The sequence below is a fragment of the Planococcus halocryophilus genome, from assembly GCF_022489025.1.
Taxonomy (GTDB): Bacteria; Bacillota; Bacilli; order Bacillales_A; family Planococcaceae; genus Planococcus; species Planococcus halocryophilus_A.
Window position 1 is genome coordinate 57,672 of the sequence record NZ_JAKVTG010000008.1, and the last position, 94,585, is coordinate 152,256.

The following is a 94,585-nucleotide window of genomic DNA, read 5'->3' on the forward strand; positions in this document are numbered from 1 at the left end:
CAGTTGGCATATCGATTAGCAAGTCTTTTCCGCTTTCAAGCAATTTCGCAACGGTTCCTTCTGAGAATGTCATAGCAAGTTCGCCGTTTTCATCTAGTTCGCCGGCAGTTACTACTGCTTGGTCTCCAGAAAAATCCGGTTTTGCTGTTTGTTCGCCTGGAACTGCTGGTTTTTCAAATGAAATTTGTGCAAGTAATGGATCGTGATCGGATGCGCGCCCGTGCTCTTCCATGAACATCGCGTTAATGTGCACCATATCTAGTTCTGTGCGTTGTGCTAAGTTGTTTGTCACAAGTAAGTGATCGAGTACTTGTGAATTTCCTTGGTAATAATACGAATAGCGATCTTCTAATGGTACGTCTTCGACTTTATTTGTTAAAATGTCGCCTTTTAATGCTTGTAATGCTAGTGTGAATTCGAAATCGTTCATGTCACCTGCAACGATAACATTAAGATTTGGATTTTGTTCAAGTCCTTCTGCGATAAAGCCGTTGATCGCTGTTGCGAGTTCGATGCGTTCTTCAACAGAGCCAAAGAATGGAGGCTGGTTTTTGCCGAATAATGGCTGATCTCCACCTTTAGAGTTTAAGTGAGCACCGATGACCACAACTTGCTCGCCTTGGAAATCAAATTGAGCTGCGATTGGTTTACGTGTGTTTGGCATTGCGATTGGTTGAACGCGACCTGGGTTTAATGCAAGTTCGCCGTCTACCCATGAGTTTGTTTCAGTCGCTGTGCCTTTTGTTCCTTCAGAAAGTGTTACGCGTTCTGGGTTGTATAAGTAACCTACGCGAATGTTCCCGCCTGGTTGTCCGCCGTCTTGATTGTATTCAGGTGCGATGTCAGTCCATTCGTATGTTGGGCCGCCAGCAGCTTGAATGCCTGCAATTAGCCGCTCATAACTTGCTGTCGCGTCACTATTTCCTGAAGTAGTTGGGCCATCATTGTCTTGTACTTCTACCATAACGATGATGTCTGGTGAATTTAAGTCGTTTACAAATGATTCTGCAATGCGTTGTGCTTTTGCGTCAGACGTATGTGAAGGGTCTGCAGAAAAGTTTTCTACGTTATATGCTGCTACTGTTAGTTTTTCTTCATCTTTAACAATCCACGTTTGTTCTGGCTGCGTGCCGCCGTCTACTAATTGTGGAAGGTCACTTTCTCTAGACCATAGTTTGTAATTTCCAAAACCAAAGCCTAGTACGCCCGTAATTGTACCGTTGAAAGAGTCCCCAGCTTTAGCTACGTAGCTTTCATTATCAAAATCGACTGTAATGCGTTCTGGGTTATAATCATTTTCTGAAAGCAAAATTCCACCTTGTTTATGGAATTCTGTGTTCGGTGAGTTTTCCGCAACTACGGTTACTTCTCCGTATTTTTGCGGTCCGACCACTTGTGCGTTTGGTACAGCTAAACGCATCAATTCAAGTGATTCCCAGAAATCAACGCCGTCTTCGCTTGGGTCAAATGACGTTAAGCCATCGTTGTCGATCTGTTCAGATGGTGGCTGAACATCTTCTCCGATTACAATTGGTGCTGGCAGTGGAGCTGTTCCTGTTTTAGCTACATTCGTTGCACGGATGCGCGTAATTGGTAAATCACTGTCTTTTGCATCTGAATAGCCTTCTTGGAAATGTTCTTCTACAGTCCCGTTAACTGTAACTAAATCGCCAACTTCTAGACCGTTTGATGCTTTATTGACAATCAATGCTTCTGACGTTGTGATGTCGTCATCAGGGTTGGTGTCTTGAATAATGAAGTTTGCTGAGTTGTATATGTGCGTAACTACGCCCACAATTTCATTGACAACTACGCCTTGATAATTTGAGTAATGATCAGTGCCTTGAATGTCACGGATTTTTAAGTCTCCTGTTTTCAAGACGGTGTATTTGAATGTGAACATTTCAGACGTTTCGTCAGCAATTGCGATCGCTTTAATCGTTACGTCTTTTTGTAAAACGATTGGTGCTGTGTATTTCGTGCTAGTAGCTGTTGGTGTTGAACCGTCAAGTGTGTAATAAACACTGGCGTTTTCCCAACCAGATGCTAATGTGATTTCAGTGCCTTCAGAAACGACACCTGGGAATACATTTACGTAAACGGCTGGTTTGTTGACAAGGTCAAAACTCTCTAATCCAAGTGTTTTCACTTGGTACGAATCATAAAATTTCGAAGCGATTCCTGTTACATGAATTAAATCGCCTTCTTTGTATTGCTTAGTAAATTGTTCAAAACTCAATCCGTTACGGTTATCGTTGCGGATAGTTACCGCTTCGCCGTTTTCCGCAACTGCTGAAAACTCGAACGTGCCGTATGAGTTTGTAGATTGCAAACCGGTGATTGTAACATTCCGTAACTCAATGCGCTCGCCTTGTGTGTCTTCATTGACACCAATTGGCGTTAAGGTTTGCATGTCTGGCAATGGATTTCCTGAAGAAAGAACTTCTATTTTATTCGGTTGAAGTTGCAACTCGCCGCTATATTCAGAAACAGTGCCTGTTAAGCGGACAGTGTCTCCTGGAGCAACGGTTGCACTAGATGTGTAAACATACATTCCGGCTGTGTCGTCTTGGATGTAAAATGCTTTGCCGCCCCAGAATCCAGTTCCGGTTGTAACGGTCGCATCCACTTGAATCAATTCCCCTTGCATCGTACGTGCTTGTGCAAGAGAATCGACAACAGTCGCCGTCGGTGGTGTTTCACCTGGCGCAAGGATGGTGAAAGCTGTTGGAGATTTTAGGCCCGCTGTTTGGAAATAAGCTTCTAGTGACCCTGTAATGGTCACTTGTGCTTTGAAATTAGATGGGTTATCCACTAAATTCAAACCTGCGCGGATTGATCCAGAAGGCAATTGAACCGGTAGTATTTTTGTTGGATCAGTTTCATCCGCGGAATCAGCAAGCCCTAAATTTGTAGCAGAGGTAAAAGGCGCTTCCTGATCGTAGTTGGTTTTACTAATCGCGATACCTACAATGTACCCTTTCACTGTGGCGGTTCCTGAATTATTGGCAATGGCTTCTGCTACCGTAATCGGTTCTGCTGCAGTTGCCGACGTTGCCAAATAAGGCAGTGCCGCCGATAAAACTAACACTAAGCTTAACAAGATCTTCCCGAATGCATGTTTAGACAAGTTCTTCACTCCTGACTAATTTTTTTTGGTGCCTATCCATTATAACCGAATTATGTAAGCGCTTTATATAGTTTTTGTAATTTTCTTGTTAATTCGCTATATTTCTGTTTAAGTTCACATTTCTAGGGAAATAATAAGCATAAAAAAAACCAGTTCTCGAGAACTGGTTTTTGATAGGTGTTAAGTTCTTATTTCATAAACCAAATGACTGAGTAATAGCCTACAGCTATTTTATAATCGTAAAGTTTACTTCTGTCTCGTTGCCTGCTGCATCGACTACTTTTAAGGTAAATTCGTTGTCACCTAAATCCGCTACAGGAACATCGATCGTAATGTCTTCATCAAAGCTATTTTCTCCGTAAGGCTCGGTCATGGCATGGCTGTATACTTCACTATCGATTAAATACACTTTGATTTGGTTCATATTGTCTGTCACGTTAAACGTAATTTCCGCACTGTCTTGGTCAGTTTCTACTATTTCAGGAACCTCCACAAGTTCGATTTCTGCAGGTTGTGTATCGATTAGCACTTGACTCCGCACTTCGAGCTCGTTGTTTGCTTCATCAATTGCTTTAACAAATATATCGTTGCGTCCGTCTTCAAGCGTTAAAGTATGCTGGAAAAACAGACCGTCAAATCGATTGGCTTTTTCACCGTTTACTGTAACCGACACAATACGCGAACTGTCTTCTACAGTACCAAATACATCGACACGTTTAGTGCCGAACACATCAAGTAGTCCTGGCGAAAGAATAGAAATGGCCGGTTTATTTGTATCAGCAACTGCTTCTGTTAAGAATACGGTGGTTTTATTGCCAGCCGTGTCATGAAAAACCGCTGTGAGTCGATCGCCTTTGTTGATCGCAACTGGCAGTTTGTAGCTGGTGGTTTTTGGCGCTAGCGATTCGTCTTCAAAGGTATCCAGGTTTTCGGTCAGTTCGACACCGTTATGGAACACTTCCCAACGGTCCGGCCCGCCACCACCTGTGTTATCAGTGAAACTTGTGACGTTCACGGTATTGGTTGTCCCGTTGAGCGTCGCCGTTGCCGTTGGTGCGACCGTGTCGACCAGAATTGGCATCGTTAACGCTTGCCACTCCGCATCCGGATAGTCAATGACCGCACGCATTTGAATTTGATAATTGCCGTCTTTGACGGGTTTGCCAAGCACTTCCCCGTTCCATTCGTTGATGAAATCGTAATAATACGAAAAGTATTCAGCGAAGTTTTTCACTAAATTCTTTTCCGTTTGCAAGGTCCGCAGTTTTTTGCCATTCGCATCGAGTACATTAACTTCTAATTGCTTGGCATTTCGCAAGAGCGAGAACACGGGAATAATCGACTCCCGACTGCCATCGCCGTTTGGTGAAAAGGCAAAGCGTTCCGGGATAAAACCTGCCTGATGGCTGCCACCGTTAATAATTTGCCCAAAATCATCGGTCAAAAATGTCATTGCGTAAAACGTATCTGGATTCCACGCGACGTCATCAAAAACAGGCGCGTCGTCCCATCCGCCGTTGAAACCGAAATATGGAACTGTAAGCGGCGTGTTGCCCGTTACTTCTTCGTTGGCATCGGTTAATGTAATAAACCCATCAATAAAGTATCCGTTCGTAAACGCCGCAAACTCTGGACGTCCACGTAAAGTCGAGATATCGATTGTCACATTGATTTCCTCTATGCCGTTTGCAGGCACCGTAACGGTCTCGGGTAGAGTGATATTGACGAGATCTGTCACAACGTTCGATCCGGCACGGTTTGGATCGGTAATATCAATTTTCCGCTCCGGGTGCTTACTAGTGTAATCGGTTTGTACGCTGACTGCGACATTGTAAGTCGCAGCCGTGTCCGAGAAATTCTCAGCTTGCAGTGTCATGGTGATGAAGTTGTCTTTGATTTCTTTTAACGCGACTTTAGCGTCTCCTGTATTTTCGTCCGTCACCATTACATCCGTCGACAATGCGTCATGCAACTGCATGAGGCCCGCTCCTTGGCGACGCGGCGATACATATTGCCCGGCGACGAGTTCCACGGGATTGGCCGTGTTCATCAATAAGTTTTTCGCAAACTCGACGCGGTCCCGCCCTTCTAGTCCCAGTTCTTCGATGCGCTGGAAGACAAGTGCTGTGCCGCCTGATACATGCGGTGCCGCCATAGAAGTTCCACTCATCAAGCCGTACTCATTGTCGTTAAGTGTAGAGAAAATATTGCCTCCTGGTGCGGTGATTTCTGGTTTAAAATCCAAATTGGGCGTTGGTCCCCAAGAGGTAAATTCACTCATTTTGCCGGCATTCGGATTCGGTGTTTCCAGTTGTTGACCGTCAAAAGCAACGGTAACTTCTTTTCCTGCATTCAACTCGGCTTTCATTGCCAATCCATCTTTTTGTAAGGTCGATAAAAATGGGATTTTAATATACGGATCAAATTCCATATTCACAGGCCCTGTCGTGTTGTTGTAAATAATGACACCCGCCGCACCCATCGATTCCGCCATAAAGGCTTTTTCTGAAAACGGAATAACGCCTCGTTCAATTAATGCAAATTTACCAACAACATCTTTTCCATCAAAATCTTCTGGTTGGCCAAGCCCCACTTCGATAACCGCGTATGATTCTTTCGGCAAGGTGGTCGGATCGACGTCATTTGCCGCGATATAGAGTGCTCGACCGGTTTGAACACCATCTACTTGATACGTAAAACTTTCTGTCGTAATTACACTGTTTTCAAATGACGCCACTCCTAACGAATCCATCGCGATTCCCGGTGTGCCAATTAGCCCATAATCTTGATTTTTCGCAAATGGTGATTGAAATCCAGATCCAAGCAAGTCTTCATTGCCTGCAGAAATAGCAACGAGTATGCCGTTATTGGTGGCGCGTTCTACTGCTTGCTGCTCCGGACTTGAGGTATCGACAAAGCCCGCCGTTGCGCCGAGTGACATATTGATGACGTCTGCGCCTAGTTTAATGGCGTCATCCATTGCTTTGATGTAAATGTCACCGAAAGTCGTCGGATACATGGCGTCATTGCCAAATACTTTTAGCGCTAGTAATTGCGCTTCTGGAGCAACGCCTTTAATGCCACCGTTTTCTTCATCGCCATTGGCCGCAATGGTTCCTGATACGTGCATACCATGCATCGAAGCCGTTGGGGCAACGTCTCGAATTTCTGTGTTGCCGTCCATATAGTTATAACCAAAAGGAACTTTTTCAGTAAAGAACGCGCCTTCTTCAATGCTATGATCCGAAACAAACTCTTCGACTTCCACCTGTGTTAACGCAGCCGTTTCGTTATCGCTCAATATCATATCTCGGTGACTCGGGTCGATCCCTGTATCAATCACTCCGACAATCATGCCTTCTCCTTTAAAACCGTAATCGCGCCAAGCTTGTTGTGCTTGCACGAGCTCTTTTGAATGCTTCATGAGCGGCTCTACTTCTGGCCGGTCGTATTCGGTTGCCTCATAAACCGCCTTTACACTCGGCAGCTTCTCGATTTCTGCGATTTGACCTGCTTCAACTTCTGCAGAAAAGCCATTAAATACTGCTGTAAACGTTTCGATATAATCGATTTTTGGTGCTACTTTAACGATTGCCACTTGCGCAGCTTCTTGTTTTACTAGCGCTACTGCTTCAATTTGCTCTTTTTGACGCTCCGGCAATTCTTTATACAGAACGCCTTTTGTTGTCGCCGCTTCAATGGTCGGCTCTTCTTGCAACTCAATAATGACACGCACCTTTTCTTTTGGCGCTTGCGGTTTCAACATCGCTTTTGATAAATTGATTTCTGGACTTGGTGCTTCTGACAGCGCTTGGCTCCCAAAAGCGGCAAAGCTACTCCACACCAATACCAAACATACCAATACACGCGTTTTTCCCATACGTGTTCCTCCTCTTAATCGATTATTATCTCAATTATCAAATAGTTAAATCAGCTTCATTTTTCCAGTAAAACCACCAAAAGTCCATGGTTCCAAAGCTATCTTATTTGTTGGATTTTGGAGGGATATTTGGGTATTTCGATTATTCGGGATACTCATTTTTCCCTTTTTTTAGGTGGCTATGATGATACGGTTTGGTTTACCTCGGTGTTTCCTCCGGTTACCCGGGTGTTCTTTGCGGTTACCCGGGTGTTTCACGTTTATACACGAATTACCTAAAAAACCAAACACTAGATGATAGCTCTTCGCCAGCGAAAAGCGAAAGTGCAAACCGCTCGTTTCTTGCGCGGGAAAGCGTGTAGGGATGGAGAAATACGTGTAACTTGGATGTTTGTTTGGCTTTCCCGATTGTTCGCAGTTTATAAGTTATCCCCCTCAATTTGCTTGCCCTCTATGCTTCCTTTATACTAAAAGATAGTCAACAAAATTTTTGAGGTGATTTTATTGAAAATAAAATGGAGCTATAAACCTGTTTTGGTTATGTTAGCTACGATGATTTACTTTTTTCTATTGATTAATGGAATTGAGACATATTTAAATGGGAGTTACGCAGAGCGTGCTGCTTGGCGCGGCGAGCATAAGGAAGCATTTTTCTTTAATTATATGATTGCGTTTAGTGTTTTCATTATTTTCTTAGGGATCTTTAATCGTTATTTTATCAGCTTTGTCGTGACCAATGCGTTGCTTGTCACCCTTGCTGTATTTAGCTTTTACAAGTTCAGTTTTTTAGGTGAGTTTTTGTATCCATGGGATTTAATGCTTTATAACAATGTATTGAATTTATTGCCTAACTTATATGAGACGATTAATATGACTCAAGTCTTGATTGTTTTTGGGTTGATTGTTGCTGTTCTAGCAGCTTTTATCGCTTTCCTTTTTATCAAAAAACCAAAGCGTTGGATTCGTTTGAATCCGTGGGTACGCCTGTTATTTGTTGGGCTAGGTGCCGCTTACTTAAGTATTTTTATTTTTTATCGTTCGATTCCTGAAGTTGAGTCGACGTTAAAAGATGTCGACATTAACAATATGACGTTTGATCAAGAGCGTAATTATAAAACGAACGGCTTTTTATTGACGTTTATGTTGAATATGCAAAGTGCGATTGTATTGCCACCGAGCGGCTACAGTGAAAAGAATATCATGGAAATTGTTGATGGCTTAAACAAAGTTGAGACACAGTCGAATTCAGCTACATCGAAAAATCCTAATATTATTTTCATTATGAGTGAATCTTTTTGGGACCCTACGACAGTAGAAGGGGTAACATTTAACAACGATCCAATGCCAACAGTTCGCGCTCAACAAAACGGCAATGTTTTGGCCCCTGCTTTTGGTGGAGGTACGAGTAATGTTGAATTTGAAGCGTTAACTGGATTTACGAATATGTTCTTGCCACCGGGTTCTGTCCCGTACCAGCAATATATTAAAAATGAAATTCCAGCAATGCCAAATTATTTATCGAGTCTTGGCTATGAAACAACGGCTATACACCCTTATCCAAAATGGTTTTGGAATCGCGAAGAAGTTTATAAGCATATTGGCTTTGATACATTTATCGACATTGACGGATTTACCGATCCGCTTTATAAAGGACCTTACGTCTCTGATCAACAAGTGACCGATACTATTATTGAACAAACAGAAGCTAACGAAGACCCTTCATTCATCTATGCAATTACGATGCAAAACCATACGAGCTATAATGTTGATAAATACGATGACTTTACGGTGGAAACACAAACACCCCCTGGAGTAGATCCGGTATTTAATTTATTGTTACGTTCATACACGCAAGGAATTGCTGATGCAGATGCTGCTTTTAAACGGTTAATCGATTATTACGAAACCTCTGATGAACCAACCATTGTTGTCTTTTTCGGAGATCATTTGCCGGCTATTGGCAATGATTATAAATTCTTTAAACAAGCGGAATATGTGCCGCGTGGCGCAGGAGACGTTAATTGGAGCTTAGACGATCAATTGAAAATGAGATCGACACCTTTAGCAATTTGGAATAATTTTGGTACTGAAGTTCCAGACCTTGGCACTATCAGTCCTTCTTTCCTCGCACCGACTGTTTTTGAACTAGCAGGTATTGAACAGCCTTTGTATCACGCAGTACTTGAAAACTTCCAAGCCGAAATGCCTGGCTATACGAATGAAGTAAAAGTCGATGCAGATGGCAAGCTTTATAAAGTGACGCCTGACAAAATCGAAGATGTTAAAAAGCAATACGAATTGATCCAATATGATTTGTTATTTGGTGATCAATATTCTGCCGAAAAATTATTTGGTAAAAAATAATAAATACGCAAAAACCCCTATGCTCCGGATTTTCGGTTCATAAGGGTTTTTGTTATTTAGGAGTGTCTTGTACGTGCGCTTGCACAGACTGAGCCACCATCATATGTCCTCGCGGCGTCCAATGAAATCCGAGCAATGGATCCACTAGTCCACTTTTTGCAATAAGCACATCTGTTGCGCCTCCTGCTTTTTTAACAGCATTAAGGTAATTATCCATCAGCTCGACATTTTGGATTCGAGCGACTTTACGGATAATATCGTTATAGCTTTCTTCCCAAGCATGAAGACCGCCTCTACTCGCATATAGCTGTTTAATAGTAGGGTTTTGCGCTGCTTGCGATTGATAATAAAGCGTTTCATTGACTGGCAGATTGGTCATTAAGACTACTTCAATCTTCTTTGCTTTCATTTGCGAAATCATATACGTCATGTTTTGTTCGAATTGTTCTTCGCTAACTTGTGGTTGTTTTGTATCGGCACGAATTAAGGCATCATTCAATCCAAACATCATTACGACAGTAGATGGAGTTCGATCTAAAACGTCTTGCTTAAAGCGCTTTAAAGCACTTGCTGTCGTATTGCCACTCACTCCAGCATTTACGATCCCTGCTAAACTTGGCCAATTGTAATCTGGATAGTTTGGAAACTCTTTGGGTAAATAAGAGCCCGACGTATTGCTGTCTCCAAAAGCGATAATTTCATTAGGTGACGGAGTGTTTTCTGTAGCTTTCCACTCCATCGAGCGATTGGCAAAAGCCGCTAGTTGAGCGCGTGTGACAATATCAGCAGGACGATATGTATTATCTTGTGAATATCCTACCGTGATACCACTGTCACGTAGCGCCATCACATAGTTAAACACCCAATCTCCTGGCTTTACATCTTTAAAATAATTGGTCGAATGCGTCGTGAGCTTAAAACTTTCTGTTAATATTTTAGCCATTTGTCCACGCGTTAAACTTTCATCTGGACCGTAAAAACCATTTCCTTTTCCGTGAATAATACCCGCTTTTTTTAATGCCTCGATATAACCGAATGCCCAGTGGTCAGTTGCCACATCGGGATAACTCGCATTCGTTGGTTTTAATGGTTTGATTCCTGCTGCGAGCGAGATGACTTTTGCTGCTTGCGCACGCGTTACAGCTTGATCTGGTTTAAAGCTACCATCCGAATAGCCAGACAACACCTTTTTCTCTACTAAAGATTGAACATCTTTAAAAGCCCAGTGACTTTCGTTTATATCCTTTAATACAGCAGCATTTGCTTTTTCCGTGTTCATGGAAAAAAACAAAGTTATTGAGAGTAATCCAATGAAAAACTTAGCTAGTTGTTGTTTCTTTAGCAACATCGACTTTCCCACCTTTCGCCATATGTTTGTATACTTATTCTACCATTTATTGAATTGGGTGGTTTGTACCAAACAATAAAAAAGTGATACTGGGAACAACCCCGGTATCACCTTAGTTATTTAATCTCTTAATGAAGATCCTATGTTTGCAGACACTCACTTACGCAATTATTTCAGTCTGTACATAAATACCGCTAACTGACCTCTTGTTACATTTTCAGACGTACCGAAAGAGTTTTGGGAAACGCCATTAGTCACCTTATTGGCAACTAGTGCATCTACCGCTTCTTTATAACGAGAAGAAACATCCGTGAAATTAGAGCTGCCATTACCCGATAACTTATAACCTCTTTGCAAAATAATCGCAATTTCCCCACGTGTTAAGTAATCGTTTGAACCGAATTTTGTAGTGGTTTTTCCATTAATAATTCCGGCTTGCTTTAATGCATTAACAGATGCAGTTGCTCTACTTGGAACATCGTTAAAACCAGATGCTTTAGCTCCTGCTGTATCCAATTTAAGTGCTTTTGCCAACCAAACTGCAGCATCTGCCCGAATAATTGGTTTTCCAACTCCAAACTCTGTTGCCGACATTCCATTAGTAATTTTGTTTACTAGTAAATAATCGACAGCCGGCTTATAAAATGAAGTTACATCTTTAAAGTCAACCGCAACTGTTTGAAGCTCAGGTATAGTTAACGTGTATACGCCAAATCCGTTTGCACCTGTCCCACCACCAGTCACTTTAATAAAATAATCTGTGTTGGCCTCTAGTTTATGACTCAAAGTTATAATATCAGGTGTTTCTTCTTGACCACCAGCAGTAGCATCTGCTGTAATATGTTCTCCATCTTCAGACAGTAAGCTTACCCACGAATAAAAACTACCTGTAGCCTTTATATTAACCGTGGTTGCTTTCTTCACACGCAATTTGTAATAATCTTCACGATCATTCCAACTAATTAATCCTTTAACTGTTCCTGTCGTTGGAAACGGTTGTGCTGTTAATGTTCCATTATTCCCTTCTACTTCATTATTCCCTGCAGCCTCATGAGAAATTTTAAACGTGTATTTCCCAGTATTTCTATAATCTTGAGCAAAAATGAGATAATATTTACCAGGTTCTAAAAACTCTGAATCCAACTTTTTTACTGGTGTTTCAGGTTTTCCAGATGAAATATTATGCCCCATAACTAGATCTCCAGTAGAGGCTTCAATTATACTAAAGCCCATAAAAGTATCGATATAAGAATTAACTTCTATAGATACTTTTCCACCTTTAGTTAAATCAAGCACATAGTAATCATGCATATCCTTCCAGTTTAAAAAACCAGTTACCAATCCACTTGGCAAATTAATTTTCTGAGCCGATTCCATTGTACTATTAGGCTCTATTTCAGTAGCACCCGCATCTTTATATTCAGCAGAAATTTTATATTTACCTGATTCTGCATCATATGTGCTTGCTTCTATTTTTACCGAGTACGTTCCTGGACCTAAGTCCAATACAGCTTTCTCTTTTACAGGGACACCTGACTTTCCACCTCGTAAGTTTAAACCTTTTATTTCGTCGCCATCAGCATCTAAAAAGAATACATTTGTGTCATTTATTTCTGATTGCAGAGCAAAGCTTACCGTACCAGATTTCTTAAGTGTATATGTGTACACAGTTGGCGACTCCACTAGTAAAATACCTCCATACTCTTTACCAAACTCTAACTCTGCTGCTGATGCTGTTATTGCGCCTAAAAGTACCATCGTAAGTATTACTAATAAACCCGTTATTTTCTTCTTCAACAAACCAAACACTCCTTTAGACTTATTTTTTTACTAACAATAATCATTTTTACCTATAAATTCATAATTGTCAATCTTTTTAAAGTTTAATGTTACATTACTTTTTTTATACTTTTTTAATTTACTATTATCTTAATTATGTTTTTCCCAAATAGATAAGGCTTATAGAGATGTATCTCTATAAGCCTTGCTCAAGTATATTTTTATTTATATATTTCTCGTAATGCTCTTATGATTTTAACTTCTACCGAATCGCTTAATGTCTTGTCTGGAGTTAAGCCACGGATAAACGAAGCAAATTCCACTTCACTTATTTCACCACTTTTATCTAGATCGGCATCTGTTAATAAAGTTTTTAAATTAGTACTACGGAAAGGTAATAACTCATTCAAGTCTCTTAGCTTTTCATATGGGACTTTATTGAATAACAAAGTATCCATATTCAGCCCTTGTATATTAAATTTAGCGTTGATGGTGTAAATGGTATTTTCCAACCCATCTCCTAAAATGTCTTGCAACGCTTTAAATACTTTCATTTCCGCAGGGCCGCCAATAATTGTGTTTGGAGGCAAACTCCCAACATAAGCTGAAAACTCCCCGGCATCTACTTTCTTGTTCTTATCGTGATCAGCAGCAGCAAACAATTCGCTTAACTTTAATCCACTGGGCTTTAAGGTTTCATTTAAAACGATAAGTTTTTGCAGTGGTACGTCATCCCAGTTAAAATAGGCAACAGAAGTAACAAGGTCCAGCTTTTGGATACTGACATTGATTTCTTTTACTACACTATCCATTTTTTCTTTGTTGCCATAAATACTTTGCAACACATTAAAGACCTTTGCATTTGCAGAATCTCCAGTGAAAGTATTCGATGGTAAGTTGCCAATATAAGCAGCAAACTCACTTTCACTCACTTTTGAATTCCGATCATAATCTGCTCCTTTAAACAATACGCCTAGACTCAACTCTTCATTTGACAACACACGATCTAGCTCAATAAGCTCTTCAATCTTTATCGTTTTTAAAACTAGTTTTTCCAACTTCGGTTCATGAACTTTCAACTTTGAATTGATCGATTCCACTACAGCGCTTGGTGTAGTTTCTTCGTTAAGCGGTGTGTCAACAGGAATCAAGGGAATGGTCTTCACAGCTTTTCCTAATGAGTCTTTGACAATTATACCTTCTGCAACTTGTACGTTTTTAACCGTACCGATTGGTGCATTTAACACCACATCATTTATTGTCAAAACCAAGTTGGCAATATCGGATTGATCCAATACAGTCACTTTCGCTGTCTGATTAATAGTTACACTATTTAAGTTGCCACTCAATTTCACATTCCCTGTTGTGTTAACAGCAGATAAAATACCATTATTGTAAAATGTGTTTTCTTTCACGTTAATAATTGTCGTTTTTCCTGTTACTTTAACATTTTCACCAATAACAAAGTCTGATCTTGGTACATCAACCGTCAAATTCCCTTGCAATACCCCGCCTGTAGCTGTTGAGATCAGCTGAAATGTCTCAGCGTCTGAATGATTCTTATATACAAGATTTCCAGTCAAAACTTTACCATTTAAATCTATCTTAATGTCCCGATCAAGTACTGGAAGCATTTTTGCTGTAATGTTTTTAGTGAAAACTATTTTATCAATTTCATCATTGCTAAGTGCCGCTTTCAGCTCGGCCTCACTTGCAACTGATAGTTGATTCTTTTGCATATGTAATGTAGATAATTTGTGAAGAAAAATAGCAAACTCTCCGCGCGTAAGTACTTGCTCAACCCCAAACAATTTATTTGTTTTTCCACTCGTTATTTCATTGCCTAACAACGCATTCACTGCTTCTTTATACTTAGACGAAACATCTGTAAACGCATTTGAAGTTGTACCTGCATCAAGCCCCTATGCCTTGGCTAACATTAAAGCAGCTTCCCCACGTGTAATAAGCTGATTTGATGCAAAGCTCTCTATGGTTTTCCCATTAATTATTCCATTTGCTTTTAATGCATCCACATATTTTTTTGCGCGATCTGGAACATCCGTAAACTTTGACTCAGGAGCCTGTTCAATATCTAACTGCATTGCCTTCGCTAATAATATTGCTGCATCCGCACGCTTAATAGAATTTCCTGTACCAAAAGATTTTGCCGTCAAACCTTGAGTGATTTTTTGTACCTCTAAATAATTTACAGCTTCCTTATATCGATCTGATACATCTGAGTAGCTAGATGCTGATACTGGAACAACTGCCGATACTGCTAGAGCCGCCACAAAAGTTGATGCAACAAACTTACGTTGTAGACGAGTTAAATATGCCATTAAACTTCCTCCAATACATTTTTTAATTCAAAGATTCTTTAACTTATATGCACGAAAGTTATATGTATCAATAAACCTATTTTCAATTTTACAAACAAGTAATATATAATCAATATATTTCCAAATAATTCTTTATCAATTATTTATATAATTTATTTTTACTACATGAATATTTAATGCACAATAAAAAATGGTACCAGGAGTTATCCCAGTACCATTTAACATTTTTATGAGCATAGAACGCTCATTATATTTATTTAGTTACAGTACCGTTAGCAACTTTATTTAAGTTAACGTCAGTCAAATCAGAAGCTTTAAATTCTACTGAGATTGAGTCTGTGATAGCAAAGTTTTTAGCAGTTTGTACTACTAAATCTCCGTTTATAACGCTATAGCCAGTTGTGTCAACTGTAGTACCGTTAACTTTAACAATTACTGTTTCTTTAGTAGGAGTACCAGCAGTAATAGCTTCAGTAAAGTCTACTGAGAAAGTGTTACTGTTTGATACTGTGATTTTTGTAGCAACTGGAACTACATTTTCTTTAAGTGAAATTGTTTCAGTTGCTTTATCGTTTACTAATGTATTGCCATCAACGTCTGTCAAGTTAGTTGCTGCAAAAGCATAGCTACCATTTGCAGTTACAGAACCTTGTGGCAAAGTAACAACAACTTTAGATCTGTCATCTACAAATTTAAGAGTTGTGCCAGTTGGTAATGCTTTTCCACCAAGCGTGTAGTTAGAAGCAGTTAAAGCAGAGTTACTCATTTTTTTGTTGAATAAAACTGTAATGTCTTTGTTATTTGTAGATGGAGTCACTGCAGAGAATTCAACAGTTTTAGAAACCGTACCTGGTGTAGTTACATATTTTGGTGCTGTTGCTGAGAAATTGATAGTATTAGCAACTGCATTGTTATATGAGTCTACTACAACTTTTCCAGCTAGTTCGAATGTATAAGTTGATTCTTCTACAGAATCAAAGTCAATTGCAACGATATTTTTTTCATTTCCTTTAATACCGTCTTTGCCGTCTAAATCATAGCCATATGCTACATTAAATCCTTTAACAAGATCAACCGCTTTGCTTGACTGGAAGATTCCATCAATCGATGTAATTACAAGTTCATTAGAGTCAGTTAGAAGACCTTCAGAAACTGCATCATCGAAAGTTAATAGGATTTTGTCATCTGTACCGTTCGCAGCAGTTTTGATTGAAGCAGAAATGAATTTTGGAGCTGTTGTATCAGCTGTAAATGTCGCGTCAAACTTCACTTCATTCATAGTGTTAGTAGTCATGTCTTTAAAGCCATTTACTACAACTTGTCCATTAACAAATGTTTTACCATTTAACAATCCAGCAGCTTGAACATCAACTGTGTATGTTTTTTCATCTTCAGAAGCAACTAAATTAGTTGTTACTGAAGTACCAGCGATTGTAACTGTACCTGGAGCTACTTTTTCTGAGAAAGAAAGTGTCAACATATTGCCTGTTACTGATGTAGAAACTGTAGGTTTTACATCATCAACAACTGGTTTAGCAACAGTAAAGTTAGATGTGATTTGACCTGACATGTTGCCTGCAGCATCTTTAGCGCCAACGATATCAAGTTTGTAAGCTTGATCAGCTTTAAGATTTACAACTTTTAAAGTTTTGCCCGAAACTGTGTAATCTGTACCTTTTACTAGTACAGTACCATCTAAGCTAACTGTTCCTTCAGTTGCTAAGTCTTCAGAGAAAGTAACAATAGCTTCAGTACCTTCAGCTTTAATAGAAGAAACAGTTGGAGCTACGTTATCTGTATAAGTGAATAGAGAAACGTATTTTGAAGTAGAAACTTTAGCATCAGCTTTAGTTACGATTGGTTCAATTGTTAAAGTAGCGTTAGTTACATTCATAACCATATGAGATGTAAGAGTAACAGTCATGCCATCTTCAGAAACTACAGCAGAATCAAAGTTAACAACGCCTTTAGAATCTACTAAAGAGTAATTCATAAGATCTTTTGCATCAGTAGCATCAACAGCTGTGCTAAATTTCACTTGTAATTCTGTTCCGTTAAGTGCTGTTACAGATGTAACTGCTGGAGTTGATGGAGTTGCTTCAAGTTTAGATAATTTGTGAAGGAAGATAGCGAAATCTCCACGTTTGATTGATGCTTCGATACCAAAGCTAGTTGATGTTGTACCAGCAGTGATTTCGTTTTCAACTAATGCTGCAACTTCTTTAGCGAAACGGTGAGTTGTGCCAACATCAGTGAATTTAAGTTTAGAAGCGTCTCCGCCTTTAAGGTCATAAGCTTGTGCAAGCATGTAAGCTGCTTGTCCACGAGTGATTGACTGGTCCCAGCCAAATTTAGTAGTAGAAACGCCGCTGATGATTCCAGCTGCTTTAAGAGAGTTAACTGCAATAGCACCACGTGCCGGTACGTCAGAGAAACCAGAAGCTGGAGCTTTTTCGTCCATTAAGCCAGCTGCTTTAGCGATCATAATAGCTGCATCACCACGAGTGATTGAAGCGCTAACACCGAATTGAGTTTCAGAAAGACCGTTTGCAATGTTGTTAGATACTACGTAATCTACTGCATCTGTGTAACGATCTCCTACATCAGTGAATGCTGATGTTGATGCTTGATCTGCGAATGCCGCTGGAGCGATTGCTGATGCTACTAAAGTAGCCGTTGCTGCAGTTGCTACGAATTTTTTGTAATTTTTTGGTTGGTAAGCCATTAATGTAATTCCTCCTTGGGTTTGTGGTGCTATAAATATGTTGAGTCGTTTAACTCAATTCAGTTAGCTGTTTCGCCTCAATTATTCCCATCATATGTAGATTAGGTAAATCTTTTAGATTATACACTAGTCCTACATCTTCAAGTCATTACAAAAGTATTTAACAGATAACTAAACTCTTACTTAGTTTACCAAAGAATAAAGTTAAATCAACCTTTAATGTAATATTATCTCAAAATTTTTACTAATACTTACAAAAATAATACAGAAGAATTACAAATATTATTAAAAAAAGAATATTCAACGACCTGATTGGTAATTAGTACCCATATATTAGTATTTTTTCATTTAAATATACAAAAGATATGAATTTTTCTGATAATTATTGAATTATTTAACGAATTTATCATTTTTCAAAAAATCATTTTTTTATTTTTTTAACAATTTAACTACTTAATTATTAGTGTTTTTGAATAAAAACCGTGCCTTTTTACACGATTCTATTAATTTTTATTTTCCTTACTAAAAATTAGTAATTTCGTTTTTAGTCTTTATACCCCCTACCAATAGGCATATTCAAACCATTTATCTAGCGATTGTTTACAGTACACTCACATTAAACAGAAAATAGCCCCGACTGGCTATGTCGTATCAACATAGTCGTTCGGGGCTAGACGCCTTATTACCTTATTTAGATTGGAGTAGATCTTCATTTACCATCAACATTGCTAAAATCGCAGCTAAATAGATTGATACCGCAGGTGCCGTTAATACATGTCCGGCAGTATAAGCAATGCCAATCCCTAAAAGAAAAGCAACGCCGTACAATATATAAAAATACGTAAAATGCGTTTTAAAATTAAGAACAAAATGAATTAAGAATTTACCAACAAACCAAACAAGCGGAACCATCATGTAAAAGAATGTAATCCATCCGAATGAATAAAACCAATCATGAAAATCCATTTCAATCATTGTTGGTGATTTACCGGGTTCTGGTATTTCGTAATTGCCTGCAAATCCTAATCCGAAAAGTTGCTGCATCAATGGTGAACTGTGAAAGTCATCGTTCACAAATTTCGCATATGTTTCACGCGAACTAAATACTAGATTTTGCACTTGTTCATTTGTTATACCTGTTTCTTCTTCTTCTGGTTCGAAACCTTCGTCACCTTCAACTAATACTTCGTCTCCGGGACGCTCTACTGCATCACCAAAATTTAAATTTATGCCAAGTGAATTGATATGAGCAAACATATTGCCATAAACAGGTGTTAGAGGTGTAATCGCAATTAATACAACCGTCAAAAAAGTTGCAATTAGCAAATTGATTTTAATAGTCGAATTTCTTTTTTTCATAAATAATAGCATGATTAGGCTACCTACAAGAACTGAAAGTAAAACGATGATGATACCGCCATAACCAACTTTCGTACCTAGTGCTAGCATCCCAATAGATAAAAGCACAAACGGTATCCATGACCAAGATTTTTTCCAAGAATCGGTTTTTTCAATTGCATATAACGCCATGATTGGTAAAACTATGGCCATAATGGCGCCTACTTCGTTTCCTGCATAAAACCAACCTGTAAAGCCGACTTTTGTGTGCGAGTAGTTTGAAAGACTCGTTCCAGTTACTTGCGCAATGATAAAAATAACACCGATAAACATCCCAGAAATCCATAAGTATTTTGTTGTTTGACTTGCAATATTATAGTTTTTATCTTTGAGTTGACGATAAACGACTAAGAACCCAAACAGGACGATATGGAAGTAGATTGCTTTATTAAAAAATTTAAGTTCTTGAAACAAATAATATGGATCTTTGATTTGAAGATTGCTAAGTATGTTGATGACGATCAATAATGCGAGTCCGATTAAGTAAATAGTAAAAATGCGACTGTTTTTGCTGAACTTTGCCATCCATAACAAAAACACTAATGCTAGCACCATATATGCAGTTCGCAACAATACGCCTACAGTCAAACTAGTATTGACCATAAAAATTGAAGCAGTCGTTAACACATCAATGAGCGGTTGAATAGCAATAAATGCTATGAAAAGTATTAATATTTTTTTAGATTCCATAGTTAAATCCTCTTTCATTTGGTTAGCTCAAGTTCATGAAATATTGATGAAAGCTTCGATTGAATCTTTCGTTGATCATAATTTTGCGCTGTATCATAAGCGGCATTAGCGATTTGTTGCTTTTCTTCCATTGTTAATCGGTTATACAGTTCCAATTGTTTAACCAAATCTTCCCAATCTCCCACTTTAAACAACCAACTGTTAGCACCATCCTCGACATAATCTAATATGCCGCCTATACGACTTGCGAGAATCGGTGTTTTACATGCCATTGCTTCAAGTCCTACTAAGCCAAGACTTTCCCCTTTTCTAGTAGTTGGAAATATGAAAAGTTCAATGATGTTGTAAATGACCGCTAAGTCTTGATGTTTCATAAGTGGATAATGGATTACATAATCATTCAAACCAAGTTCTGATCTCATTTGAAAAAAAGCCTTATCCTCTTTTCCTGAACCAACCATAATTAAACGAGTTGTGTTTTTTTCAGACGGGTTTCGTTCAAGAAACGCAGAAAATCCTTTTAATAAATGATCCCAACCTTTGCCGACGTCCATTCGGCCTACATAGCCAAAGTATTTCCTAGTCGGATCTAGCTTTAATTGTTTGAGTTGATTTTCACGTTCTTGGGAATTCGGATAGAATACAGCTGAATTTACTCCACCTGAAGGAAAGATTTCAATCGGTGTTGTAATGTTGTATTTCTCCTGAACAAGTTGTTTGTAGTAATTAGACGGAGTAATCACCAGAGTGGATTTTTGCAAAAGTTTTTTTACATACGGTTGGAATTTCTCCTGAGATGCTACTTCCGGAACTACGTCACTGCCATGAACGTTGGTCACAATTCTGACAGATGGCTTTAGCTTTTTCAATAACAATAATGGAAATGCGTTATGGGCAGCATAATGTACATAAACTGCTTCATAATTGCCTACTAAGCCTTTCCAAACGACATTGAAATAATGACCAAGATAAGAAGTTGCTTTTTTGGATTTTTTAACACTTTTTTTAATAACGGCTTTATGCACAGTAAATCCTTCATCCGTTAAAATGGCTTCAGTGTTTTTCACAAAAACACCAAAGCTGGGAAATTCTTTTGAAGGGTACATATTTGATACCAGCAAAATTTTCAAAGACAAGCCTTCCTTTCGAACTTTACTTGTATTCCTCTAATTTTAGTTTCATAAATTCGATTAAATCATCACGAAGCTCTGGGCGCGCCAATGCGAATTCCAACGTAGTCTCGACAAATCCACGTTTTTCTCCTACATCATAACGCTTTCCTTCAAAAGCGTAGCCGTAAACATTTTGCACTGCATTTAGTTGTTCGATCGCATCGGTCAACTGAATTTCCCCACCAGCTCCAATTTTCATATTGTCTAGAAAACTGAAAATTTCCGGCGTGAATATGTATCGACCAATAATTGCTAGATTTGAAGGAGCCGTTCCCGCTCTCGGTTTTTCAACAAAGTTGTTGGCTTTATATAGTCGCCCTTCTTTCGTAGACGGATCCATAATGCCGTATCGGTATGTTTCTTCTTCTGGAACTTCCATAACACCAATAACCGAAGATTGTGTTTTATCAAATTGGTCCATTAATTGTTGCAAACCCGGTACTTCTGATTGAATGATGTCATCTCCAAGCAACACAGCAAAAGGTTCGTCTCCGATAAACTTCCGGGCGGTCCATACAGCGTGACCGAGACCTAAAGGAGATTTTTGACGAATATAGTGAATATCTACTTTGCTTGAGAGTTGAACGGCATTCAGTAACTCAAATTTTTCTGATTCTGCAAGACGAGCTTCAAGAAAAGGGGCAGAGTCGAAATGATCTTCGATTGCCCGTTTATCTTTTCCTGTAACAATGATGATGTCTTCAATACCAGAAGCAATCGCTTCTTCAACAATATATTGAATTGTTGGCTTGTCTAAAATGGGTAACATTTCTTTTGGCATCGCTTTTGTTGCAGGTAGAAAACGCGTACCTAATCCAGCAGCGGGAATAATCGCTTTCCTTACTTTTTTCATAGGGCGCCTCCTAGTTTTTTGAGTCTCCAAGTACATATACATCAAATCCTGCAGCTTCCCACTTCGCGCGGTCTATGCAGTTTTTAGTGTCGATAATGATTTTATTTTTCATAGTAGTTAGTGTAGTCGGATCTAAATCTTTAAACACTTGATGGTCTGTTAACATCACTAAAGCGGAAGCATCTTGTAAAGCTTCTTCCGAGTTTTGTGTTTGTTGTTCAATATTATTCACTTTAATATGTGGGTCGTATGCCACTACATCAAAATTCCGCTCACCAAATTGTTTTACAACGTCTAGTGAGGGGCTCTCGCGCATATCGTCAATATTCCCTTTAAATGCTAAACCAAAAATGGCGATTTTAGAGTTATTGATGCCCTTTGCTTGAAGAATGCTTGACGTCAGCTGCGCTGTATATGCTGGCATGTTGTCGTTCGTTTGACGCGACAAATGGATAATTTTCGATTTTTCAGGGTCTAGTTCTACTAGGAACCATGGATCAACAGCGATACAGTGACCACCTACTCCTGGACCTGGTGTATGGATGTTCACGCGCGGATGATAGTTTGCCAGTTTAATCGCTTCCCAAATGTTTACGCCAATGTTTTGCGCAATCATTGCCAATTCATTTGCAAAGGCAATGTTAACATCTCTATAGGTATTTTCCATTACTTTGACAAGTTCGGCCGTTGTTGTATCTGTTTCGTGCATCTGACCTTTTACAAACGATCTGTATAAATCAGACGTAACACGTGCAGATTCTTCGTTAACCCCGCCAATTATACGGTCATTAGAAACTAACTCCGCAAACACTTTGCCCGGGATTACCCGTTCAGGAGAGTGAGAGACGAATAATTCTGTTCCGATTTCAAGATTGGATTTGATCAATTCAGGAAGCATGATATTTTCAACTGTTTTAGGTGGCACAGTCGATTCAAGTACAACCAAATTGCCTTTTTTCAAAAATGGAACAATTGATGCTGTCGCTTTGCGAACATAATCAAGTTCTGCCGTTTTATCGGCATTAATCGGAGATGGAACGGCAATGATGAATACGTCTGCTGCTACTGGTCGCGTATCAACTGTCATCGCACCTTTATCGATAGCAGATTCTAAACGCTCATGCAAACCGTTTTCTTCTATATGAAGTTCTTTATTGCCAATCATTTTAACTGTTTTTTCATTAATATCAACACCATGGACTTGATGACCGTGGTTAGCAAACATAACCGCTGTCGGTAAACCAATATAGCCCAAACCAACAACACAGATAGACTTTTTCATTTTTCCATTAGCTCCTTTAGCGTGATCGTAATACTTTCATTAAAAAGACCGGCAAATTCATTTGCCGTTTGATGCGGGATGGATTCGAGATTAATCGGTATAACCACTCGATACCAAGCTTACGAAAAAGCATTGGCGCTCGTTTAACGGTTCCAGAAAAAACATCGAAACTTCCACCAACACCTTGAAATACTTGGACGTTTTGAAGGCGCCCCATGTTCCGTTGAATCCACAATTCTTGTTTCGGACTGCCAAGCGCCACAAACAGAACTTTTGCTCCACTGGCGTTTATGCGCTCAACTAAAGCATCTTCGTCTTTTTCAAAGCCGTTCGTATACCCAGCAATTCGTATTCCTGGGTTGCTTTGCTGAATATTGGTTATAGCTTTCGTGACGACTTCGTCTTGTGCTCCATAAAAATAGACTGGATGTTGTTCTTGTGTTGCAAATTCTAATAGTTTTGCCATCATGTCTACTCCTGTTACACGAGAAGTAATGTTGCCGCCTTTTATTTTAGCAGCGAGCAAAATTCCGATACCGTCAGCAATTTGGTAGGTTGATGAATTGATTAAGTCTTTTACTTTTGAGTCGCGTTCAGCGGCAATGACCTTTTCAGGGTTAACCGCAATGATGGTAGATTGTTCGCCATCTGAAATTCGTTTTCTTAAATCTTCTATTATACCTTCATATGAGAGAGGTGAAACATTCACCCCTAAATAGGTTTCCTTCATGATAAATACCCTCAATTCGCTAGCTTTCAATTTTATTAGTATATCAGATTTTAACAGTAGTTGCACAGGCAGATTAACAAGTGATAGAATTTAGCAAGGACAAGGCGTCAGCGCCTTAGTTTGAGGAGGAAACAGTGTGAAAATAGTACTATCCGGCTTTTATGGACTTGGCAATACTGGCGATGAAGCCATTCTTAAAGCAATCATCGATAACTTAAGAGCAGAATTAAATAATCCCGACATTACAGTATTTTCTTTATCTCCAGATCAAACAGCAAAAGAATACGGTGTAAAATCTGTGTACCGAGCTTGGAGACGCGAGAACAAAGAAAAAGTAAAAGCTTTGCGCGAGGCGGATTTAATGATTTCCGGCGGCGGTGGATTATTGCAAGATACGTATCCGACAAAATTCTTATTTGGTCCACTTCCTTATTACTTATTGATCGTGATGTTGGCCAAAATTTGCGGAACAAAAGTGATGTTCTTTTCTCAAGGAATCGGACCTGTTACATCTACTTGGGGCAAGATCTTAATGAAGCTATTTGCAAACCGTGCAGACTTTATCACGGTGCGCGATCAATATTCAAAAGATTATTTGAAAAAACTAGGTGTTACACGTCCTGAAACAGTTGTTACAGCGGATATCGTTTTTGCTTTTAAAGCTGACGAAGAAGACCGTGCATATCAATCACTGCCCTTAACAGGCGATGAAAAAATTGTAGCAGTTACTGTCCGCCCTTGGTTTAGTCATCCTGACTATATTGAAAAAACGGCTCATTTACTAGATCAATTGATTGAACAGCGCGGCGTTACACCTGTATTCGTTCCAATGGAAGGAAAATACGATGTTCCCGCTTCAAAAGAAGTAATGGCGAAAATGCAGCACGCTGATAAAACTCATTTACTGGGTTCTGACTTTACGCCAAATGAGTTTTTGAATTTTATTCGTCATGCAGAATTGACAGTTGGTTTACGTTTACATGCGTTAATTTTTTCTGCCTTGTCAAACGTTCCTCATCTTGGGTTCAGTTACGATAAGAAAGTTGAAAGTTTCTTAAAACGTTCAGGTATGTGGGATTATTCTTTCCGATTAGGTGAAATCGATGAAACCAAACTGTTAACAAACGCGTTATACTTATTAGATCATAAATCAGAAGCTCAACAAATTATGGAACCGAATGTTGCCAAGCTTCATGCAGAAGCCATGCGCAATATTGAATTACTTCAAGAAAATTTTGTAAAATAGTTTTTTAGGAAGGAACTGTCAAATGAAAATTTTATTGGCAACAACTTACGATTATCCCCATCTTGGTGGACTTTCTACACATATGACGACATTGAAAACAGGTCTTGAAAACTTAGGACATACCGTTGATACCTTATCTTTTTCCGATGTATCAAAATGGCGTCGTGATTTTATTGCTCGCGGTCCTTCTTTCCTATTGAATAAAGCCTCACTTGGAGCCGGATATGTATGGACATTAAATCGCCGCCAAGAATTTTTGGAGAAAATGTTAAAAGACGAGAAATACAAATCTTTTGATATTATTAATGGCCAAGATGTTTTCGCAACACGTGCTTCTCTTAACGTCGGTTTACCAACCGTGACAACGACGCATGGTTATTTAACTTATGAAGGCATTTCAAAAGGCTCGGTTGCTGAAGGTAGCAAACATGCACAAAAATTACTTGATGTAGAAAATAGCATGTATAAAAAAACACGCGCTGTCATCACTGTTGATACGCGGATTAAAGAATACATTAAGCGTGAAGCTGGCGTTGAAGCGTCGATGATTAAAAACTTTATCGATGTGGAAGATTTCAAACCTGAATTGGATCGTCGAGAAGAGTTCCGTACAAAATACGGCATTTCACAAGACGAGCTAATTTTCTTTATCCCTCGTCGATTGACGAAAAAAAATGGTGTTATATACCCAATCTTATCTTTCCCTCCTGTACTTAAAAAATACCCGAATGCCCGCCTAGTGTTTGCTGGTACTGGTGAAATGATGGACGAGATGAAAGCAAAAGCAAAAGAACTAGGTATCGACAAAAATGTCACGATGCTTGGAGCTGTCGCTCATAAAGACATGATTCAATATTATGCATTAAGCGATATTGCATTAGTGCCTTCTATTTACTCTGCTGGTGTAGAAGAAGCAACTTCAATTTCTGCTTTAGAAGCTATGGGTTCTGGTATTCCTTTGATCGCTTGTGCAGTCGGCGGATTGAAAGAAATCGTTGACCATAATATGGATGGACTGTTAGTTGAAGAACAAAACGTTGAACAGCTATCAGATGCTATGATTCGTTTACTGGATAATCCACAAGAAGGCGAGCGCCTAGCGAAAGCTGCCCGCACAAAAATTATCGAACAGTATTCTCATTTTGCAGCTGCCGAAAAATACGAAAAGATTTATCAACAAGCGCTGACAAAAAACTGAGTATCCAAAGAAAAGGTGGCCAGCTCTCTATTTTGAGCTAGCCGCTTTTTATTGAGAAAGAAGTGAATTCATGTCGAGTCTTAAAAAAGCAGCCATTTGGACTACTGGTCTGGCTTTATTATTGAAACTTTCAGGTTTGCTACGCGAATCGATTGTCGCCCGAGAATTTGGAGCTTCCGCTGAAACAGATGGTTATTTCTTGGCTTTCTCCTTTATCACATTAGTTGTAGCGATGATTGCCACTGGATTTAATAATGTTTTCTTACCGATGTATATTAAACGTCGTCAAAACAAATTGGATTTAACAGATGTCAATGCCAACGCATTATTAAACTGGACAATGTTATTGTTTATCGTCGTTTCGGTGGTCGGTTGGTCTAGTGCTAGTTGGCTTGTGCCATTCATTTACGGCAATATGCTCCCTAAAACTGAATTAATTGCGATTGATATGACGGAAGTCTTCTTTATCTTTATGACGTTTATCGCATTAGCGGGCTTACTGGAGTCTTATCTTCAATCACGACGCATCTTTGTTCCAACACTGGTCTCCAAATTACTTGCAACATTTATGTCTGCATTGTTTGCTTTGTTATTTAGTGAAGTATGGGGCATTTATGCATTAGCTTATGGTTTTGTTACAGGTACGATTATCGGCGCCATTATCCAAGTGTATTATTTGATCAAATCAAATTACAAATGGGAACCCACTTTAAAACTGGAATCAGACTTTAGAAAAGCTTTTGTTATTTTAATCATTCCTTCTTTATTAAACTCTGTGGTTGGACAAGTGAATTTATTTGTCAACAAAGCGTTCGCATCAGGTACGATCGAAGCTGCCGTTTCTTATTTAAACAACGCTTCGTTAATCGTTAATATTCCTACTGCTATTTATGCCGCTACATTGGCAGCCATCATTTTCACACTTATGTCGGAACAGGCAAACGATCAAGCAAAATTTAAAGATACACTGTTTTTAGGTATGGAAATTTCGTTTGTCACACTTGTGCCCATTTCGGTCGGCCTATTAGTCGTTGGAGATGCAATTATTTCCGTCATCTACGAAGGTGGCGCATTTACAGCTCAAGATGCTGACTATACGTATATGGCCTTATTGTTTTACTTGCCGATTATTATTTTCCAAGGTATGCAATTGATGTTATCAAAATCAATGTATGCACGTGGTAAAACGGCTGTTGTTTTCCGTATTAGTGTAACGACGATTGTTCTTAACTTTGTATTAAACTGGTTTTTAGTAGACGACTATGGCTATTTGGCATTAGCATTTGCCGCTTCTATTGTTTCTGTTTACTATTTCACATTGTCTATGATTGTGGTTTACAAAGATTTAGGCATGTCTGAATTGAAACGAGTTGGTTCTATGGCCATTCGTGTTGTCGTTCCTGCAACAGCTATGGGATTGTCAGTCTGGGGTGTTAAAACCGGTTTTTCAGCTACAGAATGGCCAGCACTTATCCAACTTGCTGTTTTAGTTCCTATTGGCGTTGCCGTATATGGTGTACTTTTACGCTTTATGCATCCAGCTGGATTCAAACGTTTAATCGGCTTAATCAAGCGGAAAAAGAAAGGGTGATGATGTGTTTAAGAAAGTTTTCTTAGGAGTCGGCATCTTGTTGCTGATTGCGCTCCTGTTATTCACAGCTTATTTCTTCATAACAGAAGATCGTGTCATTTACGAAGGCGATAGTCTAGCAGTATCGATTGAGTTACCAGCAGTGTTTACTATCGTTCCTCCTGAACAAACCGAACAAACTTTAGAAAATACAAAAGATATTAGCCACCGTGCACAAATCAGCTTATTCGGTGCACCTATCGGTTTTTTTGAAATAACTGAACGCACATTAGGTAATAGCTCTCAATTTCTTTTTGAACGCTTTGAGAATAATAGCTGGCTGTTTATTCCTGCTACTGTGACAATCTCAGGATTAGAAGATGCTGAATTTACAAGCTGGAACCCAACGGTTGTTGAACATGAATACCACAATGTTTTCGGAATGGACCCAACAGTTAACCCATTTGGCACTATAAAGAGCTCAGATTTAGAAATTCTTCAAAGTAATGTATATATCTCTAAAAAATTAGAAAAGACATACGCCGACAAGACAAGCAGTCACCTTCGTGAACTATCAAAAGAAGCTCGAGATTTAACCGTTTCAGAAACTAGCATCACAAAAGAGTTTTGGTTAAAACCACACGAACTTGCAGAATCTTGGGCTATGTTATCAAAAGACCCATTGTTCTCGTCAGACGCTTCTGAAGAAGAGTGGATTGATCACTCCTTGCACAATCAAACTGTTCAATTAAACTGGCTCACAGCAGATGGTCCTTACACAAAATTACCGTTCTCGATTGAGCCAAGTACTAAATTAGGCTATGGTCGTGCAATTGGTCGTTTTGAAGACGATGAAGCTTTACGATGGAACAAAAAAGATCCGTCTGTATTTCACGAAACGATGATATTGAATTCTCGTGTCAATTTGCTTTATTACTTAGCTGAGTTTGACGGCTCTCGTTGGCCAACAGAATATACCAGTACATGGCTGAAAAATGCATATGAAGTAACCGCCCCTTATGTAGACACACGTTACAATGAATACGTAGCGTTTTACTTGGATGAAACAGCCACATTGTATGATGACAAAATCGATCAAGGTCAATCGGCAGTCGAAACTTATGCAAATTATTTACTAAGTGAAATCAAAGAAAAACAAACACTTCCTACACCTAACGGTTTGTTAATCGTCGATTATTTTGATGAAGACGAGGATACACCCTTAACTCACGCTTCGTTAAACCATGAATTAGGCGGACTTAAAATTTTACTTCAAGCCTATGGCAATACAGAGCAAGACGAATACTTAAAAGCAGCAAATCTTATTACAACTGGCATTGAAGAGTTTGGTCAAGACCAAGATGGATGGATTAGAGGAACTGGTGACCTATGGTATCAAGCACGACCAGACGGGACATTTAGCGGAGACGATTACCCTCAATTAACTTTGCTTGATCTATTAGAAACACAATTATTGCTCGAAGAACTCGGAATGGCACGGAACGCTTATTTTGATGAATTGATTGATTCGAAGCTCAGCTATTTAGAAAGTGAAAACATCGAGTTAATCGAAAAAGTAACGAGTATTATGGATTGAATAAGTGACATGGTTAACAAGACAAAGAGAGAGCTATGGGAATCCATAGCTCTTTTCTTTATGCAGTTGAGAAAGTCTTAAATAACCGTATTCCCCGAAGTTTATCGCTCACTTTCTGTGGGAGCTGGAGTCGAGTGATAAACTTCTCCAAATACTAGTCAGTTTACTTTATTTAGATAGCAAAAATATTTAGTTTTTATAAAAGATAAGTAGTTTTTCTAGCTTCTCACAAAAGTCACCCAGACCAATTTGTTTTCAACAAAAAAGACTGTAGACAATTCGATGAAATCGAGTTTGTCTACAGTCTTTCATTTCAAGAAAATTCCTTACCGCTTTACTTGATTATTTAATGAGGTCAACTAGGTCTGAGCGAATCCAGCCTATACCATTATTTGTATCAGCTTCCGGATTCAAATCTGAAATGACTTTGTACCAAATATAGCCGTCATTTGCTTTTTGTTCCCCTAATATAACAACAGGGTAACCAAAAGCGTTATTAACTCCAAGGTCTGCACGTTTAAATTGATACAGTATAGTTGAGCCGTTTGGTGCATTTCTCACATTTGTAGATGCCGTATTGGTAATTCCCAATTGATGTTGACCAATATCTTTTTTACCTAGCTCTAAATCTGTACGGAACATATGTCCCGCTACCTTAGCTCCCCATGTAGGATCTGAAGCATAGCTGACATTAAAGCCAGTCGTTTTGTTCCCTGGGCTAGCGCCATTTGCGTAGCCACCAAGTGGATTGGCATAATTGCGGTTCATGTATTCACGAGCAAATGCATCGATACTTGCTTCAGGGTTTGAATATGTCGTGCCTTCGTGAGGAGATCCGTCATAAACGCGAATTCCGAAAAGGTTATTTTTTGTTTGTGCATTAGTACTCATTCCATAAGCACTTTCATGCATAGCAGCAGCTAAGATAAACAACGCATTTACATTGTACTTATTTTGAATTTCAATGAAATACTTGCCTTTGCCAATCAATTTCGACTTTGTTGTAGCATCTTTATACGTACCAGAACTAGACGATACTGCGGTTAACCTATTCATCAAGAATTGATCCAACTCTTCAGCTGTGTAGTTGGTTTTTGTACGAACCGATTGATATTGGAAGTATGGGTAATGAACAAACTGAGTTGCGCCTGCTTCATTAGCAAAGTGTACACCGTCTTTGCTGTAGTATTTCACGCCTTCTGCCATTTCAGCAGGTGCTGGTCCAATAGAGTGACTAGAGCCGGATTTACTAACATAATTATATTGGTAATGCTCTAATGTACTCCATTTGTTTTTCAAGTAATAATCACGATTGCTAATTAATTCCGAAGGAACAAAATCGACTTCGCTATGTTTCGCGTAACCGATTGTTCCGCCTACTTGCACTTTTACGAATTCTGCATTGGCGTCAATATAGAGAATTTCTCTACCATGTTCAACGTATGTCGCTTGTTTCGTAAAGTTTGAATCAAAGTAAATCGTTGTAACCTCTTTAGCGCCACTTCCTGAAACACGATCTCCAAAAGCAAGTCCGCTTTTAATTCGGATAATTTCATCCCCTTTGAAAATCACTTTTGCAGTAGCAACACTCTTGAATGATTCAGCTGCTTGCTGGTATTCTTTGTGTCCGTATTGTTGTTTAACCAATTGGCCGTTATCTACATAACCGAGATAGTAAAGTGAATTATCATTTGGTACATCTGGCAAAATTGGTGGTGCACTTGCTTTTTCATGGGCAAGTAAGAAGCGGTAAATAAATGCTGCTGCCTGCTCACGACTTGCGATATCTTTTGGTCCGAATTTTAAACCATTTTTCCCATCCGGGATGCCTTCTGTAATTTCATAGTGGACGATTGCGAACACTGCGCGAATCCCACCAGAAGAATTAAAGTCGGCTGCATCTGAGAATTCGATCCGCTTTTCTTTTAAATCCATTTCTTGATACTCAATAACATTTTTTAACGTTTGCGCCATTTGTTCGCGCGTAATGTTGGCAGTCGGACGGAACATACTTTCTGAAACACCAACCATCAAACCTGCGCTATATGCTGCGCCAATTTCATTTGAAAGACTTGAATTTTTAGGTACATCTTTAAACGGGTGAGTCCCTGCCGGCAAATTTAATGCACGGTTGATGAATGCTGCGAATTGCTCACGTGTTACACTAGCTGTCGGTTTATATGTACCATCTTTATATCCAGATAATATCCCTTGTTGCACCATTTCTTTCATTTCTTTCTCCAATGCACTTCCAGGTACGATATCGGTAGCTTGAGTAATTGATGCAAAACTAAAAATTCCACAAAGTAATAAAATTATGACTGCAAACTTATTGAACTTATTCATATGGGCCCCCTATTAGTTTTAGTATTGTTTGTAATTAAGGATATTTTCACTGTAACTTAACACCTGACTTATAGTGCATTAGTTTCCAATAAAATACTCTTATTTAATCAGTTTATAGTAATAATATGTTTTAAAGAAGGATAATATGTAAAAAAAGAAAAATGAGCGCTTTATGCCCAGTTTACTTTTATTACAAAAAAATTACTTTTGTGCCTCGTGACTTTTTACCTGTGAAAGAATTAAAAAAAAGAACCTTCCGAGTAATTCTCGAAAGGTTCTTTTTGTTTTTACTTAACCATCATTGAGCTGTATAAACCAGCTGCAAATTCTGCACGGTTAGCATTTTTTGATTCATAATATTTTGATGTTTGGAAAACTGTTGTTTGATCGATTGCTTTAAGTGCAACGATGTGTTTATGTGCCCAGAACGTTGAAGGGATGTCTAAGTATCTTGCACTTGATGCACTCGTTTGCGCTTTACTGGATTCAGACATTTTAAATGCTCTGTCTAAAATGACAGCCAATTGAGTTTTTGTTAATGTATCATCCACACCGTAAGCGCCATTTGTATAACCGAGAATGATTTTTGATTCGTTCATCGCCGCAATATCTTTTGCAAAACGATGTGATGTTGAAACATCTGAAAAATTCACTGCACTTGATGGCTGAAGTTTTAATACTCGATTTACCATCGCAGCTGCTTGTCCACGAGTAACCGATTCATTTGGACGGAAATCTTGTTTTTCAAATCCACTAATGATTCCTGAAGTGTTTAATGATTTAATCGCTGTGTAAGCTGGGTGACTTAAAGCTACATCAACAAATTCACCGTTTGTTACTGGCGGAAGCGCTGCTTGAATTGGTGCTGTTACGCTTTTGACTCCACTTAAACGTTTAGCTCCAGCGTATTTAGGACCCCAATAAGGGTTTGTATTAATGTTCGAAATTGCTACGCCTTTACTTTCCGCTGAAATTACGTTGCCATCTCCCAAATAAATTCCTGTATGAGAAATTCCTGGCTTGTATGTATTTGCAAAAAATACTAAGTCGCCTTCTTGAAGATTGCTTTTCGAAACGGGTGTACCTACGTCAAATTGATCTGCTGAAGTTCTCGGTAATGAAATATCGAAGTTTTTAAATACGTGAAGGATATATCCTGAACAATCAAATCCCGCTGTCGTAGTACCGCCAAATTTATAAGGGGTCCCTTCAAATTTAAGAGCATAACTTGCAATGTCGTCTGGTTCTGCTGCTTTAGTTTCAGTAGATGCAAAAGGACTGATTACCGTAAATAATAGTACCATCATCATTATTAGTAATATGCGATTCTTCAATTCGTCACCTCTTATAGTTTTTTTATTAGGTAGTGTTATTCATTTCTGTGTCAAATATTTCTTTTCTTAATCTATTTTTGATTCTAGCAGACAATTCGTACAATTATTGTTACATTTGCATTACAATTACGTAACAAGTTATGTTTATTTGTTTATTTATAACAAATAAAGGGTACGAAAAAACTTAAAGTATAGACTTCTAAAGTGTTTACTTGTAAATTTATTCTTTATTAATTTTGTTTTCTAAAAAAATCCACCTGATAAGGATCAGGTGGATTTTTAGTGTTTTGTGAATTAATGCAGTCGTTTACTTGGTGAAGCACCCACTTGGCTGTAGTATTGAGCCAAATCAGTACGTCCTTCGTAATGATAATAATAATCTAACGTAGCTAAAAACAAAGCTCTTCCCATTTTTTTGCGCTCAGTATCTGATTTGAAATATTTAAGATCAATTTCACTATCGATAAAACCCATTTCAACAAGCGTGGCTGGAACTGTATTTTCACGTAATACAGCTAAGTTTCCTTTTTTGACTCCACGATTCACTAATGGCCATGCCTCTTGCATACGTGACAACATGTAGGTAGACAGTGCTTTCGATTGGTTAACATATGGATTCGTCGCAGAAGTTGAATAGTAATAAGATTCTTGACCATTTGCTGAATGGTTAAAAGAATTCATATGCATGCTAACAAAAATATCTCCATTATATTTTTTAGCAAATTGTGCACGTTCAGTCAAACTAAGGAAAGCATCACCTGTACGTGTCATTTTTGTTTGAATTGATGTTTGGTCAAAATAAGATTTCATATGAGTAGCTATGTTTAAATTAACATTTTTTTCTTGGAAACCAAAACCATTTGCACCTGGATCATGATCACCATGCCCTGGATCAATAATAACTGTAATATCACTTCCTGCTGCTGGTGGTGGCGCAGGTAGAACAGCAGATGGTTTTGAAGAGCTTAAATAAGATTTATCCACATAACCTGTTAAATTGTTGACTTTAATGTACGCCCAGTTGCCTGTATAACTAGCAACACTCACTACTTGACCATGATTAAGTTTACTAATTACATTTGAAGGCGAATTAACGATTTGCGGTTTAGAACGCATGTTTAACGTAGAAGATCCCACGTTTACATATTGTGTAGTTTTAAAAATTGATGTATCTCCAGTTTGAACACGAAAATCTGCATTAATCGTTCTCGCTAAGAAAACCGCAAAATCAGAACGAATAATTGTAATATTTGTACCGAAACTGCCATCTGACATCCCCTGCGCAATACCTTTATCCATAAGTACTTTAGCAGCGCTCGAAGAATTTGTACCACCTAAATTATAAGCACGATTAATTAGAACTGCCATTTCGCCACGCTTTAGTTTAACGTCTGGTCGAAACGTACCATCTCCATATCCGTTAATTACATCCTTAGCTACAAGCTCCATAATATAGCCTGAAGCCATATTTCCAGCCGACACATCTTTAAAGCTAGTATTTCTCTTTGTGCCATTCAAACCTAGAGATCTGCCTATCATTGCTGCAGCTTCACCTCTTGTTACTTCTCTATCTGGTACAAAATGCGTTGAACTAACTCCATTAATAATATTCTTATTTGTCAAATAAGTTATCTCTTTTGCAGCTCGATGACTATCACCGATATCTTGAAAATTTCCACTTGCATCCACTTGAACCATAGGAGCTAACATTGAAGAAACAACTGCTATACATAGTAAAATTATCCACTTTTCCAAACTTAATTTCCCCCTAAATATTATTATAGTCCACACTTTAAACTATATTTGAATTAATTTCTATGTATCTTTTAAACTATTTACTATTTTTGGAAGACAAAAATGCATTTAAAAAGTAGTTCATAAGTCTTTATTTATTTTTCTACATATGCGTTAGAGTTTGAGTTTTTAATAAAATTTACATATTTCATTTTTTATAGAAAGTATGTGCTATCAAGCTATTTGACTACTTTTAAGGATCATAAATTTATTTTTTTGTCTTTTCTCAAAATTTTTTTAGTATGACCTTTTTACTTATCTTTTTTTTCATATAAAAAAAGCTTTGTCCAAATAAGGACAAAGCTTTTTAAATTAATCTTTATTGTGGTGTATTGATTTCAAGAATTCTGCCTTCAAGTTTCGGTGTAACTTGACCAATTCTCTCTAACTCTTCCTGGAAGTTAATCCAATCTGAAATTCCCAAATCAATCGCACGGCCTTCAGCATATGCTTTTGCCAATACTGTATATCCATCTCCGCCTTTAGCAGTAAAAGCATTTGTTGCAACTTTATATGTCTCAGATTCTACTAAAGGTTTTTTAGCTCCTGAAGCGTCAACAAACGTGATTGAAACGATTCGAGATCCAGCAGGTTTTGATGCATCAAACTTAATTTCTGCACCAGATACGTGTAAGAACCCACCATTTTCATTAGGATATTGACCTACGCTGATTTCAAATGCTTGTTTTATTTCTGTTCCTGTAAGATCCATCGTCGCTAGTGTATTACCAAAAGGCAATACCTTGATAATTTCTCCCACTGTGATTGGTCCAGCATCAATCGCCGTACGAATACCACCACCGTTTTGGAATGCCATCACCGTTTCTGGGCTAAACTCTCTTGCTTTTTTCAACATGCCATCCGTAATAATGTTACCTAGTGGCGTTTCATTTCTACGTACACTTTCTCCAGTTGTATTGCCTACATCCCCACTACGTGGATTTAAAAGTGGTGCTGTTGCAACAGCTGTCGTTTCTTCTTCTTCAATTTCTTTTACTCTTGCACTATATGGTGCCAAAATTTCTGCTGCTTCTGGATCTTCAACTTGTGCACTAATTTTGATTAGTTCGCCATTGTAAGCATAAACTTCACCTTTTTCGTCAAACTGCACATCTAAAGTTCCTAAATTATCGCCGTACTGTCCAGTTTGTACAATAACTGTCGGTGCGTCGAATTTCTCTACTAATATCGGTTTAGCCAATTCTGTATGCGTATGTCCACCTACAATAACATCAATTCCTTCTACTGCTTTTGCTAGTTCTTGATCATTATCAATTGCAGCATTATCATCATAGCCAATATGAGTAAGCGCTATCACTTTATCAACGCCCATTTTCTCAAATTCATCCACCATTAGTTGAGCTTCAGCAATATAATTGGAGAACGTTACTTTTCCTGGACTAGAAATATCTATTGTATCTTCTGTTGTAAGACCAAAAATCCCCACTTTTTCGCCGTTGATTTTTTTCACCATACCCGAGTAAATGTTTCCTGAATCTGGATCGTTCGAAATTCTAGATTGGAACATTCCTTCGAAAAGAGGCTCGTCAGAAAAATCAGTATTAGCTGAAAGGAATGGGAATTTCGCTGCTTTAACAAAATCTTTTAATGCTTGATGCCCTTCTTCAGAAGAGCCCAAATCGAACTCATGATTTCCGAAAGTCATCGCATCGTAACCCATTAAATTCATCATTTTCATATCGGGTTCTCCAGTAAACTCATTGAAATATAAAGTACCAGAGAATACATCACCCGCGTCTAGCAACAAAGCATCCGGATTTTTTGCACGGAATTCTTTTACTGCTGTTACTCGTTTAGGTGCCGTAGCCAAACGACCATGAGTATCATTTGTGTGCATTAATGATACTGAGAATAGCTCTCTCTTTAAATCTTCTTTTGCACGGAAAATAAATAAAGCCATTTCTCCACGTGTCAAATTATGTTCTGAACCAAACTGAGTTTTAGACTTCCCTACTGTGATTTCATTTTTAATCAAAGCATCAACATATTTTGCGAATTTTGTATTCACATCTGTAAATTGAGTTTTTGTCACTTTATCGTCTATCTCATATTGTGCTGCACTTGCTAAAATTTTTGAAAGTTCGTTTCTTGTTAATAAATCAGTTGAACCAAAGCGTGTTTCTGTTTTCCCATGAACAATTCCAGCTTGTACTAATGCATCAACTGCCCATTTAGCTGAAGCAGGAACATCTGTAAAACCTGAGTCTTTAAAATCTTGATCTGACTTAAATCCTATTGCACGTGCAATCATTACTGCTGCATCTTGTCTTTTGATATTGTCAGTCGTACCGTAATGTGTTTCAGAAATACCATTTGTAATGCCATTTTCAACTAAGAAATCTACCGCTGCCATGTATCGATCTGAAACATCCTCAAATTTGGTGGTGTTAGCTGATACCGGTGATAGTGCTGAAGCCACCATTGTTACGGTTACTGCAGAAGCGATGAATTTCTTGTTATACAGGACATTTGTCATGTGTTCTTTCCTCCTTAAGGATTATATTTCTCATTACCTTTCTACTTTAACAAAATAAAATGGGTCGAGCCACACAATTTACATAATAAAACACATTATTCTCATAATTTGATTTCTATTTGTACAAATTTGCTGTTAATACAGAAAAAAATCCTTTCGTCAAATGACGAAAGGATTTTTTCTATTCGTGACGGCTTTCGCCTTCGCCCCAGCATTCAGTGTTTTTCAAACCTGGGATATTTTTTGCAAAAAACTCTGGGTTTTTTCCAGCTTTGCGCTGGCTTGTGTAATCTTCCAGTACTTTAAAGGCAGTTTTTCCGAGTAACGCGATAACAACTAAGTTGAGAACCGCCATGAAGCCCATAAACAAATCGGCCATATTCCAAACCAATTGAACTTGAGCAAGTGCCCCAAACATAACCATTGCTAGGACGCCGAAGCGGTATGCTGTCAACCAAGCACTATGAGCATTAATAAATTCGATATTCGTTTCACCGTAATAATAGTTCCCAATGATTGAACTAAATGCAAAGAACAAAATAGCAATCGCTAGGAAGTACGGCGCCCAGCTACCAAGATGAACATTCAACGAGTCTTGCGTCAGCAAAATTCCAATTTGTTCACTCGTCGTGTATAGACCAGCCAAGATGATGATAAAAGCAGTTGCTGAACAAATAACGATTGTATCAAAGAAAACGCCTAAACTTTGTACAAGACCTTGTTTTGCAGGATGCGAAACGTTAGCAGATGCTGCGGCATTAGGTACAGAACCCATACCTGCTTCGTTTGAGAATAACCCTCGACGAACACCTTGCATAATAGCAGCACCAATACCACCACCGATTGCTTCTTCTAAACCGAAAGCACTTTTCACAATAAGCGTGAAGACGGCTGGAATTTCAGTGATATTCATGACGATGATATATAACGCTACAATGATGTAAATCGTTGCCATAACCGGCACTACAACCTGTGTAACTCTAGCAATTCGTTTGACGCCACCAAAAATAACGATCGCCGTTAATAACACAAGTCCTAGACCAATCGTCCAATCTGGAATATTAAAGACGTCTTCAAATGATTGAGCAATTGTGTTTGATTGAACTGAGTTGAAGATAAACCCAAATGCCAATGTCAAAAGAATGGCAAAGACAATTCCGAGTTTGCGGTTGCCGAGTGCTTTTTCCATATAATAAGCTGGGCCACCACGGAATTGTTCACCGTCTCGGATTTTGTAAACTTGCGCTAATGTACTTTCAACAAAAGCAGTAGCCATCCCGATAATCGCGACCATCCACATCCAGAAAACCGCTCCGGGTCCTCCGATCGCAATTGCTAAAGCAACACCCGTGATATTCCCCGTTCCTACGCGGGAGGCAGTAGAAATTGTGAACGCTTGGAAAGCAGATATCCCGCTATCTCCATCCTTTTTTTCTGTAATGACACGGAACATTTCACCAAATAGGCGAATCTGAACGAATTTAGTGCGAACAGTAAAGTAAAGGCCAAGGCCCATAAGAAGTGCAATTAGTATGTATGTCCAGAGCAACGTATTGGCGTTATCAACGAACCATGTGATTCCATTTAAAAAAGCATCCATTCTATCTCTCTCCTTTTTATATAATATAAACTTGTAATCAATACCCTTTTTTCAAGGAGTAAAAACGTTCTTTTCTAACACATATAAAAATGAGACCCTCTTGCGAAAGAGGGTCTCGGATGTCGGCTATATTAGTTTATCATGTGTTTTTCCCATATAAGAATTTTTAGTATTTTAAGTTATTTCCCAGACAATAATCAAGTAGTTTCTGGTTAAATTGCCTGTTTTTTTGAGTCTTCTATTGTTAAAAATGTAGGCAATTTAGCGGATAGCGTACATATGCACCCAGTAGGGAAAGCCATCAGAGTCTTCCATGTATCCAACACCAATGACTGTATACGATTCTAACAACAAATTATTTTTATGACCTTTCGATTCCATCCATGCGTTTACCGTTTCGTTTGCTGTTATATAGCCGCTTGCTAAGTTTTCGCCAACTTGATTTGTCGGGTAACCTAAGTCAATTGCCATTTCCCACGGTAAACCATAAGACGGAGACGTATGGTCGAAATAATTATTTTGAGCCATGTCTTTTGCTTTTAATTGAGCAATTTTTGTTAAAGCAGAGTCTTCTTTTAATTTGCCTACCCCAGCGGCTTGTCTTATTTCATTGATCATAGGAATGGTGTCGTAGACGACTGAAGTCACTCCTAAATATTTTTTGTTGATTTGATCATATGAAATGGCTTTTGTTTTTGTACGTTCAGCAAATTGCATTGAACGCTCGATAAAAGCAGCCAATTGTGCACGCGTTACTAGCGTTTCGGGCTGAAATGTAGAAGTCGTTATCCCTCTAGTAATATTTACTTCAGCCATGGTAATAATATAAGAATGAGCCCAATGCTTTAAAGGGACATCTTTGAAACTAGTTTCATCATTAGTATCAACAATGATATCAAAGCCCTCTACAATGATTTTCGCCATTTGAGCTCTTGACAATGGGTTGTCCGGATTAAATTTCTTAACATCCGCAAACACGCCCTTCTCAGTTAAAGCCGCAATTTCCTTATAAGCATAATGATTTGGAGGTACATCTATAAACTTTGGTTTGTAATTGGTAGTCAAATCAATCTTTAATGTTTTAGCTAATATTAATGCTGCCTGTGCTCTTGTTACATTATCATTGGGACCAAATTTTCCATTACTGTAGCCATTTAAAATTTCAGCTTTTGATAAGTTATGAATTGAATAATAGGCAAAATGATATTTTGATAAGTCCGAGAAGTGATTAGCCTGAACTGTGGAGACAGGAAGTAAGAATAAAAGAGCTATAAGTGTGGTAGTTATGGTTTTTTTCATATGCTCTCCTCTCCTGCTTGCGATCTTTAAATTTTTTCTATTCCTTACTCTTTACCCCTTTTTTGCTTTTTATATCATTTATTTCAAAACAATTTTCTGTCTCATTATATTACCTTCTTATGATATTTGCCAGCACGCGCGCTCCTATATCAAGCGCCTGATGGTTAAAACTCATGTTTGGATGATGCAGTCCTGGCGTTAAATCTGCCCCAATGCCAATCATTGCCGCATGCAATTCCGGTTTTTTGATGGTATAAAAATGAAAATCATCGGCGCCAGTTGTATGAACTGGCGGAGCAGTTGCCGCGTCTCCAAGTGTATCTCGAATCGCTGCATCCGCAATTTGCATCGCTGTTTCTGATACTTCAGCGGCGGGTGTGTAGTCCGTCCATTCGAATGTGATTTCAACATCATGTAACTTCGCAATATTCGCTAATCCTTCACCAATTTTTTGCTGAAGTTCTTTCATCAAGTCGTTTGATTGCGAACGGACATCCATTGCAAAATTGGCGCTTCCCGGAATGATGTTCAAGCTATCTCCACCTGTTTGAATGTGCGTCAACTTTGCCGAATACGAATCAAATGGAGAGAAATAAATCGATTTAACGAATTGGTGGATGGCCGCAATCACATCGATGGCGTTTTTACCTTGATGCGGTCGCGCTCCGTGTGCATCGACTCCCGTAATTTTCCCTCTCAAGAAAATTCCAGATCCGTGATGTAAGGCAGGCGTCACTTGGCCAAACGGCAATTCTTCAATGGGGCGCAAATGAACTCCGTATAAATGCGACACGCCTTCAATTGCCCCGCGCTCAATCATCGACAGCGATCCGTTCCCCAACTCTTCTGCCGGTTGGAAAATAAAACGCACACGTTTCGTTAGTTTTTCATCTTTCAAATACAACAACGCCCCAAGCACCATCGACATATTGGCATCGTGGCCGCATGAGTGATTGGCTTGCAGCTTGTTATCGACTTCTTGCCAAAGAGCATCAATATCGGCGCGCACTGCAACCACTTCCGGTCCCTCACCAATCTCAGCAATCAACCCTGTCACATCTGAAAACGTGTGATGTTTCACGCCTAGCTCCGTCATGATCGCTGCTAGTTTTTTAGTCGTTTCGACTTCTTTCCAGCTTACTTCTGGATGTGTGTGGAAATGGTTAAAATACTCAAGTATTTGCTGCTCGATGTTCATATGATGGTCTCCTTTTGTTTGATGAATATCCTTTAATAGTTTGATTGTACAGGAGTGGAGTGAAGAATAAAATGGGGTTGAGTGCAGAGAAGATGTTGGCTTACCCGGGTGTTCACTCTTTTTACTAGTTAACTTCTCGTATATACAGAAAATATTTCGAGTGATACAAGAACTTGGTTTTATTTGTGATGTGGTTGATAAATATACTTCCGGTGTTTGCGTCCACCTACTGGCTGGCAGTTGTTGTTGAGAAGAAATCGTTTAGCAGTGTCTAAATTTTTAAGTCCGATAAAATCACGGCATTCCGCTGTATTTATAATAGATTTTATTAGCATAAACCACTCTTGGAGCGTGTGGATATGAGCGTCTTTACTGATCAGCCTGCACGTTTCGCATTCCCAAGCGACTTTGGTTGTCGTCATTTTTCCAAAATGGCAGCGTGGACAAAAGACCCCCTTTTCGATTTCGGATTGCTCGATTTGAAATTTTGGAGCGAGTGGAAAAGGTTGGTAGTTTTGATGTGCTGCGAGGAGTGAGTGGCCAAGCTGGTAGAGTTTTTCTATAGAAAGGATTGACTTTGATAAGGTTAAGTTCGAAAGGTAAAAATTGAGTTCGCCGACCGCTAAAATGCGGGCGTTTGGAGGCGCGTTTTCGACGATTTGCGAAGGGTGAGCGATGACAATAATACTAGAAATCGGCAAATTGCATCCCAGTGTCTTCATAAATTTGCCCATGCGCATCGCCGTTTCGTTCATTTGCGTGATGGGACTTTTATAGCTCTTAATTTCGCCATCAGCCAAAATAGAATGGAGCGCACTCGGGTTTTGTTTGAATTGCAGCTTCCCTGTAATGTTTTTGACTTCAAGCAAAATTACACAGCTTTGCGTAATCAAAACGGTATCAACTTGAATTTTGTAAGGTGCGGGCAATGAAAAATCTTGGATGAGTTGATACGCATAAGGCGGATCGAAATAATCGAGTGCTTCGTCCAAACGCTCTTCTCCGCCAAAACCTGCTCTCGCATTATTAAGACTATTTTTCACAGCAGCGCGTTTTGGATGAGTGGGTGAAATTCTTTTCAGTAACGCTTCATAGCCCACTATTTTTACTGGCTTTTCTCGGTATTTAATAATCATAAATTCCCTCCTTTTTAATTAGTTTAGCAGGTCTTTTAGTGATTTGCCATTTATATCCAAATTCGATTTTTGGTATAGCTATACGGGGCAAATCTGAGATTTGGAGAGAGTGTGTGAGTATTTCTATATGAAGTTTCTATTAAAAGCACTCTCATCCAAACCCCCTCAAAACCGATATACCCAACCCCAAAAGACGCTTTTCGCGAGCGAAAAGCCACAAAACATAAGTGATTTTCTTTTTATACGAAGCTTTCGTTTTCTTACATGAACTTTCAATCTCGTTACCCGTACTTTTCAAGCTCTTACATGAACTTTTCACCTCTTTACATGAATCGCACTTTTTACAGTAACTTTTCCTCTTCTTACATGAACTTTCGATCTCGTTACTCGAACTTTTCAAGCTCTTACATGAACTTTTCACCGCTTTACATGAATCGCACTTCTTACAGCAACTTTTCCTCCTCTTACATGAACTTTCAATCTCGTTACCCGTACTTTTCAAGCTCTTACCTGAACTTTTCACCTCTTTACATGAATCGCACTTCCCTACAAAAAAAGCCGCCTTAGTGGCGACTTTTTACGGGTATCGAGAGGATCATGTCTTCTAATAGAACCGGCATTTCTTCGAATGTGTTTTTGATGTGTAGTCGTTCTGTGCGTTTGTGTGCATCTTTGCCGTAAGGGCCGACGTTTAGGACGGGTGCCTTTAGCTGTTTCATCGCTTGGAATGGGATGCTGTATGAATCACCGTAAACGGGTGTGTTGTTTTCGTAAGCTACCCAGCCGTCACTTTGGTCGTTGTAACTGACGTAGCTTAAGTCTGAGATGCCGTTGAAGAAATGGCCTTGTTTGACTTCTAGGTCGAATTTTTCTTTAGCGTTTGTTGTGACTTGTTCGACGCAACGTTGGACGAGTTCGTTTTCAGATGAATTGACGGACGGGTAATAAGGTGGTGCAAACATAAGTACCATTGCCGGCGTTAACTCTTGGCAGTTGATGAGCAAGATGTCTGTGACATGCATTGATTTTTCTCGGATGTCCAAGTCTGGCATCATTAATGTGTCGTGCAACAAGTCTGTGATGTAGTCATGGCCGAATTTATTGCGTGCGTATTGAATTAGTTTTTCATAGCGCATGACGTTGATGCCGCCGACGGGTTCGATGTTTTCACGTTCGCACATGGCGTGGTAATCACGTTCACAATGCGCTGCTGCTTCGATTGCGATGTTCTCGAAAATGTCGAACACTTCTCCTGCGTTACGTTCCATTGTGAAAACGTTATACATCGCAGAAGTGCGGTAAGGCGTTTGTGCGGAGTATTCTAATTTCATGTCACGTTGCGTTAACGTAACCGGTAAAGGGGTCGTTTCTCCGTAGACCACTTCTTTAAAGCTTGTGTTCCATTCCATACGATGTGTTAAGTAAGTTGAGATATAGCTTGATGTGATGCCTGATAGCGGTTCTCCAACATGGGTTTCTTTTCCATAAAATAAAGCGGAGGGCATAATTTTTCCAATAGATCCCGTATATAAATAATGGGACTTATCTCCGGGTTTCATTCCAAAGACAGGCTCACCGTTTAAGAATAGAATATATTCTAAGCCATGCTCACGCTCAAGGTCTAGCAATCGCGATACTCCGTAACGCATGCCTGCTGAGTTTACTTCTTCGTCTGGAACTGTTAAAAGCAGTAAGTTAATCGGCCAATTTTCGATAGAAGCTTTTTCGATCAATGCCATGTGAAGCGCAAGTCCTGCTTTCATGTCCATCGTGCCACGGCCGAATAAGTATTCTCCTGAATCGAGATCACTTAATGTATCGGCATCTAATTCGTCACGAATAAGTTTAAAGGCTTCGCCTAATTCTTTCGGGCTACATGCTAAAGGTTCCAAATCGCCATATTCCCCTGTGTGGACAGTATCAAAATGGCTAAGCAAGACGATGGTATCGACTGCTTCTGGATGTTTGTAAAGAGCGGTGATGCTTTGGCGTTCCCAATTTACTTCACTTGCGCTAATGTATTCAGGGTTTTCCTGAAAATATGGCAACTCCATCAATTTCTCTTTTAGCTTATAAGCAAATTCCACTTCTCCATCTGTTAAAGTCATACTTTTCCAGCTGACAAGTTCACATAATAATTCCTGTAATTTCTCTGGTGTTCCCCATAATGTAGTCACGGCTCTTCACTCCTCTAGTTGCTTAAAGCTATTTATCTATCTATCTACTTCTCATTATAGATACTTGTACCACAAATAAAAAGAGGGCAGCAAAAAAACGACTCAAGGTGCGAGCCGCTTTTTGCGTTTTTTCAATAAATCTTCCGCAGCACCTGAACCGAATAACACACCGATTACAATGAGCACTAATCCGTAAATATGACCAGAAGTGATTTTTTCGTTTAATAACACACTTGCGCCGACTAATGAAAACAAGGTATTCAAGTTCATGAAGATCGCCGCTTTTGTTGGTCCTGCTTGTCCAATCGAATAATTGTAAAGCATATGGCCGACCGCTGTTCCGAGCATTGCGGAGAACACAAAAGCGACCCAGAACGATATAGGCACTGCCGCGAACGCTTGGATTTCTCCTGGTTCTTGGACGAGTGAAATGATAAACAGTACGAGAGAACCTGTTACAAACATATAACCTGTTAAAATTCGTGGATCGAGTGTACGAGCTGCATTGGCAATAACAATATAGCTCAACACTTGCGCCAATATGGATATGAAAACAAAGATATCTCCCACGTTTAACCCGGATGTCGCACCACTTCCAACCATCACTGTCGCAGCCACACCGGCAAACCCAATGACCACACCGAGCCATTGCAGTTTTGAGGGGTAATTGCGCATAATGAGCGACACAAGCACAGCTGTTAACATCGGACCTGTCCCTAAAATCAATCCAGCATTTGAACCCGTCGTAATCGATAAGCCACTTGATAAGAAATAATGATGTGCCACAACATTAAGTAATGACCCCAGAAAAATAAATTTCCATTCATTTTTGGCTGGCCAGCGTAACATTTTAAAACTTGCCAGTATGGTCATTACCGATAATCCCGCTAACAAAATACGAAAAGCCGTTAACGTGACAGGGTCTACATAGCCCAACATGTATTTGACGGCTGATAAATTAAAGCCCCATACAATCATTACAGCTGTTAAGATGCCATATATTTTCCATTTATTCAATCGCCAAGACCTTCTTTCGACTTTCCGCAGAGAAGTCTTTATTTTATTTATTTAATTGAACATTGTATTGATAAGCTTTTCTGTCGATCAACAAACTAAAGGTGATAAAAGCTGCAAGTGACAATAGCACGGGTAGCGTCACCGTATGTACGCCGAACAAATTGCCGTTTTCGATATTGTAAAAATGGATGGCGATATAACTCATAATCCCCGTCGCCATTGATGCAATCGCTCCGTATTTATTGCCCCATTTCCAATACAAACCAAGAACAATCGGCCAAATAAACGCCGCTTCTAACCCCCCGAATGCGAATAAATTCAAAAAAATCAGCAGCTCTGGCGGATTTAAGGCAAGTAAGAAAACGATAATTCCAAGTATGCCTGTAACGCCAAACGAGATCCGTTTAATGGTTTTCATTGTGGCGTCAGGTTTCACATAATTCAAGTAAACGTCTTTAACAATCGACGAACTGACAAGTAGCAACAAGGAATCGACGGTCGACATAATCGCAGCCATTGGAGCAGCGAGTACGATTCCTGCAACCCACGGCGGCAAAGTTTCTAGCGCAATAAGCGGAATGACTTTGTCTCCAATTTCAATGCCTGGCATAACCGGACGTGCAAAGACACCGATCAAATGCATATTAAGCATAATAAATCCCGTAACGATTGTGCCGATAATTAACGCACGATGCATTGAACGCGAATTTTTATACGACATGGCGCGTACTGCAATTTGTGGCAAGCCGACAACGCCGACTCCAACCAATATCCAAAATGATGATACGTAAGCGGCAGTCAAATTACCATCTGCGCCGTATGGCGTAACCAAGTTCGGGTTTTCATTGATCAAATCGTTGACGATATTGGGAATCCCGCCACCTGCGATAATAACAGCGATCAATAATACAAGCGTTCCGACGAGCATCACCGCTCCTTGCACGGCATCAGTTAAGGCAACCGCGCGGAAACCACCAATGGTCACATACACCAGCACACTAATAGCAAATAAAAATAAGGACGAGTTATACGATAAGCCTGTCAGTGATTCGACGAGACGTGCGCCCCCAATCCATTGTGCGGCCATGGCAGAAAACAAGAAAACGATAATGCTAAAAGCAGATAATAACACAACAATCGTACTATTGTAGCGAGCTTTCAAAAAATCAATCATCGTAATCGCTTTATAGCGACGCGCCATAATGGCGTATTTTTTCCCTAGAATCATCAAAACGAAATAGCCTGTTACCACTTGCGCCATAGCGAGCAGTACCCAACCAAAGCCCATCGTATAGGCAGTTCCAGGGCCGCCAAGAAAACTCGATGCACTGCCATATGTTGCGACCATTGTCATAGCGAGCACGAAACCGCCAAGTTCACGACCTCCTAAGAAATAATCACTAATAAAGTTAGAAGATGCCGATAGTTTCCGGCTCGACCAATAGCCGATAAAAAAGATGATCAATAAAAAGGCCAGCATAGGGACTAATACTGCGTAATTCATCAGACATCCCCCTCTTCATCAAATGGGACTTCGGTGAAGAAGAATTTAACGATGACAATCACCAACACGCAGATCAGCACAAAGCCGACAACGCAGCTATAAAAAAACCAATCTGGTAAGCCGAAAATATAACTATATTCTTCAACAGGACGCGAGCCTAAACCGTATGCAAAACCAAACCACCAAATAAAATTAAATAATGCTAACCCTACGCCAATCCACGCTTCTCGGTGAGCTATTTTAAAACGCCAATCCGTTTCTTCCATCACGTACACTCCCGTCCATTTTTCTTTAACTTCATCTATCGTACACTATTGCCTGCTCTTGATTAACTCCGTTGACTCGCTTTTAAATCAGCTAAAAACCCGAAAGCAGCAGCCTTCGGGTTTAGTGGATCCATTAACGTGCCAGTAAATATTCAACATACGCACGCCAATACGTGTTTTTGGCAACTTCAAAATCAGGCTGACGACTCGGGAAAGGCATAAAGACTTTCGGAGGCGCAACAAAATTTTCAAGTTTCTCTTCATGCATCACAATGGTCCCAGCTTCTGGACCTTCTGACAATACTGCTTTTGCTCCTTTTTCGAACTCAGCAGTGACAGGTACCGTTTTTGGTCGGCCATTAATATTCAAGGTATGTGTTTTTCCAACTTTCCCGTCATAATCGAACAACCATGGCGTTGGAAGGGCAACCGCATTTTCAGCTGTTTCTAACGTAATTGCCGTGTTGACGTTGCTTCCGAAAGGCAATTTGTTTTCTATCGGCAAATTTACTGCAATTCTTATTTCATAATACGCTAACGGATTGTTTTGTTCTTTTGGATCTAATTGATGATAAGCTTCAAGCCATCTTGATTCTTCAGCAGGCATTTCTGACACACTTTGAACTGTTCCTTTGGCAATTCCTTCAATGCCTTCTCCTTGAATGTTGACCGGATCTGCGACTTGAACTAATGGCCATTCATCTTCAAGTACATAGCTGAGGAATATTTTTTCATTCGAATAAATTTCAATACTTAATGGTTCTGTTTCTCGGTTGATTTTAGATACCACACCATCTACTGGACTGATGACTGACGGATTTGAAAGACTTTGCGCTAATTGCGCTTCTAAAACCGCTAATTGCGATTCGATGGATGCAAGTTCTTGTTCAGCTTGAGCGATGCCTGCAGCATATGAGCCATCTTGCGGCACTGCAACCCCTACTGAAACATTAACATCAAAATTAATGATTTCGTCATCTTCATTCGTAATTTGCGAATTATTCGAGGCATCTCGTGACACCACTTCATCTTGTGCGGCTCTAGCTTGTTGAAGCGAAGTCAGCGAACTTCTCACTTCGTTTCGCTGACCTTCCAACGCAATTTTCTGCGTTTCCCATACCGCTCGCTGATCCGCCGTTTCCGCTTCATTTAATACAGCCAGTTCTGATCCAGCGGTTACACTGTCACCTTCTTGAACCGTCCATTGCTGAAGCGCTTCATGGTCCTGCACATAAATTTCTACAGTTTCTTGCGGTGCCGTCAATGCCTCTTTAAACAAATCGATGGTGTATGTACCCGTGTACGCTTGCTCATAATTGCTGACATAAACACTTTTCGGCAAAATGCTTTTCTCGCCGAACATTAAAAGGCCATTAGCCGTTAAAAAAGCCACCACCGCAACAGACAACCCAACAAAATAAAATCTATTCAAAAAGACTCCCCCCATCCATAAAACCGCTCAGCATATCATCCGTCGGAATCAAACTAAACGATGCGACAATTAACGCCGCCAATATGTGGAGCATGATCAAGCCAAATAAAATCAGTTTCGGGTTAATTGTTGTAAAGCTGCGGATAAATCGGTATTGTACGGCAATAATTAATGACGTGAATACCGTCAGTTGATTAAAGAAATAAATCAAAAAGTGATGATCCAAAAATGTGGCAGCAATCGGTCCAAACGAAAATATCGATACAGACATCGTAAAGCCGGTCAACGCGAACAATAAGAAAATTAATCCTTTTTCAATAATCAGCAACGCAACCACATATAGTTGCATAATGAGTGCCGCGCGCCAAGCTACTTTCACAATTTTGTTGAACAAAAAAGCGGCTCCGTATAGATGAAAAGCCAAATAAAAACCTGCCCAAAGAAGCGTACCTGCAAGAGAAGTCCAGCGGGCTAATGTATAAGCATCCCACATTCCAGCAGCTAAAATCGGCGTCAATGAATCAGTATTCATCCCCCAGATTTCACTCATTGCGAATACGATAAGGCCCATCGCAAAGATCCAGGCAATGCGCTTGTTGACATCGCGCATTTCTGTCGTTTTTATATTATGTATAAGTTGTCCTTGTCTCGGAAAAAAGTGCCAGAATTTGAAGTCTGATATCATGCGTATAGTTCCTTTCAAGGCAATTGACGTTCTGCTTCACTATACTTTACCAAAAAAGTGTCATCTTTGGAACGCATTAGCTGACACATTCTTCAATATTTAAACCGTTTGAGCCAAAAGGCATAGCAGCTTGGTTAAACAGTCGTCATGGAAATGATGTATTTTTGTTTTAGTTGAATTTTTTTGACTTTTACACGAACTTTTCATGCTGGTACCTGAACTTTGCTAGCTCTTACATGAACTTTTCACTTCTTTATATGAATCCATGCTCTTACAGCAACTTTTTTTCCTCTTACCCGAACTTTTGAGCTCCTTACCTGAACTTTTTTCACGCTTACATGAACTTTTCGCATCCTTACCTGAATCCTCTCAGATTTCACCCAAGTTCACATGAGATCTCTATTTCATATCACATAGCAACAACTCTACAAAAAATCCAAACAAAAAAGACTGCTCACAAGGAGCAGTCTTTTCTTTATCGAATTATGCCTCGATAATGCGGTATTTCTTATGTGAAATTACGGTCATGTTGGATGCCGCACCAATTTCTTTTGCGTCTTCTGGTGAGATTTCAACAATCACTGAGTTGTCCATAATTTTAAAGATGGTGCCGTTAACATCGACGCCGTTACGAGTGAAAGAAATCCATTCGCCTATGTAGCGTGCTGCTACGAATTCTGATACTTCTTTTTCATGGGGTTGGAAAGCCATCAATACCACGCCTCTCTTTTTAAAACGCTATCTGCCTATTATAGCACAAATTGCCTTCCATTTCACCTTTAAAGAAACCCTGCTTTTCGTTGCCTTTATTCTAGTCTTCCTGGTCTTCGATTTCCGTAAATCGACGAATGGCACATAACTCCACTTCATGCTTTGTTCCTGCGAGTTCGATGATTTCAACTGACTTCCCGGGTTTTGGCGAATGAAGCATTAGCCCGTTGCCATAATACACCCCAACATGATGAATTTTCCCTTTACCTTCTTCGTGAGCAAAAAACAATAAATCTCCAATATGCCAAGATTCAACGTTATTTGGATCAACCTCGGTTCCTTCTAACACTTGATCCACCGCATCGCGTGAAATGATTACACCGTTTGCTTTCATTAAATTATACGTAAGTCCCGAACAATCAAAGCCGTAGCTCGACATACCAGCCCATAAATAAGGCAAATCCAAAAACTCCGCTCCAAGATCAGCAATGTTTAGCCCACTTCCTTTTGGACTTTGGTTATAAGCGCTAACGATTTCCACTGCTTCTGTCATCACTAACGCATCCCCATGTGGCGTTTGAAGCCGAATAAAATCGCCAATCTCTTTGACTGGCAGCATCGTATTAAACGACACGACTTTTAGCGGTTTGAAATCTTCTGTCCAAAGCTGTGCTTTATTATGTTTGACGCGAGCATAACCAAGTTCTGTTAAGTTTTCGACTTCTTTTAATTGACTAGCAGGTACCCACCCGGGATAGCCTCGCTCATCTTTTTGACACGGTTGCCATAACGCAATGATTTTCGCCCAGTCGTTTATTACTTCCTCGATCAACACAGGTTCCCCGTATAGAAGTTGCGTTTGGATTCGATTACTAGTGACTAAATCTTGATTGTCTTCTTGGCTCATGCTTTTCAGCCAATTGTTCATATTGGGATGTTCCGCAATTCCTTCTGCATCGATGGGACGCGCTTTTTCTGGCGCTGTCCAAACTGTTGCAACGGGAACACTGCATACCCATGCCGTGGATTCTGTTTGCAACAAATTGTTCACTCCGTTTCGGTTGTGTTATTGGACGCCTGGAAGAATTGTTAAAGTTTTAGCATCTGCATCTAGTTTGGCAAGAGCACCCAACGGTATAGAAAAATGCGGTTCGCAATGCCCGATTTTAAAGCCTTTCACAACTGGAATTTTTAAATCGCTAAAGCAATTGTCTAATACTTGTTCTAACGTCAACGATGGCTTGCGTTTTTTCGGCTCGGCATTTTTGAAATCGCCAATAATAATACCTGCCGCTTCATCAAATTTTCGTGCCATGCGCAAATGGTTGAGAATTTCATCCACTTCAGCCGGTTCTTCATCCACATCTTCAATCAATAAAATTTTCCCTTTTACATCCAAATCAAACTTAGTACCGATTGCACTGCGAATCAACGACAGATTTCCTCCCACTAACTCACCCTGTGCCACTCCACCTACCATTGTTTCAAGTGGTGACACTTCTTCTGTGTAATGCAATTCAAATGGTCCAAATAATTGGCCAAACATGCGTCTGCTACGTTCGTGAAATTCCGGTTTGCCCACATCTGACGCGAGCATCGAGCCATGGAACGTCACTAAGTTTGCATATTCGCCAATTGCTGTATGTAAAAAGGTGATATCCGAGTAGCCCCAAAATACTTTCGGGTTTTCTTTAATCATGGCGTAATCAATTTGATCTGCATACCGTGCAGCGCCATACCCACCACCTGCACAAAAAATACCGGACACTTCTGGATCTTCAAACATTGCGTGCAAATCGGCTAAGCGTTCTTCATCTGTTCCAGCCAAATAACCGTTAACTTCGTAAACGGACTTGCCAAGTTTTACGTTTAAGCCAAGCTCTTCTAAAAACGGCAATGCTTTTTTTAAGTTTTCTTGATTTGGTGGACTCGAAGGTGAAATAATTCCTACCGTATCCCCTTTTTTTAATCGTTTTGGTAAAGTTCTCACAATATCTACTCCTTCACTGATTTTCGTCTTTTTTCATTACTATGACTCAATGTACCAATACCACTGTAAGAGTTCAATCGAACCGCTACCAACAATTATTCAATCAGAAGGAATAAAGTCTTTTTATTATATTTTTTAGAATTTTTAGTTATTTTGTACGATGTTTATTATAAATCATTCATTTATACTAAAAACAAGTTAGCAAACAGCTTAACTTACAGTAAGATCTTCCAAAAAAAAACTTTTGTAAAAGGAGCGGATGAAGATGATGAATTTTGATAAAGTACTAGAACTAGGTTGGGGAGATCTTGCAATCGGAATCGCTGGCTCTACAGCAGTTATGCTGTTTATCAACTTTTATACTTTGATGTAAGGGGTGACCTATGAATAACGCAGATACTTAAAAGCTCTTTTCTGAATCTATTGGAAAAGGGCTTTTAATATGGATTTTTTCGCATTTAAAAACGCCTCTCCCAGTTGATCTGGAAAGACGTTTTTATCCATAGGCTGCTATATTCACTTTACAAACCTCCATGTAATTGTTCTGATTCTCGCTGTTGGATCAATAATGTATCAAACATCGCCCGGTCTCCTGAACTTAAAGCTTCATCAATCATCCGACTGTAGTTTGCCTGTTCTAGAAAATGAATGGCATCTGTCGCTTCTTTTCTTGTTTGATCATTTACCTCAATTACTTCTTCTCTTTCTTCCTGCAGTATTGCTTGGAGATGTTTGTGTATATCAGACACGAGCAACAATTGGTACAGAGGCAAGCGGATAAAGCGATTGCCTTTTTGGAAGACGAATACTTCAGAAAGGTTCTCTACTTGAAACGTATTGAGATTGACGATAATTTCTTTACCTTCCACCGGAATAAAGTGGAACAGCTCGTCATCTTTCATAATTGAGAAATACTGATAAGCGAACACAAATTTAACCAGATGCCCTTCTTTCTTCGTATAGAACGGCTTCATAAGTTTTACATGCAACATTATAATCACCCCTCTTTTTATTTTTTTAATATTCCGACTACCTTAATTATAGCATAAAAACCTCTATCCGAAAATAGAAAGGCATAAGAATTATCTTATATAATAGACGTTTCAGAAACCATTCTGTCACATTTTTTATCAAAAAAATATCTATTTTATAATAAAAACGCTATACACCGCATCTTTTATCCCCTCTTAAGAATCAGGTGTACTAATATTATTACATCAAAAAATATAATATAACAACTTAGTACTGATCCAGATCTGACTCCAAAACCCTTATAATAAATAAAGCCTATCAGCTACCTTGTACGGCTAGCTAACAAGCTTTAGAGAACGGTTACATTATTTTCGGGTGCGTATTCGTTGATGACGGTGACGCGGAGGCGTAACCATAAAATGCATTTCGTTCGGTTTGATATAAATGGACACTTTCTCCATAATATATGTCACCAGATTGTGGAACTCTTCATCCGACATCTCCCGTTTATAAAAAACAATTCGATTCATTTTGAAATCGACTTGCACCTGCTCTAAATAATCTGGAAAAAGGCGTGGGTCTTGAATGCTGTAACAATCACCATCTGAAGAAATTTGCCAACTGATCTTACCAAATACCAACTCAGCTCTCGCATAGACTACTTCCCAAGCCACAACGTCCTTTGGATGCAAAACAGAACGCAAGTCAGGGATTTCTAAAATAAACGAATTGAACAACGATCATTCTCCTATCCGAAACAATATAATTAGGCCTTTGTAACTTTAATAATACCATTTACCTTACATAAAACAATATTTCGAAAAAAATAAATGTATGATTTTGCAGCTTGTTTACCAGCTAACTATTCTTCATCATTTACGGAGCAGTCTGAAAGACGTATAATAGAGGGAAAGTTTTATTTTGGGGCGATGCATATGGCTACGGTTCAATCCCTGGCGAAAAGATTCGAAGATACAATACACAATTATATGGCTGCTATCGACAAATCACTTCTACCGACCCGTGCGTTGGATGAAGAAATGGTTCGAAAAGCAGTCTTTTTAGTGCGGCACGATGGAGTGCAAATTCAGTCGTTCAACGAAGAGCGCCTATTACTTGAAGCAATTGTAAAAGATGCACACTCTGTTAAGGTAATCCTTAACTTCGATAAACTCACGGCAATTTGCGCTTGCCCGCAAGAACCAATATGTCGCCACCGGTTGGCAGTCATTTTTGCGCTTTACCAAAAAATCGGTTCGCTTTCTGAATGGGTGGCTACATGGCGTGAGCCTGAAAGCAAACAGATGGCCTTATTGTCTGAAAAACGTTCTCCTGAGCAATGGACAAAGCTGATTCGCAGCATTTGGCGAGATGCCATTCCTGATTATACGACACGTAATTATTTTTATTATGAACAAATGTATGAAGGACGTTTAAAAAATGCTTTGTCTTACGTACCGTTAGAGCGTGAGTGGAAAGTCCTTTACCGTACTTATGCTCACTTTATCTCGTTAACTGAAGTATGGTCGACGTTCATCTCAGGAACTCAAGAAGTTCATCATTCGTTTTTTAAAACATGGTTTGATGATGAGTTGCACGAATTACGTGATTTGCTTGGACAATTGCGTGTGCAGCACCGAACATTCGAAGCAGATGCTTTTTTTGAACATTTGAAAGTTTTGGTGCGGGAATTCATCGAAGTGAAAGATTCTTCGTTTTCACAACGTTTTTCCCTTTACCAGCTATTTTGGACCAATTTGTATACGACAAGTCGAATCCGTGAAGATGAGCTTGTTGCTTTAAAAAATCCAGATGAGCGATTAAAAGCCTTTTTTAATATTCTTTTGAAAAATAATCTTGATGTTAAAAAAATATCTCCAAACGAAACACATGACTGGATCGCACTTGCAGTTCTTGCTGAAGACGAAAATCACCCGCAAGCATTGACAAATGTTTTGTTAGCGATCAAGCCACATGTGAAAACTTTCTTGTTTGAAGGTCTTTATACACAATACCGTCATCAATACGTTCGAACGCTTAGCCGCTTGTTTTCACAAATCGAATTGAGCGAACTGGATTGGGAAGATTTGTTCAAGCAATTTGGCCATTATGGCTTGCCTGCGTATTCCGCTTATTTGATTGAAAAACAAATGTACAAACAATGGGCAGAACTGCATCACCTTCACAATTCTCCATTGTATTTTGCAGAAGAATGCGGTTTGAAAGAAGTACAAAACGCAGCGCCGGACTATGTGCTTCCCCTTTTCCACCGATATGCGCTTTCTCATCTCGAGGAACGCAACCGCCCAAGCTATAAACAAGCGGTCCGGATTTGGAAAAAGATGAAAGCAGCTTGCAAAAAAAGCGGTCAAATGGAGTTTTGGACTGCGTACATCACTGAAATTCGCACACAAAACAAACGCTTACGTGCACTCCAGGAAGAGATCGAGAAAGGAAATCTTATATGAATCAATTCCAAACTGAAGGAAGCCGTCTCTACTATTTAACCATCAATCGTGGAGAACTTTTCCGCATCCAGGCAGCCAATGAAGCCGGCAATCGGATTCCACCGGAAATCTGGAAGCCGTATTTGTATTTTCTGGACAAAGATAGCTTTTACGGCTTGACGGCACAAACTGATGGGTTGGATTTGGTCTTAACGCCCGCTGATTTTGTTCGTTTATTTCAAAATGAACCTCATCATTATGTGACGTTCGCTGGACAACGAGCAGAAGATGAGAGTTGGCTAAAGCTCGCCGAAAAAGTCGCCGACTCGTTAAGTGACCCTGATTTATGGGACCATGTATCGGTTGAAGCAGATGATATTGTGATTAGTGACAAGTATGGAGATAAAGAAATACGTACGTTTCTTGCTGATACAATTCATCATCAATTGCGTCAAAAAGGCTTAAGTGTAGCTCAACTGCCTTATATTCAAGGATTTGTTCAACAAGCCGGCTGGCAAGGTTTACTGGATGCAGATGATTATGTGGTTGCGGTGCAATTGAGCGAACCCGATGAAGATGAATATTGGTCTTTTAAAGTGGTTATGCGTTCAAAACGAGGCAGTGTTTATTGGTCTCCTTCTAAACGTCGTGCAAATGAACCTATACCTAAAGCGCTACCCGAAAAGTGGCGTTCGTTTGCGCCAGATATTAAAAATCGTCAAGCTTTACTACTAAGTTTATGTCCTTCTATTGAGAGTTTTGATGAAGACCGTTTTTACCATGTTGAATGGACAGATGCAGAAATTCTTGAGTTTTTGCGCAATGACGCAGAAATCTTGCAAGCTTTTGGAGTTGAAGTGTCTATTCCTTCTTGGTTAAAAGCTGTTCAAGAATCAAAAATTCGCGTCAAAGCGAATGTGAACTCGACCATTAAAAAAGCGTCTGTTGTCGGCCTTGACCAAATCATCAATTTTGACTGGCAGTTTTCGTTAAATGGTCACGATCTTAGCATGCAAGATTTTCAGCGCTTAGTTTCGGAGAACAAAGAATTTATCCGCATCGGTAATGAATGGGTGCGTGTGGATTCAAACTTGCTGATGCAATTGCGGAAAATGATTGAAGAAGCAGAAGATGCCGATTGGACCATTAAGGATATGTTGTTCCAAAACGTACCGGAAATCATGCTTGAGGAAACAACTGAAGAAGATGATCCACTCGTTGAATTCCATTTAAATAGATCGCTGAAAACGCTACTCGACAAACTTCTTGATAAGCGGGATTTACCGGAAACAACGTTGCCACAAAACTTATTAACGGAGCTACGTCCTTACCAAAAAATCGGCTTTGATTATTTGGTATTTATGCGTCAAGAAGGCTTTGGACTGTGTTTAGCAGATGATATGGGTCTTGGAAAAACGGTTCAGCTCATTACGTACTTGCTTCATGTTCATGGAAAAAAACCTGATCATCCATCGCTAATTGTTTGCCCTACCTCTGTACTCGGTAACTGGCAAAAAGAGTTAGAGCGCTTTGCTCCTGATTTAAAAGTAGTCACGCATTACGGCAGTGTCCGTCCAAAAGGCGAAGAATTTAATGCCTTTTTAGCTAAAGAAAAACCCGATGTCGTATTATCGACTTACGGTATCGCTTCTTCTGACGGAGAGGAAATGCAAAGTTTGCATTGGTCGAGCATTACACTCGATGAAGCACAAAACATCAAGAATATGTACACAAAACAATCGCGTACTATCCGGAAATTCAAAGGAGATCACCATATTGCTTTAACAGGCACTCCGATTGAAAATCGCTTGTCTGAGTTATGGTCAATCTTTGACTTTATCAATAAAGGCTACCTTTACCGCATCAAGCAATTTCAAGAAAACTTTATGATTCCAATCGAACGCGATAATTCTGAAGAACATAAAGAAAAGTTGCGTCAGCGTATTCAGCCATTCCTGCTGCGCCGGACGAAGAAAGATCCGGACTTGCAATTAAACTTGCCTGAAAAACAGGAACAGCTGGAATATTGTCCACTGACACCCGAACAAGCCGCTCTATATGAAGGCTTGGTTCAGGACACGGTGCAGAAAATGGAGACGCTCACAGGTTTCGAGAAAAAAGGACTTGTATTGAAAATGTTAAGCAAATTAAAGCAGCTATGTAACCATCCGTCTCTTTATTTAAAAGAGCCTTATACGAACGCTGCTGAAATTCTTCCTCGTTCTCAAAAACTAGAGCGCATTGTGACCTTAGCCGGGGAAATTGCAGAACGCGGGGAACAATGTTTGATATTCACACAGTACATCGGTATGGGGCATATACTGCAACAAGCGATTAACGAGTTGTATGGTCATGAAGTGCCATTCTTAACCGGTAGCATGCCAAAACAACAGCGTGATACATTAGTAGCTCAGTTCCAAGCTGGGAAATTCCCTATTTTCATCTTGTCGTTGAAAGCAGGCGGCACTGGTCTAAACTTAACGGCCGCAACGCATGTTTTACATGCCGACAGATGGTGGAATCCAGCGGTGGAAAACCAAGCAACTGACAGAGCTTACCGCATTGGTCAAACTCAATTCGTTCATGTCCATAAATTTGTGACAATCGGAACAATTGAAGAAAAAATCGATTCTCTATTGGTTCAAAAGCAATCCATGTCCGAAGAGTTTATACAATCCAGTCAATGGATGACCGATCTTTCGGATAATGATTTGAAAGAACTGTTTACTTATTCACTTTAATTAGCGTTAAATAATCCGGCCAGGTCCCCACCTGGCCGGATTTCCCCTTTTAGACATGAAACCTTACCCTTTTTGAACAGTGCAGAAGATCGTTTTCAATTCACTTAGTTCCCGCTCCGCTTCTGCCAATCGTTGATGCAGCAAGGCGGTTAGTTTAATCAATTGCTCCATATGCACTTCCAGTTGCAGCTGCACATCTTTCGGCATGGCTAAGTGCCTCCTTTCTATACGTTTACTTGTTCAGTTTCTGGCGGTTGGAAATCGAAGTCTGCATCGTTTTGTGGCGTTTCTTGCTGAGATGTGGTTTCTTCTTGCGTTTTTCGTTTATCGAGGAACCGGATTTGGTCACCTAGCACTTCTGTTACGTAAATACGTGTTCCATCCTCTTTATCATAGGAACGTGATTGCAATCGACCAGTAACTGCTACTAAAGATCCTTTTACACAGTATTTTGAGACATTGTGAGCGGGCCTACCCCAAGTGGAGCAAAGAACGAAATCTGTTTCTGTTTCTCCTTTCTGATTTTTATAATTTCTAGAAACTGCTACGATGAAGGAAGTATGTATACGACCTTCATTCATAACACGCATCGATGGATCTTTTGTTAAGCGACCTACAATTCCGACTTGATTCATTTTCTCACCTCCTTTTGCTTATGTAGAGCATACTAAGAAGATTGAATTCTTTGCAAAATCGGAAAAATAATTTTTCATCGATTTTCTGCTTTCATATTTCATTTTTGAAGCTTTCCAAAAGATTTCTCCAGATTTCTTTTCTTGATTTTATTCAGTTTCCACAAAATCTTAGCCTAATGTAAAAATCATATTTGGTAAAAAACTGTTATTTTAAATTGGCTGTTCTGATTCGTCGACTAAATCTCTTATATGCTATGTTATACTGAAACAAAGCTAGTATGGGAGGCATCGCCGCATGAAAACATTTAAAATGCTGTCATTAGGTATTGAAAAAGAAGATCAAGTGACTGACTATCCGGTACATGATGGCATCATCATAAATCAGGAAAATAAGGAGCGTTCATGGGTTCTTGAGATGCTCATCGATATACCACACCAAGAAACTTTTGATCGCTTAAAAGAAAGCAACGAAACAATAGCAGTCCAAGTTGTCATTTCTTATCCTAAAAACGAACCTGCACCTTTTGAGGTCGTTGTTAAAGATGTTAAAATCATGGGCGACCATGTCTCGGTATTAATGAAAGGCACATTAAAACGAGCTCGTCGAAAATACGCAGAAACGCTTCTTTCAGAACTTTTAGAGGATGGACTTGAAGGGCAAGAGTTGCTTGAACGTTTTGAAACCGATATGCGTACTCGTCCAGGGCTTCGTAAAGACGAAGTTTAATACAACCTAGAAATTCCATAAATAAAAAAGCTGTGGCAGAAAGTTGAACTGACCCGTTAATATGAGACACAAGAAAAAATACCTAGGCTGCCATTGTCCGATATTTAATCGGATAATGGCAGTTTAATTTTTGGAACGGTCGTATGTAGTTGTAATAATACATGTAATCTTCAACTTTTTGTTGTACAATGGCATTGGTTAGGTGCACCCTTTTCAGGGTGTAGAATTCTTCCGACTTTAGCGAGGAGTGGAAGGATTCAATGACGGCATTATCAAAGCAGTTTCCTTTGCGGGACATGCTGGTGATAATGCCGTTTTCTTTTGTCGTCAGTTGAAATGCACGTGAAGTGTACTGGGCACCTTAATCACTGTGTAGAATGGTTCCGGCTGTGTTACACTTTCGAAAGACCAGTTCCAACGTATCCAACACGAGCTGGGCATTTTGCGCGTCGCTGATTTGGTAGGCAATCACTTCATTGTTATACAAATCTAGAATCGTCGATAAGTAAAGCTTGCTTTCTCCTGCCATTTTCTTCGCTCTTTTTAGTTTGACTCGGCATTGAAGATTATATTTCTGCATAATTCGCTGCACCGTCTTCCGATTCAGCTGGATGCTGTTATTTTTCAACACTCCTTTCACCGTTCAGTGCCCAACATGGAACTTCAGTTGTTCACAGATGGCGAGTATCTCTTTCTCCAACTCGGTCATCCCGTCCTCTCTATGGCGACAACGGTAATAAGTGGCACGAGGGACACCCATACAGTCGCAAATCATCGTAATGGAATATTTATCTTTGAAACAATCGACAAGTTCTAAGAAGAGGGTCGGTTCCACCTTCTTTCCCATCAATTCCTCTTGCGCTCGTAATACAGGACCTTTTTCTTCAATTCATCTAGTTCGCTCAACTCCGCATTGTAACTGGATTGCTTACCAAGAGGTTGAGCCAGGCGATGCGTTTGTCCTTCTCGATGCCATTTCATCCATGTCTTAATCTGCCCTCTGTTTTTAATCTGATGGATTCCCATAATTTCTGCGTTCGTATAATCCCCACTGAGTTTCATTCGGATAACCTCTTGTTTAATTTCCTCTGGATAGAATCGTTTGGTTGATCCCTTTTTTGAATCCATACAGAAAAACACCTCCAGTTTGTCGTTGAGTACTACATACGACGTTGGGGGTGTTTTTCCTTGTCTCATTTTATTGGATTACTCTAAGTCTTAGGGGACTTTCTACAACAGTTTTTTAGTATTGAATAGACCTCTAGTTTGGCATTACTCTATCGAGTTAAGTTTAGATTCAACAAAATCTGCCTCTGCTCTGCAAGCATAATCGTAGGAAGTTTGTAAGTACTCCTGTTTATTTTCAATACGTGCTACTTGATTTTCTGAAGGTGGCTCTTTTAATATCCGATCAATCGTATGATTGATTTTCTCAGCTATGCTCTCGTGGAATTCAGGAGCAACTTTGACTTCCTCGGATACTTGTTTATACCACTTCGCTTCATTTTCTATGTATGCTTTCCACGCATTCATAAAGTCTGCTAACTGAAATTTTTGCTCTTGCCATTCAATTTGCGCCATATATCTTTCAAAAACTTTAGAAATGGATTTTGTAATACTGCTTTTCACACCTGGTGATAATGATTTGTACATATGACTAACCTCCATTTACAAACGAGAAATTTGCGCCTATATCTTTCCCAAAATAATTATTTAGCTTCAGCGACTGGACCTAAAGCAAAAAGAATATCACATTCACATGCAAGCTCCCCATCTACTGTAGCAATTGCATGACCTTTACCCATTGATCCTCGAAGTTTTGTTAGAACAACTTCTAAGCGTAATTGATCGCCTGGTACAACTTGTCTCTTAAAGCGACAATTATCGATTCCTGTAAAAAATGCTAAACGGCCTTTATTTGCATCTAACTGCAAAACCGCTGCTGCACCAACCTGCGCCAATGCTTCGACGATTAACACACCTGGCATAACTGGATAACCTGGGAAATGACCATTAAAGAAATCTTCATTCGCAGATACATTTTTTAAACCAACAGCTTTTTTGCCAGCTTCGATTTCTAGAATACGATCTACCATTAAAAATGGGTAGCGATGTGGTAAAATTGCTTGAATTTGTTCAGTTGTCAACAAACGTTCCATCTCCTTTTTCTGCATTCATGGGTTCGATAAACTACTTCATATAACGCTTTATTTGCCACCCATAATATCTAATATGTGCTGCCATGTTTCCCATTTCAATGCATCGGCGGGACTACCATCACCAATTACGCCAAAGCCTATCATTACGCCTAGAACAGCCGCTAAAGCGATTAAGGCAATGACTATCACGATACGTAACCAAATGGGAAATAGACGTATTTGAACCCACCATGTCTTTTTAGGACTTGCTGGTTCTGCCACATCTCTTTTAGCTTTTTTTCGAAGAGAAAAGTTTTTCTTCATTTCAGCCATTCATTCTGTCAACCTTTCCATCTACTGAATTCTCGAATTTCACACGAAACTCGAATTTTTAAACTCTAGTTATTATAACCAGAAAGCGCGATTTTTGCTATCTGCTGTTTGGCCTTGTTTGTTTAGCACGAAAAATATTTTCTTTTGCTTCTAGCATTAAACCAGTACCAAGCACGACGCATTCCATCGGATTTTCTGCAATTGAAATCGGAATCTCTAGTTTCTCGGACAAATATTGGTCTAAGCCATTTAACATTGCACCGCCACCTGTTAAAACCGCTCCACTTTCAATAATATCTGAAGCCAGTTCCGGCGGTGTTTTTTCGAGCACTGCACGTGTTGCTTCGACAATGGCATCCACCGATTCTCTCAAAGCTTGTTCGATTTCAAACGAACTGATGGTTAAGGTTTTTGGATAACCAGTTAAAATATCGCGCCCTCGTACTTCCATCTTTTTTTCTTCAAGATGTTTACCTGCTGTACCGAGTTCTATCTTAATTTTTTCAGCAGTTTTTTCACCAATCAACAATTTATGCTGGTGCTTTACATATTTCATAATTTGCTGATCAAAGCGATCACCCGCCACTTTAATCGTTTCACTTGCTACAATGTCTCCCATCGACAAAACGGCTACATCCGTAGTCCCTCCACCGATATCAATGACCATGCTAGCATTCGGCTGATAAATGTTAAGTCCTGCACCAATTGCAGCTACTTTGGGCTCGACTTCAACATACACTTTTTTAGCGCCTGCTTTTTGTGCGACTTCTCGAATTGCATTTTGTTCGATGCTTGTTATATTTGTCGGACAGCAAATCAAAATGCGTGGTTTGGACATAAATCCTTTTAGTTTCAAGATGTGTACGAAATGCTTTAGCATCGCTTCAGTCACATCAAAATCATGGATGACTCCGTCTTTTAGCGGACGAATCGATTCAATATGTTTGGGTGTTCTGCCCAGCATTTTACTCGCTTCTTTTCCCACTGCCAGAACTTCTTCAGTTTTTCTATCCCTAGCTACTATAGAGGGTTCGTTTAAAATGATTCCTTTACCTTTAACATATATTAATACATTCGCCGTTCCAAGATCGATTCCAATGTCTTTAGAAAACATTCAGCCCACGCCCCTTTTAAGCCATTTATTATGCTTTAGCAGTTAAGTAAGTCGTTATTTTCTAATTTGTCTATACGAAGATTCTAAAATATAACTTAAAACCTTCTCTTAACTGAATATTTTATCATAGTGAGGATTGCATTGACAAAAAATCCTCGAACCTTTCGTTCCATTAAAAAAGCTTGCGGAACTGGTAACCAGCCCCGCAAGCTTATGATAAATGGTATTAGACCAATTGCTCGACTTTTTCTTCAGCTTGTTCAACAGTTACACGCTCAATATCAGCGCCTAAAGCAGCAAGTTTTGTATGGAAGCCTACATATCCACGATCTAAATGATAAAGTTCGTTAACTCGTGTAATTCCATCTGCAGCAAGACCTGCAAGAATCAATGCCGCTGCAGCTCTTAAGTCTGTAGCAGCAACTTCTGCGCCTTGTAGTTTAGATGGTCCTTCCATAATAACAGAACGTCCTTCAATTTTAACTGAAGCATTCATGCGTCGGAATTCTTCTACATGCATAAAGCGGTTTTCAAAAACAGTTTCTGTCAATATGCCATTGCCAGTTGCAGTAAGCATTAATGACATCATCTGTGATTGCATATCCGTTGGGAATCCTGGATGTGGCATTGTTTTGATATCAATCGAACGAAGTGGACGACTAGCACGAATGCGTAATCCCTCTTCAGTTTCTTGGATATCGACACCCATTTCACCCATTTTAGAAATTAACGCAACCATATGTTCAGGTACAGCGTTTTCGATGATTACATCACCTTCAGTAATTGCTGCAGCTACCATAAACGTTCCAGCTTCTACACGATCCGGAATAATATAATGTTCAGCACCGTGCATTTCTTCTACACCTTCGATACGCATTGTATCCGTACCTGCACCGATAACGCGACCACCCATTTCATTGATGTAGTTAGCCACATCAACAATTTCTGGTTCTTTAGCAGCATTTTCAATAATAGTCGTACCTTCTGCCAAAGCAGCAGCCATCATAATATTTTCCGTTGCCCCAACACTTGGGAAATCTAAATAGATTTTTGCTCCTCGCAAACGGCCATTTGTTTTTGCTTCCACGTAACCATTACCAAAGGTAATACTAGCACCCATCGCTTCAAATCCTTTTAAATGTTGATCGATTGGTCGTGAACCTATTGCACAACCACCTGGTAAAGCTACACGTGCAAAACCGTTACGCGCAAGAACCGGTCCCATTACTAAAATAGATGCGCGCATTTTACGAACGTATTCGAATTGAGCTTCGCTTGATAACGTTGCTGAAGAATCAATCAGCATTTCATTTTTTTCTGGGAAATATTCAACAGATACGTTTAAGCTTCTCAAAACTTCTTGAATTGTATAAACGTCTGCTAAATTTGGTACTTCTTTAATAATGCTCTTGCCGTTTGAAGCTAGTAATGCTCCAGCCAATACAGGTAAAACTGCGTTTTTAGCTCCTTCTACCCGTACCTTTCCTTTTAACTTTTGGCCGCCTTTTACGATAATCTGATCCACAAATATACCCTCCATGTGTTTAATATTCATCTATATATGCCTATTTACGCTTAAAAGTCCAATGTCATTCTTAATAAACAAAACCTTACTCATATTACCTTCTTTTTTAATAAAAATCAAGCAAATTTACTCTCATTTTGTGTTAAATTTCAATTCGGACTCTATGTTATTCGAATAGCATGTTGTTTTTGTGTCCGTCAAGGAAGAAAGTCACATTTTAATAACAAGCTATTAGACCTTTTCCCCTCTATAGAGCGTTTAAACCTTATACACAAATTTATTTCCCAGGAAATAAAAATTTTGCCGTTTTGCCATAGCCATGAGTATCAAAGACATGGCAAAACGGCAATTTTAAAATAGATAAGGCAATTGCCGTGACCAAGATGAAATATTTAGAAAAAATGTAGATACCATGGTCCCTATTGCTATGCTAAGAAAAATATAAAGAATTTGAGCTTGTAAAATATGATGTTTGTGAATCAATTTTTCTATCATTAATGCACGCATTGCATAAAAAGCAACTCCCGTGAAAAAAATGTGACTAAAGATCGATATTAAAGCGTTTTGTCCGATCATGTTTTCCATTTACCTCATCCTTTCGTCGATAAGAATTCAACTTATTAATCAATTAGAAAAAGCGGACAAAAGTCAATTGCCCTTCTGTCCACTTTTACTTTTTTATTAGCTAGCTTCAGTGCCTAAATTCGACGGGCTCTTACGCTTTTCTTACTGTCTAGTTCTAACGGCCAACTCCTCGGGTCATAAAGCAGCCCACCTGCGTGGCAAATAACGCCACACTGTTGGTCTGTCTTATGCCTGTCGGAGCTGAACGGCCGTTTTCACTTTTCTTGTCTAGCTTCAGTGCCCAGATTCTAGGGTCATAAGCCACTCTTACTGTGCGGCAAAGAACGCCGCTTCGTCAGTGCGTCTTATGCCCGTCGAATCTACACGGGCTCTTACGCTTTTCTTTTAAATGTTACCCTCATAAACGTTGATACGATTCATCGCACGCTTTAACGCCAATTCTGCACGTTTAAAGTCGATTTCATCTTTATTTGCCTGTAAAAGTGCTTCTGCACGTTTAGCGGATTCTTGAGCACGAGACAGATCAATATCTGTCGCACGTTCAGCCGATTGTGCAAGAATCGTCACTTTTTCAGGGCGGATTTCTAGAAATCCACCGTTTACAGCAACTAATTCTGTCGAGTTCTCTTTCTTCAATCGGACTGCACCGATTCCAAGTGGAGCAACTGTAGGAATATGACCTGGTAAAATACCCATCTCACCTGTTGCTGTAACTGCAATAACCATAGATACTTCTGAATCGTATACCGGGCCGTCGGGAGTGACAATATTGACTGCAATGGTCTTCATTTTTTTCCCTCCTGGTCCCTGGTTTTAGACTTCTACGCCCATGCTTTTAGCTTTTGCAATAACCTCTTCAATGCGGCCGACTAAACGGAAAGCATCTTCTGGCAAGTGGTCATATTTCCCATCAAGAATTCCTCTGAATCCTTTGATCGTTTCTTGAACTGGAACATAAGAACCTTTTTGGCCAGTGAACTGTTCAGCAACGTGGAAGTTTTGAGATAAGAAGTTTTGAATACGGCGTGCACGGTTAACCGTCAGCTTGTCTTCGTCACTTAACTCATCCATACCAAGGATTGCAATGATATCTTGTAATTCTCTGTAACGTTGTAAAGTTTCTTGAACTTCACGTGAGATTGCGTAATGTTCTGCCCCAACAATTTCAGGTGACAATGCACGAGAAGTTGAAGCTAAAGGATCTACCGCTGGATAAATACCCATCTCAGAAAGTTTACGCTCAAGGTTAGTCGTTGCATCTAAGTGAGCGAAAGTTGTAGCCGGAGCCGGATCCGTATAGTCATCGGCTGGTACATAAATTGCTTGGATAGATGTTACTGAACCTGCGCTCGTTGTTGTAATACGCTCTTGTAATTGACCCATTTCTGTAGCAAGTGTTGGTTGGTAACCAACTGCTGATGGCATGCGGCCAAGTAATGCCGATACTTCAGATCCTGCTTGTGTGAAACGGAAGATATTATCGATGAAAAGAAGAACGTCCGCGCCTTGTTCGTCACGGAAGTATTCAGCCATTGTCAAACCAGACAAAGCAACACGCATACGTGCGCCTGGTGGCTCGTTCATTTGACCGAAAACCATTGCCGTTTTCTTGATAACGCCAGATTCGCTCATCTCGTGGAATAAGTCATTTCCTTCACGTGTACGTTCACCAACACCAGCGAATACGGATAAACCACCGTGTTCTTGAGCGATGTTGTTGATCAATTCTTGAATAAGAACTGTTTTACCTACACCGGCACCACCGAAGAGACCGATTTTACCACCTTTAATATAAGGAGCAAGCAAGTCAACAACTTTAATACCTGTTTCAAGAATTTCAACTTCTGTGGATAAATGTTCGAATGTAGGTGCAGAACGGTGAATTGGATCACGACGCTCTGTTAACGGAATTTCTTCCCCTAAATCGATAATTTCACCAAGTACGTTGAATACACGACCTAATGTTACATCTCCAACTGGAACAGAAATTGCTCTGCCCAAGTCAGTTACTACTGAACCACGTTGTAATCCATCAGTAGATTCCATCGCGATTGTACGGACTGAATCGTCACCAAGGTGAAGAGCCACTTCAAGCGTCAAAACGACTTGAGCTTGTCCGGGACGATCAATATTTACAGTTAGGGCGTTATAGATAGCTGGAAGTTGGCCATTAGCAAACTTAACATCTACAACTGGTCCCATAACCTGAAGAACGTGTCCTGTGTTCATGCTGTTCCCTCCTGTCTTACTTTTTTAAAAACTTCTTCTTAAAGAAGTTCCCAGTTTTATTATTAGCAGCATATAGCGCCCATCTACATGGGCACTTCTGCATTTCTTATTGTCTAGCTCCGGTGCCCAGATTCTCGGGGTATTAAGTCAGCCCACTACGGAAATTACATTTCCTGCGCGTTCTGTCTTAAGCCCGTCGAATCTATATGGGCACCTTTGCATTTCTTATTCTAAAGCAGATGCTCCGCCGACAATCTCAGTGATTTCCTGAGTGATTGCCGCTTGGCGTGCACGGTTATATTGAAGTGTCAGTCCATTAATCAAATCAGACGCATTATCGGTCGCGCTCTTCATTGCTGTCATGGAAGCAGCATGTTCACTCGCTTTGCCGTCAAGAACAGCCCCAAAGATCAAGCTTTCTGCGTATTGTGGAAGAAGAACTTCCAAAATCGCTTCTGCTGAAGGATCAAACTCATAAGATGCAGTTGATCCCGTCGGTTGAATATCCGTCAGCGGCAAGACTTTTTTCTCTGTGACTTCTTGTTGAATTGCTGAAACAAAGTGATTGTAGTACATATAAACTTCGTCATACGTACCATCTGAGAACATACCAACAGCTTTGCGCGTTATTTCTTTAATATCCGCAAACGTCGGATGATCCGGAAGTGCAATTGCACTTTCAAGAATCGTCATTCCTTGCTTCGCAAAGAATTCCTTTCCTTTCCGACCAACGCTTAGGATAACAAAGTCGTCATTAGAGGTGTGTCGTTCACGGATTTTACTCATAACTGTACGAAGAACATTACTGTTATATCCGCCTACAAGACCACGATCTGATGTAATCACTAAATAAGCGGTTTTCTTTACAGGGCGAGCAATCATCATCGGGTTGCTAGTGTCTGAAGACCCAGCTGCGATTGATGCTACCACATCCTGAATTTTGTGCATATATGGAACGAACGCTTTCGCATTCACTTCCGCACGGCTTAGTTTAGATGCAGAAACCATTTGCATGGCTTTTGTGATCTGACTTGTTTTCTTTGTTGACGTAATTCGGTTTTTTATATCGCGTAATGATGCCACTGGTATTTCACCACCTTATTATTTTTTCTTCGTATTCGAACTCGGTTTTACTCAGATTTAGCAAATGTGCGTTTGAATTCATTAATCGCTGCAGCAAATGCGTCATCAGCAGGTAAGCCTTGAGTTGTGCGAATAGTATCCAAAATTTCTGTGTGGTTTGTATCCAACCAGCTTGTCAATTCAGCTTCAAAGCGAGAAATGTCGTTGATAGCGATATCGTCAAGGAATCCACGAGTTAACGCATAGAAAATAACAACTTGTTTTTCAACTTTGATTGGGTTGTTTAAGTCTTGTTTCAAGACCTCAACTGTACGTTTCCCACGCTCAAGTTTCGCAGCAGTTGCAGCATCAAGATCTGAACCAAACTGAGAGAATGACTCAAGTTCACGGAAAGCCGCTAAGTCAAGACGCAATGTACCCGCAACTTTTTTCATTGCTTTGATCTGAGCTGAACCACCAACACGTGATACAGAAAGACCAGCGTTGATTGCTGGGCGTACACCCGAGAAGAATAGATCTGACTGAAGGAAAATCTGACCATCTGTAATCGAGATAACGTTTGTAGGAATATATGCAGCGATATCGCCAGCTTGCGTTTCTACGAACGGCAATGCTGTGATAGACCCTGCTCCAAGCGTTTCGTTTAATTTCGCAGAACGTTCAAGTAAACGTGAGTGCAAGTAGAAAACGTCACCTGGGTAAGCTTCACGGCCTGGTGGACGACGAAGCAATAGTGAAAGTTCGCGGTAAGCAGATGCTTGTTTTGTTAAATCATCATAGACGATCAACACATGTTTGCCTTCAAACATGAATTCCTCAGCCATTGTGATACCTGCATATGGAGCCAAGTATAATAATGGAGCTGGTTGTGAAGCTGAAGCTGTTACAACGATTGTGTAATCAAGAGCTCCATTTTTACGGAAAGTTTCTACTACGTTACGTACAGTAGATTCTTTTTGTCCGATTGCCACATAGATACAAATCATATCTTGGTCAGCTTGGTTTAAGATCGTATCGATCGCAACAGACGTTTTACCTGTCTGACGGTCACCGATGATCAATTCGCGCTGTCCACGACCGATTGGCACAAGTGCGTCAATCGCTTTAATACCTGTTTGAAGTGGTTCATGAACCGATTTACGGGCCATAACACCTTGTGCAGGGCTTTCAATTGGACGAGATTTTGTTGTGTTGATTGGTCCAAGACCGTCAACAGGTTGTCCAAGTGGATTTACTACACGTCCAATAAGTTCGTTTCCTACTGGTACTTCCATAATACGGCCAGTTCGACGTACTTCATCGCCTTCTTTGATGTCTTTGTATGGGCCAAGGATAATAATACCAACGTTGTTGGCTTCCAAGTTTTGCGCCATACCAATAGCACCAGTAGAGAACTCTACAAGTTCTCCAGCCATGATGTTGTCGAGGCCATGAGCGCGTGCGATACCATCACCAATGGTGATTACTGTACCAACGTCGTCAACTTTCATCTCTGATTGATAATTTTCAATCTGTTGTTTAATCAGACCGCTGATTTCTTCAGCTTTGATGCTCATGTATGTCACCCTCTCATAATTTCATAATTAACCGATTAGTTGACGTTTTAGACGTGCCAATTTCGTGCTCACGCTGCTGTCATAAATACGGTTTCCGATTTGAATACGCAATCCGCCAAGTAGTGATGGATCAATAACGTTTTCAATTCGTAAAGATTGTTTACCAATTTTTTTAGCGAATACGGAAGAGATAGATGAGCGTTCTTCTTCAGTCAAAGGACGTGTAGAATAAACTTCTGCATCTTCAATTCCTTGTGCATTGTTAGACAAAGCAACAAACTCGTCTACCATTGACTTTACTTCATTTAAGCGTTTGCGTTCTGCCATCAATTGAAGTGTATTAACGACAAACGGATTTGCCCTAGTAAACACTTCATTGATTAGATTTGTTCTTTTATCTGCTGAAAGTTTTGGAGATACAATCAAATTGTAAAGTTCTGGAGTCATTTCAAAGACTTTTTTCACTTCACGTAAATCATGCTCGATATCCAAAGACGATTCATGCTTTTGAGCGACTTGGAACAATGCTAAAGCGTATCGTTCTGCAACTTGACTCACTGAACTTCGCCTGCCTTCGCAATCGTTTCGTTAATCAACTGACGGTTGTCTTCCTCAGAGATTTCTTTTTCAAGCACTTTCGTAGCAGCAAGTAGTGACAATGCCACAACTTCTTCACGAACAGCTGAAATAGCTTTATCTCTTTCGTTAGCAATTTCTTGAACTGCTGCTTCTTTCATACGGCCAGACTCAGCACGCGCTGTTGTAATAATTTCCTCACGCGAAACTTCGCCTTGCTTTTTAGCGTTCTCAACAATTTCTTGTGCTTGCGTACGCGCGTCTTTAAGTAGAGTACGCTGCTCTTCAAGCATTTTTTGAGATTCTAAACGGCTGTTTTCAGCTGTCTCAATTTCACTCTTGATCAAATCTTCACGTTGCTGCATTACGCCCATCAAAGGACCCCATGCGAATTTCTTTAAAAGCAACATTAACCCAATGAAGATGACAAGTGTAGCGAGAATGTCTCCAATATTCAAAAACTCCCCGGCTGCGCCGAGTACGAGGTAATCAAAAAACACGATTGTTTCACTCCCTTCAAGAGCCTAAAATGCAATTTCTTCTATAGTAATATCTTTATTTAGTACAAGATGAACTTTCAAAAGCAAATGTTGCATACAAGTTTAAATGGCGAAAACCATATAGTAGCATCCCCACCATTTAAATTTTGTATAAAAATACTAGCGGTTCATTACGATGAACGCGATAACTACAGCGATGATTGGCAATGCCTCAACCAATGCAACCCCGATAAACATTGTTGTTTGTAAAACGCCACGTGCTTCTGGCTGACGAGCGATACCTTCAACTGTTTTTGAAACGATAAGACCGTTACCAATACCTGCTCCTAGTGCTGCTAAACCTACTGCAATTGCTGCTGCTAATAAACCCATTTTAAAATGTCCTCCTCAGGATAATTGTTTTTTTTTGCTCAAAAGAGCGGTTTTATACTCAATGGTCGTCGGCAACTTTATGCGATAAATAGACCATCGTTAACATAACGAAAATGAACGCTTGAATTGCCCCGATAAAAATCGAGAAGCCTTGCCATAACATCATTGGCAGGATAGCTGCTGCAAATCCAAAAATACTTGCTGATGCGAGACCTGCTAACAAAGTTAACAAGATTTCCCCCGCATAGATGTTCCCGTAAAGACGCAGACCGAGTGTCAGCGTATTTGCGAATTCCTCAATGACTTTCAGCGGGAATAAGAATGGCATTGGCTTAATGTAGCCTCCAGCATATCCTTTTAACCCTTTCAACTTGATGCCATAATAATGACTCAAGATGAGCACCGTAGCGGCTAATGTCATTGTTACTGTCGGATCAGCTGTTGGTGATTTCCACCAAAGATCTCCGTTAACAACTATTGCAAATGGAAGACCTAACATGTTCGCAACAAAAATGAACATAATTAAGGTGATTCCAAGAACATGGAATCGGCCACCATCTTTCCAATCCATATTACTATTAATAATCCCTTTCACGAAATCCATGATCCATTCCATGAAGTTTTGCATGCCCGTTGGTTTGAGCTGCAGATTCCGTGTAGCGATAAAAGCAATAAGGAAGACGATAAGAGCGGCTACAAGTAGCATCATAACGTTCGATAGGTTGAACCAGATCCCGAACACCTTGAGCATAGGAGCGCCATGTTCCACGATAGTTTCACCTCTCTTTCCACATTGTTAATGGTGTTTCACGTGATAAACAATCCGCTCTGTTAATAACAGAGCATAAGGGACCATCAACCCTATTACCGTACTGACCAAGTGAATGTGCTCTGCGAACAAAATAGCAATCGCCACAGCAGCAATACCTGATGCAAACCGTAATGCCGTTCCAAGCGAACGAACTTTCGAGCCTTCAGCCACCGCACGGTCAAATTTCTCCATCCGACGAACAAGAATCCACATGTTATAAATGCCGAACAAAGTTCCGATTATGAGACCCGCGAACACTTCTTGATAAGAGGTAAACCCCAAACCAATAACGTAGAACGCTAAGATGAAAATAATCATCTTTTTTAGTCTTGTGTATATCTCCCTTAGTCCATCCATTTTCTACTTGTCTCCTGATTCGAATTTGCGGACGGTCTGAAGCATTGCCCAAACACCGGCAGTGATGCCTATGAATAGGCAGATGATCATGAAAAATGGTGCGGTTCCTACCTTTTCATCAAGCCACATACCCGTGAACACCCCGATGAGTACGGACCCGACAAGTTGTGACAGAATGGCGCTGTAAATTGCCATCGCTTGTAAGGGCTTTTTTGTTGGGCGCATGACAACCCCCTCGAACCTCGTTGATTTGACATTATACCCTCAAAAAGAGCAGTCGCATCAGGCTTCCACCTACATAATCTATGTAAGAAAACCATCTCATGCATACCCTTTGTAAGCATACATTAGGGGTAAAATCATGTCAATTAGTAGAAGTGAAAAACTTCACAAGCGATTTCCCTCTGACATATTGTGGACAAATTTCAACAAAAAATGTGGAATCGGCCGTTTTACTTACTTCCATACTTACTTACTTACTTACTTACTTACTTACTTACTTACTTACTTACTTACAGCTTTGAAAAATACGTATGAAGCGCTTCGACGATTCGGACAGATGCTTTACCGTCTCCATATGGATTGGATGCTTGAGACATTGCTTTGTATGCAGCTTCGTCCGTCAACAATTCTTTCGCCAATCCGTAAATTGTTTCTTCATCTGTACCGGCGAGTTTCAACGTTCCTGCACTAATTCCTTCAGGACGTTCAGTCGTGTCACGCAAAACCAAGACCGGCTTCCCAAGTGATGGTGCTTCTTCTTGTATCCCACCAGAATCGGTTAGAATAAAAAATGAGCGTGCTGCAAAGTTGTGGAAATCTAAAACTTCTAGCGGTTCAATCAAATGAATGCGTGAATCACGACCTAATACTTCATCCGCGACTTCACGTACAGCTGGATTCATATGCACTGGATACACCACTTGAATATCGTCATGTTCTTCGATCAAGCGTTTAATCGCACGGAACATATTGCGCATCGGCTGGCCTAGATTTTCACGGCGATGTGCTGTTAATAAAATCATGCGGTCGCTTCCGATTTTCTCTAAAATCGGGTGCGAATACGTTTCGCGTACCGTCGTTTGAAGAGCATCGATTGCTGTATTGCCAGTAACATAAATTGTTTCTGCTTTTTTATTTTCATCAAGCAAGTTTTGAGCTGATTTTTCAGTTGGTGAAAAATGAATATCTGCCATGACTCCCGTCAGTTGACGGTTCATCTCCTCAGGAAACGGCGAGTATTTGTTGTGCGTACGCAAGCCCGCTTCGACGTGTCCGACCGCTACCTGATTATAAAAAGCAGCAAGACTCGCAGCAAAAGTTGTCGTTGTATCTCCATGCACTAACACAATATCTGGCTTCGCTTCTTTCATTACCGCATCGAGCCCTTGCATGGCACGCATTGTTACATCGGTCAATGTTTGACGATCTTTCATGATGTTCAGATCAAAGTCAGGCGTGATTTTGAATGTCTCTAATACTTGATCAAGCATTTCTCTGTGCTGTGCCGTTACCGTTACAAGTGGTTCAATGGTTTCCGGATATTTTTGAAGTTCCAAAACAAGCGGTGCCATTTTAATCGCTTCTGGTCGCGTACCAAATATCGTCATTACTTTCCATTTTTTCGTCAAGCTGGTTTACCTCGCTCTCTTATTTTGTTCCGAATAAACGGTCGCCAGCATCTCCAAGACCTGGGACAATATATCCTTTTTCATTTAACTTTTCATCTAAAGCCGCGATGAAGATGTCTACATCCGGATGCGCTTCTTGTAAAGCTTCTACACCTTCAGGAGCTGCAATGATACACATAAAGCGAATTTTTACAGCGCCTCGTTTTTTCATCGAGTTAACTGCTTCAATTGCCGATCCACCCGTCGCAAGCATCGGATCAACTACGATAAATTCACGTTCTTGAACATCAGAAGGTAGTTTCAAGTAATATTCGACTGGTTGCAATGTAACTGGATCACGGTATAAACCGATATGGCCCACTTTAGCAGCTGGGATCAATTTCAAAATGCCATCTACCATACCAATTCCTGCGCGTAAAATAGGAACGACGCCTAATTTTTTCCCTGCAAGAACATTTGATTTAGCCATTTGTACCGGTGTTTCCACATCGATTTCTTGTAATGGCAAGTCGCGTGTGATTTCAAATGCCATCAATGTAGCAATTTCATCCACCAATTCACGAAATTCTTTTGTACCTGTCGACTTATCACGGATGTAAGTCACTTTATGTTGGATCAATGGATGATCAAAAACATATACTTTTCCCACGGCCTATCTCTCCTTTTCAAACATTATCTTAAATAGTATAACAGAAAATCTTTCGTTCAAGTTGTCAGATTCCGCTTTGGTATTATTCAGTTATTTTCGCCTATAGAATTTTTCGCACAAAAAAACCAGAGACTAAATCTCTGGTTTTTACAGTTCTTTCTATAATAGAAACGCTTCGTTAAGTGGCATCGGCTTGTAAAATAAATAGCCTTGTCCTTCTTTACAACCAAGACGCAACAGAATCTTCCGTTCTTTATCTGTCTCTACGCCTTCCGCAACTGCATGCATATTTAAATTATTCGCAAGTTGAATAATTGTTTGGATGATCGCCAAAGTTCCTGGTTCATCCATATTCGTGATAAATGAACGATCAATTTTCAGTTCTTCAATCGGTAGCTTTTGGAGATAGCTAAGAGATGAATACCCAGTTCCAAAATCATCAATCGATGCTGTAAAGCCGCAATATTTCAAGTGCTTGAATACTTTATTGGCAGTTTCAATATCAACAAAGCCAATGCGTTCAGTAATTTCTAATCGAATCCACTTTGGTTCAATTCCATATTCAGTCGTCATATCCAGTAAGTTCGGAACAAAGGAATGATGGAAAAAATGATCAGCTGATATGTTGATAGCTACTTGTCGCAGTTTTAAACCTTGATCTACTCTTTTTTTCATCCACTCTAGCACTTGCTTTAAAATACTTTTTTCTAACAAACGTATTTTGCCATTTTTTTCAGCCGCAGGAATAAAAATATCCGGAGGAATAACTCCTAAGTCTGGGGATGTCCAACGTGCCAAAGCTTCAAAACTTAAAACTTCGCCAGTTTCCAAATCGACTTTCGGCTGCAGATGAACACCAATTTCATTACGGTTTAATGCTGCCGTCAATTCGTTGGCAACGCGTAAATCTCTCATTAGAAATTCGTCCAGTTCACTTTCAAAATAACAAATTGCTTCACCTGTGCGTAGCTTTGCTTGAGATAGCGCGCTATCTGAACACCTAATCAACTCTTCGGAATCTTGTTGATGCGGCATTACAATGGCAACACCTATTTTCAAGGTCAAGAATAATTCCATATCTCCAACTTTGATAGGATCAGCAAATCCACGCATAAGTTGCTCGAGGTATTCTGGTATTTTGACAAATGGCGTGATGCTATACAGCGATAACGTTGAATCTGAAAAACGAGCAATCAAGTTTTCCGAAGAATTTTGTTGCACTATTAACCGTTTCCCGATTTCATACATGAGTGCGTCCCCTGCACGATGGCCATATTGATCTACAACTTTGGTATATTCATCTGTTGAAATAAAAGCGACAAAACCTTCTTTGCCTTTTTTTAGCAATTTATCAATTTCGTTTCTAAAATAATTTCGGTTAGGTAAATCTGTATCCCCATCACTGTAAGCTAGCTTTAAAATTTCTTCATGTTGAAGAGAGTACTTGATGGCAAGAGACACAATCGAGGCGACACCCTCCATGAATTTCAAATCTTTATCATCCGGCGTTACCGGCGCTGGAAAATAGATTCCAAACGTCCCGATGGTTACATCTTCCACATTCGAAATTGGAATAGACCAACTTGAAGCTAACCTATATTTTTTCACCAAGTGTTGATGATGTCTCCACAAATAATCTGTAGTCATATCTTCAACTATTACTGGCTGACCTCGGTAAAAGGCAGCTCCACAGGTACCTATATCTCCCTCTACTTTTAAACCAATAATCGCTTCTTCAAAGCCTTTTGGCATCGATTGAGTGGCGCCAATCGTGTATATTCTTTCCTCATTATCGATTAACAAAACCGTACATTTCGCACCATCAATAAAGAACAATTCACACGTATGGCAAATATTTTGCAGGATTGAACTAAGTTTATGACCGCTTTCAATTTTTTTATAGGTTTGCTTTTGAAGCTTGATCATAGCCTCTGTACGCTTTCGCTCCGTAATATCACGCTGTAGCAACAACGTGAACTTAAGATTTTTTTCCGGAAACGTTAACGGTTGGATTGATAATTCATTCCAAAAAGGTGTGCCGTTTTTCCGGTAATTGACGATTTCAAAGATTCCAGTTTCCCCAGAAGCAATGCAAGCATGTATATTTTCACTAGCTTTTTGTGACGTTTTTTCTCCATGTAAAAAACGTCCATTACGTCCTAATGTCTCTTCTTCACTATAGCCAATCATTTTGAAGAAAGCCTCGTTTGCATAAACGATAGGCTGGCTTTCTATTTCAGAATTGATGACCAAGAACGATGTATGAAATTTAACACCGAGACGGTGTAGCCACTCCATGATTACTTTATTATCACTCATTAATTCATGCGTGTGCATACGACGCGCCCCCTTTTAAGAATATGTATAGTTTGTTCTAGTTTATTAGATTAGCCCTCAATTTCTGGAGGATACTTCTATTATAGTATAAAAATACAGCTGCCAACATATTTAATTGGCAGCTGTATGAACTTATTTGTATAACGGATGCGCAGCAGTTAATTTCGCAACACGTTCTGCAGCTTCTTTTTTGCTATTTTCATCTTCCGGATTTTTCAGAAGCATTGCCATAACCGCAGCAATTTCGTTCATGTCTTCTTCTTTAAAACCACGAGAAGTTACGGCAGCAGTTCCTAGACGAATACCAGAAGTAACAAATGGGCTTTCTGGGTCGAAAGGAATTGTATTTTTGTTTGTCGTAATACCAACTTCATCAAGAACATGTTCTGCAACTTTACCCGTCAAGTTTAACGAGCGAAGGTCGAGCAACAGCAAGTGATTGTCTGTGCCGCCAGAGACGATATTTACACCTTCTGCAATTAGCGCTTTCGCCAATGCATCAGCATTTTTCACGACTTGTTCAATATAGGTTTTGAATTCAGGCTCTTGTGCTTCACCGAATGCAATAGCTTTAGCTGCAATTACATGCATAAGTGGACCGCCTTGAATTCCAGGGAAAATTGTTTTATCGATTTTTTTCGCAAATTCCTCTTTGCAGAGAATCAGTCCACCACGTGGTCCACGGAGTGTTTTATGCGTAGTCGATGTAACAAAATGGGCATGTGGCACTGGATTAGGATGAGCACCAGTAGCAACTAGACCAGCAATGTGAGCCATATCAACCATCAAGTATGCTCCGATTTCGTCAGCAATTTCACGGAATTTAGCAAAATCCAATTGACGTGAATAAGCGCTTGCTCCAGCAACAATCATTTTCGGCTTGTGTTCTAATGCTGCTTGACGAACTGCTTCGTAATCAACCAATTGCTCATCTTCAGTCACACCGTACTCAACGAAATTATATTGCATACCACTGAAATTCACTTTGCTACCATGTGTTAAATGTCCGCCATGGTTTAAGTTCATCCCAAGAACCGTATCGCCTTTTTCTAGAACCGCTGTATAAACAGCCATGTTGGCTTGCGATCCAGAATGGGGTTGAACGTTCGCGTGGTCTGCACCAAAAATTTCTTTCAGACGATCGCGAGCGATGTTTTCGACTACATCTACATGTTCACAGCCTCCGTAATAACGTTTTCCCGGATAGCCTTCTGCATATTTGTTCGTTAACACCGATCCTTGTGCATCCATTACCGCTTGTGAAACAAAGTTTTCCGAAGCGATTAATTCAATATTCGCTTCCTGTCTTTCTTTCTCTGCATTCATCGCTTCATATACTGCTGGGTCTTGCGTCTTAATCAATTCCATCCGTATATCCCTCCCGTGATTGAACAAGCTCACGATTATAGCGTGCCCGTTCACCGCCAATTAATTTTGGCCGTGTCGTTGCAGATGCCACAATCGCTTCACCTACTAGTTTAACAGAAGTACGCAATGGAACGGCAACTCTTTTTAAATGCATTCCAATCATTGTTTGTCCAATGTCTATTCCCGCATGTGCCTGAACTTCTTCCACCACTACCGGATCGACCATATTACTGAATGCATATGCACTCATTGAGCCACCCGCTTTTGGAGCTGGAACAACAGAGACAGGCTCCCAACCGTATTTTTCAGCTGCACGACGTTCTACTGTCAATGCACGGTTAATATGCTCACAACCTTGAAATGCTAAAAAGATTTGGTGACGAGCTGCGAATTTTTCTAATGGTTCAAACAAACTTTCTGCAATATCAAGTCCGCCGCCTGTTCCGATGCGCTTTCCTGCTACTTCTGATGTTGAACAGCCGACTACAAACACTTGGCCTTTCCTGAACTCGATCTGCTGCTCTAATTCACTTAAAACCTCTTCAAGTTGTAATTGCCATAAAGTTTGCATGTCGACTCCTCCTTATTTTTCGAGGTCTGTGATTTTTTGGATGCGTTTTTCGTGTCTGCCGCCTTCGAATTCTTCAGTCAACCAAGTTTGAGCAATTTCACGCGCAAGTCCTGGACCGATAACGCGCTCACCCATTGCTAAAATATTTGAATCATTATGTCCTCTTGTTGCTTTTGCGCTAAAGACATCATGAACAAGTGCACAACGAATTCCTTTTACTTTATTGGCAGAGATAGACATGCCTATGCCTGTGCCACAAATCAAAATCCCACGATCAAATTCTCCACTTGCTACACGATCTGCAACTGGTTTTGCATAATCCGGATAATCTACTGAGTCGTCTGTATGTGGACCAAAATCCTGATATTCAATTCCGATTTCGTTCATTAAATTAACGATTTCTTTACGCAAGTTATTGCCGCCGTGATCTGATGAGATTGCCACTTTCATAGTAAACCCTCTTTTCTTGAAATCAAATTTATAGATCCGTAAAAGCGACATTGTCGAATTATGCCGAAAACCTTTTACGCTTTAAATCAATTCTACCATTTTCACGCAAAAAAGACAGACTAGCCTCTCGGATTGTCTGTCTTTTCATTCAAGTCAACTTCACAATTAATTTGTCGATTAACAATTTTAACTCTTGGAATGTATTTTCATAGAGTGCGAGTGGTCCACCGTAAGGATCGCTAACATCTGCCGTTGAATCAGCTGCAAATTCTTTTAAAGTAAAAAGCTTTGTTGCTGTTTCAGGGTAAGCTTGCAATATCGCCGTCTTATGCGAATTGGTCATCGTTAAGACCAGTTCTGCCCATTCCAAATCTTCTCTGTCTAATGGTTTTGAAGTATGACTAAAAGAAATTTGTTGTTGGCTCAATACTGACTGCGCGTTTTCAGAAAGAGGCGCTGCTCCTGCAAATATTCCTGCAGAACGAGCTTCTATTTCTTTTAAATTTTTAGCTGTCACAATTGCTTCAGCCATTGGACTGCGGCATGTATTTCCCGTACAAACAAAAAGAATTCTCATCATCTATCTCCTCTCACCCGATCAACTAAACCATTTATGGTCTGCTGCTTTTTCGAGCCTATTCATCAATGCGACCTGGTCTTGGTCACTTGATTTCACTGGCGCTAAAATTAAATCTGCGTCAGTTAAATCACATTCACGCAAACTAGCATATAAACTTTCCATTGATAAAGGAAAATTAAAATCAGCAAGTGGGTAATCCATCTCACTAATAACAGCTACACGTTTACCTTTTTCTTGAACGTATTGTATTGCTTTTTCAATCAAAGCTTTTTCATCTTCGATTAAATACAATGGAGCTGTAGGAGCATAGTGAGCATATTTCATCCCGGGAGATTTTGGTACATTGCTTTTGTTTCCGGATGATGAACGGATTGTTCCAATCACACTCTCGATTTGCTCTTTTGTTATTTTTCCAGGCCGCAAGATAACTGGTGGTTCACAAGTTGTATCCAAAACAGTTGACTCTATGCCAATTTCTGTAGCTCCTCCATCTAAAATTAATGGAACTCTGCCATCCATGTCATGACGAACATGGCTCGCTAAAGTTGGACTTGGCTTGCCACTCGTATTTGCGCTTGGTGCAGCTAAAGGTAATTTCACTTCTTGTAGTAGCTTTAACGCTACAGGATGGTTTGGCACACGAATTCCCACTGTTTGAAGGTTTGCCGTTACATTATTTGCAAACGTTTCTGGCTTTGCTTGCATAATCAACGTTAAAGCACCTGGCCAAAAAGCATCCATGCATTGCAATGCTTTTGGTGAAACTTCTTGCACATAATTTAATGCAGATTCTTTCGAATCCACATGAACAATTAAAGGATTGTCAGCTGGACGTCCTTTTGCTTCGAATATTTTACTAACTGCTCCGAAATTTGTCGCATCTGCCCCTAATCCATATACCGTTTCTGTTGGAAAAGCAACAACTTCACCTGATTTCAAGATTTCCACAGCTTGTGCATAACTATTTTCTTCATCTACATTTTTATCCACAACAATCATTTCCGTTTTCACACGAACAACTCCTATTTTTAAGGGTTTTTCAATTTTTATCCACGAACTGTGGATAAAAACATTCAGCTTGTGCGTAATATGTGTATAAGCTACTCAATTATCGCAAAAACCATTCGGTCGTTTTTGTTGATATCTTTTTTACAATAGACGAAAGCCTCCGGAAAAGCATCTTTTAGCATTTTTTGAACTGCTACTCCTTGTTGATAACCTATTTCAAAACCAATAATTCCAGGTTTATTTAGCATTTTCGGAAATTGTTTGGCCATTTCTTCATACAGCGCTAACCCTTCATTATCTGCAAATAATGCATGATGCGGTTCAAAATCACGAACGCTATCTGACAAGCCTGGTGCCTCCTCATAAGCAATATAAGGCGGATTGGATAAAATAACGTCCCATTTTTCACTTTCAATTGGTTTCGTTAAATCTCCTAACCGAAAGTCAACATCAGCATTTAATTCTTCTGCATTTTCTGCTGCTGTTTGTAACGCTGGCTGCGAGATATCTGTTGCAGTGACTTGTGCTTGCGGCAATTCGCATTTCATTGTGATCGCAATAATACCACTTCCAGTGCCAATATCTGCAAGTGCTAACTTTTTTTTCAGCATATGGCGTTCGATTAGTTGCAATGTTTCTTCTATTAACTCTTCTGTTTCTGGTCTTGGAATTAACACATCTGCATTTACGCGAAATTTCCTACCATAAAATTCTTCGGTACCTGTCAAATGTTGGACAGGAATTCCTCTTGCGTGTTGTTCAATATTTGTCCAGAACTTCTCCCATTGCACTTTACTTATTTCATCTCTCATAGAGGCGATTAACCCTGAATACGAAAGACCGAGTTCGTGCTGAAGAAGAATTCGTGCAGCTCCTTCTTCACGGCCGTGTTCCAGTAAAAAAGAAGAAGCCCTCTTCAGGGCCTCAAAAACATACTTAGGATTGGTCATTATTCAAACTTTCCATACGAGCCGATTGCTCTTCAATAATTAGTGCATCGATAACTTCATCCATTTTCCCTTGCAAAATTTGATCTAACTTTTGAATCGTCAATCCGATTCGGTGATCAGTTACACGGTTTTGAGGGAAGTTATATGTCCGGATTCGTTCAGAACGGTCTCCCGTTCCAACAGCTGATTTGCGGACTGCATCGTATTCAGCTTGAGCTTCTTGTTGGAATTTTTCATAAACACGCGCACGCAATACTTTCATTGCACTCGCTTTGTTTTTAATTTGCGATTTCTCATCTTGACACGTTACAACTGTATTTGTTGGAAGATGCGTCAATCGAACAGCTGACATTGTCGTGTTAACTGATTGTCCGCCCGCTCCTGAAGATGCATACGTATCGGTACGGATATCATTTTCATGAATATCGACTTCAACTTCTTCGACTTCTGGCAAACAAGCTACAGTGGCAGTTGACGTATGAATCCGTCCGCCTGATTCTGTTTCAGGAACTCGTTGAACGCGGTGTGCGCCGTTTTCGTATTTCATTTTCGAGTAAGCACCTTTACCGGTGATCATAAAGACGATTTCCTTGAATCCGCCAAGACCGGTTGGGTTTGAATCCATTACTTGTATTTTCCAGCCATTAGATTCAGCAAAACGCGTATACATGCGGTATAAGTCTCCCGCGAACAAAGCCGCTTCGTCTCCACCTGCTGCTCCGCGGATTTCCATAATAACGTTTTTGTCATCATTAGGATCTTTCGGAATCAATAATTTGTGAAGGCGTTCTTCTACAACAGAAACCTGCTGGTCGAGTTCATTGACTTCTTCTTTGACCATTTCACGCATGTCGGCATCCATTTTCTCATCAAACATCGCTTTCGCTTCAGTCAATTGAGTTGTTAAATCTTTATATTCACGGTACGTTTCAACCGTCTCTTGTAAGTCTGACTGTTCTTTTGAATAGTCACGTAGTTTGTTGGTATCACTAACGATATCTGGATCACTTAGCAATTCATTTAAACGGTCATACCGATCTTCTACTGATTGTAATCGATCAAACATAGGTGTCACCTCAAGTTCTAATTTTTGGTTATTTATTCTAATGAAGAAATCGCTCCAGGCGGACGCTTTCCAGGGGGGCCGGCTTCAGCCGCTTCCCTCGCTTTGCTCAGTCCAGGGTCTTCAGCTCGTCCTGATCCCCTAGGAGTCGCCGCCTTCCGCTTTTTCTTCTAAATATGCTGTAAAACTTTATAAGCAGCTATTGATTACAGTCAAAGTATATTTGAGATATGGAGCAAATTAGCAGAGTCGCCTCTAGTTTGCTCCATATCTTACTAAATAAATACTATTAAAAATTCCCGATAATTATCAGGTAGTAAGTTTTAAGAGTTTATTCGCTAACAGTTACACCTGTTGGAACTTCGTGATGATGGCGGCAGCGCGGTTCGTATGCTTCTGATGCACCCACTAAAATTGTTGGGTCATCTGAGCCTGCTGGTTTTCCGTCGATCAAACGTTGAGTTCGGCTTGCGGGAGAACCACAAACTGTACAAACTGCTTGAAGTTTTGTCACTTGCTCAGCGATTGCAAGTAGAGCTGGCATTGGTCCGAACGGACGACCTCTAAAGTCTTGGTCTAATCCCGCAACAATTACACGGAAACCGTGATTGGCAAGTTTTTGAACATTTTCGATAATGGCTTCATCAAAAAATTGAGCTTCATCTATAGCAATTACATCAAATTCGTCTGTGATGTAATCCCACATTTCAGAAGAACGGGAAATTGGGAGTGCAATCACAGTTGCACCATTATGCGAAACAACCGCTTCTTTACTGTAACGGTCATCGATTTTCGGTTTAAAAACAGCAATTTTTTGTTTTGCGAATTGGGAACGGCGGACACGACGGATCAGCTCTTCTGATTTCCCGGAAAACATGCTCCCGCAAATCAGTTCGACCCATCCCGTTTGTTTCATGACATACATAGGTGAGACCCCTTTCAAACACTTTGTTATGTTACCTTTACCATGGCTTTTATTATGCTAATAGGTGATGCTATCTACAGGCTTATATTCTTGATAAAAAGCGTATTTTCACCAAATAAGCTTTCTATTTATCATACCAAAATAATGCTGCATTCTGCTGATTTTTTGGGATATGTAAGGTGTTTTTTCAGATTTAAAACGAAAAAAATACCCGCCTGGCGTTTTCGCGCGAGGCAGGTATAATTTTAATTGATACTTGAAAGCAAAAGACTGGATGATGGAAATTTGCAAATTGAAAATTCCCAATTCCAGTCTGATGCTGAGCAAATATTACTCGTTGATTTCTTCTTTTAAGCCGTACTTTTTGTTGAAACGATCTACGCGGCCGTCTGCTGCTGCGAATTTCTGACGTCCAGTGTAGAATGGATGACACTCAGAGCAAAGCTCAACGTTGATGTTTTCTTTTACAGAACCAGTTGTGAAAGAGTTCCCACATGAGCAAGTTACTGTAGCTTGTTTGTAATCTGGGTGAATTCCTGTTTTCATAATAATTTTCTCCTCTCGCCCTGAACCATCTGGAACAGAGTTTAATCTATTTTACTATTGCCTTACACGGTTCTTTAGACCGGATATGCAATAGCTTTGATTTAAATCACTAACAATATCATATCAAATCCCTGCATTTTTTGCAAGTAGTTAGATCATCTGCTTATTGCTTCGATGCGTTTTCATTTCCGTAGCCAATTGCTCGAAAAATTCTTCATTGGTATCTGTTTGGCCTAACTTCTTCAAGAAACGCTCACCAAAATCATGCGTATCCGAGAAAGTTTTTCGAATCGTCCAAAGCTTTTCAAGCTGCTTTGGTTCGATAAGCAATTCTTCTTTACGTGTACCAGAACGTCGAATATCAAGTGCTGGGAAAATACGGCGCTCTGCCAAAGAACGATCAAGATGCAATTCCATATTACCTGTTCCTTTAAATTCCTCATAAATGACTTCGTCCATACGTGATCCAGTTTCTACTAAAGCTGTGGCTAAAATTGTTAAACTGCCACCTTCTTCAATATTACGTGCTGCTCCAAAAAAGCGTTTAGGTCTATGGAAAGCTGCTGGATCAATTCCTCCTGATAGTGTACGACCACTTGGCGGAATAACCAAATTATATGCTCGTGCTAAACGAGTAATCGAATCCATTAAAATAACAACATCGCGCTTATGTTCAACAAGGCGCATTGCACGTTCAAGAACAAGTTCTGCCACTTTCACGTGATTTTCAGGTACTTCATCAAATGTCGATGACACCACATCAGCGTTTACAGACCGTTCGATATCCGTCACTTCTTCAGGACGTTCATCGATTAGTAAAACGATTAATTCGGCTTCTGGGTGATTGGTTGTAATCGAATTGGCGATTTCTTTTAACAACATGGTCTTCCCTGCTTTTGGTGGCGCTACAATCAAGCCACGCTGACCAAATCCAACAGGTGAAACTAAATCCATGATGCGTGTAGACAAATGTGCCGGTGTCGTTTCTAAACGAATGTGGCGATCTGGATAAAGCGGAGTAAGTCCTGGGAAATGGACGCGTTCTTTTGCCACTTCTGGATCTTCGCCGTTCACCGCTTCTACTTGAAGCAAGCCAAAGTAACGTTCATTTTCTTTTGGTGGACGCACTTTCCCTGAAACTTTATCACCATTTCTCAAGTCAAAACGGCGTATTTGTGAAGCCGAAATGTAAATGTCTTGAGAACTTGGCGAGTAGTTGATTGGTCGCAAGAAACCAAATCCTTCTGATTGAATAATTTCTAGTACGCCTTCCATAAAGAAAAAGCCTTCTTGCTCTGCGCGTGTTTTCAAAATCGCAAAAATAAGTTCCTTTTTAGTTAGCTTACTGTAATTCGTTAGTTTGTATTCTTTCGCTAAATTATAAAGCTCTTTTAACGTCATATTCTCCAATGCGGAGATTGTAATCGTTGCCATGTATCGGACACCACTCTTATTTGTATTATTTTGTTTGTAGAATTATTGAGGATCAGTAGTGAATGATTGAGAAGATCTTTAAAGAAGAAGTCCGGCAAAATGCCGGACTCATTTTATGAAGTAGGATCGTTAATCGTTCATTACAAGATTTGGCTTTTTCTGCAGGCTGTGACGCCCTTCGATAAAGCGGATTGTTCCTGATTTCGCTCGCATAACCAATGTATGGCTTTCTGCAAAACCACCTTTTAGTTGAACGCCTTTTAGCAGTTCGCCGTCAGTAACACCAGTTGCTGCAAAAATAGCGTCATCGCCTTTAACAAGGTCATCCATCATTAAGACTTTGCTTACGTCAATGCCCATGTCGATGCAACGCTGTGCTTCTTCTTCATTTTGAGGAAGAAGTTTCCCTTGGATTTCACCACCGAGGCATTTCAAGCCAACTGCAGCAATAACGCCTTCCGGTGCACCACCGATACCGAATAAAATATCGACTCCGGTTTGGTCAAACGCTGTATTAATCGCACCAGCTACATCGCCATCCGAAATTAGTTTGATACGAGCGCCTGCTGCACGGATTTGATCGATGATGTCTTGATGACGTGGTCGATCCATCAATGTAGCAACAACTTCTTCGATGTTTTTATTTTTGGCTTTTGCCACTGCACGAAGGTTATCAATAACGGGTGCATTAATATCGATTTTGCCGACTGATTCCGGGCCAACCGCAATTTTTTCCATATACATATCCGGTGCATTTAAAAGGTTACCGCGGTCAGCGATTGCTAGAACTGCTAACGCATTCCATCCACCCGCTGCGACAATATTTGTACCTTCTAGAGGATCTACGGCAACATCCACTTCTGGACCATTACCTGTTCCTAACTCTTCACCGATATAAAGCATAGGTGCCTCGTCCATTTCACCTTCACCAATGACGACAACTCCACGCATAGGAATCGTATCAAATACTGTTCTCATAGCCGTAGTTGCTGCGTCATCTGCTTCGTTTTTCAAGCCACGGCCCATCCATTTTGAAGAAGCAATTGCTGCCGCTTCGGTGATCCGTACTAATTCCATCGATAGACTTCGTTCCATACTATTAGTTCCTCCCGTTCGGCATTAACTATATCTGTATTATTGTAGCATATATTTTTGCACTAAAAGAGAGTCAATTCGCATCTTGGCTAAGGTCAGACTTCATGCTTGTTATCGGATCAATTGTTTCTCTCCGGATATCAGCACCTAAACCTTGTAATTTTTCGATAATAGATGAATAGCCTCGTTCGATATGATAAATTTCACGAATTTCAGTTTCACCTTCTGCGAGTAAACCAGCAATTACTAAAGCTGCTCCTGCACGTAAATCAGATGCTACTACGGTTGCAGATGTCAATGGAGTTGGACCTGTCACAATCGCAGCTCTTCCTTCCACACGACCACTTGCATTCATCCGACGAAGTTCATCAATATGCTTAAAGCGAGCTGAATAAATCGTATCTGTAATCATAGAAGATCCATGAGCTTGAGTCATTAAGACAGAAAACGGCTGTTGCAGATCGGTAGGGAATCCAGGATAAACCAATGTTTTCACATCAATTGCATTTAATTGATCCGACTTTGGAATATAAATCGATTCTTCACCTTCTTGCACATCAACGCCCATTTCACGTAATTTAGCAGTCAACGCTTCCATATGGAATGGAATAACATTATCAATCGTTACGCCGTCGCCTACAGCAGCTGCCATAATCATAAATGTTCCGGCTTCGATACGGTCAGGAATAATTGTATGATTTGTCCCATGCAATTCTTCAACTCCGTCGATTCGGATAACATCCGTTCCAGCGCCTTTGATTTTCGCACCCATATTCGTCAATAACGTTGCTACATCAATAATTTCTGGCTCTTTTGCAGCATTTTCGATCGTTGTCTGACCTTTTGCCATAACAGCTGCCAACATAATATTGATGGTTGCTCCAACACTCACTACATCTAAGTAAATTTTAGCTCCGCGAAGTTCATCGGCACGCAAATAAATTGCGCCATGTTCGTTTGTTACTTTTGCGCCAAGCGCTTCAAAACCTTTAATATGTTGGTCAATTGGACGAGGCCCTAAGAAACAGCCGCCTGGTAGACCGATTGCGGCATGCTTAAAGCGTCCAAGCATCGCGCCCATCATGTAATAAGAAGCTCGCAATTTTTTGACGTTGCCGTTTGGTAATGGCATATCAATCATTTTCGTTGGATCGATAGTCATCGTTCCATCTTCAAACGTTACTTCTCCACCGATTTCTTCCAAAATGCTTTTCAGTGTCCATGCATCAGAAATTCCCGGTAATCCTTCAATCGATACAGGCGAATTCGCCAAAATCGATGCAGGAATCAAAGCAACTGCACTATTTTTAGCACCATTGACTTTAATTGTTCCGGAAAGGCGATTGCCGCCTTTTATTTTATAAACATCCATTGAATTTCTCCTTTATCCACTTTTCTGGCTGTTAACTAGCCTAAAAAGTTCAATTGGTTCGGCCATCAAACGAATTGCCGATCACAACTTAGGTTTTCTCCGCTTAAGCGGTCAGCAACCTTCCCACTTTATGGGTAAGAAGGACGCTGATTATTTTTTATCTCATATTAAATTAAACTGAACGTTTTTCCCAATCTGCAAGGAATGCTTCGATTCCTTGATCTGTTAATGGGTGTTTGAACATTTGATGCATAACTTTAATCGGCATTGTCGCAATATGTGCACCGTTCAAAGCAGCTTCTGTAACGTGCTGTGGGTGACGGATAGATGCCGCAATAATTTCTGAAGAAATATCGTGGATTGCAAACATTTCTGCGATTGTTGCGATTAAATCCATGCCGTTATGTCCGATATCATCAAGACGCCCAAGGAATGGTGAAACGTAAGCCGCTCCAGCACGTGCTGCAAGCAATGCTTGGTTAGCGCTGAAGATCAATGTAACGTTTACTTTTTTGCCTTCTGAAGCAAGGACTGAACAAGCTTTCAAACCTTCTGGTGTCATTGGTAATTTCACTGTGATGTTCGGAGCAAGATCTGCAAGCTCACGACCTTCTTTAATCATGCCTTCTGCATCAAGAGCAATAACTTCTCCACTAATTGATCCATCAACAAGTGCTGCGATTTCTTTTAAGCGATCATGGAATGAGACATTTTTTTCTTTTGCCACCAATGATGGATTTGTAGTAACACCTGAAAGAATCCCCCAAGCGTGTGCTTCTTTAATTTCATCAAAGTTTGCTGTATCAATAAAAAATTTCATAGTTTTTTCTCCTCCAGTATCATGGGAAAAAGAGAAGACGTCTTTTGAACGCTTCTCTCGCCTCTTTTTTTGTTTTCTACTTACGCTTTTTGAGAACTTCCAAACTCACGCATTTTACCCATTACCGTCTTTTTAATCGCTTCGCGAGCTGGTCCCATGTATTTACGTGGATCGTAAACATCTGGATCGTTGTTTAATGCATCACGAACTGCTTGTGCTGATGTAATTTGGCTTTCTGTATTGACGTTAATTTTAGATGTACCTAGAGATACAGAACGTTGAATATCTTTTAACGGAATTCCTGTTCCACCGTGTAAAACAAGTGGCACGTCACAATGCTGTGAAATTTCTTCCATTTCTTTAAATCCTAGATTCGGTTCTCCTTTGTAAGGACCATGAACTGAACCAAGAGCAGGTGCTAGGCAATCAATACCTGTTTGATCGACCAATTGCTTGCATTCTTGTGGATCAGCATAAATAACGCCGTCAGCAATAATATCATCTTCTTGTCCACCAACAGTTCCTAATTCAGCTTCAACAGAAACATTATTTTGGCGAGCATATTCTACCACTTGTTTTGTGATTTCAATGTTTTCTTCGAACGGGTGATGAGAAGCATCAATCATAACTGATGTGAATCCTGCATCAATTGCTTCTTTACATTTTTCAAAGCTCGAACCGTGATCTAAATGAATTGCCACGGGAACTGTAATTTTATAGTCATGCATTAATCCTTTAACCATATTAACAACTGTTGTGAATCCACCCATGTAACGAGCAGCGCCTTCAGAAACCCCACAAATAACTGGAGAGTTTTCTTCTTGTGCGGCTTGAAGTATAGCTTGTGTAAACTCCAAGTTATTTAAATTGAATTGACCAATTGCATATCCTTGTTCTTTACCTTTTATCATCATTTCTTTCATAGAAACTAACGGCATTTAAATTTCCTCCTCAGCAATGTTTAAAGCGAATATCTTTTATACTATATCAAAAACCCACTATTTACGCTACTTCTTCGACAATTACTAATCTAATAATTGCTTAACGGCATCGCGCACTTCAAAGACATCAAAAGGCTTCGTAAAATAATGCTCTGCGCCCCAATTAATGGACTCTCTAATCAAATCAAGTTCCCCATAAGCGGTCATCATCAATACATGAATGCTTGGGTTGCTTTTTTTCAAGCGTTTCAAGATTTCGATACCATCCATCCCTGGAATTTTCATGTCTAATAAGACAAGGTCTGGTGGAACTTCTTGAACTTTTTCCATCGCCTCTAAACCACTTCCAGCTGTTATTGTTTGGTAGCCTTCTTTCGTGAAGACCTCTTTTAACAACAGCCGGATTCCCGGTTGATCATCTACTATCAAAATGGTTTTCAAAAAGAGCCCCTCCTTTATCTGCTATACTTTTTTAAACGAGGTGATTTTATGGATTTATTCACAATTCAATTGACCCGCTTGTTTGAGCGTCTTTCATATGAACATGAAGCAATCGACAGCATCGCGGCTGTGTTAGCGCAAGCCGCTATCGCCGAAGGCACAATTTTCATCGCTGCTTTCGGTGACATGAAAGCTGTGACAGCTGTTGCATTGCATAGCGATGAACCTTTGCAAAATGCGGCTGAATGGTCACCAGCAAGCATTGTTACGAGTATCGATCGCGTCTTCATTTTGACACCTAATAGCGAAGCTTCAGAACTTGCCGGTCGGTTATCGGATGCTGGCATCCCGTTTGCGCTTGTTGCACCACCTTCAAAAGACAGTGAATTCGCCGATGCCTTCCTCCCCTTAACTAGTGAAGAAACTTCCCTTGTACAGGACGATGGCAAAGCTGCGTTAGTTCCGCATGCCTTAGCTGGCCTTTATGTTTATTATGCCGTTAAATTGCGCATTGATAAACTACTAGTGGAATAAATAATTTTATATACAAAAGCCTTCCCTTTTCTCAAGGGAAGGCTTTTGTCGTTTATTTGTTAGCGATAGCCGCTTTAACAAAGTCACGGAACAATGGTTGCGGACGATTTGGACGCGAGATAAACTCTGGGTGGAATTGACAAGCCACAAACCAAGGGTGGTCAGTCACTTCAATAATTTCCACTAGACGACCATCTGGGCTCGTGCCTGTAAATTTGAATCCAGCGTTTTCGAAAGCTTCACGGTATTCGTTGTTAAACTCATAACGGTGACGGTGTCTTTCGTATACTAACTCTTCGCCATAGGCTTCGTGCGCTCTTGAACCTTTTTCAAGTTTCGCAGGGTATAATCCAAGACGAAGTGTACCGCCTAAATCTTCGATGTCTTTTTGTTCAGGTAGTAAATCGATAACTGGGAAAGCTGTTTTCGCATTCAATTCTGAAGAATGTGCGCCTTCTAAGTTCATGATGTTGCGAGCAAATTCTACAGATGCCAATTGCATGCCTAAGCAAATACCGAAGAACGGTACATTGTTTTCGCGTGCATACTGAGTTGCTGCAATTTTCCCTTCAACACCACGATCTCCAAATCCACCAGGAACTAAGATGCCATCGCAATCTTTTAGTTTTTCTGCAACATTTTCAGCAGTTACGTGTTCAGCATTAATCCAATCAACTTCGATTTCAGAATCGAATGCAAAGCCGGCATGTTTTAACGCTTCTACTACAGAAATATAAGCATCTTGAAGCTCAACATATTTACCAACTAGGCCGATACGAACGCTCTTTTTAAGAGATTGTACTTTCTCAACAAGTGCTTTCCAATCCGTCATGTCTGCTTCTGGTGCTTCGATTCCGAAATGATCTAAAACGATTTGGTCCATATGCTGCTCTTGCAAACGAAGAGGCATTTCGTAAATCACGTCAACATCGCGTGATTCGATAACTTCTTCTGATTTGATATCGCAGAACAACGCAATTTTATCTTTCATGTCTTGTGGCACTGGGTGTTCTGTACGCACAACAATTAGGTTTGGTTGAATCCCAAGGCTACGAAGCTCTTTTACACTATGCTGAGTTGGTTTTGTCTTCATTTCTTTCGCTGCACCAAGGTAAGGGATTAACGTACAGTGAACGTACATTACTTCTTCACGGCCAAGGTCTGATTTCATTTGACGAATCGCTTCTAAGAATGGCAGTGATTCGATATCGCCAACTGTTCCACCAATTTCAGTGATAACAACATCGGCATTTGCAGTTTTCGCAGCACGCAATAAGCGGTCTTTAATTTCATTCGTGATATGTGGAATAACTTGAACTGTTCCGCCCAAGTAATCGCCGCGACGTTCTTTTTGAATAACAGTCGAATACACTTTCCCTGTTGTCACATTCGAGTATTTATTTAAATTGATGTCGATAAAGCGCTCGTAATGACCAAGATCCAAATCTGTTTCTGCTCCGTCGTTCGTCACAAAAACTTCCCCGTGCTGATATGGACTCATCGTTCCTGGATCAATATTGATGTACGGATCGAATTTTTGAATTGTTACATTCAATCCTCTGTTTTTTAATAAACGGCCTAATGATGCCGCTATAATTCCTTTTCCGAGCGATGATACAACGCCACCGGTTACAAATATATACTTCGTCATTCCTGTTTCCTCCTCGAATGGTAAAAAATAAAAAGCGCTCCGCCTGCTGCATGCAGGGGAGCGCGTAAACTGTACGAATCATCTCTCCTATTATAAGGAGCCCAAATAAAATATTATCCAGTCTGGCCTCATAAGTCAAGGTGAAAAAATGTTCAGATTACTTCAAGTCATCTTCTTCGTCGTCTTCGTCTTCGTCATCATCTTCGTCATCGATGATATTGCCATCCAAGTCTTCAACTAATACGTCGTCTTCATCTTTGTCGTCATCCGCATCAAAATCAAGCACTTCGATAGGCGATTTAACCACTTCATCTTCGTCATCATCATCGTCATCGTCTTCGCCGAAATCTTCAAATTCCAACTCATCTTCTAATGCCAATTCATCTAAATCGTCAAAGCCTTCATCGTCAGCAACTTTTGCTTTCTTTTTACGCGCTTTAACAGTTGGTGCCGATTCTTCTTCAATTTGCTCAACCGGGTACCACTCACGCAGACCCCAACGGTTTTCGCCCAAGATTAAAAAGCGTCCATCAATATTCAGATCCGTATAGAATTGCACTAAACGATCTTTCATATCCTCTTTAGACAAGTTCAATAATTTTTCAATTTCTGCAACGAGTTCTGCATAGGTTTTTGTTTCGTGCGTTTCTTCCAACATTGCATATGTCAAGTCAACAAACGACTCTTCTATTAGTTCTTCTTTAGATAATTCACGAATTTTCATTCCGTGCACGTCCCTTCTTCTTCTTAACTTAATTCATTATATACAAACTAACTAGTCTCCGCTACCGTGTATTCTTTTTTCTCGGATCTATTTGTTTCCATCCGAAATAAAATAAATAAATCGCCAGAACCATAAATGGAATCGATCCCAAAGCTTTATTGTACAGGAAGAAAATCAGTATGACACAGATTGCGATGATTATGTAGTGTACAGCTTTTCGCATGGGATCCATCCTTCTTGATTTCTGTGATACGTATTCTTTTATTATACAGAAGATGGCGAGGGATATCGACCGCCTCCGTCTTTGAAAAAGGAAAACGCGCAATTTATGCGTCACACTTTTGATCGAGGGAGGATGTTTTTGGAATTAATTATTTTGGGATTTCTATTTTTTCCCGAATTCTTGCTGAGTGTGCGTATTTTTGTGGGAACGCGCGTATTTTTTCTGCATCGCGCGTTTTTCTCCCGCATCGCGCGTTTTTCTCCCGCATCGCGCGTTTTTCTCTC

80 protein-coding genes and 1 pseudogene (1 of these 81 running past the window's edge) are annotated in these 94,585 nt (G+C 39.9%); 9 read left to right on the forward strand and 72 right to left on the reverse strand.

The features are described 5' to 3' along the window. Both MLE13_RS10765 and MLE13_RS10770 read right to left on the reverse strand, forming a co-directional pair. A protein-coding gene (locus tag MLE13_RS10765) for a DUF6359 domain-containing protein (protein WP_240749717.1) crosses the window boundary here: on the reverse strand, window positions 1-3,130 show its 5' portion. Its footprint begins 365 nt before the window's first position; only the first 3,130 of its 3,495 coding nucleotides appear in the window; it begins with the start codon at window positions 3,128-3,130; the stop codon falls past the left edge of the window. Window positions 3,131-3,356: 226 nt separating this feature from the next. Further along, window positions 3,357-7,010 (reverse strand): S8 family serine peptidase, encoded by a 3,654-nt coding sequence (locus tag MLE13_RS10770; protein ID WP_240749718.1) that lies wholly within the window; start codon window positions 7,008-7,010, stop codon window positions 3,357-3,359. Between the two features lie 504 nt (window positions 7,011-7,514). Between MLE13_RS10770 and MLE13_RS10775 the strand changes: the two genes are divergently transcribed. Next, window positions 7,515-9,374, forward strand: a complete 1,860-nt coding sequence (locus tag MLE13_RS10775) for an LTA synthase family protein (protein ID WP_240749719.1) — start codon at window positions 7,515-7,517, stop codon at window positions 9,372-9,374. Window positions 9,375-9,426: 52 nt separating this feature from the next. Here MLE13_RS10775 and MLE13_RS10780 read toward each other — a convergent pair whose 3' ends face one another. From MLE13_RS10780 to MLE13_RS10825, 10 genes and pseudogenes are all read right to left on the reverse strand, one after another. Further along, window positions 9,427-10,722: an S-layer homology domain-containing protein gene (locus MLE13_RS10780; RefSeq protein WP_240749720.1), complete on the reverse strand. Its 1,296-nt coding sequence runs from the start codon at window positions 10,720-10,722 to the stop codon at window positions 9,427-9,429. A 168-nt stretch (window positions 10,723-10,890) separates the two neighbouring features. Beyond that, a complete protein-coding gene (locus tag MLE13_RS10785) occupies window positions 10,891-12,522 on the reverse strand; it encodes an S-layer homology domain-containing protein (RefSeq protein WP_240749721.1) in 1,632 nt (543 codons plus the stop codon). 200 nt (window positions 12,523-12,722) lie between these two features. Next, window positions 12,723-14,381, reverse strand: a pseudogene (locus MLE13_RS10790) (S-layer homology domain-containing protein); the annotation flags it as partial. 42 nt (window positions 14,382-14,423) lie between these two features. Next, window positions 14,424-14,840, reverse strand: a complete 417-nt coding sequence (locus MLE13_RS10795) for an S-layer homology domain-containing protein (RefSeq protein WP_240749723.1) — start codon at window positions 14,838-14,840, stop codon at window positions 14,424-14,426. Between the two features lie 253 nt (window positions 14,841-15,093). Further along, window positions 15,094-17,565, reverse strand: a complete 2,472-nt coding sequence (locus MLE13_RS10800; protein ID WP_240749724.1) for an S-layer homology domain-containing protein — start codon at window positions 17,563-17,565, stop codon at window positions 15,094-15,096. Between the two features lie 687 nt (window positions 17,566-18,252). Further along, entirely contained in the window at window positions 18,253-19,653 is a 1,401-nt protein-coding gene (locus MLE13_RS10805) for an O-antigen ligase family protein (RefSeq protein ID WP_240749725.1), read from the reverse strand. A gap of 14 nt (window positions 19,654-19,667) precedes the next feature. After that, window positions 19,668-20,783: a glycosyltransferase family 4 protein gene (locus MLE13_RS10810; protein WP_240749726.1), complete on the reverse strand. Its 1,116-nt coding sequence runs from the start codon at window positions 20,781-20,783 to the stop codon at window positions 19,668-19,670. 22 nt (window positions 20,784-20,805) lie between these two features. Then, on the reverse strand, window positions 20,806-21,678 hold the full coding sequence (galU, locus tag MLE13_RS10815) for a UTP--glucose-1-phosphate uridylyltransferase GalU (RefSeq protein ID WP_240749727.1): 873 nt from the start codon (window positions 21,676-21,678) through the stop codon (window positions 20,806-20,808). A gap of 10 nt (window positions 21,679-21,688) precedes the next feature. Then, window positions 21,689-22,960 carry a nucleotide sugar dehydrogenase gene (locus MLE13_RS10820; RefSeq protein WP_240749728.1) on the reverse strand — a complete coding sequence of 424 codons (1,272 nt, stop codon included), beginning with the start codon at window positions 22,958-22,960 and terminating at the stop codon, window positions 21,689-21,691. Between the two features lie 16 nt (window positions 22,961-22,976). Beyond that, entirely contained in the window at window positions 22,977-23,693 is a 717-nt protein-coding gene (locus tag MLE13_RS10825) for a WecB/TagA/CpsF family glycosyltransferase (protein ID WP_240749781.1), read from the reverse strand. 133 nt (window positions 23,694-23,826) lie between these two features. On the opposite strand from MLE13_RS10825, the gene csaB reads away from it, so the two are divergent. From csaB to MLE13_RS10845, 4 genes are all read left to right on the forward strand, one after another. Beyond that, on the forward strand, window positions 23,827-24,936 hold the full coding sequence (gene csaB, locus MLE13_RS10830; RefSeq protein WP_240749729.1) for a polysaccharide pyruvyl transferase CsaB: 1,110 nt from the start codon (window positions 23,827-23,829) through the stop codon (window positions 24,934-24,936). 22 nt (window positions 24,937-24,958) lie between these two features. Next, window positions 24,959-26,134, forward strand: coding sequence for a glycosyltransferase family 4 protein (locus MLE13_RS10835; protein ID WP_240749730.1), 1,176 nt, complete (start codon window positions 24,959-24,961; stop codon window positions 26,132-26,134). 70 nt (window positions 26,135-26,204) lie between these two features. Further along, complete coding sequence (gene murJ / locus MLE13_RS10840; RefSeq protein ID WP_240749731.1) at window positions 26,205-27,725, forward strand: murein biosynthesis integral membrane protein MurJ; 1,521 nt, start codon at window positions 26,205-26,207, stop codon at window positions 27,723-27,725. Between the two features lie 4 nt (window positions 27,726-27,729). Further along, a complete protein-coding gene (locus tag MLE13_RS10845; RefSeq protein ID WP_240749732.1) occupies window positions 27,730-29,301 on the forward strand; it encodes a hypothetical protein in 1,572 nt (523 codons plus the stop codon). 342 nt (window positions 29,302-29,643) lie between these two features. Here the strand turns inward: MLE13_RS10845 and MLE13_RS10850 are convergent, their stop codons facing one another. The 19 genes from MLE13_RS10850 to MLE13_RS10940 form a co-directional block, all read right to left on the reverse strand. Then, a complete protein-coding gene (locus tag MLE13_RS10850; RefSeq protein WP_240749733.1) occupies window positions 29,644-31,647 on the reverse strand; it encodes an S-layer homology domain-containing protein in 2,004 nt (667 codons plus the stop codon). A gap of 287 nt (window positions 31,648-31,934) precedes the next feature. Continuing rightward, window positions 31,935-32,981, reverse strand: a complete 1,047-nt coding sequence (locus MLE13_RS10855; protein ID WP_240749734.1) for a C40 family peptidase — start codon at window positions 32,979-32,981, stop codon at window positions 31,935-31,937. Window positions 32,982-33,275: 294 nt separating this feature from the next. Then, window positions 33,276-34,691 carry an N-acetylmuramoyl-L-alanine amidase gene (locus tag MLE13_RS10860; protein ID WP_240749735.1) on the reverse strand — a complete coding sequence of 472 codons (1,416 nt, stop codon included), beginning with the start codon at window positions 34,689-34,691 and terminating at the stop codon, window positions 33,276-33,278. Between the two features lie 403 nt (window positions 34,692-35,094). Further along, window positions 35,095-37,272, reverse strand: coding sequence for a 5'-nucleotidase C-terminal domain-containing protein (locus MLE13_RS10865; RefSeq protein WP_240749736.1), 2,178 nt, complete (start codon window positions 37,270-37,272; stop codon window positions 35,095-35,097). Between the two features lie 181 nt (window positions 37,273-37,453). Beyond that, on the reverse strand, window positions 37,454-38,872 hold the full coding sequence (locus MLE13_RS10870; RefSeq protein WP_240749737.1) for an alanine/glycine:cation symporter family protein: 1,419 nt from the start codon (window positions 38,870-38,872) through the stop codon (window positions 37,454-37,456). A 261-nt stretch (window positions 38,873-39,133) separates the two neighbouring features. Beyond that, the gene (locus MLE13_RS10875; protein WP_240749738.1) at window positions 39,134-40,171 is read right to left on the reverse strand and encodes an S-layer homology domain-containing protein; all 1,038 of its coding nucleotides are present in this window, start codon (window positions 40,169-40,171) and stop codon (window positions 39,134-39,136) included. Between the two features lie 109 nt (window positions 40,172-40,280). Then, entirely contained in the window at window positions 40,281-41,369 is a 1,089-nt protein-coding gene (locus tag MLE13_RS10880) for an amidohydrolase (RefSeq protein WP_240749739.1), read from the reverse strand. A gap of 179 nt (window positions 41,370-41,548) precedes the next feature. Continuing rightward, window positions 41,549-42,505 carry a nuclease-related domain-containing protein gene (locus MLE13_RS10885; RefSeq protein ID WP_240749740.1) on the reverse strand — a complete coding sequence of 319 codons (957 nt, stop codon included), beginning with the start codon at window positions 42,503-42,505 and terminating at the stop codon, window positions 41,549-41,551. A 563-nt stretch (window positions 42,506-43,068) separates the two neighbouring features. After that, a complete protein-coding gene (locus MLE13_RS10890) occupies window positions 43,069-44,682 on the reverse strand; it encodes a M20/M25/M40 family metallo-hydrolase (protein WP_240749741.1) in 1,614 nt (537 codons plus the stop codon). Between the two features lie 102 nt (window positions 44,683-44,784). Next, window positions 44,785-45,699 (reverse strand): DMT family transporter, encoded by a 915-nt coding sequence (locus tag MLE13_RS10895; RefSeq protein ID WP_240749742.1) that lies wholly within the window; start codon window positions 45,697-45,699, stop codon window positions 44,785-44,787. Between the two features lie 43 nt (window positions 45,700-45,742). Then, window positions 45,743-47,203, reverse strand: a complete 1,461-nt coding sequence (panF, locus tag MLE13_RS10900; RefSeq protein WP_240749743.1) for a sodium/pantothenate symporter — start codon at window positions 47,201-47,203, stop codon at window positions 45,743-45,745. After that, window positions 47,203-47,469, reverse strand: a complete 267-nt coding sequence (locus MLE13_RS10905) for a YhdT family protein (protein ID WP_240749744.1) — start codon at window positions 47,467-47,469, stop codon at window positions 47,203-47,205. Before MLE13_RS10905 ends, panF begins: the two co-directional genes overlap by 1 nt. A gap of 133 nt (window positions 47,470-47,602) precedes the next feature. Then, entirely contained in the window at window positions 47,603-48,901 is a 1,299-nt protein-coding gene (locus tag MLE13_RS10910) for an efflux RND transporter periplasmic adaptor subunit (protein ID WP_240749745.1), read from the reverse strand. Further along, window positions 48,894-49,586: a hypothetical protein gene (locus MLE13_RS10915; protein ID WP_240749746.1), complete on the reverse strand. Its 693-nt coding sequence runs from the start codon at window positions 49,584-49,586 to the stop codon at window positions 48,894-48,896. The genes MLE13_RS10910 and MLE13_RS10915 overlap by 8 nt, the downstream gene beginning before the upstream one ends. A gap of 483 nt (window positions 49,587-50,069) precedes the next feature. Further along, entirely contained in the window at window positions 50,070-50,297 is a 228-nt protein-coding gene (locus MLE13_RS10920; protein WP_008433044.1) for a DUF2187 family protein, read from the reverse strand. A 100-nt stretch (window positions 50,298-50,397) separates the two neighbouring features. Then, on the reverse strand, window positions 50,398-51,339 hold the full coding sequence (locus tag MLE13_RS10925) for a C40 family peptidase (protein WP_240749747.1): 942 nt from the start codon (window positions 51,337-51,339) through the stop codon (window positions 50,398-50,400). 24 nt (window positions 51,340-51,363) lie between these two features. After that, window positions 51,364-52,287 carry a S66 peptidase family protein gene (locus MLE13_RS10930; protein WP_240749748.1) on the reverse strand — a complete coding sequence of 308 codons (924 nt, stop codon included), beginning with the start codon at window positions 52,285-52,287 and terminating at the stop codon, window positions 51,364-51,366. A 521-nt stretch (window positions 52,288-52,808) separates the two neighbouring features. Then, window positions 52,809-53,279 (reverse strand): transcriptional regulator, encoded by a 471-nt coding sequence (locus MLE13_RS10935; protein ID WP_240749749.1) that lies wholly within the window; start codon window positions 53,277-53,279, stop codon window positions 52,809-52,811. A gap of 345 nt (window positions 53,280-53,624) precedes the next feature. Then, entirely contained in the window at window positions 53,625-53,996 is a 372-nt protein-coding gene (locus tag MLE13_RS10940; RefSeq protein ID WP_240749750.1) for a hypothetical protein, read from the reverse strand. Window positions 53,997-54,194: 198 nt separating this feature from the next. Between MLE13_RS10940 and MLE13_RS10945 the strand changes: the two genes are divergently transcribed. Next, window positions 54,195-55,727 carry a hypothetical protein gene (locus MLE13_RS10945; protein ID WP_240749751.1) on the forward strand — a complete coding sequence of 511 codons (1,533 nt, stop codon included), beginning with the start codon at window positions 54,195-54,197 and terminating at the stop codon, window positions 55,725-55,727. Beyond that, entirely contained in the window at window positions 55,724-58,447 is a 2,724-nt protein-coding gene (locus MLE13_RS10950) for a DEAD/DEAH box helicase (protein WP_240749752.1), read from the forward strand. The genes MLE13_RS10945 and MLE13_RS10950 overlap by 4 nt, the downstream gene beginning before the upstream one ends. A gap of 63 nt (window positions 58,448-58,510) precedes the next feature. On the opposite strand, the gene MLE13_RS10955 is transcribed toward MLE13_RS10950, so the two are convergent. Both MLE13_RS10955 and MLE13_RS10960 read right to left on the reverse strand, forming a co-directional pair. After that, window positions 58,511-58,654: a hypothetical protein gene (locus MLE13_RS10955; RefSeq protein WP_169818724.1), complete on the reverse strand. Its 144-nt coding sequence runs from the start codon at window positions 58,652-58,654 to the stop codon at window positions 58,511-58,513. Window positions 58,655-58,671: 17 nt separating this feature from the next. Beyond that, window positions 58,672-59,082, reverse strand: a complete 411-nt coding sequence (locus MLE13_RS10960) for a single-stranded DNA-binding protein (RefSeq protein WP_240749753.1) — start codon at window positions 59,080-59,082, stop codon at window positions 58,672-58,674. Between the two features lie 295 nt (window positions 59,083-59,377). Here MLE13_RS10960 and MLE13_RS10965 point away from each other — a divergent pair, with 295 nt between their 5' ends. Beyond that, a complete protein-coding gene (locus tag MLE13_RS10965) occupies window positions 59,378-59,809 on the forward strand; it encodes a YwpF-like family protein (RefSeq protein ID WP_240749754.1) in 432 nt (143 codons plus the stop codon). Between the two features lie 82 nt (window positions 59,810-59,891). Here MLE13_RS10965 and MLE13_RS18065 read toward each other — a convergent pair whose 3' ends face one another. From MLE13_RS18065 to MLE13_RS11140, 37 genes are all read right to left on the reverse strand, one after another. Continuing rightward, window positions 59,892-60,107 (reverse strand): IS3 family transposase, encoded by a 216-nt coding sequence (locus tag MLE13_RS18065; protein WP_430905211.1) that lies wholly within the window; start codon window positions 60,105-60,107, stop codon window positions 59,892-59,894. A 63-nt stretch (window positions 60,108-60,170) separates the two neighbouring features. Continuing rightward, window positions 60,171-60,389, reverse strand: a complete 219-nt coding sequence (locus MLE13_RS18070; RefSeq protein ID WP_430905212.1) for a DDE-type integrase/transposase/recombinase — start codon at window positions 60,387-60,389, stop codon at window positions 60,171-60,173. Between the two features lie 266 nt (window positions 60,390-60,655). Beyond that, window positions 60,656-60,937, reverse strand: a complete 282-nt coding sequence (locus MLE13_RS18075) for a hypothetical protein (protein WP_430905213.1) — start codon at window positions 60,935-60,937, stop codon at window positions 60,656-60,658. Window positions 60,938-61,081: 144 nt separating this feature from the next. Further along, window positions 61,082-61,462, reverse strand: coding sequence for a hypothetical protein (locus MLE13_RS10975; protein ID WP_240749755.1), 381 nt, complete (start codon window positions 61,460-61,462; stop codon window positions 61,082-61,084). A 56-nt stretch (window positions 61,463-61,518) separates the two neighbouring features. After that, complete coding sequence (fabZ, locus tag MLE13_RS10980; RefSeq protein ID WP_240749756.1) at window positions 61,519-61,959, reverse strand: 3-hydroxyacyl-ACP dehydratase FabZ; 441 nt, start codon at window positions 61,957-61,959, stop codon at window positions 61,519-61,521. A 57-nt stretch (window positions 61,960-62,016) separates the two neighbouring features. Then, complete coding sequence (locus MLE13_RS10985) at window positions 62,017-62,280, reverse strand: DNA-directed RNA polymerase subunit beta (protein ID WP_240749757.1); 264 nt, start codon at window positions 62,278-62,280, stop codon at window positions 62,017-62,019. Between the two features lie 97 nt (window positions 62,281-62,377). After that, window positions 62,378-63,394, reverse strand: coding sequence for a rod shape-determining protein (locus tag MLE13_RS10990; protein WP_240749758.1), 1,017 nt, complete (start codon window positions 63,392-63,394; stop codon window positions 62,378-62,380). A 226-nt stretch (window positions 63,395-63,620) separates the two neighbouring features. Further along, window positions 63,621-64,919, reverse strand: coding sequence for a UDP-N-acetylglucosamine 1-carboxyvinyltransferase (gene murA / locus MLE13_RS10995; RefSeq protein ID WP_240749759.1), 1,299 nt, complete (start codon window positions 64,917-64,919; stop codon window positions 63,621-63,623). Window positions 64,920-65,270: 351 nt separating this feature from the next. Next, window positions 65,271-65,504, reverse strand: coding sequence for a DUF1146 family protein (locus MLE13_RS11000; RefSeq protein WP_240749760.1), 234 nt, complete (start codon window positions 65,502-65,504; stop codon window positions 65,271-65,273). Between the two features lie 384 nt (window positions 65,505-65,888). After that, the gene (locus tag MLE13_RS11005) at window positions 65,889-66,293 is read right to left on the reverse strand and encodes a F0F1 ATP synthase subunit epsilon (protein WP_008496906.1); all 405 of its coding nucleotides are present in this window, start codon (window positions 66,291-66,293) and stop codon (window positions 65,889-65,891) included. Window positions 66,294-66,317: 24 nt separating this feature from the next. Continuing rightward, window positions 66,318-67,733, reverse strand: a complete 1,416-nt coding sequence (gene atpD / locus MLE13_RS11010; RefSeq protein WP_008496905.1) for a F0F1 ATP synthase subunit beta — start codon at window positions 67,731-67,733, stop codon at window positions 66,318-66,320. A gap of 225 nt (window positions 67,734-67,958) precedes the next feature. Next, complete coding sequence (gene atpG / locus MLE13_RS11015) at window positions 67,959-68,816, reverse strand: ATP synthase F1 subunit gamma (protein WP_008496904.1); 858 nt, start codon at window positions 68,814-68,816, stop codon at window positions 67,959-67,961. Window positions 68,817-68,863: 47 nt separating this feature from the next. Continuing rightward, window positions 68,864-70,372: a F0F1 ATP synthase subunit alpha gene (gene atpA / locus MLE13_RS11020; protein ID WP_240749761.1), complete on the reverse strand. Its 1,509-nt coding sequence runs from the start codon at window positions 70,370-70,372 to the stop codon at window positions 68,864-68,866. A gap of 27 nt (window positions 70,373-70,399) precedes the next feature. Continuing rightward, entirely contained in the window at window positions 70,400-70,930 is a 531-nt protein-coding gene (locus tag MLE13_RS11025; RefSeq protein ID WP_240749762.1) for a F0F1 ATP synthase subunit delta, read from the reverse strand. Next, window positions 70,927-71,448, reverse strand: a complete 522-nt coding sequence (gene atpF / locus MLE13_RS11030) for a F0F1 ATP synthase subunit B (protein WP_240749763.1) — start codon at window positions 71,446-71,448, stop codon at window positions 70,927-70,929. Before atpF ends, MLE13_RS11025 begins: the two co-directional genes overlap by 4 nt. 159 nt (window positions 71,449-71,607) lie before the next feature. Further along, on the reverse strand, window positions 71,608-71,820 hold the full coding sequence (gene atpE / locus MLE13_RS11035) for a F0F1 ATP synthase subunit C (protein ID WP_008433003.1): 213 nt from the start codon (window positions 71,818-71,820) through the stop codon (window positions 71,608-71,610). Window positions 71,821-71,878: 58 nt separating this feature from the next. Then, window positions 71,879-72,589: a F0F1 ATP synthase subunit A gene (atpB, locus tag MLE13_RS11040; RefSeq protein ID WP_240749764.1), complete on the reverse strand. Its 711-nt coding sequence runs from the start codon at window positions 72,587-72,589 to the stop codon at window positions 71,879-71,881. Between the two features lie 27 nt (window positions 72,590-72,616). Beyond that, the gene (locus MLE13_RS11045) at window positions 72,617-72,988 is read right to left on the reverse strand and encodes an ATP synthase subunit I (RefSeq protein WP_008496900.1); all 372 of its coding nucleotides are present in this window, start codon (window positions 72,986-72,988) and stop codon (window positions 72,617-72,619) included. Window positions 72,989-72,991: 3 nt separating this feature from the next. Continuing rightward, a complete protein-coding gene (locus tag MLE13_RS11050; RefSeq protein ID WP_008496899.1) occupies window positions 72,992-73,213 on the reverse strand; it encodes an AtpZ/AtpI family protein in 222 nt (73 codons plus the stop codon). A gap of 287 nt (window positions 73,214-73,500) precedes the next feature. Further along, window positions 73,501-74,619 (reverse strand): non-hydrolyzing UDP-N-acetylglucosamine 2-epimerase, encoded by a 1,119-nt coding sequence (gene wecB / locus MLE13_RS11055; RefSeq protein WP_276323905.1) that lies wholly within the window; start codon window positions 74,617-74,619, stop codon window positions 73,501-73,503. 19 nt (window positions 74,620-74,638) lie between these two features. Next, window positions 74,639-75,268 carry a uracil phosphoribosyltransferase gene (gene upp, locus MLE13_RS11060; protein ID WP_008432996.1) on the reverse strand — a complete coding sequence of 210 codons (630 nt, stop codon included), beginning with the start codon at window positions 75,266-75,268 and terminating at the stop codon, window positions 74,639-74,641. 159 nt (window positions 75,269-75,427) lie between these two features. Next, complete coding sequence (locus MLE13_RS11065; protein ID WP_240749765.1) at window positions 75,428-77,605, reverse strand: bifunctional diguanylate cyclase/phosphodiesterase; 2,178 nt, start codon at window positions 77,603-77,605, stop codon at window positions 75,428-75,430. A 132-nt stretch (window positions 77,606-77,737) separates the two neighbouring features. Beyond that, the gene (glyA, locus tag MLE13_RS11070) at window positions 77,738-78,973 is read right to left on the reverse strand and encodes a serine hydroxymethyltransferase (protein WP_240749766.1); all 1,236 of its coding nucleotides are present in this window, start codon (window positions 78,971-78,973) and stop codon (window positions 77,738-77,740) included. Further along, complete coding sequence (locus MLE13_RS11075; RefSeq protein ID WP_240749767.1) at window positions 78,960-79,544, reverse strand: TIGR01440 family protein; 585 nt, start codon at window positions 79,542-79,544, stop codon at window positions 78,960-78,962. Before MLE13_RS11075 ends, glyA begins: the two co-directional genes overlap by 14 nt. A gap of 12 nt (window positions 79,545-79,556) precedes the next feature. Beyond that, window positions 79,557-79,994, reverse strand: coding sequence for a ribose 5-phosphate isomerase B (rpiB, locus tag MLE13_RS11080; protein WP_008432989.1), 438 nt, complete (start codon window positions 79,992-79,994; stop codon window positions 79,557-79,559). 148 nt (window positions 79,995-80,142) lie between these two features. Next, a complete protein-coding gene (locus MLE13_RS11085; protein WP_240749768.1) occupies window positions 80,143-80,571 on the reverse strand; it encodes a low molecular weight protein arginine phosphatase in 429 nt (142 codons plus the stop codon). A 21-nt stretch (window positions 80,572-80,592) separates the two neighbouring features. Next, window positions 80,593-81,585 carry an L-threonylcarbamoyladenylate synthase gene (locus tag MLE13_RS11090; RefSeq protein WP_240749769.1) on the reverse strand — a complete coding sequence of 331 codons (993 nt, stop codon included), beginning with the start codon at window positions 81,583-81,585 and terminating at the stop codon, window positions 80,593-80,595. A gap of 89 nt (window positions 81,586-81,674) precedes the next feature. Beyond that, window positions 81,675-82,532 carry a peptide chain release factor N(5)-glutamine methyltransferase gene (gene prmC / locus MLE13_RS11095; RefSeq protein WP_240749770.1) on the reverse strand — a complete coding sequence of 286 codons (858 nt, stop codon included), beginning with the start codon at window positions 82,530-82,532 and terminating at the stop codon, window positions 81,675-81,677. Then, window positions 82,519-83,598 (reverse strand): peptide chain release factor 1, encoded by a 1,080-nt coding sequence (prfA, locus tag MLE13_RS11100; RefSeq protein ID WP_240749771.1) that lies wholly within the window; start codon window positions 83,596-83,598, stop codon window positions 82,519-82,521. The genes prmC and prfA overlap by 14 nt, the downstream gene beginning before the upstream one ends. A gap of 328 nt (window positions 83,599-83,926) precedes the next feature. Next, window positions 83,927-84,520: a thymidine kinase gene (locus tag MLE13_RS11105; RefSeq protein WP_008432982.1), complete on the reverse strand. Its 594-nt coding sequence runs from the start codon at window positions 84,518-84,520 to the stop codon at window positions 83,927-83,929. 330 nt (window positions 84,521-84,850) lie between these two features. Further along, window positions 84,851-85,066, reverse strand: coding sequence for a 50S ribosomal protein L31 (gene rpmE, locus MLE13_RS11110; protein ID WP_008432981.1), 216 nt, complete (start codon window positions 85,064-85,066; stop codon window positions 84,851-84,853). A 150-nt stretch (window positions 85,067-85,216) separates the two neighbouring features. Next, entirely contained in the window at window positions 85,217-86,500 is a 1,284-nt protein-coding gene (rho, locus tag MLE13_RS11115) for a transcription termination factor Rho (RefSeq protein ID WP_240749772.1), read from the reverse strand. A gap of 129 nt (window positions 86,501-86,629) precedes the next feature. Further along, window positions 86,630-87,595 carry a class II fructose-bisphosphatase gene (glpX, locus tag MLE13_RS11120; RefSeq protein WP_008432979.1) on the reverse strand — a complete coding sequence of 322 codons (966 nt, stop codon included), beginning with the start codon at window positions 87,593-87,595 and terminating at the stop codon, window positions 86,630-86,632. A gap of 73 nt (window positions 87,596-87,668) precedes the next feature. Further along, entirely contained in the window at window positions 87,669-88,967 is a 1,299-nt protein-coding gene (locus MLE13_RS11125; RefSeq protein ID WP_240749773.1) for a UDP-N-acetylglucosamine 1-carboxyvinyltransferase, read from the reverse strand. A gap of 172 nt (window positions 88,968-89,139) precedes the next feature. Further along, window positions 89,140-89,787 carry a fructose-6-phosphate aldolase gene (gene fsa, locus MLE13_RS11130; RefSeq protein ID WP_008432977.1) on the reverse strand — a complete coding sequence of 216 codons (648 nt, stop codon included), beginning with the start codon at window positions 89,785-89,787 and terminating at the stop codon, window positions 89,140-89,142. 80 nt (window positions 89,788-89,867) lie between these two features. After that, window positions 89,868-90,725 (reverse strand): class II fructose-bisphosphate aldolase, encoded by an 858-nt coding sequence (locus MLE13_RS11135; protein ID WP_240749774.1) that lies wholly within the window; start codon window positions 90,723-90,725, stop codon window positions 89,868-89,870. Window positions 90,726-90,812: 87 nt separating this feature from the next. Next, window positions 90,813-91,169 (reverse strand): response regulator, encoded by a 357-nt coding sequence (locus MLE13_RS11140; RefSeq protein WP_240749775.1) that lies wholly within the window; start codon window positions 91,167-91,169, stop codon window positions 90,813-90,815. A gap of 48 nt (window positions 91,170-91,217) precedes the next feature. Between MLE13_RS11140 and MLE13_RS11145 the strand changes: the two genes are divergently transcribed. Beyond that, a complete protein-coding gene (locus tag MLE13_RS11145; protein ID WP_240749776.1) occupies window positions 91,218-91,703 on the forward strand; it encodes a DUF2529 family protein in 486 nt (161 codons plus the stop codon). A gap of 52 nt (window positions 91,704-91,755) precedes the next feature. Here MLE13_RS11145 and MLE13_RS11150 read toward each other — a convergent pair whose 3' ends face one another. Both MLE13_RS11150 and rpoE read right to left on the reverse strand, forming a co-directional pair. Next, complete coding sequence (locus MLE13_RS11150; RefSeq protein ID WP_240749777.1) at window positions 91,756-93,354, reverse strand: CTP synthase; 1,599 nt, start codon at window positions 93,352-93,354, stop codon at window positions 91,756-91,758. Between the two features lie 157 nt (window positions 93,355-93,511). Beyond that, entirely contained in the window at window positions 93,512-94,078 is a 567-nt protein-coding gene (rpoE, locus tag MLE13_RS11155; protein ID WP_240749778.1) for a DNA-directed RNA polymerase subunit delta, read from the reverse strand. Window positions 94,079-94,585: the final 507 nt, after the last annotated feature.

What these genes read in the sequence shown, in the direction of transcription:
- MLE13_RS10770 (WP_240749718.1), bottom strand. Translation starts at nt 7,010, where the DNA reads ATGGGAAAAACGCGTGTATTGGTATGTTTGGTATTGGTGTGGAGTAGC.
- MLE13_RS10780 (WP_240749720.1), bottom strand. Translation starts at nt 10,722, where the DNA reads ATGTTGCTAAAGAAACAACAACTAGCTAAGTTTTTCATTGGATTACTC.
- MLE13_RS10795 (WP_240749723.1), bottom strand. Translation starts at nt 14,840, where the DNA reads ATGGCATATTTAACTCGTCTACAACGTAAGTTTGTTGCATCAACTTTT.
- MLE13_RS10800 (WP_240749724.1), bottom strand. Translation starts at nt 17,565, where the DNA reads ATGGCTTACCAACCAAAAAATTACAAAAAATTCGTAGCAACTGCAGCA.
- MLE13_RS10805 (WP_240749725.1), bottom strand. Translation starts at nt 19,653, where the DNA reads ATGGAATCTAAAAAAATATTAATACTTTTCATAGCATTTATTGCTATT.
- galU (WP_240749727.1), bottom strand. Translation starts at nt 21,678, where the DNA reads ATGAAAAAAGTAAGGAAAGCGATTATTCCCGCTGCTGGATTAGGTACG.
- MLE13_RS10820 (WP_240749728.1), bottom strand. Translation starts at nt 22,960, where the DNA reads ATGAAAAAGTCTATCTGTGTTGTTGGTTTGGGCTATATTGGTTTACCG.
- MLE13_RS10835 (WP_240749730.1), top strand. Translation starts at nt 24,959, where the DNA reads ATGAAAATTTTATTGGCAACAACTTACGATTATCCCCATCTTGGTGGA.
- murJ (WP_240749731.1), top strand. Translation starts at nt 26,205, where the DNA reads ATGTCGAGTCTTAAAAAAGCAGCCATTTGGACTACTGGTCTGGCTTTA.
- MLE13_RS10850 (WP_240749733.1), bottom strand. Translation starts at nt 31,647, where the DNA reads ATGAATAAGTTCAATAAGTTTGCAGTCATAATTTTATTACTTTGTGGA.
- MLE13_RS10860 (WP_240749735.1), bottom strand. Translation starts at nt 34,691, where the DNA reads ATGTTAGCTCCTATGGTTCAAGTGGATGCAAGTGGAAATTTTCAAGAT.
- MLE13_RS10865 (WP_240749736.1), bottom strand. Translation starts at nt 37,272, where the DNA reads ATGACAAATGTCCTGTATAACAAGAAATTCATCGCTTCTGCAGTAACC.
- MLE13_RS10870 (WP_240749737.1), bottom strand. Translation starts at nt 38,872, where the DNA reads ATGGATGCTTTTTTAAATGGAATCACATGGTTCGTTGATAACGCCAAT.
- MLE13_RS10875 (WP_240749738.1), bottom strand. Translation starts at nt 40,171, where the DNA reads ATGAAAAAAACCATAACTACCACACTTATAGCTCTTTTATTCTTACTT.
- MLE13_RS10880 (WP_240749739.1), bottom strand. Translation starts at nt 41,369, where the DNA reads ATGAACATCGAGCAGCAAATACTTGAGTATTTTAACCATTTCCACACA.
- MLE13_RS10885 (WP_240749740.1), bottom strand. Translation starts at nt 42,505, where the DNA reads ATGATTATTAAATACCGAGAAAAGCCAGTAAAAATAGTGGGCTATGAA.
- panF (WP_240749743.1), bottom strand. Translation starts at nt 47,203, where the DNA reads ATGAATTACGCAGTATTAGTCCCTATGCTGGCCTTTTTATTGATCATC.
- MLE13_RS10905 (WP_240749744.1), bottom strand. Translation starts at nt 47,469, where the DNA reads ATGGAAGAAACGGATTGGCGTTTTAAAATAGCTCACCGAGAAGCGTGG.
- MLE13_RS10915 (WP_240749746.1), bottom strand. Translation starts at nt 49,586, where the DNA reads ATGATATCAGACTTCAAATTCTGGCACTTTTTTCCGAGACAAGGACAA.
- MLE13_RS10920 (WP_008433044.1), bottom strand. Translation starts at nt 50,297, where the DNA reads ATGGCTTTCCAACCCCATGAAAAAGAAGTATCAGAATTCGTAGCAGCA.
- MLE13_RS10935 (WP_240749749.1), bottom strand. Translation starts at nt 53,279, where the DNA reads ATGTTGCATGTAAAACTTATGAAGCCGTTCTATACGAAGAAAGAAGGG.
- MLE13_RS10945 (WP_240749751.1), top strand. Translation starts at nt 54,195, where the DNA reads ATGGCTACGGTTCAATCCCTGGCGAAAAGATTCGAAGATACAATACAC.
- MLE13_RS10950 (WP_240749752.1), top strand. Translation starts at nt 55,724, where the DNA reads ATGAATCAATTCCAAACTGAAGGAAGCCGTCTCTACTATTTAACCATC.
- MLE13_RS10955 (WP_169818724.1), bottom strand. Translation starts at nt 58,654, where the DNA reads ATGCCGAAAGATGTGCAGCTGCAACTGGAAGTGCATATGGAGCAATTG.
- MLE13_RS10960 (WP_240749753.1), bottom strand. Translation starts at nt 59,082, where the DNA reads ATGAATCAAGTCGGAATTGTAGGTCGCTTAACAAAAGATCCATCGATG.
- MLE13_RS10965 (WP_240749754.1), top strand. Translation starts at nt 59,378, where the DNA reads ATGAAAACATTTAAAATGCTGTCATTAGGTATTGAAAAAGAAGATCAA.
- MLE13_RS18065 (WP_430905211.1), bottom strand. Translation starts at nt 60,107, where the DNA reads ATGTCCCGCAAAGGAAACTGCTTTGATAATGCCGTCATTGAATCCTTC.
- MLE13_RS18070 (WP_430905212.1), bottom strand. Translation starts at nt 60,389, where the DNA reads ATGCAGAAATATAATCTTCAATGCCGAGTCAAACTAAAAAGAGCGAAG.
- MLE13_RS18075 (WP_430905213.1), bottom strand. Translation starts at nt 60,937, where the DNA reads ATGGATTCAAAAAAGGGATCAACCAAACGATTCTATCCAGAGGAAATT.
- MLE13_RS10975 (WP_240749755.1), bottom strand. Translation starts at nt 61,462, where the DNA reads ATGTACAAATCATTATCACCAGGTGTGAAAAGCAGTATTACAAAATCC.
- MLE13_RS10985 (WP_240749757.1), bottom strand. Translation starts at nt 62,280, where the DNA reads ATGGCTGAAATGAAGAAAAACTTTTCTCTTCGAAAAAAAGCTAAAAGA.
- MLE13_RS10990 (WP_240749758.1), bottom strand. Translation starts at nt 63,394, where the DNA reads ATGTTTTCTAAAGACATTGGAATCGATCTTGGAACGGCGAATGTATTA.
- MLE13_RS11000 (WP_240749760.1), bottom strand. Translation starts at nt 65,504, where the DNA reads ATGGAAAACATGATCGGACAAAACGCTTTAATATCGATCTTTAGTCAC.
- MLE13_RS11005 (WP_008496906.1), bottom strand. Translation starts at nt 66,293, where the DNA reads ATGAAGACCATTGCAGTCAATATTGTCACTCCCGACGGCCCGGTATAC.
- atpD (WP_008496905.1), bottom strand. Translation starts at nt 67,733, where the DNA reads ATGAACACAGGACACGTTCTTCAGGTTATGGGACCAGTTGTAGATGTT.
- atpA (WP_240749761.1), bottom strand. Translation starts at nt 70,372, where the DNA reads ATGAGCATCAAAGCTGAAGAAATCAGCGGTCTGATTAAACAACAGATT.
- atpE (WP_008433003.1), bottom strand. Translation starts at nt 71,820, where the DNA reads ATGGGTTTATTAGCAGCAGCAATTGCAGTAGGTTTAGCAGCACTAGGA.
- MLE13_RS11045 (WP_008496900.1), bottom strand. Translation starts at nt 72,988, where the DNA reads ATGGATGGACTAAGGGAGATATACACAAGACTAAAAAAGATGATTATT.
- MLE13_RS11050 (WP_008496899.1), bottom strand. Translation starts at nt 73,213, where the DNA reads ATGCGCCCAACAAAAAAGCCCTTACAAGCGATGGCAATTTACAGCGCC.
- MLE13_RS11065 (WP_240749765.1), bottom strand. Translation starts at nt 77,605, where the DNA reads ATGCACACGCATGAATTAATGAGTGATAATAAAGTAATCATGGAGTGG.
- glyA (WP_240749766.1), bottom strand. Translation starts at nt 78,973, where the DNA reads ATGGAATTGATTAAGACGCAAGACCCAGCAGTATATGAAGCGATGAAT.
- MLE13_RS11075 (WP_240749767.1), bottom strand. Translation starts at nt 79,544, where the DNA reads ATGCAAACTTTATGGCAATTACAACTTGAAGAGGTTTTAAGTGAATTA.
- rpiB (WP_008432989.1), bottom strand. Translation starts at nt 79,994, where the DNA reads ATGAAAGTGGCAATCTCATCAGATCACGGCGGCAATAACTTGCGTAAA.
- MLE13_RS11085 (WP_240749768.1), bottom strand. Translation starts at nt 80,571, where the DNA reads ATGAGAATTCTTTTTGTTTGTACGGGAAATACATGCCGCAGTCCAATG.
- prmC (WP_240749770.1), bottom strand. Translation starts at nt 82,532, where the DNA reads ATGACCAATCCTAAGTATGTTTTTGAGGCCCTGAAGAGGGCTTCTTCT.
- prfA (WP_240749771.1), bottom strand. Translation starts at nt 83,598, where the DNA reads ATGTTTGATCGATTACAATCAGTAGAAGATCGGTATGACCGTTTAAAT.
- MLE13_RS11105 (WP_008432982.1), bottom strand. Translation starts at nt 84,520, where the DNA reads ATGTATGTCATGAAACAAACGGGATGGGTCGAACTGATTTGCGGGAGC.
- rpmE (WP_008432981.1), bottom strand. Translation starts at nt 85,066, where the DNA reads ATGAAAACAGGAATTCACCCAGATTACAAACAAGCTACAGTAACTTGC.
- rho (WP_240749772.1), bottom strand. Translation starts at nt 86,500, where the DNA reads ATGGCAACGATTACAATCTCCGCATTGGAGAATATGACGTTAAAAGAG.
- glpX (WP_008432979.1), bottom strand. Translation starts at nt 87,595, where the DNA reads ATGGAACGAAGTCTATCGATGGAATTAGTACGGATCACCGAAGCGGCA.
- MLE13_RS11125 (WP_240749773.1), bottom strand. Translation starts at nt 88,967, where the DNA reads ATGGATGTTTATAAAATAAAAGGCGGCAATCGCCTTTCCGGAACAATT.
- fsa (WP_008432977.1), bottom strand. Translation starts at nt 89,787, where the DNA reads ATGAAATTTTTTATTGATACAGCAAACTTTGATGAAATTAAAGAAGCA.
- MLE13_RS11135 (WP_240749774.1), bottom strand. Translation starts at nt 90,725, where the DNA reads ATGCCGTTAGTTTCTATGAAAGAAATGATGATAAAAGGTAAAGAACAA.
- MLE13_RS11145 (WP_240749776.1), top strand. Translation starts at nt 91,218, where the DNA reads ATGGATTTATTCACAATTCAATTGACCCGCTTGTTTGAGCGTCTTTCA.
- MLE13_RS11150 (WP_240749777.1), bottom strand. Translation starts at nt 93,354, where the DNA reads ATGACGAAGTATATATTTGTAACCGGTGGCGTTGTATCATCGCTCGGA.
- rpoE (WP_240749778.1), bottom strand. Translation starts at nt 94,078, where the DNA reads ATGAAAATTCGTGAATTATCTAAAGAAGAACTAATAGAAGAGTCGTTT.